The organism is Actinoplanes sp. NPDC051494 (genome assembly GCF_044454705.1).
In the GTDB taxonomy this organism is placed as follows: domain Bacteria; phylum Actinomycetota; class Actinomycetes; order Mycobacteriales; family Micromonosporaceae; genus Actinoplanes.
The window spans coordinates 221,589-336,931 of sequence record NZ_JBITDZ010000005.1 but is presented as its reverse complement, the minus strand read 5'-3'; the positions used below and the strand labels follow the sequence as shown (position 1 = coordinate 336,931).

98 protein-coding genes, 2 pseudogenes and 1 riboswitch (2 of these 101 cut by a window edge) are annotated in these 115,343 nt (G+C 72.3%); of the genes and pseudogenes, 54 read left to right on the top strand and 46 right to left on the bottom strand.

Translation table 11 applies throughout. The annotated features are described in order from the left end of the window. From ACIA6A_RS20685 to ACIA6A_RS20675, 3 genes are all read right to left on the bottom strand, one after another. Positions 1-860, bottom strand: the 5' portion of a protein-coding gene (locus ACIA6A_RS20685) for an ABC transporter ATP-binding protein (protein ID WP_396099342.1). It extends 862 nt beyond the left edge of the window; 860 of the gene's 1,722 nt are visible here — the first part of the coding sequence; its start codon is at positions 858-860; its stop codon lies off the left edge, out of view. Then, positions 857-2,437: an ABC transporter transmembrane domain-containing protein gene (locus tag ACIA6A_RS20680; RefSeq protein WP_396099552.1), complete on the bottom strand. Its 1,581-nt coding sequence runs from the start codon at positions 2,435-2,437 to the stop codon at positions 857-859. The genes ACIA6A_RS20685 and ACIA6A_RS20680 overlap by 4 nt, the downstream gene beginning before the upstream one ends. Before the next feature lie 169 nt (positions 2,438-2,606). Continuing rightward, complete coding sequence (locus tag ACIA6A_RS20675) at positions 2,607-4,436, bottom strand: glycoside hydrolase family 9 protein (RefSeq protein ID WP_396099341.1); 1,830 nt, start codon at positions 4,434-4,436, stop codon at positions 2,607-2,609. Between the two features lie 154 nt (positions 4,437-4,590). Here ACIA6A_RS20675 and ACIA6A_RS20670 point away from each other — a divergent pair, with 154 nt between their 5' ends. Next, positions 4,591-5,256 (top strand): response regulator, encoded by a 666-nt coding sequence (locus tag ACIA6A_RS20670; protein ID WP_396099340.1) that lies wholly within the window; start codon positions 4,591-4,593, stop codon positions 5,254-5,256. On the opposite strand, the gene ACIA6A_RS20665 is transcribed toward ACIA6A_RS20670, so the two are convergent. Together ACIA6A_RS20665 and ACIA6A_RS20660 are read right to left on the bottom strand one after the other, a co-directional pair. Further along, positions 5,238-7,607 (bottom strand): ATP-binding protein, encoded by a 2,370-nt coding sequence (locus ACIA6A_RS20665; protein ID WP_396099551.1) that lies wholly within the window; start codon positions 7,605-7,607, stop codon positions 5,238-5,240. The two genes, ACIA6A_RS20670 and ACIA6A_RS20665, sit on opposite strands and share 19 nt — an antisense overlap. After that, the gene (locus tag ACIA6A_RS20660; RefSeq protein ID WP_396099339.1) at positions 7,499-8,020 is read right to left on the bottom strand and encodes a hypothetical protein; all 522 of its coding nucleotides are present in this window, start codon (positions 8,018-8,020) and stop codon (positions 7,499-7,501) included. Before ACIA6A_RS20660 ends, ACIA6A_RS20665 begins: the two co-directional genes overlap by 109 nt. 37 nt (positions 8,021-8,057) lie before the next feature. On the opposite strand from ACIA6A_RS20660, the gene ACIA6A_RS20655 reads away from it, so the two are divergent. Continuing rightward, positions 8,058-8,420, top strand: coding sequence for a response regulator transcription factor (locus ACIA6A_RS20655; RefSeq protein WP_396099338.1), 363 nt, complete (start codon positions 8,058-8,060; stop codon positions 8,418-8,420). A gap of 30 nt (positions 8,421-8,450) precedes the next feature. Here ACIA6A_RS20655 and ACIA6A_RS20650 read toward each other — a convergent pair whose 3' ends face one another. From ACIA6A_RS20650 to ACIA6A_RS20640, 3 genes are all read right to left on the bottom strand, one after another. Continuing rightward, complete coding sequence (locus ACIA6A_RS20650; RefSeq protein ID WP_396099337.1) at positions 8,451-9,131, bottom strand: hypothetical protein; 681 nt, start codon at positions 9,129-9,131, stop codon at positions 8,451-8,453. Between the two features lie 87 nt (positions 9,132-9,218). Next, positions 9,219-9,758 carry a YbhB/YbcL family Raf kinase inhibitor-like protein gene (locus tag ACIA6A_RS20645; protein ID WP_396099336.1) on the bottom strand — a complete coding sequence of 180 codons (540 nt, stop codon included), beginning with the start codon at positions 9,756-9,758 and terminating at the stop codon, positions 9,219-9,221. A 51-nt stretch (positions 9,759-9,809) separates the two neighbouring features. Continuing rightward, entirely contained in the window at positions 9,810-10,055 is a 246-nt protein-coding gene (locus tag ACIA6A_RS20640; RefSeq protein ID WP_396099335.1) for a hypothetical protein, read from the bottom strand. 226 nt (positions 10,056-10,281) lie between these two features. On the opposite strand from ACIA6A_RS20640, the gene moaA reads away from it, so the two are divergent. From moaA to ACIA6A_RS20600, 8 genes are all read left to right on the top strand, one after another. Continuing rightward, the gene (gene moaA / locus ACIA6A_RS20635; RefSeq protein ID WP_396099334.1) at positions 10,282-11,301 is read left to right on the top strand and encodes a GTP 3',8-cyclase MoaA; all 1,020 of its coding nucleotides are present in this window, start codon (positions 10,282-10,284) and stop codon (positions 11,299-11,301) included. Positions 11,302-11,303: 2 nt separating this feature from the next. Next, the gene (locus tag ACIA6A_RS20630) at positions 11,304-11,984 is read left to right on the top strand and encodes a molybdenum cofactor biosynthesis protein MoaE (RefSeq protein WP_396099333.1); all 681 of its coding nucleotides are present in this window, start codon (positions 11,304-11,306) and stop codon (positions 11,982-11,984) included. A gap of 196 nt (positions 11,985-12,180) precedes the next feature. Beyond that, positions 12,181-13,977, top strand: a complete 1,797-nt coding sequence (locus tag ACIA6A_RS20625; protein WP_396099332.1) for an AGE family epimerase/isomerase — start codon at positions 12,181-12,183, stop codon at positions 13,975-13,977. 7 nt (positions 13,978-13,984) lie between these two features. Beyond that, complete coding sequence (locus ACIA6A_RS20620; RefSeq protein ID WP_396099331.1) at positions 13,985-14,347, top strand: STAS domain-containing protein; 363 nt, start codon at positions 13,985-13,987, stop codon at positions 14,345-14,347. Further along, positions 14,344-16,485 (top strand): glycogen debranching protein GlgX, encoded by a 2,142-nt coding sequence (gene glgX, locus ACIA6A_RS20615; protein WP_396099330.1) that lies wholly within the window; start codon positions 14,344-14,346, stop codon positions 16,483-16,485. Before ACIA6A_RS20620 ends, glgX begins: the two co-directional genes overlap by 4 nt. 49 nt (positions 16,486-16,534) lie before the next feature. Then, positions 16,535-16,855, top strand: a complete 321-nt coding sequence (locus ACIA6A_RS20610) for an STAS domain-containing protein (protein WP_396099329.1) — start codon at positions 16,535-16,537, stop codon at positions 16,853-16,855. A 2-nt stretch (positions 16,856-16,857) separates the two neighbouring features. Then, entirely contained in the window at positions 16,858-17,325 is a 468-nt protein-coding gene (locus tag ACIA6A_RS20605; RefSeq protein ID WP_396099328.1) for an ATP-binding protein, read from the top strand. Between the two features lie 3 nt (positions 17,326-17,328). Next, the gene (locus ACIA6A_RS20600) at positions 17,329-18,570 is read left to right on the top strand and encodes a PP2C family protein-serine/threonine phosphatase (protein ID WP_396099327.1); all 1,242 of its coding nucleotides are present in this window, start codon (positions 17,329-17,331) and stop codon (positions 18,568-18,570) included. Between the two features lie 93 nt (positions 18,571-18,663). On the opposite strand, the gene ACIA6A_RS20595 is transcribed toward ACIA6A_RS20600, so the two are convergent. Further along, positions 18,664-19,878 (bottom strand): IS701 family transposase, encoded by a 1,215-nt coding sequence (locus ACIA6A_RS20595; protein ID WP_396099326.1) that lies wholly within the window; start codon positions 19,876-19,878, stop codon positions 18,664-18,666. Positions 19,879-20,438: 560 nt separating this feature from the next. Here ACIA6A_RS20595 and ACIA6A_RS20590 point away from each other — a divergent pair. The 7 genes from ACIA6A_RS20590 to ACIA6A_RS20560 are packed head-to-tail and all read left to right on the top strand — an operon-like array spanning position 20,439 to position 26,366. Next, the gene (locus ACIA6A_RS20590) at positions 20,439-21,266 is read left to right on the top strand and encodes a type 1 glutamine amidotransferase domain-containing protein (protein ID WP_396099325.1); all 828 of its coding nucleotides are present in this window, start codon (positions 20,439-20,441) and stop codon (positions 21,264-21,266) included. 6 nt (positions 21,267-21,272) lie between these two features. Then, on the top strand, positions 21,273-22,919 hold the full coding sequence (locus tag ACIA6A_RS20585; protein WP_396099324.1) for a thiamine pyrophosphate-binding protein: 1,647 nt from the start codon (positions 21,273-21,275) through the stop codon (positions 22,917-22,919). A gap of 25 nt (positions 22,920-22,944) precedes the next feature. Continuing rightward, positions 22,945-23,376, top strand: a complete 432-nt coding sequence (locus ACIA6A_RS20580) for a hypothetical protein (protein ID WP_396099323.1) — start codon at positions 22,945-22,947, stop codon at positions 23,374-23,376. A 30-nt stretch (positions 23,377-23,406) separates the two neighbouring features. After that, positions 23,407-23,784: a nuclear transport factor 2 family protein gene (locus ACIA6A_RS20575; RefSeq protein ID WP_396099322.1), complete on the top strand. Its 378-nt coding sequence runs from the start codon at positions 23,407-23,409 to the stop codon at positions 23,782-23,784. 11 nt (positions 23,785-23,795) lie between these two features. Continuing rightward, positions 23,796-25,346: a GMC family oxidoreductase gene (locus tag ACIA6A_RS20570; protein WP_396099321.1), complete on the top strand. Its 1,551-nt coding sequence runs from the start codon at positions 23,796-23,798 to the stop codon at positions 25,344-25,346. Further along, complete coding sequence (locus ACIA6A_RS20565) at positions 25,339-25,947, top strand: DJ-1/PfpI family protein (protein WP_396099320.1); 609 nt, start codon at positions 25,339-25,341, stop codon at positions 25,945-25,947. Before ACIA6A_RS20570 ends, ACIA6A_RS20565 begins: the two co-directional genes overlap by 8 nt. After that, on the top strand, positions 25,944-26,366 hold the full coding sequence (locus ACIA6A_RS20560; protein ID WP_396099319.1) for a VOC family protein: 423 nt from the start codon (positions 25,944-25,946) through the stop codon (positions 26,364-26,366). Before ACIA6A_RS20565 ends, ACIA6A_RS20560 begins: the two co-directional genes overlap by 4 nt. Before the next feature lie 128 nt (positions 26,367-26,494). Here ACIA6A_RS20560 and ACIA6A_RS20555 read toward each other — a convergent pair whose 3' ends face one another. Beyond that, complete coding sequence (locus ACIA6A_RS20555) at positions 26,495-26,854, bottom strand: hypothetical protein (RefSeq protein ID WP_396099318.1); 360 nt, start codon at positions 26,852-26,854, stop codon at positions 26,495-26,497. A gap of 337 nt (positions 26,855-27,191) precedes the next feature. On the opposite strand from ACIA6A_RS20555, the gene ACIA6A_RS20550 reads away from it, so the two are divergent. Continuing rightward, complete coding sequence (locus ACIA6A_RS20550; RefSeq protein ID WP_396099317.1) at positions 27,192-27,929, top strand: type 1 glutamine amidotransferase domain-containing protein; 738 nt, start codon at positions 27,192-27,194, stop codon at positions 27,927-27,929. Between the two features lie 86 nt (positions 27,930-28,015). Further along, positions 28,016-28,321, top strand: a complete 306-nt coding sequence (locus ACIA6A_RS20545) for a putative quinol monooxygenase (RefSeq protein WP_396099316.1) — start codon at positions 28,016-28,018, stop codon at positions 28,319-28,321. 55 nt (positions 28,322-28,376) lie between these two features. Here ACIA6A_RS20545 and ACIA6A_RS20540 read toward each other — a convergent pair whose 3' ends face one another. The 9 genes from ACIA6A_RS20540 to malQ form a co-directional block, all read right to left on the bottom strand. Next, positions 28,377-29,039: a TMEM175 family protein gene (locus ACIA6A_RS20540; protein WP_396099315.1), complete on the bottom strand. Its 663-nt coding sequence runs from the start codon at positions 29,037-29,039 to the stop codon at positions 28,377-28,379. 28 nt (positions 29,040-29,067) lie between these two features. Further along, positions 29,068-31,368 carry a CDGSH iron-sulfur domain-containing protein gene (locus ACIA6A_RS20535; RefSeq protein ID WP_396099314.1) on the bottom strand — a complete coding sequence of 767 codons (2,301 nt, stop codon included), beginning with the start codon at positions 31,366-31,368 and terminating at the stop codon, positions 29,068-29,070. A 222-nt stretch (positions 31,369-31,590) separates the two neighbouring features. After that, positions 31,591-32,754, bottom strand: coding sequence for an XdhC family protein (locus ACIA6A_RS20530; RefSeq protein WP_396099313.1), 1,164 nt, complete (start codon positions 32,752-32,754; stop codon positions 31,591-31,593). Next, positions 32,747-33,571, bottom strand: coding sequence for an FAD binding domain-containing protein (locus ACIA6A_RS20525; RefSeq protein WP_396099311.1), 825 nt, complete (start codon positions 33,569-33,571; stop codon positions 32,747-32,749). Before ACIA6A_RS20525 ends, ACIA6A_RS20530 begins: the two co-directional genes overlap by 8 nt. After that, positions 33,568-35,964 carry a xanthine dehydrogenase family protein molybdopterin-binding subunit gene (locus tag ACIA6A_RS20520; RefSeq protein ID WP_396099310.1) on the bottom strand — a complete coding sequence of 799 codons (2,397 nt, stop codon included), beginning with the start codon at positions 35,962-35,964 and terminating at the stop codon, positions 33,568-33,570. Before ACIA6A_RS20520 ends, ACIA6A_RS20525 begins: the two co-directional genes overlap by 4 nt. Further along, positions 35,957-36,415, bottom strand: coding sequence for a (2Fe-2S)-binding protein (locus ACIA6A_RS20515; protein WP_396099309.1), 459 nt, complete (start codon positions 36,413-36,415; stop codon positions 35,957-35,959). The genes ACIA6A_RS20520 and ACIA6A_RS20515 overlap by 8 nt, the downstream gene beginning before the upstream one ends. Before the next feature lie 191 nt (positions 36,416-36,606). After that, complete coding sequence (locus ACIA6A_RS20510) at positions 36,607-37,272, bottom strand: NADPH-dependent F420 reductase (RefSeq protein WP_396099308.1); 666 nt, start codon at positions 37,270-37,272, stop codon at positions 36,607-36,609. A gap of 82 nt (positions 37,273-37,354) precedes the next feature. Next, positions 37,355-38,692: a cation:proton antiporter gene (locus ACIA6A_RS20505; RefSeq protein ID WP_396099307.1), complete on the bottom strand. Its 1,338-nt coding sequence runs from the start codon at positions 38,690-38,692 to the stop codon at positions 37,355-37,357. Beyond that, positions 38,689-40,629 (bottom strand): 4-alpha-glucanotransferase, encoded by a 1,941-nt coding sequence (malQ, locus tag ACIA6A_RS20500; RefSeq protein WP_396099305.1) that lies wholly within the window; start codon positions 40,627-40,629, stop codon positions 38,689-38,691. The genes ACIA6A_RS20505 and malQ overlap by 4 nt, the downstream gene beginning before the upstream one ends. Positions 40,630-41,370: 741 nt before the next feature. Between malQ and ACIA6A_RS20495 the strand changes: the two are divergent. Next, a pseudogene (locus tag ACIA6A_RS20495) lies at positions 41,371-41,838 on the top strand (hypothetical protein); the annotation flags it as partial. Positions 41,839-41,998: 160 nt separating this feature from the next. Beyond that, positions 41,999-42,550, top strand: a complete 552-nt coding sequence (locus ACIA6A_RS20490) for an EF-hand domain-containing protein (RefSeq protein WP_396099304.1) — start codon at positions 41,999-42,001, stop codon at positions 42,548-42,550. Positions 42,551-42,799: 249 nt separating this feature from the next. Here the strand turns inward: ACIA6A_RS20490 and ACIA6A_RS20485 are convergent, their stop codons facing one another. The 6 genes from ACIA6A_RS20485 to ACIA6A_RS20460 form a co-directional block, all read right to left on the bottom strand. Further along, the gene (locus ACIA6A_RS20485; protein WP_396099303.1) at positions 42,800-43,039 is read right to left on the bottom strand and encodes a hypothetical protein; all 240 of its coding nucleotides are present in this window, start codon (positions 43,037-43,039) and stop codon (positions 42,800-42,802) included. Further along, complete coding sequence (locus ACIA6A_RS20480) at positions 43,036-43,800, bottom strand: class I SAM-dependent methyltransferase (RefSeq protein WP_396099302.1); 765 nt, start codon at positions 43,798-43,800, stop codon at positions 43,036-43,038. The genes ACIA6A_RS20485 and ACIA6A_RS20480 overlap by 4 nt, the downstream gene beginning before the upstream one ends. Positions 43,801-43,834: 34 nt before the next feature. Next, positions 43,835-44,830 (bottom strand): histidine kinase dimerization/phospho-acceptor domain-containing protein, encoded by a 996-nt coding sequence (locus ACIA6A_RS20475; RefSeq protein ID WP_396099301.1) that lies wholly within the window; start codon positions 44,828-44,830, stop codon positions 43,835-43,837. Between the two features lie 65 nt (positions 44,831-44,895). Then, positions 44,896-45,477: a dihydrofolate reductase family protein gene (locus ACIA6A_RS20470; RefSeq protein ID WP_396099300.1), complete on the bottom strand. Its 582-nt coding sequence runs from the start codon at positions 45,475-45,477 to the stop codon at positions 44,896-44,898. Positions 45,478-45,542: 65 nt separating this feature from the next. Then, a complete protein-coding gene (locus tag ACIA6A_RS20465) occupies positions 45,543-46,373 on the bottom strand; it encodes a helix-turn-helix domain-containing protein (protein ID WP_396099299.1) in 831 nt (276 codons plus the stop codon). Between the two features lie 19 nt (positions 46,374-46,392). Beyond that, on the bottom strand, positions 46,393-47,985 hold the full coding sequence (locus tag ACIA6A_RS20460; protein WP_396099550.1) for a flavin monoamine oxidase family protein: 1,593 nt from the start codon (positions 47,983-47,985) through the stop codon (positions 46,393-46,395). A gap of 69 nt (positions 47,986-48,054) precedes the next feature. Here ACIA6A_RS20460 and ACIA6A_RS20455 point away from each other — a divergent pair, with 69 nt between their 5' ends. Continuing rightward, a complete protein-coding gene (locus tag ACIA6A_RS20455; RefSeq protein ID WP_396099298.1) occupies positions 48,055-50,592 on the top strand; it encodes a M14 family zinc carboxypeptidase in 2,538 nt (845 codons plus the stop codon). On the opposite strand, the gene ACIA6A_RS20450 is transcribed toward ACIA6A_RS20455, so the two are convergent. Continuing rightward, positions 50,574-50,744 carry a hypothetical protein gene (locus tag ACIA6A_RS20450; protein ID WP_396099297.1) on the bottom strand — a complete coding sequence of 57 codons (171 nt, stop codon included), beginning with the start codon at positions 50,742-50,744 and terminating at the stop codon, positions 50,574-50,576. The two genes, ACIA6A_RS20455 and ACIA6A_RS20450, sit on opposite strands and share 19 nt — an antisense overlap. A 17-nt stretch (positions 50,745-50,761) precedes the next feature. Continuing rightward, on the bottom strand, positions 50,762-51,967 hold the full coding sequence (locus tag ACIA6A_RS20445) for a hypothetical protein (RefSeq protein ID WP_396099296.1): 1,206 nt from the start codon (positions 51,965-51,967) through the stop codon (positions 50,762-50,764). A 158-nt stretch (positions 51,968-52,125) separates the two neighbouring features. On the opposite strand from ACIA6A_RS20445, the gene ACIA6A_RS20440 reads away from it, so the two are divergent. Next, complete coding sequence (locus tag ACIA6A_RS20440) at positions 52,126-52,563, top strand: CBS domain-containing protein (protein ID WP_396099295.1); 438 nt, start codon at positions 52,126-52,128, stop codon at positions 52,561-52,563. Between the two features lie 32 nt (positions 52,564-52,595). Beyond that, a pseudogene (locus ACIA6A_RS20435) lies at positions 52,596-53,452 on the top strand (IS5 family transposase). A gap of 249 nt (positions 53,453-53,701) precedes the next feature. Here the strand turns inward: ACIA6A_RS20435 and ACIA6A_RS20430 are convergent. After that, positions 53,702-54,616 (bottom strand): DMT family transporter, encoded by a 915-nt coding sequence (locus tag ACIA6A_RS20430; protein ID WP_396099294.1) that lies wholly within the window; start codon positions 54,614-54,616, stop codon positions 53,702-53,704. Positions 54,617-54,699: 83 nt separating this feature from the next. Between ACIA6A_RS20430 and ACIA6A_RS20425 the strand changes: the two genes are divergently transcribed. Continuing rightward, entirely contained in the window at positions 54,700-55,689 is a 990-nt protein-coding gene (locus ACIA6A_RS20425; RefSeq protein ID WP_396099293.1) for a LysR family transcriptional regulator, read from the top strand. Here the strand turns inward: ACIA6A_RS20425 and ACIA6A_RS20420 are convergent. After that, positions 55,605-56,441: a helix-turn-helix domain-containing protein gene (locus ACIA6A_RS20420; RefSeq protein ID WP_396099292.1), complete on the bottom strand. Its 837-nt coding sequence runs from the start codon at positions 56,439-56,441 to the stop codon at positions 55,605-55,607. The two genes, ACIA6A_RS20425 and ACIA6A_RS20420, sit on opposite strands and share 85 nt — an antisense overlap. Positions 56,442-56,551: 110 nt before the next feature. Between ACIA6A_RS20420 and ACIA6A_RS20415 the strand changes: the two genes are divergently transcribed. The 3 genes from ACIA6A_RS20415 (at position 56,552) to ACIA6A_RS20405 (ending at position 59,418) form a co-directional block, all read left to right on the top strand. Then, positions 56,552-57,604: an aldo/keto reductase gene (locus ACIA6A_RS20415; RefSeq protein WP_396099290.1), complete on the top strand. Its 1,053-nt coding sequence runs from the start codon at positions 56,552-56,554 to the stop codon at positions 57,602-57,604. Between the two features lie 185 nt (positions 57,605-57,789). Beyond that, on the top strand, positions 57,790-58,176 hold the full coding sequence (locus ACIA6A_RS20410; protein ID WP_396099289.1) for a response regulator transcription factor: 387 nt from the start codon (positions 57,790-57,792) through the stop codon (positions 58,174-58,176). Positions 58,177-58,281: 105 nt separating this feature from the next. Further along, on the top strand, positions 58,282-59,418 hold the full coding sequence (locus ACIA6A_RS20405) for an acyltransferase (protein ID WP_396099288.1): 1,137 nt from the start codon (positions 58,282-58,284) through the stop codon (positions 59,416-59,418). On the opposite strand, the gene ACIA6A_RS20400 is transcribed toward ACIA6A_RS20405, so the two are convergent. Next, the gene (locus tag ACIA6A_RS20400) at positions 59,393-59,617 is read right to left on the bottom strand and encodes a hypothetical protein (protein ID WP_396099287.1); all 225 of its coding nucleotides are present in this window, start codon (positions 59,615-59,617) and stop codon (positions 59,393-59,395) included. The genes ACIA6A_RS20405 and ACIA6A_RS20400 overlap by 26 nt on opposite strands. Positions 59,618-59,809: 192 nt before the next feature. On the opposite strand from ACIA6A_RS20400, the gene ACIA6A_RS20395 reads away from it, so the two are divergent. The 4 genes from ACIA6A_RS20395 (at position 59,810) to ACIA6A_RS20380 (ending at position 74,426) form a co-directional block, all read left to right on the top strand. Next, entirely contained in the window at positions 59,810-72,955 is a 13,146-nt protein-coding gene (locus ACIA6A_RS20395) for a fibronectin type III domain-containing protein (protein ID WP_396099286.1), read from the top strand. A gap of 65 nt (positions 72,956-73,020) precedes the next feature. Beyond that, on the top strand, positions 73,021-73,599 hold the full coding sequence (locus ACIA6A_RS20390; protein WP_396099285.1) for an HDIG domain-containing metalloprotein: 579 nt from the start codon (positions 73,021-73,023) through the stop codon (positions 73,597-73,599). 3 nt (positions 73,600-73,602) lie between these two features. Next, positions 73,603-73,992, top strand: coding sequence for a hypothetical protein (locus ACIA6A_RS20385; protein WP_396099284.1), 390 nt, complete (start codon positions 73,603-73,605; stop codon positions 73,990-73,992). Between the two features lie 101 nt (positions 73,993-74,093). Continuing rightward, on the top strand, positions 74,094-74,426 hold the full coding sequence (locus ACIA6A_RS20380) for an STAS domain-containing protein (RefSeq protein ID WP_396099283.1): 333 nt from the start codon (positions 74,094-74,096) through the stop codon (positions 74,424-74,426). Here the strand turns inward: ACIA6A_RS20380 and ACIA6A_RS20375 are convergent. Further along, entirely contained in the window at positions 74,416-75,282 is an 867-nt protein-coding gene (locus ACIA6A_RS20375; RefSeq protein WP_396099282.1) for an alpha/beta hydrolase, read from the bottom strand. The genes ACIA6A_RS20380 and ACIA6A_RS20375 overlap by 11 nt on opposite strands. A 126-nt stretch (positions 75,283-75,408) precedes the next feature. Between ACIA6A_RS20375 and ACIA6A_RS20370 the strand changes: the two genes are divergently transcribed. Together ACIA6A_RS20370 and ACIA6A_RS20365 are read left to right on the top strand one after the other, a co-directional pair. Further along, on the top strand, positions 75,409-75,810 hold the full coding sequence (locus ACIA6A_RS20370) for a Clp protease N-terminal domain-containing protein (protein WP_396099281.1): 402 nt from the start codon (positions 75,409-75,411) through the stop codon (positions 75,808-75,810). Positions 75,811-75,934: 124 nt separating this feature from the next. Next, positions 75,935-80,983 (top strand): fibronectin type III domain-containing protein, encoded by a 5,049-nt coding sequence (locus ACIA6A_RS20365; protein WP_396099548.1) that lies wholly within the window; start codon positions 75,935-75,937, stop codon positions 80,981-80,983. 30 nt (positions 80,984-81,013) lie between these two features. Here ACIA6A_RS20365 and ACIA6A_RS20360 read toward each other — a convergent pair whose 3' ends face one another. The 4 genes from ACIA6A_RS20360 to ACIA6A_RS20345 all read right to left on the bottom strand — a co-directional run bounded on the left by ACIA6A_RS20360 (position 81,014) and on the right by ACIA6A_RS20345 (position 82,970). Continuing rightward, positions 81,014-81,358 carry an STAS domain-containing protein gene (locus tag ACIA6A_RS20360; RefSeq protein WP_396099280.1) on the bottom strand — a complete coding sequence of 115 codons (345 nt, stop codon included), beginning with the start codon at positions 81,356-81,358 and terminating at the stop codon, positions 81,014-81,016. Positions 81,359-81,408: 50 nt separating this feature from the next. Continuing rightward, positions 81,409-82,257, bottom strand: coding sequence for a cyclase family protein (locus tag ACIA6A_RS20355; RefSeq protein ID WP_396099279.1), 849 nt, complete (start codon positions 82,255-82,257; stop codon positions 81,409-81,411). 58 nt (positions 82,258-82,315) lie between these two features. Then, entirely contained in the window at positions 82,316-82,549 is a 234-nt protein-coding gene (locus ACIA6A_RS20350; protein ID WP_396099278.1) for a PspC domain-containing protein, read from the bottom strand. A gap of 73 nt (positions 82,550-82,622) precedes the next feature. Further along, positions 82,623-82,970, bottom strand: coding sequence for a UBP-type zinc finger domain-containing protein (locus ACIA6A_RS20345; protein ID WP_396099277.1), 348 nt, complete (start codon positions 82,968-82,970; stop codon positions 82,623-82,625). 98 nt (positions 82,971-83,068) lie between these two features. Between ACIA6A_RS20345 and ACIA6A_RS20340 the strand changes: the two genes are divergently transcribed. Further along, entirely contained in the window at positions 83,069-84,481 is a 1,413-nt protein-coding gene (locus tag ACIA6A_RS20340) for a S8 family serine peptidase (protein WP_396099276.1), read from the top strand. Here the strand turns inward: ACIA6A_RS20340 and ACIA6A_RS20335 are convergent. The 3 genes from ACIA6A_RS20335 to ACIA6A_RS20325 all read right to left on the bottom strand — a co-directional run bounded on the left by ACIA6A_RS20335 (position 84,468) and on the right by ACIA6A_RS20325 (position 88,349). Continuing rightward, a complete protein-coding gene (locus tag ACIA6A_RS20335) occupies positions 84,468-85,676 on the bottom strand; it encodes an aminotransferase class V-fold PLP-dependent enzyme (protein WP_396099547.1) in 1,209 nt (402 codons plus the stop codon). The two genes, ACIA6A_RS20340 and ACIA6A_RS20335, sit on opposite strands and share 14 nt — an antisense overlap. A gap of 60 nt (positions 85,677-85,736) precedes the next feature. Continuing rightward, positions 85,737-85,852: riboswitch (SAM riboswitch) on the bottom strand. Between the two features lie 21 nt (positions 85,853-85,873). Next, the gene (locus ACIA6A_RS20330) at positions 85,874-87,166 is read right to left on the bottom strand and encodes a M20/M25/M40 family metallo-hydrolase (RefSeq protein WP_396099275.1); all 1,293 of its coding nucleotides are present in this window, start codon (positions 87,164-87,166) and stop codon (positions 85,874-85,876) included. A gap of 10 nt (positions 87,167-87,176) precedes the next feature. Beyond that, positions 87,177-88,349 (bottom strand): UDP-N-acetylglucosamine--N-acetylmuramyl-(pentapeptide) pyrophosphoryl-undecaprenol N-acetylglucosamine transferase, encoded by a 1,173-nt coding sequence (locus ACIA6A_RS20325; protein WP_396099274.1) that lies wholly within the window; start codon positions 88,347-88,349, stop codon positions 87,177-87,179. 223 nt (positions 88,350-88,572) lie between these two features. Between ACIA6A_RS20325 and ACIA6A_RS20320 the strand changes: the two genes are divergently transcribed. The 5 genes from ACIA6A_RS20320 to ACIA6A_RS20300 are packed head-to-tail and all read left to right on the top strand — an operon-like array spanning position 88,573 to position 92,991. Next, entirely contained in the window at positions 88,573-89,427 is an 855-nt protein-coding gene (locus ACIA6A_RS20320; protein ID WP_396099273.1) for an ABC transporter permease, read from the top strand. Positions 89,428-89,441: 14 nt separating this feature from the next. Beyond that, positions 89,442-90,473, top strand: coding sequence for an ABC transporter substrate-binding protein (locus ACIA6A_RS20315; protein WP_396099272.1), 1,032 nt, complete (start codon positions 89,442-89,444; stop codon positions 90,471-90,473). Then, positions 90,460-91,227, top strand: a complete 768-nt coding sequence (locus ACIA6A_RS20310) for an ABC transporter ATP-binding protein (protein WP_396099271.1) — start codon at positions 90,460-90,462, stop codon at positions 91,225-91,227. The genes ACIA6A_RS20315 and ACIA6A_RS20310 overlap by 14 nt, the downstream gene beginning before the upstream one ends. Continuing rightward, the gene (locus tag ACIA6A_RS20305; protein WP_396099270.1) at positions 91,224-92,087 is read left to right on the top strand and encodes a TauD/TfdA dioxygenase family protein; all 864 of its coding nucleotides are present in this window, start codon (positions 91,224-91,226) and stop codon (positions 92,085-92,087) included. The genes ACIA6A_RS20310 and ACIA6A_RS20305 overlap by 4 nt, the downstream gene beginning before the upstream one ends. Then, positions 92,080-92,991 (top strand): sulfite exporter TauE/SafE family protein, encoded by a 912-nt coding sequence (locus tag ACIA6A_RS20300; RefSeq protein WP_396099269.1) that lies wholly within the window; start codon positions 92,080-92,082, stop codon positions 92,989-92,991. The genes ACIA6A_RS20305 and ACIA6A_RS20300 overlap by 8 nt, the downstream gene beginning before the upstream one ends. Here the strand turns inward: ACIA6A_RS20300 and ACIA6A_RS20295 are convergent. Then, positions 92,984-93,928, bottom strand: a complete 945-nt coding sequence (locus ACIA6A_RS20295; protein WP_396099268.1) for a DUF6461 domain-containing protein — start codon at positions 93,926-93,928, stop codon at positions 92,984-92,986. The genes ACIA6A_RS20300 and ACIA6A_RS20295 overlap by 8 nt on opposite strands. Before the next feature lie 55 nt (positions 93,929-93,983). On the opposite strand from ACIA6A_RS20295, the gene ACIA6A_RS20290 reads away from it, so the two are divergent. The 4 genes from ACIA6A_RS20290 to ACIA6A_RS20275 all read left to right on the top strand — a co-directional run bounded on the left by ACIA6A_RS20290 (position 93,984) and on the right by ACIA6A_RS20275 (position 96,629). Further along, a complete protein-coding gene (locus ACIA6A_RS20290) occupies positions 93,984-94,448 on the top strand; it encodes a MarR family winged helix-turn-helix transcriptional regulator (protein ID WP_396099267.1) in 465 nt (154 codons plus the stop codon). Continuing rightward, a complete protein-coding gene (locus ACIA6A_RS20285) occupies positions 94,445-95,677 on the top strand; it encodes an MFS transporter (protein WP_396099266.1) in 1,233 nt (410 codons plus the stop codon). Before ACIA6A_RS20290 ends, ACIA6A_RS20285 begins: the two co-directional genes overlap by 4 nt. Before the next feature lie 143 nt (positions 95,678-95,820). Further along, entirely contained in the window at positions 95,821-96,297 is a 477-nt protein-coding gene (locus ACIA6A_RS20280; RefSeq protein ID WP_396099264.1) for a class I SAM-dependent methyltransferase, read from the top strand. After that, positions 96,291-96,629: a hypothetical protein gene (locus ACIA6A_RS20275; RefSeq protein WP_396099263.1), complete on the top strand. Its 339-nt coding sequence runs from the start codon at positions 96,291-96,293 to the stop codon at positions 96,627-96,629. Before ACIA6A_RS20280 ends, ACIA6A_RS20275 begins: the two co-directional genes overlap by 7 nt. 3 nt (positions 96,630-96,632) lie before the next feature. On the opposite strand, the gene ACIA6A_RS20270 is transcribed toward ACIA6A_RS20275, so the two are convergent. Both ACIA6A_RS20270 and ACIA6A_RS20265 read right to left on the bottom strand, forming a co-directional pair. Continuing rightward, complete coding sequence (locus tag ACIA6A_RS20270) at positions 96,633-97,481, bottom strand: patatin-like phospholipase family protein (RefSeq protein ID WP_396099262.1); 849 nt, start codon at positions 97,479-97,481, stop codon at positions 96,633-96,635. Beyond that, positions 97,478-98,077: a TetR/AcrR family transcriptional regulator gene (locus ACIA6A_RS20265; RefSeq protein WP_396099260.1), complete on the bottom strand. Its 600-nt coding sequence runs from the start codon at positions 98,075-98,077 to the stop codon at positions 97,478-97,480. Before ACIA6A_RS20265 ends, ACIA6A_RS20270 begins: the two co-directional genes overlap by 4 nt. A gap of 223 nt (positions 98,078-98,300) precedes the next feature. Between ACIA6A_RS20265 and ACIA6A_RS20260 the strand changes: the two genes are divergently transcribed. Further along, positions 98,301-98,972, top strand: a complete 672-nt coding sequence (locus tag ACIA6A_RS20260) for a hypothetical protein (RefSeq protein WP_396099259.1) — start codon at positions 98,301-98,303, stop codon at positions 98,970-98,972. 9 nt (positions 98,973-98,981) lie between these two features. Here ACIA6A_RS20260 and ACIA6A_RS20255 read toward each other — a convergent pair whose 3' ends face one another. Beyond that, a complete protein-coding gene (locus tag ACIA6A_RS20255) occupies positions 98,982-100,544 on the bottom strand; it encodes a serine/threonine-protein kinase (protein WP_396099258.1) in 1,563 nt (520 codons plus the stop codon). A gap of 495 nt (positions 100,545-101,039) precedes the next feature. Between ACIA6A_RS20255 and ACIA6A_RS20250 the strand changes: the two genes are divergently transcribed. Both ACIA6A_RS20250 and ACIA6A_RS20245 read left to right on the top strand, forming a co-directional pair. After that, positions 101,040-101,396 carry a hypothetical protein gene (locus ACIA6A_RS20250; RefSeq protein WP_396099257.1) on the top strand — a complete coding sequence of 119 codons (357 nt, stop codon included), beginning with the start codon at positions 101,040-101,042 and terminating at the stop codon, positions 101,394-101,396. Then, the gene (locus tag ACIA6A_RS20245) at positions 101,374-101,664 is read left to right on the top strand and encodes a hypothetical protein (protein ID WP_396099256.1); all 291 of its coding nucleotides are present in this window, start codon (positions 101,374-101,376) and stop codon (positions 101,662-101,664) included. Before ACIA6A_RS20250 ends, ACIA6A_RS20245 begins: the two co-directional genes overlap by 23 nt. Positions 101,665-101,691: 27 nt before the next feature. Here the strand turns inward: ACIA6A_RS20245 and ACIA6A_RS20240 are convergent, their stop codons facing one another. Then, positions 101,692-102,576: a LysR family transcriptional regulator gene (locus ACIA6A_RS20240; RefSeq protein WP_396099255.1), complete on the bottom strand. Its 885-nt coding sequence runs from the start codon at positions 102,574-102,576 to the stop codon at positions 101,692-101,694. 83 nt (positions 102,577-102,659) lie between these two features. Here ACIA6A_RS20240 and ACIA6A_RS20235 point away from each other — a divergent pair, with 83 nt between their 5' ends. Then, positions 102,660-103,886, top strand: coding sequence for an MFS transporter (locus ACIA6A_RS20235; RefSeq protein ID WP_396099546.1), 1,227 nt, complete (start codon positions 102,660-102,662; stop codon positions 103,884-103,886). A 15-nt stretch (positions 103,887-103,901) separates the two neighbouring features. Here ACIA6A_RS20235 and ACIA6A_RS20230 read toward each other — a convergent pair whose 3' ends face one another. After that, positions 103,902-104,951, bottom strand: coding sequence for a glutamate-cysteine ligase family protein (locus ACIA6A_RS20230; RefSeq protein WP_396099253.1), 1,050 nt, complete (start codon positions 104,949-104,951; stop codon positions 103,902-103,904). A gap of 136 nt (positions 104,952-105,087) precedes the next feature. On the opposite strand from ACIA6A_RS20230, the gene ACIA6A_RS20225 reads away from it, so the two are divergent. The 6 genes from ACIA6A_RS20225 to ACIA6A_RS20200 all read left to right on the top strand — a co-directional run bounded on the left by ACIA6A_RS20225 (position 105,088) and on the right by ACIA6A_RS20200 (position 114,008). After that, the gene (locus ACIA6A_RS20225) at positions 105,088-106,788 is read left to right on the top strand and encodes an ABC transporter substrate-binding protein (RefSeq protein ID WP_396099252.1); all 1,701 of its coding nucleotides are present in this window, start codon (positions 105,088-105,090) and stop codon (positions 106,786-106,788) included. Beyond that, the gene (locus tag ACIA6A_RS20220; RefSeq protein WP_396099251.1) at positions 106,785-107,675 is read left to right on the top strand and encodes an ABC transporter permease; all 891 of its coding nucleotides are present in this window, start codon (positions 106,785-106,787) and stop codon (positions 107,673-107,675) included. The genes ACIA6A_RS20225 and ACIA6A_RS20220 overlap by 4 nt, the downstream gene beginning before the upstream one ends. Beyond that, the gene (locus tag ACIA6A_RS20215) at positions 107,672-108,661 is read left to right on the top strand and encodes an ABC transporter permease (RefSeq protein WP_396099250.1); all 990 of its coding nucleotides are present in this window, start codon (positions 107,672-107,674) and stop codon (positions 108,659-108,661) included. The genes ACIA6A_RS20220 and ACIA6A_RS20215 overlap by 4 nt, the downstream gene beginning before the upstream one ends. Beyond that, the gene (locus tag ACIA6A_RS20210; RefSeq protein ID WP_396099248.1) at positions 108,658-110,271 is read left to right on the top strand and encodes a dipeptide ABC transporter ATP-binding protein; all 1,614 of its coding nucleotides are present in this window, start codon (positions 108,658-108,660) and stop codon (positions 110,269-110,271) included. The genes ACIA6A_RS20215 and ACIA6A_RS20210 overlap by 4 nt, the downstream gene beginning before the upstream one ends. A gap of 12 nt (positions 110,272-110,283) precedes the next feature. Next, complete coding sequence (locus ACIA6A_RS20205) at positions 110,284-110,787, top strand: hypothetical protein (RefSeq protein ID WP_396099247.1); 504 nt, start codon at positions 110,284-110,286, stop codon at positions 110,785-110,787. A 128-nt stretch (positions 110,788-110,915) separates the two neighbouring features. Next, positions 110,916-114,008, top strand: a complete 3,093-nt coding sequence (locus tag ACIA6A_RS20200; RefSeq protein WP_396099246.1) for a S8 family serine peptidase — start codon at positions 110,916-110,918, stop codon at positions 114,006-114,008. 93 nt (positions 114,009-114,101) lie between these two features. Here the strand turns inward: ACIA6A_RS20200 and ACIA6A_RS20195 are convergent, their stop codons facing one another. Then, entirely contained in the window at positions 114,102-114,425 is a 324-nt protein-coding gene (locus ACIA6A_RS20195) for a hypothetical protein (RefSeq protein ID WP_396099245.1), read from the bottom strand. Positions 114,426-114,519: 94 nt separating this feature from the next. Then, positions 114,520-115,343, bottom strand: partial view of a S28 family serine protease gene (locus tag ACIA6A_RS20190; RefSeq protein WP_396099244.1) — the 3' portion only. 547 nt of this gene lie beyond the right edge of the window; the window shows 824 of its 1,371 coding nt (coding positions 548-1,371); the start codon falls outside the window, past its right edge — the gene reads right to left on this strand; its stop codon occupies positions 114,520-114,522.

Below are 115,343 nucleotides of genomic sequence, written 5' to 3'. Positions count from 1 at the left end.
CCGAGCGTCACCGAACCCCGCAGGTACAGGAAACCGCCGAGCAGGAGCACCAGCACGACCGGGACGCTGTACGAAGTCTCGGTGATCGGGAAGAACACCGAGCGCAGCCGCAATGTGGCCAGCCGGGTGCGGCGGGTCTCCGCGATCGCCGCCCGGCCGGTGGCGAGCCGGCGTTCGCTCAGGTCGAACGCTTCGATCGTGCGGGCGCCGGTGGTGGTCGCGGACAGTTCGTCGGCCATGTGCGAGTTCGCGGCGCCCTCGACGAGGTACGCGTCGCGGGCCCGGCGCAGGTACCAACGGGTGATGAACCAGATGCCGGACAGGCCGAGCACCCCGACGCCACCGAGCAGCGGGTTCAGCAGGAGCACCGCCCCGGCGATGAACAGCATCTGCACGGCGGAGATGAACACCTGCGGGATCACGTCGCGCAGTGCCGTGGCGACGGCGTCCACATCGGCGGTGCCCCGGGTGGTCAGGTCACCGGCCGGGATCCGCTCGACCACCGCGGCGGGCAGGGCCAGGGAACGCCGCAGGAAGCTCTCCCGGATCCGGGCGGCGGTGCGTTCGCCGAACCGGTAACCGGCCGCGGTGGCCTGCCGGACCAGCAGGATCTGGGCCACCGCGCAGGCCAGCAGCGCGAGGGCCAGCCGGTCGACGGACCCGCCGCCGGCGCCCGTGGTGACCGCGTCGATGATCCGGCCGAGCAGCCACGGGCCGCCCAATGAGGCGATCGCGGCGAGGGAGTTCAGTGCCACCATCAGCACGACGGTGCGACGGTCCGCGCGCACCAGGCGCAGTGCCGCGCGGACCACGAGGCGGGTGCCGGCGACGGGGAGGGCAGGGTGACCGGGCAGGCTCATGCGTCCTCCCCGAACACGCGGGTCACCAGAGCACGGTAACCAGGGGTGGTGGCGAGCAGCGCACGATGGTCACCGGTCGCCGCCACCCGGCCGTCGACCAGGTAGTGCACGACGTCGGCGCGGTCGAGCAGCACCGGGGACGTGGTGGCGACGACGGTGCCGCGGCCGTCGCGGACCGCGCCGAGGCGTTCGGCGATCGCGGCCTCGGTGTGCGCGTCCACCGCGGAGGTGGGCTCGGCGGCGAGCAGCATCTCGGGGGCGGCGTGCAGGGCGCGGGCCAGCCGGACGCGTTGCCGCTGGCCGCCGGAGAGGTTGCGGCCGCCCCACTCGACCGGATGGTCCGGCGGGCCGACGTCGTGGGCCACCGCGGCGTCGATCGCCGCCCCGACCCGCTCGTCGTCCGGCTCGTCGCGGCCCGCGACGACCTCGCGCAGCGGACCGGCGAACAGGTCGGCCTCGTGCTGCGCGACGAGGATCCGGGAACGGACCTGCGGCTGGGCGATGCCGTCGAGACGGATGCCACCCCAGGTCGCGTCCGTGGGGCCGTAACGGCCGAGCCGTTCGAGCACCGCGGCGCTCTCCCCGGGACGGGCGCCGGCCAGGGCGGTCATCCGGCCCGGGTGCGCCGACACGCCGGACGCGGGGTCGTGCAGGACAGCCGGGCCCGGGGGACCCGCGACACCGAGGTGGTCGTCCGGTGGCAGGCGCAGGAAATCCACCACCCGCCGTGCGGCGACCAGGCCACGGGTGATGTCGAAACCGCAGAAGATGAACACGCGCACCGGGATGACCAGCATGGCCGTGTACCCGTACACCCCGATCAGTTCACCCACCGTGATCTCGCCCCGGGCCGCGAGCCGGGCGGCGAGCCAGACCACCACCGCCAGGAAGACACCGGGCAGCCCGTCGCCGAGCGCGTCGACCCAGCTCGACGACCGCCCCACCCGGTAGCCGGCGTCGCGCAGGGCCGCGGACTCCCGGGTGTACCGCGCGAGGTGGGCGTCCTTGCCGCCGAGGCCGTTGAGGATGCGCAGGCCGCCGATGACGTCGACGAGGCGCGCCGCGAGCCGGCCCTGACGGTCGCGGTATCCGGAGCCGGTGTGCTGCACCCGCCCCAGCAGCGGGCCGATCACCACCGACAGGATCGGCAGGCCGGCCAGCACCACGAACGCGAGCAGGGGAGACGTGCGGAACAACAGGACCGCGACCACCGCGTACGCGACGACGCTCGCCGCCCCGACACCGCCCACGTTCATGGCCCGTCCGATGGCCCACACGTCGGAGATCCCGATGGTGACCACCTCGCCGGCGGTGACCCGGCGCGGCAGTGCGGCGCCGAGCCGGGTCGCGTGCACCAGCACCGAGTCGGCGGTGATCAGCGACGCGGTCAGCCGCAGCTTGGTCATCGACCGGTGCCGCATGATGCCCAGGCCCGCGCCGGCCAGCCCGAGCAGCAGGACGGCACCCGCCCAGGCGATCAGCGCACCGGGCCGGCGGGGGACCAGACCCCGGTCGACGGCCTGCGACAACGTGTACGGCGTGAGGCTGAGAGTGACGTACCACAGCGACCCGAACATCGCGCCGAGTGCCACCCCACCCTTCACCTGTCGCGCCAGCCACCACAGATATCGTGCGGGTCCTCGGGTATCCACATCGGCCATACTGCCCGGAAGCGGTCATCCGGCGCCGCCCCATCGACGCTGCCCGGGCGGTCAGCGCTCCTGGGCCGTCAGCGCTCCTGGGCCGTCAGCGCTCCTGGGCCGTCAGGGCGAACGCCAGCAACGACGTCGCGGTGAAGTCGATCGCCGGCTCGCTGCTGGCCGAACTGCGCACGGCGTCGGTGTAGCGCACGTCGGGCCGGTCGTACTCCGCGAAGTCGGCGCACCGGTCCGGGTCGTCGGTGAACCGGGCGGCGGGCTGCGGGCCGTTGACCGCGGCGCCGGTCATCGGCACCTCGCCGTCGCCGGTCAGACTGGAGATCTGGTCGTGCGGGCAGCGCGGGTAGGTGGTGCCGGCGCCGACGATCAGCGACGTGCCCCAGCCGTTCGCGCCGAGCACGACCGAGCGCTGGGCGGTCGCGAACCGGGCGTACGTGTCGTCGCCGGTCATCCGCCGGTACAACAGGGCGGTGGCGGTGTAACCGAGCTGGCGCGACGTGTAGTCGGAGCCGCCCAGTCCCGCGGCGGCGCCCATCGGATCGCCCGCCGCGGCCTGGATCCCCGCGTCGAGGCGGGCCCGCAGGTCCGCGCTCGGCACCGTGCGGTCGGCGCCGGGGATCCGGCCCAGCTCGGCGTCCGCGATCACGCTGAGGTTGTACAGACTCAGCGCGGGTCTGCTGTCGCTGTCCGCGTTCGCCTCGGCCCAGCCGGCGGCCCGCTGTGCCCACTGCCCGGCGCGGTCGTCGCCGAGCTTCACCGCGGCGAGGGCGAGTTCGGCGGCACCGGTCGCCATGTCGTCGGTCCAGCTGTTCTCCGGGTAGAACCTGCGGGGCTCGGCGGTGACCAGCTCCCCGACGTCGTCGGTGGCGGCCAGCTCGAAGATCCGCGCCGCGCTGTCCAGGTGCGCCCGGGCCCGGGCGGGGTCGGTGTCCGCCTCGACCTGGGCGGCGAGGGCGAACGCGGCGCCGACCCGGCCCGCGAGGTTCGGGCTGAGCGGCTGCCCCGGGTCGTTCGCCCGGAACACCGGCCGGTACCGAAGGTAGTAGTGGTCGTCACCGGGCCCGACGTCGAGCGCGTCGTCGCTCTGGGGCAGCCGCCACTTGTCGTGGTCACCGGCGAAACCGGCGCCGCTGCCGACCCCGACCTGGGTGTACAGCACGCCGGCATCCTCGTCCCACATCTTGTCGAGCCAGTCGACACCGTGCCGGGTCTCGGCGGCCAGACCCTCCGTGGCGGGGCCGTCGCGCTGCACCATCTGCAGCAGGACCAGCGCGTACGCGGTGGTGTGGGTGAATTTGAGGTAGTCGCCGGCGTCGTACCAGCCGCCCTCGACGTCGACGGTGTCCCCGGTCGGCGTCATCGGGTCGGTCATCGTGCCGTCGTCGTCGTAGCCCGGGTTGTCGTGCACGGCGGCGGCGCGGTCGTCGAGGTGCGCGGGTTGCCGGTCCCACGGGCCGGCGACCTGGTCGGCGCCGTCCCGATGGGCCTGGAAGTAGCGGACCGCGTTCGCGGCGAGCGGGGCGAACAGCTCGCTGCCCGCGGCGATCCGGAACGGTGGCGACTCCGCGGTGACCGCGCCCCGGACCCGGATCCGGTAGGTCCCGGGCGTGTCCAGGCCGCTCAGGTCCACCGGGTGGATCATCGGGAAGGCCGCGTTCCAGGTGCCCCGGCTCGCGTCGATCCGGGCGGTGAACACGTCGTCGCCGTCCTCGTCGACCACGGTGGCCTCGGCGCTCCCGGCATCCCGGGGCGCCAGCAGCATCGCGATCTTGGACTCACCGGTCGCGTATCCGACCTGGTCGACGCGGACCCGGGCATCGATCTCGGGGGTTTCGGCCGTGCAGCCTGACAAAGCCGCGAGGGCGGACAGCGTCGCCAGCAGGAGCACCGTCATGGTCGGTCGGCCGGCTCGGATCATCCAGCAGACTATGGAGAGCGAACCCACCGATCGCAATCGGTGTCCCTCGTGCGGGGGAGGTGCCGCGTCAAGAGCGCGTTAAGAATCGGGGCGTGCGCGTAGGGCTGGTGTGAACGCTGCTGACAACGCCGCCCGCGCGCGGTGTGCTGGAGTCATGACCCGCATCCTCGTCGTCGACGACGAGCCGCAGATCGTCCGGGCGCTGCGCATCAACCTGCGCGCGCGCCGCTACGACGTCGACGTCGCGCCGGACGGTGTCTCCGCACTGCGTGCCGCCGCGCAGCACGTTCCCGACCTGGTCGTCCTCGACCTCGGACTGCCCGACATGGAGGGCGACGAGGTCATCCGGGGCCTGCGGGGCTGGACCACCGTCCCGATCATCGTGCTGTCCGGCCGGGCCGGCAGTCAGGACAAGGTCGGCGCCCTCGACGCGGGAGCCGACGACTACATCACCAAACCGTTCGGGATCGACGAGCTGCTGGCCCGGATCCGGGCGGTGACCCGCCGCACCCAGGCCCCCGGCGAGGCCGCCCCGGTCCACACCATCGGCGGGCACGTGATCGACCTCGGCAACCACTCGGTCAGCGACGCCCGGCTCACCCCGACCGAATGGCAACTCCTCGAGCACCTGCTGCGGCACCCGGGCAAACTGCTCGGCCAGCGCGCCCTGCTGCGCGACGTGTGGGGGCCGCAGTACGCGACGGAGACGAACTACCTTCGGCAGTACATGGCCCGGCTGCGCCGCAAACTCGAGACGGACCCGGCCCACCCGCGGCACCTGCTCACCGAGCCGGGCATGGGCTACCGCTTCCAGCCCTGATCCGGCTCCCCGGTGAGCAACTCGCCGGCGACGGTGGCCATGACCTCGCCGGCGGCGTTGGCGCGGCGGTGCAGGTCACGCAGCAGGCCGGTGCTCGGGGTGGCGGCGTGGTGCTCGAGGTCGGCGCAGGTCGCGGCCAGCGAGGCGGCGCCCAGTGTGGCCGAGGAACCCTTCAGACCGTGGGCGAGCCGGGCCAGGCTGCCGCTGTCCCCGGCGGCCGCGGCCTCGTCGATCTCGTGCAGCACCCGGGGCAGCCGCCCGGCGAACGCGTCGAGGATCCCGGCGACCTGCAACCGCTGCCCGGCCGAGTCCCCGGCCAGCAGCGCCGCCCGCTCCCGGATCCCGTCCGGCCCGGCGACGTCCGGCCCGGCGGGGTCTGGCCCGGCGACGTCCGGCCCAGCACCGTCCGGCCCAGCACCGTCCGGCCCAGCACCGTCCGGCCCAGCAACGTCCGGCCCGGCGGGGTCTGGCCTGGCATGGCCCGGCCCGGCGGGGTCGAGTGCGGCGGGGTCTGGCCCCGCGAGGTCTGGCCCCGCGAGGTCCGGACCGGGGCCGGCCGTGGCGATGGTGCCGGCCAGGACGGCGTCGAGCTGCGGTTCCTGCAGGGGTTTGACGAGGAAGCCGTCCATGCCGGAGCGGCGGCCGGCCGCGTGGTCGTCGGCCATGGCGTTCGCGGTCAGGGCGACGATCCGGGGTACGCCGTGCGGTGGCGGGTCGGCGTGGATCCGCCCGGTGGCCTGGATGCCGTCCATGATCGGCATCTGGACGTCCATCAGGACCAGGTCGTAGGCCCGGTCGCGGACGGCGTCGACGGCGGCAGCACCGTTGTCCACGATGTCGACCCGGTGACCGCGGCGGGTCAGCAACAGCTGCGCGGCCCGCTGGTTCACCGGGTTGTCCTCGGCGAGCAGGACCCGCAGCGCCCGGTGCGGTGCCGGGTCGTCGCCGAGTGCCTTGCGCAGGGCATGGTGCAGCATCCGCGGCCGCACCGGGCGGGTCAGCGTGAGCCGTAGCGGATCCCCCTCGGCCCCGGTGAGCGGGTCGGCCGGCGCTGGGGCCGGGTCGCCGTCGGCGAGGGTGATCATGGCGATGGTGGCCGTGGCGGGGGTGCGGCCCATGCGGTGACCGAGGTCGGCGGCGGTCATGTCGGGCAGGTCATGGTCGGCGACAACGAGGCGGACCGGGTGGGCGGGGTGGGCGAGGTGGCGGGGGTGGGCGGCCAGGAGGTCGAGGGCCTCCTCGCCCGAGCCGGCGGTCAGGAACGGGATGCGCCAGCCGTGCAGGCGGTCGGCGAGCTGGCCGTGGTCGGTGCTGACGATCAGGACGGTCGCCGTGGGTGCGGCCGCTTCCGGTGCGGCGGTGGCGTCCGAGCTGACCGTCAGCGTCACGGTGAACGTCGAGCCTGACCCCGGGGTGCTGGTCACGGTGATGTCGCCGTCCATCGCCTCGGCCAGGCGGCGGCTGATCACCAGGCCCAGGCCGGTGCCCTCGTACGTGCGGGTGCTGGACGCGTCGACCTGGCTGAACGGGCGGAAGAGGCGGCGCATGCGGTCCGGGGCGATGCCGATGCCCGTGTCGCGTACCGAGATCCGCAGTTGAACGGCCCCGGCCACCGGATCGGGCTGGACCGCGACGCCGGCGGTGACCGATCCGTGGTCGGTGAATTTGACCGCGTTGCCGAGCAGGTTGACCAGGATCTGCCGGATGCGGGTCTCGTCGCCGGTGACGATCTCCGGGCAGTCCGGTGCGAACTCGCTGCTCAGCGTGAGCCCCTTGGCGTCGGCGGTGAGCGCGACCAGGCTCATGGCGTGCCGGACGCAGTCCTGGGGGCGGAAGGCGCGGTGTTCCAGGGTGAGTTCGCCCGCCTCGATCCGGGAGAAGTCCAGGATGTCGTTGATGATCACGAGCAGGGACTCGCCGCCGGTCCGGACGGTCTCCACGAGGTCGCGCTGCTCCGCGTCGAGGTCGGTGTCCATCAGCAGGCCGGTCATGCCGATGACGGCGTTCATCGGGGTACGGATCTCGTGGCTCATCGTGGCCAGGAACGCCGACTTCGCGGCGGTGGCGGCCAGGGCCTCGTCGCGGGCGGTGGCCATCGCGGTCATCGAGGCGTTCACCGCGTGGGCCATCTGGGCGAGCTCGCGGGGGCCGGACACCTCGGCGCGCCGGCTCGGGTCGCCGGCGATGACCCGTTCGGCGGCGGCGGTCACCTGCCGGGCGGGCGTGGTGATCCGCCTGGTGATCACCCGGGCGGCGATCGCGACCAGGACGAACGTGCCGATCGAGACGCCGAGGATGAGCCGGCGGGTGTTCTCGGCGCTGCGGGTGCCGGCGGCCTCCCGCTGCTGCAGCAGTTCGAGCTCCTCGCGCACAGCTCGTTGGCGAGAGTCTGCATGGTGCTCAGCTGTCGCGGATCGGTCGCCTCGCCCGGCGGAACGGGGAACACCGTCACGGCCAGGGCGCGGAGCTCGGCCACGCGCGGCCCGCCGTCCTGTTCGGCGAGGCGGTGCAGGCTGCCGGCGACCTCGCGGCCCGCGTCGGTGTACGCGGGGGAGCCGGGCGGGGAGTGCTCCGCGGTGCCGAGCGCGTCCTTGACCTTGCCGGCTTCGCCGAGGGCCCGGTGGGCGTCGCCGATCGGGGCGCGGTCCTGCAGCAGGGTGCCGATCCGGACGTAGGCGCTGGTGCCGACCACCGCGAGGGCGGCGAGGGCCAGCAGGAATCCCGCCGCCAGCATCCGTCCTACGGTCCACCGGACAGTCGTCACAGGGCTACTCTATGTAGCGGGAAGCGGGTGAGCAGGGGTGACGTCCGTACTGGTGGTCGACGACGACCCGGTGATGCTGCACGTGGTCGAGACCGTGCTGCGCTCCGGCGGGATCGACGTGCGGACCGAGACGACCGGCCGGGACGCGCTGCGGCACGCCCACGACCGGCGACCGGACTGCGCGGTCGTGGACGTGACCATGCCGGACATGACCGGCCTGGACGTGTGCCGTGCCCTGCGCGACGACGTCCTGACCACGGACATGCCGATCATCCTGCTCACCGGGCGCGGCCAGTGGCTCGACGTGGCGTCGGGCTTCGACGCGGGCGCCGACGACTACCTGGTCAAACCGTTCAACCCGCAGGACCTGCTCAACCGCGTGTCGGCACTGACCGGCTGAGCCCCGCCCGAACGGGCCCCGGGATCCTGATCACGCCTGGTGCCGGCCGGTCCCCTCGGCCCACGGGTCGATCGCCGGGATGCTGGTGGTGTGCGGCGGCTGGGGCGGCTGCGCCGGCGCCTGGAACGGCGGGGGCGTGTGCGGGTGGTACTGCGGCGGATAGGTCATCCCGGTCTGCGTCATCAGCACCTGCGCGTACGCGGTCAGCTTGCGGTTCTGGAAGAAGCGGTTCGACGGGGGCAGGACGGTCAGCACGGTCGCCGCCAGGACCGCCAGGAAGATCAGCACATCGAGGACCCCGACCCCCGTCCCGTACGCGGCGGGCAGGATTTTTGTGAACGTGCTGTCACCGGCCGAGCCGGCCGGACGGTGGAACCGGCCCGCCAGGGAGCCGAAGCCGCCGCAGACGAGGAAGAGCCAGCCGAGCACCAGCGTCACGACGCGGGCGGGGTGGCGGCCGCGGCTGTTGAGGATGGCCAGGATGCACGCCCCCGCGGCGAAGAAGATGCCGAACGTAGCGCCGGCGAGGCTCGCGAAACCGGATCCGGTGCCGCCGGTGTAGGCGTCGCGGTACACACTGAGGTCCGTGTTGGTGAAGACCAGTTCGTAGGCGGCTTTCAGGATGGTCAGCCCGCCGGCCGTGAACAGCAGGGCGGACGAGAGCCGCATGGTGGGCGGCGGTGCCATCGGCATCGGTCCGGTTGGATGCATGGCAGGCGAGTCTAGACGCCCCGCGCCCGCCGCCGGGCCGGGGCCGGGCGCGGGGACGGGCGATGGCGCCCGGCCCCGGAGCGACCGTCAGCCCGGGGTCTCCGCGGTGGCGGTGAGCACGGCCCGGCCGAGGATGTGCCCGGCCATCGTGAAGCCGAGGTACGCGGGCGTGGCCTCGGCGGGGACGCCGATGTGCTCGACGGCGAGCGCGTGCACGACCACGACGTAGCGGTGCGGGCCGTGCCCGGCCGGCGGGGCGCCGCCGACGAAGCGGGCCGCGCGGGCGTCGTTGGGCAGCTGGAACGCGCCGGTGGGCAGGCCGGAGCCGGTGTCGTCGCCGGCACCCTCGGGCAGGTCGGTGACCGTGGCGGGGATGTCGGCCACGGCCCAGTGCCAGAAGCCGGACCCGGTCGGGGCGTCCGGGTCGTACACGGTGACGGCGTAGCTCTTGGTGCCCTCGGGGGCGCCGGTCCAGGACAGCTGGGGGGAGGCGTCCTTGCCGCCGGGGACGCCGAACATGCCGGACATCTGCTCGGCGGGCAGGACGCCGCCGTCGGTGAGGGAGGTGCTGGTGACGGTGAAGCTCGCGGCCTCCGGCAGGCGGGCGAACGGATCGTTGCTGGTCATGTGATCGACCATAGCATCAATAATCGATTATCAGCCACCTGGTCTCCGGCGTCAGACCGTCACGTCGAACGTCGAGCCGACCGACGCGGTCGCGGCCGAGCTGGTTACCTGGGGGGACTGCTGGGCCTGCTGGGTGGCCTGCAGCGCGGACTGCTGGGCCCGGGCGACGGCGTCCTTGTCGGCGGTGATGACCTTCTCGGCCGCCTTGGCGGCCAGGTCCGCGGCCAGTTTCTGCTGGTACTTGACGAGCTCGGTCTGCGCTTCGCTGGACGAGCTGACTGCGCTGATGGCGGCCATCGCTGATATCTCCCGGGTCTGAGCGTGATGCGGTCGCCCGCCCCTATCGGCCGGGGCGGCCCGGTCATGTGCCGTTCCTGGCTGTGGAATACCTGTGCGGTGGCACCGAACGGATCGCCGCCGGGGAGATCACGTAGTGCGGCCGGATCGCCGGGCGGCCACCGGTTGCCTGGTTACGCTGATCCGCGTCCGGCTGTATCGACATTTCGCCATGCGCGGGGGACCGATGCTCGACACTCTCGGCCGGCCGCTCGGCGCGCTGCGGATCTCGTTGACCGACCGCTGCAACCTGCGCTGCCGGTACTGCATGCCGGAGGCGGAGTACGCCTGGTTGCCGCGCCGCGACCTGCTGAGCTTCGACGAGATCGTCCGGATCACCGAGGCGTTCGTGGCGCTCGGGGTGGACCGGGTACGCCTGACCGGTGGCGAACCGTTGCTGCGTGCGGGGGCGGCCGGCCTGGTGCGCCGCCTTGCCGCACTGCCCGGCGTCGCCGACCTCGCGATGACCACCAACGGGGTACTGCTCGCGCGGCACGCCGCCGAACTGCGAGCGGCCGGCCTGCGGCGGTTCAGCGTCAGCCTGGACACGCTGCGCCCGGAGCGGTTCCAGGCGCTGTCGCAGCGCGCCACCCACCCGGACGTGCTGGCCGGGATCGCCGCCGCCGCGGCCACCGGGCTGCGCGGCATGAAGATCGACACGGTGGTCCTGCGCGGGTTCAACGACGACGAGATCGGTGACCTGCTCGAGTTCGGCCGCACGGTGCCCGCGGAGGTCCGCTTCATCGAGTACATGGACGTCGGCGGTGCCACCGGATGGACGCCGGCACTGGTGGTTCCCCGGGCGGAGATCCTCGCGACGCTGACCTCCCGGTACGGGCCGATCACCGCCCTGGACCGCACCGGCAGCGCTCCCGCCGAACGGTTCGCGCTGCCCGACGGCACCGTGTTCGGCATCGTCTCGAGCACGACGCAGCCGTTCTGCGCGTCGTGCGACCGCAGCCGGCTCACCGCGGACGGCATGTGGCTGCGGTGCCTGTACGCGATCACCGGCACCGACCTGCGTACCCCGCTGCGGGCCGGAGCCGGGCCGGACGCCCTGCGGGAGCTGATCGCGCAGACCTGGCGGCAGCGTGCCGACCGGGGTGCGGTCGACCGGCTGGGCGCGCGATCGCCCGGCACGGTGTTCGTGAGCGCGGCGAGTCTGCGCCGCGATCCCCATCTGGAGATGCACACCCGTGGAGGCTGAGAATGCAGATCCGAGTGCTCTACTTCGGGTTCGTCAGGGAACGGGTCGCGAACCGGCGCGACGAACTGATGTCGGTGCCCGAGGCGTCGACGGTCGAGGACGTCGTCGAGACGCTCAGCAGCACCTATCCCGGGTTCGGCCCGGCCCGGGGGATCTGCCGGCTGGCCGTGAACCAGGAGATGGCGTCCCCGCGGCATGCGCTGCGTGACGGCGACGTGCTCGCGGTCATCCCGCCGGTCGCCGGTGGGTCCGGCCCGTACGTGCGGGTCACCACCGGGCCGCCGGACCTGACGCAGGTGCTCGCGGCGGTGGTCGGCCCGGGCCGGGGCGGCGTCTGTTCGTTCATCGGGTACGTCCGCGACGAGACCGGCGGCAAACCGGTGAGCCACCTCGAGTACGAGGCCTACCAGCCGATGGCCGAGCGCGGCTTCGCGGACATCGTCGCGCGCTGCGAACGGATCGCCCCGGGGGTACGGGTCGCGGTCGCGCACCGCCTCGGCCTGCTGGAGGTCGGCGACATGGTGGTGGTCATCGCTGCCGCCGCACCGCACCGCGACGAGGCGTTCCGGGCCGCGCGGATGTGCGCCGAGCTGATGAAGGAAGAAGTGACGATCTTCAAGAAGGAGTACGGCCCGGACGGCGCGGAATGGGTCGGTGTGCCGCAGCAGTTGCAGCTGGGCTGATCGGCATCGGCGGGAACCGTTGTGCCGACTTGACGAAGAGAACGGCGCAAGTGTTTGGCCCATGGGTGTTCCGGCGGCGCGGCGTTGACCCGGTATCCACCCTCGGTAATGATTTCTCAGGTATTCGGCCCCTTGTTTCGCGCCGATTCCGCCGGCCACCAATCAAAGGTAGGACGCCGCCATGCACTTTCCATTCATGGATACCATCGCCGGTCACGTCACCACCTATGACGAGAGTCGTGGGGTGTTCGAGCTCAGGACAAGTGCGGGGGACACCTACGCGGTGCACCTGACCCCGGACTGCTCCGCCGAGATGCTGCGCAACCTCGACGAGCCGTACGTGGACGCCTGCACACACCTGCCGCAGCTGCTCACCGAGGGTCGCCACCTGTTCGTCTACGGAACCTTCTACCCGGAGGGCGACGGGTACACCTACGAGGCCAAGCGGATCGTGTTCAACGGCCGCGCGGTCGGCGAGTTCAGCTTCGAGAACCGCACCTGGTGGACCAACCAGCTCGACTCGCTGGCCGGCTTCTACCGCCGGGCACAATTCGGCGACGAGCCCGTCGACTACCGCGAGTACCGCACCAACATCCGGCTCGGTGGCGAGAAGAGTGACAGCCACGTGCAGGAGACCGACACGATCTCGCGCATGGTGTACGGGATGGCGTCGGCGTACATGCTGACCGGCCGCGACGAATATCTCGAGATCGCCGAGCGGGGCACCCAGTACCTGCGTGATCACATGCGATTCGTCGATTCGGACAATGACATCGTCTACTGGTACCACGGTGTCAAGATCGATGGCGACTACGAGAAGAAGCTGTTCACCTCGGAATTCGACGACGATTACGACGCGATTCCGATGTACGAGCAGATCTACGCGCTGGCCGGTCCGACCCAGACGTTCCGGATCACCGGCGACCGGCGCATCGCCTCGGACATCGACCACACGATGCGGTTGTTCGAGAACCACTTCCGTGACGTCGAGGGCGGCGGGTACTTCTCGCACATCGACCCGGTGCTGCTCAGCCCCGACCACGAGTCGCTGGGCGCGAACCGCTCGCGCAAGAACTGGAACTCGGTCGGCGACCACGCCCCGGCGTACCTGATCAACGCGTACCTCGCCACCGGCGAGGAGAAGTACCGCGAGATGCTCGAGCGCACGTTCGACACCATCGTGAAGTACTTCCCGGACGACGAGCACAGCCCGTTCGTCAACGAGCGGTTCTTCAAGGACTGGTCGCACGACCTGGAGCACTCGTGGCAGGGTGACCGGGCGGTGGTCGGGCACAACCTGAAGATCGCCTGGAACCTCATGCGGATGAACTCGGTCACGCCGAAGGACGAGTACCGCGAGCTCGCCGAGAAGATCGCGAAGGTCATGCCGGCGGTCGGCAGCGACCAGCAGCGCGGCGGCTGGTACGACGTGGTGGACCGTACCCTCAAGCCCGGCCAGGAATGGCACCGCTTCGCCTGGCACGACCGCAAGGCCTGGTGGCAGCAGGAGCAGGCGATCCTCGCCTACCTGATCCTGTCCGGCACGGTCGGCGGCGAGGACAACCTCGCCGAGGCGCGCCAGGCGGCGGCGTTCTACAACGCGTTCTTCCTGGACCACGACGAGGGTGGCGTCTACTTCAACGTGCTGGCCAGCGGCCTGCCGTACCTGCTCGGCACCGAGCGGCTCAAGGGCAGCCACTCGATGAGCATGTACCACTCCGCCGAGCTGTGCTACCTCGCCACCACGTACACGTCGCTGCTGATCAGCGGCCAGCCGCTGGACCTGTACTTCAAGCCCCGCCCGGACGCGCACCGCGTCCTGCGGGTGGCGCCGGACATGCTGCCGGCCGGCAGTTTCCGCCTCGAGAAGGTGGAGATCGACGGCAAGCCGTACGAGGTCTTCGACGCGCAGAACGCCACCGTCGAGCTGCCGGTGACCACGGAGTCGTTGTCGGTCAAGGTCACGCTCGTCCCGACCCGCAAGGAAGGCTGATCCCGCGATGGACATCCGTAAGCGACTAGCGGGGGAGACCCTGATCCTGAGTCTGTCGGGGGATCTCGACGGCCGGGTCACGCCCGAGGCGCAACGGGAGATCCTGCAGGCGCTCCCGTCCGGCCGGCGGGTCCTGCTGGACCTCGGCGAGCTGGGCCTGGTCACCAGCGCCGGCCTGCGCACCATGCTGCAGATCTACCGCCAGGCGCAGGCCCTGGACGCCACCGTGGCGCTCGTCGGCCTCTCCGAGCAGCTGCGCAACATCCTGACCGCCACCGGGTTCCTGTCGTTCTTCACCGTCGGGGACAGCGTCGAGCAGGGCCTCGCCCAGCTCGGCGAGCCGGTCGGGCCGCGGGGCGGTGCGCAGTGACCGCCGCGATCGAGTCACCGCTCGACCGCATCGACTCCTTCCCCACCCAGCAGGTCAACGGTTACGACGTACGCCCGGGACGCACCGAGCCGTTCGGCGCGACCGTGGTGCCCGGTGGCGGGGTCAACTTCTCGATCTACTCCAGCTCGGCCCGGGCGGTCACGCTCGTGCTGTTCGAGCAGGGCGCCCGCGAGGCCACCGTCGAGCTGCCGATCCCGTCCGAGTTCCGGATCGGGTCGGTGTGGTCGATCGTCGTGTTCGGCCTGGACTACGAGAACATCGAGTACGGCTACCGGGTCTACGGCCCCGAGCAGCAGGACTTCCGGGACCGGTTCGACCACAGCCAGGTGCTGGCCGACCCGTACGCCCGGGCGTTCTCCGGCCGGGACACGTGGGGCGAGGAACCCGACCGCAGCAACCCGTACCCGTACCGGTCGCGCCTGACGTTCGAGGACTTCGACTGGGACGGCGACCGGCCGCTGCGGCTCGCCTCCACCGACCTGGTGGTGTACGAGCTGCACGTGCGCGGCTTCACCCGGGACCCGTCGTCGGGCGTCACCCAGCCGGGCACGTACGCCGGGCTGGTGGAGAAGATCCCGTACCTGAAGGAGCTCGGCGTGAACTGCGTCGAGCTGATGCCGGTCTTCGAGTTCGACGAGTTCGAGAACAGTCACATCAACGAGGCGACCGGCGAGCGGCTCTACAACTTCTGGGGCTACTCCACCGTCGGGTTCTACGCCCCGAAGGCGGGTTACGCCGCGACCGGCGCGTTCGGCATGCAGCGTGACGAGTTCAAGAACATGGTCAAGGAGTTCCACCGGGCCGGCATCGAGGTGGTCCTCGACGTCGTCTTCAACCACACCGCCGAGGGCAACGAGTACGGCCCGACCATCCACTTCCGCGGGATGGACAACCGGACCTACTACATGCTCACGCCGGAGGGTTTCTACTACAACTTCAGCGGTACGGGCAACACGCTCAACTGCAACAGCCCGGTCGTCCGCGACTACGTGCTGTCCTGCCTGCGCTTCTGGGCCAGCGAGTACCACGTCGACGGGTTCCGCTTCGACCTCGCCGCGATCCTCGGGCGCGGCACCGACGGCGCCCCGCTGGAGAACCCGCCGCTGCTCGAGTCGATGGCGTTCGACCCGGTGCTCACCGACTGCCTGCTCATCGCGGAGGCGTGGGACGCCGGCGGCCTATACCAGGTCGGCAGCTTCCCGAACTACCGCCGCTGGTCGGAGTGGAACGGCAAGTTCCGCGACACCGTCCGCAACTTCCTCAAGGGCGACGGCGACGTCGGGGACCTGGCGACCCGGATGGTCGGCTCACCGGACCTGTACTGGGCCCGGGGTGCCTGCTCGTCGATCAACTTCATCACCTGCCACGACGGCTTCAGCCTGGCCGACATGGTCTCGTACAACGACAAGCACAACGAGGCCAACGGCGAGAACAACAACGACGGGTCCAACGACAACAGCAGCTGGAACTGCGGGGCCGAGGGACCGACCGACGACGCCGGCATCAACGCGCTGCGCCTGCGGCAGATGAAGAACGCCATGGTGCTGCTGCTCACCAGCCAGGGCGTACCGATGATCCTCTCCGGTGACGAGGTCGGGCGCAGCCAGCAGGGCAACAACAACGCCTACTGCCACGACAGCGAGCTGACGTGGATGGACTGGAAGCTGGTCGACGAGAACACCGAGCTGCTGACGTTCGTCCGCAACCTCATCGCGTTCCGCAAGAAGCACCCGTCGTTGCGCGACGCACACCACCCGCGGGGCGAGGACCCGGTGGGCTGCGGGTACCCGGACGTCAGCTGGCACGGCACCCAGGCCTGGCAGCCGGACTGGTCGGAGTCCAGCCGGCTGATCGCGGTGATGCGCAACGGGCACAACCTGGAGGGCGACGACAGCCACGTGTACATCGCGGCGAACTCGCACTGGGAGGCCCACGAGATGCACCTGCCGGACCTGCCCGAGGGGATGCGCTGGCACCGTTTCGTCGACACGTACGCACCGGCCCCGGCGGACACCGCGGTCCCCGGCCAGGAAGTCCTCCTGGACAACCAGCACAGCGTCACGCTCGGCCCCCGCTCGACCCTGGTCCTGCTGGGCAGCCGGCCGCTCGCCGCCTGAGCGAGGGGTCCCTCTCCCTCCTACCGCACACCGAACCGAGGAGCAGCTAGTGTCGTTCACCACCTCCCTGACCCGCAGCGGCAGCACCGTCATCATCAAGCTGGACGGCGAGCTGGACGCGTCGACCGCGGGTGACTTCCGCAAGCAGATCGACATCGCGGCCGAGACCGGCGTGGAGCGTCTCGTCCTGGACATGGCCAAACTGACCTACCTGTCGTCGGCGGGCCTGCGCGGCCTGGTCTTCGCCCGGCAGAAGATGGAGGACTCCGTCAGCATCGTGCTCGTGCAGGCGAGCGACGAGGTCGAGCGCACGATCCGGATGGTCGGCTTCCACCACAGCGTGGTGTTCGCCGACCAGGTTCCCGAGTAGGTGTGTTCCAGCTGACCCTCCCGGCGACCACCGGTTCCTTGGACAAGGTCATCACGTTCGTCGATGATCTTGCCCGGGCCGGTGGTCTGTCGGCCGTCCGGGCCGGAAGGTTGCGGCTGGCGGTGGAGGAGCTGGTGACCAACTCCATCATGCACGGATACGGGAACTCCCGCGGGCCCTGGCACGAGATCACGCTGGAGGCCTGCGTCGAACAATCCGAGGTCTGGTTGCGCGTCAGCGAGGACGCCCCACCCTTCGACCCGACCCGGAGTCATCTCCCGCAAGACCTCGACACACCGCTCGGCGAACGTACGCCCGGCGGGCTCGGACTCTTCCTGGCCCGCCAAGCGGTGGATCGAATGGCCTACGACTACCGGCACGGACGTAACCACGTCACCGTGTACGTACATCGCGGGCCACTGCCGGCTGCCGATCCTGACAGCGGTGTTGCACCTGGTGAGAGGCAGTAGTTGATGAATATGCAGTCGGCGTGGTTGATCAGCATCGGTTCGGCCAACGCGGATCGCCTCGGCGCCGTGCTGGCCACCGCCGGCACGGCCGTGCGTCACCTCCGACCGGAGGCGGTGCTCCGTCAGCAGCCGCAGAGGACCGAGGCACCGGACCTCCTGCTGATCAACGCGAACCTGGACGTCGACCTGGTGCGGCGACTGGTCACCTGGACGACCCGGCTGACCAACCGTAAACCCGCGGTGGTGGTGTTCGTCGACGAGGAGTTCGCGGATCTGGAACGGCACGTCCTGGCCGGCACCGACTACATCGTGCCCCCGTACGTGACGACCCAGGTCCGCGACCGGCTGGTCAGCTCCAGTCTGCGGCAGGCCGTGCGCACCGCGGTGCAGGACCGGTCCGCCGCCGATCTGTTGCGCTATGAGCGCGAACTGGCCATCGGGCGGGAGATCCAGCTGGGTTTCCTGCCCGATGGCCTGCCCGCGCCGGACGGCTGGGACCTCACCGCGTCCTACCGGCCGGCCCGGGAGGTCTCGGGGGACTTCTACGACGCCTTCGAGCTGCTCGGCGGCCGGCGCATAGCGCTGGTGGTGGCCGACGTCTGTGACAAGGGGGTCGGGGCCGCGCTGTTCATGGCGCTGATCCGGACCCTGTTGCGCTACACCGCCGTGTACCTCGACATGGGCGCCCGGCAGGGCACGAAGACGGTGTTCGGCGTCGCGGCGGCCCGGGAGGCCGAGCGGCGGCGCGACGAGGCGGTCCTGCTGCGCGCGGTGACCGCCACCAACGACTACCTGATGAAGAACCACATGCTGCAGGCGTACTTCGCCACGGTGTTCTTCGCGATCCTCGACCCGGCGTCCGGGTCGCTGGTGTACGTCAACTGCGGGCACAACGCGCCCCTGCTGCGGCGCGCCGACGGGGTGGTGGTGGAGCTGCACCCGACCGGTCCGGCCCTGGGCCTCGTGGCGGAGCCGGAGTTCGCGCCGGCCCGCGCGATCGTGCTGATGGGGGATCTGTTGTTCATCTACACCGACGGGGTGAGCGAGGCCCGGGACCCGTACGGGCGCTTCTTCGGTGAGCAGCGGGTGACCAGCATCGTGTGCGACGGGGCGGTCGACGTGTTCGACCTGGTCGACTGCGTCGAGCAGGCCCTCGCGCGGCACGCCGGGGCGGCCGACCAGAGCGACGACATCACGATGCTCGCGGTGCACCGGCGCCCCGCGATGGCCAGAACTGCCCGATGAGCAGAACCGCCCGATGACCTGAACCGCCCGACGACCGCAAGCGTCCGGGGACCAGGGGCCACGCGTCACGCGTGGCCCCTGGTCCCCGGACGCTCAGAGCAGGCCGGAGTGGCGCAGTGACTCGATCAGCGAGAAGACGTACGCGGCCGAGACCAGCGTGACGTGGTGGTGCCACCCGGAGAACGTCCGGCCCTCGTAGTCGCGCAACCCGAACCGGCTGGCCAGGCTCTCCAGCCGGGTGTGCACCCGCCCCGGCAACCGGGTCAGTTTGACCACGTCGGACAGCGGCTCGTCGCTGAGGTTGGTGATCCAGTACCCGCGCGGCTGCGACTTGTTGAACGGCCAGTCGACGATCAGCTGATGCTCGGCGCCGCCGGGCTCGTGCCGGTCGGTGGCCGGGTCGCCGGCGCCGGGCCGCATGATCGGGGCGGTGAGGAACTGGGAGCGGTGGGTACGGCCCTCGTGCTCCCAGCTGACCGTGGACCGCGGCTGGTCGTGCAGCCGGTGCACCAGGTCGCCGGCACTGCCGCGCCACGGCTGCGGCCGGACCCCCGGTTGCATCACCGGCCGGCCCCCGGCCAGCCGGGGGCGGTCGGGAGCGTAGCGGACCGGCACGTTCGGCCCGATCTGGACCATGTAGGGCAGGTTGCGCTCGCACAGCGCCACGAGCAGCGCCTCCACGGTGGTGAGCTGTACGGCGTCGACGACCACCGGCGCCGGGGCCATGCCCCAGTCCAGGATCATGTCGTCGATCGTCTCGACCTGGTACTGCCAGTACGGCCGGGGGAGCTCGTGCTCGGGCATCCGGGCCCGCGCGCGCCGTTCCTCGTCCGCGCGCCAGGGCTCGGGCAGCACCAGCCGCCAGTTGACCGGCACGCTGTGCTCGTCGGTGGCCATGACCGCCACGGTGGCCAGCTGGCAGTTGCTCACCCGTTGCTCGGCCCGGACGTACTGGCGGTGCACCGCGGCGGAGTACCGGCCGTGCTTGGGGAAGGCCACCTCGGTGATCACCCAGGCCTCCGGCTTGACCACGTCGATCAGACGCTCCAGCAGGCGCTCCCGGATCGGCTGGTGGTCCCACGGGCTCTGGTTGATGAACTGCTGCAGCGACTGCTCCGAGTGGTGGCTGGCCGACAGCGCGGCCATCCGCCGGATCGACTTGCGGCCGTCGCAATTGATGAGGCCATTCAGGTACGTTTGACCGGCGCGTCGCTGGTCAGCGCGGTGCAGGGTCTGAAATATGTCCCCGCAAAACTCCTGGAAAAGATCTTCGCTGCCCAGTTCGAGGCGTTCGTCATCCTGCGTCACACTGACCCCCCGCGTCGGGCGCTGCGACGAATTTAGGCTCGGCCGAACTGCGACCGGATGAGCGCCAACGACATTTCTAACCAAGCTTTCCGGTTATGACAAGGAGCGCTGGGGAGAAATTTAAGTGTCAAGTGAGCTGCGTATATCCACTAAAGGATCTTATTTTCTGTCCAGATAGGACGAACCGCCGCAGCGGGTGGGGCATTGTGCCAGGATTGTCCAATCCTGTGAAGCGTTTCCGTGTTGTTACAACCTCAAGGAGTTACGTCAAGCCAGACCCTCCGTGAAGAGACTTTCGGGCAACTTGACGTAATACGTGCTTGTTTAGATGGTCGTGCAACAGTGGGTGGCCGGCCGGGTCCGCGGTCCGTGGGAGCGTGTTCGCACCCGGCGGGGATATGCCGGGTCCGACTTGACGTATATCGCCGAGGGATTGCCGTGCGTCGTTCCGGCGGTTTTGGCGTCCATTGACTTGCCCGCCGCCGCGCACAAACATTTCGCCTATCACCGGTTCCGGCGCCCTAAAGCGCTTCGGAGCCCATTGTTGATGAGGGGTCCCCATGACTAGAAAGATCCTCACCGTGCTCTCCGAGTACGGATACTGGGGTGAAGAGCTCGTCGGGCCGTTGACGCGTTTCGACGAGCGCGGGTACGACATCACGTTCCTCACCCCGCGCGGTGGCCGGCCGCACGCCCTGCCGCCGAGCCTGGACGCCGGGATGGTCGACCCGCCGCTGGGCCGCAGCGTCGTGTCCGCGGAGGTCGCCAAGGTGGCCCGCGCGCTGGAGGAGTCGGACCGCCTCGACCACCCGGAGGACCTCTCCTCCTGGATCCCCGAGCGGCCCTACACCAGCGACGACGGTTACCTGCGCGCCCTCGAGGCGTACAACCGGGCGATCGGCGACCCGCTCGACGAGAAGATCGCCGACTACGACGCGTTGCTCATCGTCGGTGGCAGCGGCCCGATCGTCGACCTGGCCAACAACGGGCGGGTGCACGACCTGATCCTGTCGTTCCTGCGCTCCGGCAAGGTGATCGGCGCCGAGTGCTACGGCGTGGCCTGCCTGGCCTTCGCCCGCGACTGGGAGAGCCGGCAGAGCATCATCTGGAACAAGCACGTCACCGGGCACTGCAAGGAGTACGACTACAAGGACGGCACCGGCTTCCTGACCACGGACTTCAACATGGGGCCGCCGCCGTACCCGCTGGAGTACATCCTGCGCGACGCCACCGGGCCCGACGGGCGCTACCACGGGAACTTCGGCAAGGAGATCTCCGTGGTCGTCGACTACCCGTTCGTCACCGGCCGGTCCACCGCGGACTCCTTCACCACCGGCGAGAAGATGATTCAGGTCCTGGAGCACGATCTCCGTCGATACGGCTGGTAGGCCCTGATGCCCAGAACCGGCAAAGAGGCAATGATCGAGCAGTTCCTGGCCGACGGCATCACGCACATGTTCGGCAATCCGGGAACCGTGGAACAAGGATTTCTCGACACCCTCGAGTCCTTTCCGGATTTCCACTACATCCTCACCCTGCAGGAGACCGTGGCGGCGGGTGTCGCCGACGGCTTCGCCCGCGCGACCGGCGGCCCGGCGGTCCTGCAACTGCACAGCGGGGTCGGGCTGGGCAACGGCATCGGGATGATGTACCAGTCCAAGCGCGGGCACACACCGCTGGTCGTGGTCGCCGGCGAGTCCGGCATCGCGTACGACTCCATGGACGCGCAGATGGCCGCCGACCTGGTCTCCATGGCCCGGCCGGTGACCAAGTGGGCGACCCGGGTGGTCGACTCCCGCTCGCTGCTGCGGGTCCTGCGCCGGGCGATCAAGATCGCGATGACCCCGCCGCGCGGCCCGGTGTTCGTGGCGCTGCCGATGGACGTGCTGGACGAGCTGAACGACGAGCTGATCGTGCCGACGGTCCACCCGGTGACCCGGGTGCTGCCCACGCCCGACCTGGTCGCCGAGGCGGCCGCGCTGCTGGCCGGCGCGCAACGGCCGCTGCTCGTGGTCGGCGACGGCGTGACCACCTCGGGCGCGGAGGCCGAACTGGTCCGCGTCGCGGAGAAGCTGGGCGCGGACGTCTGGTACGCGGACTCCTCCGACGTCCCGATGCCCTCCACCCACCCGCTGTCGCGGGGCGCGCTGGGGCACATGTTCGGCCCGGTCAGCCGGGCCGCGGTGCGTGACGCCGACGCGGTGCTGATCGTCGGCACGTACGTGTTCCCCGAGGTCTTCCCGGACCTCGAGTCGCCGTTCGCCCCGGACGCCCGGATCGTGCACATCGACCTGGACGGCTACGAGATCGCCAAGAACCACCCGGTGACGCTCGGGCTCGTCGCGGACCCGAAGCCGTCGCTCGCCGCCCTCGGTGACGTGCTGGACCGGCTGCGGACCCCGGAGCAGGACACCGCGGCGGCCGGCCGGATCAGCGTGCGGGCGAGCGAGAAGGCGGCCGCCGACGAGGCGCCCGACGATACGCTGATCGGCGCGTTCCTCACCGAGCTGGCGCAGCGGGCCCCGCGGGACCTGATGGTGTTCGACGAGGCGCTGACCGCGTCGCCGTACGTCAGCCGGTACCTCAAGCCCGAACTGCCGGGCCACTACCTGGTCACCCGCGGCGGTTCGCTCGGCGTGGGCATCCCGGGCGCGGTCGGGATGAAGATCGCCCACCCGGACCGTACGGTCGTCGGCTTCACCGGCGACGGCGGCGCGATGTACACGTACCAGGCCGTGTGGACCGCGGTCCGGCACGACGTCCCGGCCGTCTTCGTGGTGTGCAACAACCACCGCTACCAGCTGCTCAACGCCAACATCGACGAGTACTGGAAAGAACAGGGCATCGACGGCCGGACCCACCCGCACTCCTTCGACCTGAGCCACCCGGCGATCGACTTCGTGGCGCTCGCCCAGTCGCTGGGTGCCGACGGCATCCGCCTGGACAAGCCGTCGCAGATCGCCGCCACGGTCGAGCGGATGCTCACCACCCGCCGCCCGCTGCTCATCGACCTGCAGACCGACGACACGCTGCGGGACTGATCCCCGCGGAAAGAAGTGGATCACCATGGCGATTACCGAAGAGGCCATCCGCACCATGGTCGTCGAGTGGTACCGGGCCCTGGACCGGCACGACGAGCTCGACGACGTGCTGCCGTACCTGATCGACGAGGGCCTGGAGATGCGGTTCCCCGAGGCCACCGCGCGGGGCTACAGCGGCTTCGGCGACTGGTACAAGGCGGTCACCAACCGGTTCTTCGACGAGGCGCACACCGTGAAGACCGTCGACATCACCCGGCTCGACGCCACCGGCGCCGACCTGAAGGTGGTCGTCAACTGGCAGTGCAAGATCTGGAACCCGCCGGCCGCGACCAGCGAGTTCCTGGGCTTCGACGCGTACCAGACGTGGGAGCTCGTGGTCACGCCCGAGGGGGAGACCCGGCTCAAGACCTACGTCGTCGACAGCATGGAGCCGATGCCCGGCTCCGGCTCGCTCTGAGGCACCCGCCACCCGCGAAGGAGAGCCCGCATGGACACCGCGACCATAGTGAACCGCTACTACGAACTGGCCAACGCCGGTAAATGGGACGCCTGGTGCGACCTGTTCGCCGCGGACCAGGTGATGGACGAACAACTCGCCGGGCACGTCGAGGGCCGGGAGACGCTGCGCGCCATGATGGCCGGCTTCCCCGCCATGTACGCCTCGTTCCGCAACAGCCCGCGCGAGATCATCGTCGACGGCGAGAAGGCCGGCGTCGTCTCGCACATCAGTGCCGTGGTGCCCGACGGCGGCGAGATCGAGGCCGCCGTCATGAACTACTTCCACGTCGTCGACGGCGAGATCATCTACATGGCCAACTTCCACGACACCCAGCCGTTCCGCGCCGTCCTGCCGGCCGGGTCGTAGGGCGGCCCGCGATGAGCGACGAGGAATTCGACTACGTGATCGTCGGCGGTGGCACCGCGGGATCGGTGCTCGCCCGCCGGCTGAGCGAGGACCCCGCGGTACGGGTCCTGGTGCTCGAGGCCGGGGGCGACTTCGTGCCCGCCGCCGTGGACCAGGCCCCGCTGTGGTTCACATTGCTCGGCAGCCAGGTCGACTGGGGCTACGAGACGGTGCCGCAGCCCGGGCTCAACGGCCGCAAGGTCTACGAGCCGCGGGGCAAGCTGCCCGGCGGCAGCAGCAACCTCTACATCATGATGCACATCCAGGGGCACCGGTCCGACTTCGACAACTGGGCCTACCAGGGTGCGGCGGGCTGGTCGTACGCCGACCTCGCGCCGTACTTCGCCAAGCTGGAGACGGCACAGACGGTCACCGACGCCGGCGAGCACGACCCCAACCCGCTGTCGCGGGTGTTCATCGAGGCCTGCGAGGAGCTCGGGCACGCCCGGGTGCCCGACTTCAACGGCCCGGAGATGATCGGTACGGGCTGGCACCACATCGACGTCGAGAACGGCAAGCGGCAGGGCGCCCTGCAGTCGTACCTGGAACCCGCCCTGTCCCGGCCCAACCTGACGCTGCGCACCGACGCCCGCGCGCTGAACCTGGTGTTCGAGGGTGACCGCTGCACCGGCGTGCGATACCTGCAGCAGGCCCCGGCGGAGATCCCGGGGCCCGGCCGGCGGCTGCCGGGCGTCTCGCGGGCCGAACCCGGCGTGCACACCGTGCGCGCGAGCGCGGAGACCGTCGTCTGCCTCGGTGCCATCGAGTCACCGAAGCTGCTGCTGCTCTCCGGGCTCGGGCACGGCGACGACCTGCGCCGCTTCCGGGTGCCGGTGGTGGCCGATCTGCCGGGCGTGGGGGAGAACTTCCACAACCACGTGCTCACCGGCCTCATCGCCGAGACCGCCGACCCGGTGGTGGCCGGCACCCAGAACCTGTCCGAGTCGGCGCTGTTCGCGCTGTCGCAGCCCGGCATGATCGCCCCGGACCTGCAGCTCGCGTTCGTGCACGTGCCGTTCGACATCATCGTCGGCCAGCAGCACCCCAACGCGGTCTCGATCCTGCCCGGCGTGGTCCGGCCGAACTCGCGCGGCACGATCAAGCTCGCGAGCACCGACCCGCTGACCGCACCGCTGATCGACCCGAACTACCTCGGGGACCGCTCCGACGTCGACCGGATGGTCGAGGGATTCAAGATGGCGCGCGACATCTTCGCGTCGTCGGCGTTCAAGGAACACCTGCGCGGCGAGCTCTCGCCGGGCAAGGACGTGCGCACGGACCGCGAGATCGAGGACTTCGTGCGCGCCAAGGCCGACTGCTACCACCACCAGGCGGGCTCCTGCCGGATGGGGATCGACGACCTCGCCGTGGTCGACCCCCAGCTGCGGGTCCGCGGCGTGCGCGGGGTCCGGGTGGTGGACGCGAGCGTCATGCCCGCGGTGCCCTCGGGCAACTGCCACACCGCCATCGTGGCGATCGCGGAGAAGGCGGCCGAGCTGATCACGGAGGCACGACATGGCTGACGTCACGCTGCGCGAGGGCCCGCTCTCCGGCACGAAGATCGCCGTCCTGGTGGAGAGCGACTTCTTCGAGCCCGAGATCCACTACTACCAGCGCCGGTTCGCCGAGGAGGGCGCGGAGGTCCACTTCCTCACCCGCCTCTGGGGGCAGAACGAGATCACGTTCCTCGGGCACGAGTGGCGGGCGCCGTTCGCCGCGCACGAGAGCCTGGAGAACGTCAGCGACGAACAGTTGCGTTCGTACGCCGCGGTGATCGTGCCCTCCGGCATGGTCTCCGACCGGTTGCGCTTCACCGAGGACGTCAACCAGCTCGCGCCGGCGGCCGACTTCATGCGCCGCGCGTTCGCCGAGCCCGGCATCCTCAAGGGCGTCATCTGCCACGGGTTCTGGCTGCTCGCCTCGATCCCGGAGACGATCCGCGGCCGCAAGGTGGTCTGCCACAACAACCTCGTCGGCGACGTGCGCAACATGGGCGCCGAGTACGTCGACGCCGACGTGGTCGTCGACGGCGCCGACCTGGTGACCGGGCGCACCGGCATGCACGCCCACCTGTTCGCCCGGCAGATCATCGACCTGCTGGCGGACCGCCGGGTGCCGGCGTGAGCGCCGGGATGCGCTGGTCGCACGTGGCGCTCAACTGCCGCGACGTGACCACGACGGAGAAGTTCTACCAGGAGTGGTTCGGCTTCCACCGGGCCCGCTCGGTGGCGCTGGGGGACGCCGAGATCGTGTTCCTGCGCCGCGGCGACGCCTACCTGGAGCTGTTCGGGGCCGGGGACGGGGCCGAGGCCACCGGCACCGCGGACGGCCCGAAAGAACCCGGCACCGTACGGCACCTGGCGTTCCAGACCGACGACCTGGACAGCTTCCTGGACCGGGCGGCGGCGTTGCCGGTGTCGCTGGGACCGCTGAGTTTCGACGACTTCCTGCCCGGCTGGCGCAGCGTCTGGTTCACCGATCCGGACGGCGTGGTCGTGGAGGTCAGCCAGGGGTTCCGCGACGACGAGTCGCTCCCGGTCTGACCGCGGCGGCCCGGCCCCTTCCCCCGGGGGCCGGGCCTTGCCGTGTGCCCGGGTCCGCAGACGCGAGAAGGGGCAGACGCGAGAAGGGGCGGTGCCGCCGTGGCGGCACCGCCCCTGTCAGGGCCGGGTCAGGACTCGTACGGCCGGTCGACGAACGCGGCGGTCTGGCGCTTGACCAGGCCGTCCTCGAAGTAGATCGTCCCCACGGCCCAGACCAGCTTGCCGCCCAGCCGCTCACTGGCCTGGTACATCAGCACGTCGTCGGTGATCTTCACCCCGGCGACGTCGCCGACCTCGGGGTTCTCCTTCAGGTACCCGTCGAACATCTCCTTGATCGCCTGCCGGCCGTACGCGACGAAGTCGAAACGCACGAAGACGGCGTCCTCCGCGTAGCGCAGCGACAGTGTCGCGGTGTCGCCGGCCTCGAGCAGCTGCACCTGGGTGCTGAGGAAGTCCGCCGCGATGGCGGTGCCGTTGTCAGTGGTCATTTCCGGGCTCCTGTTCCTGGGGTGAAAGAAATGCGCATGGAACCGCATCAGCCAATGTTTCAACGATAACGGCGCGATGCCGCCGGTTGACTGCTGCCGACCGCGATCGGACCGCATATCGTCAGGTACCGGCCCGGTCTGCCCGGAAAACCGCAGGTCATTTCGGTGATTCGATGCATGGTCAATTACCTGAACTATGCGCCGGTACTACGTGGGTTTGCGACTTGACGCAGGAGACGGTGACGGGAATATGCTTCTGGTAAGCCACTAGGCGACCGGCCGACGGGTCGGAAAGCTATTCTTCCTGGCCGCTGAATGCGGCGAAAGGACGTGCGAAATGGCAAGGATCCTCATCCTGCTGACAAAGTCGGCCAAACTCGGGCTGCTGGACGGGCAGGACCACCCGTCAGGCTTCTGGGCCGAGGAGTTCGTCGTTCCCTACGAGAAGTTCGTCGCGGCGGGGCACACCGTGGACCTCGCGACGATCGGTGGCACGGCGCCCACCCCCGACCAGGGCAGCCTGACCCCGAGGACGATCGGCTACACCCGGCCGGTCGGCTCACCCGACCACGACGAGGCGAACGCGGCGCACTACAAGGAAGTGATCGACACGCTCGAGCTGCTGCGCAAGCCGGCGAACCTCGACGAGCTGGAACGCGACGACATCGCCGGTTACGACGGCGTCTACATCAGCGGCGGCCACGGCGCGATGGACGACCTGCCCAACGACCCGCACGTCACCCGGGTGGTGAGCTGGGTCCTCGAGCTCGACAAGCCGCTCGCGGTGGTCTGTCACGGCCAGTCCGCACTGCTCGGGCTGCGCGACGGGCACAGCCGCTGGCCGCTCGAGGGATACCGGATGACCGCGTTCTCGCACGACGAGGAAATGGTCACCGACATGGCCGGGAAACTGCCTTTCGTGCTGCAGGTGGAGCTGGAGCGGCTGGGTTCGAAGTATGAGAAGTCACCCGACATCTGGGGCTCCTGCGTGGTCGAGGACCGTAAACTCATCACCGGACAGAATCCCTACTCGTCGACGGCGCTGGCGGAGAGGTTCCTCACCCGGCTCAGCTGATCCGCGAGGGTCCGGCGGGTAGCCAGAACATGGCTACCCGCTTCGTTGCGCCTCCAGCGCCGGCGATTACCGGATCGGAGTTTTCCATGATCGTCGAGTACATCCGTTACCGCACCTCCGGCACCGACGGCGACAACCTGATCGAGGCCTATGAAAAGGCCGCGGAACCGTTGCTGGCCTCGGGACACTGCCTGTCCTACGAGGTGAGCAGGTGCGTGGAGGAGCCGGCGGTGCTGGTCGTGCGGATCGAGTGGGACTCCGCCCAGGGGCACCTCGAGGGCTTCCGCAAGGGCCCGGAGTTCCCGGCGTTCTTCGCGCTGGTCCGCCCGTTCGTGCAGGCGATCGAGGAGATGCGCCACTACGAGGTGCAGACCGTCCGCGCGGCCTCCTGAGCAGACGGCGAAGCCCCCGGCCTCTCGCAGGCCGGGGGCTTCGTCACGCGTACGCTCAGACCGGGTCTGTTGCCTTCTCGCCGGTGGCCTGGGCGGGGATCTCGCCGCCGGCGGCCTTGGCGCCGCGCATCGACAGCTGGTCGAAGCAGTAGTAGAGCGCGATCACCAGGTGGGCCAGCAGCGTCGCCAGGCCGCTGACGAACGACAGGCCCACCGTGGCGAGATAGATGAGGATGCCGAGGCCGAACCGCCGCGACGTGCCGCGGGCGGCCTCGAGGTCGACGTGGTCGTGCAGCAGGTTGGGGCGGCTGATCACCCAGCGCCACAACGCGATGTAGCACAGCGACATCGCCACCATCAGCCCGCTGTACAGCGCCGCGGCGATGTGCGAGCTGTCCTCCTCGGTCAGGTGCTCGGCGAACAGCGCGGTCGGGAACGGGATCGCCGCCACGACGAGCATGAGCAGCAGGTTGAGGAACAGCACCCCGCGGTCGACCCGGGCGATGAGCGAGAACATCGCGTGGTGGTTGACCCACATGATGCCGATCGTCAGGAAACTGACCACGTAGGCCAGGTAGGACGGCCAGTGGTGCAGCAGGGCCTCGCCGAGCGGCTTGCCGGCCTCGCTCGCCGGCAGCTTGAGGTCCAGCGCCAGCAGGGTGATGGCGATCGCCAGGATCGCATCGGTGAACGCCTCCAGACGCCCTTTTTCGCTCACCGTGGTCTTCTCCTTGCAGATGTGGTGGTCACAGTGGTTTTCCCTCGTCGATCCAGCGGCTGAACACGGCCACCCGGGTGGCCGGCCAGGTGGAGTCGCACGGCATGGTGCCCTCGTTGACGCGATGCAGGATCGCCTCGGCGTGGGTGCTGACGTCCGCGTGCTGCCAGAGGTCGAACGCCCACTTCATCGAGTTGCGGTCCTGGGCGCGGAACAGCTGCTTGATGTGCCGGTCGAAGGAGAGCGGCTCGCCCGGCCCCGGCAGCACGACGGCGTCCTCCTCCTCGACGACCGGGGCCAGTGCCGAGATCCGGGCCGACGGGGTCGCGTCGCACACCCACCACCAGCGGGGCACCTTCATGCCCTCCGGCGGGCGGGCGTCGGCCTGGCTGTTCTCGACCGCGATGCGGGTGCCCCACTCGAGGTACGCGGTGAACGCCGCCCGGAACTCGGCGTCGTTGGGCAGCCCCGCGTCATCGGCGGCCTGCCCCATCAGCGCCGCCCACCGCCGGCGCTGCGGCTCGCTCAGCCGCTTGCCGATGTGCTCGGAGATCATGTGGGTGTAGCCGCCGTACCTCTCGGTGTAGTGCGACGGGCCGCCGAAGACCTCCGCCAGCCAGGTCGCCACCCGCTCCGGGTGGTCCGGCCGCATGTCGGCGAACAACCGGGTCAGCAACTCGTCCTGCGGGACGTACTTGCCGTAGAAGATCCGGGTCATCCGGCGCAGCGCGGGCAGGCCGCCGGCCCACTCGAACAGCGTCGGGTCCTCGTCCTTGGACAGCACCGGGTCGTGGAAGTCGGCGTACCAGTGCATGCCGCTGCAGAACGGCTTGTTCTGCGACTTACCGCACCGGCAGAGGCTGTAGTGCTCGAAGGACGCGCCCTCGTTGCGGGCGACCGGTGTGCCGTCGCGCTCGGTGAGCGGGATCGCGCCGGTCACCCGGTAGGGCCCGTCCTGGGAGACCTCGATGTTCGGCGGGCGCACCTGGTCGACGACGTCGCGGCTCTCCTCGTCGTTGTTCAGCGCCATGCTCAGCGCCCCGGACGGGCAGGCCCGGACCGCGTTGGTGATCTCGTCGAGGCGCCCGCCGCTGGGCAGCACGAACGGTTCCTCGCCGAGCCGGAAGACGCTGGACAGCCGGTCGGTGCAGAAGCCCGAGTGCGCGCAGGTGCCGCGGTTGTCGAGGATGGTGACCTGCAGCCCCGGGTACGACTCGCGGTGGTCCGGCACCCGGGACGGCTCCTTGCCGTCGGTGAAGCCGGTGCGCGCGTGCGCGCCGTCGCAGAACGGCTTCGACCCCGACGCGCCGCAGCGGCAGAGCGCGAGCTGCGGTGGCTCCGGCTCGTCCACGCCGAGCCAGTCGGTCAGCTCGTCCACGTTGGTGACCAGGTAGGGGCCGTTGGCGGAGGGTTCGATGGCGGTGGGCGCACCGGACTGCATCCGGCGCAGCTCGCGGATCCGGTCGGCGCGGGTGAGCGGGCCGTTCTCCGGCGCGAGCCGGCAGGCCAGCGCCTGCAGCCCGGCGATCACCTCGATCATCTCGGCCGGGCCGCCCGGCTCCGGCCGCATGCCGGTGGCGAGCACGGCCAGGTGCCACAGCGTCTCGTCGACGGGCGTCTCGGTGAGCGGGGCCTCGGCGCGCCGGTAGCGGTGGGTGCTGTTCCCGGTCGGCGGCTCCGGCAGCGCGAGCACCTCGCTGAGCGGGCGCAGCACGGAGTGGATCATGCGATCCGTCACGGCGGCGAGCTCGGCGGTGCCGTCCGCGGCCGGGTCGGCGTAGGCGAGCCGGCTCAGCAGCACCTGGGTGAGCTCCCAGGTGTCGGTGGCCAGGTGGCCCAGCGCGGTGTCCGGTCGCGCGGGTGGGCGGGGCGCCCGGGCCGGGTCGAAGGCGGTGCCGTCCGGGCTGGACAGGACGGCGTGGAACTCCCCGTCGACGATGGAGACCGGCGAGTCGGTGCTGTCCGGGCCGGCGAGGAGCCCGAATGCGCCGGAATCCTTTTCCCCCGCCTTTTCAAGATCGACTTCGGACTCGCCCGCGAGCAGGTTATCGAGTAATGCGACGGTGAACTCGTCGGCCGGCGGTTCCCAGAAAATTAACGCGTCCGACACAATGGTGCCGGTGGATGCCGAGAGCCGCCGGTAATAGTTCACCATGTGCTGCACCGCGGCGGCCCGCAGCTGGGCCTTCCACCCCCGCACCACGCTCAGCTGCCCGGTGGTGAGGCTGGTCCCGGCTGTGGTGCTGCGCAGCATGGCGGCAGCGGTCCAGCAGGTCAGCGACGCTTTGGCGACCTCGCTCAGATCCCGTTCCACGGTGTCCCCGGTCATTGTCATCCCCCGTAGGTGGAGATGGTCCCCGCGGGTTGCGGGGGCACGCAGCAAAAATGTCTTCTGTGGATCGAATAGCACCGCGACACTAGCAGATTGCCGGAGAATGGCGACGTCGTGCGAACGACGCCGCGAGGAAATGGCCGTGCTCTTTCCAGGTGTCGGGAACACGACAATCCCGGCCTCCGCCGGACGGTCCGGAGGCCAGTGGGATCGCGCTGTTCAGGATCGCCCGGAGATCACCCGTCCGATACCCGGCGTGGGCTGCGTCACGGTCCGCACCGGACCGTCCGGGACCGTCCGGTGGATCGCCCCGCGCACCGTGTGCAGCGGCTGGGCACTGCCACCCCGGACCGCCGCGATCAGCTCCGCCCCGATGCTCACCGCGGTCTCGGCCGAGTCCGTCGCGCCCAGGTCGAGCCCGATCGGGGCGGCCATCCGGTCCAGCACCGCCGGATCGGCGCCCTCGGCGAGCAGGTCGCGGCGCAGCTGCTCCTGCGACCGCCGCGAGCCCATCACCCCCAGGTAGGCCAGCGGCAGGTGCAGCGCGACGAGCAGGGCCGGCACCGCCGTACGCGCCTCGTGGGTGAGGACGCAGACCGCGTCGCGGGGCCCCAGCCGGCCGGCGTCCGCCTCGGCGCGCAGGTAGTCGTCGGGCCAGCCGACCACCACCTCGTGCGCGCCGGGGAAGCGTTTCGCGGTGGCGAACAACGGGCGCGGGTCGCAGACCGTCACGTGGCGGCCCATGAACCGGCCCAGCTCGGCCAGCGCCGCCGCGCCGTGCGCGCTGCCCAGGACCACGAGCCGCGGGCTCGGTGCCCACGACGCGATGAAGAAGTCCCGCCCGTCGACCGTCACCGTCGCGGAGGTCTCCGTGCGCAGCAGTTCACCCGCCCGCCGGGCCAGCGCGATCCGCAGCGCCCCGGGGATCCGCCCCCCGACGACGCCGTCCGCGGTGACCAGCAGGTGCCGGCCCAGCAGCTCGTCGGGCGCGCCGACACAGGTCACGACCGACACGGGTACCCGCTCCGCGACGGTGGCGGCCAGCAGCGGCAGCTCCGGGAAGGTCGTGCTGTTGACGCGTTCCACGAACACGTCGAGGCGCCCGCCGCAGGGACGCGACACCGCGAACACGTCGTCGGGGTTCGCGTCGAACGTGCCCGTCCGGGGCCGCCCGTCCGCGGCGGTCTCGCGGGCCAGGTCGTACACGGCCGACTCCACGCACCCGCCGGAGATGCCGCCGACCGCCGACGCGTCCGGGCCCACCGCCATCGCCGACCCGATCGGGCGCGGCGAGCCACCGCTGGTCCGGACCACCGTGGCCAGCGCGGCGGCACCGTCGCCGCCGCGCCACCAGCCGAGCAGGTCGTCGAGGACCTCACGCATCACGGGCCCCGGCACGCGCGAGCGCCCGGCCGGCCAGCACCCGGGTCAGATGCGCCCGGTACGCGGCCGAGGCCACGTCGTCGTCACGGAACCGCGCGTCCGGGCCGACGTCGTCGACCGTGCTGCCGGGGGCCGCCGGGGCGGTCTCGGCCTCGAGCAGGCGCCGGGGCCACGGGGTCGCCCCGGTCACCGCGACCCGGGCCCGGTCACCGGCCAGGGCCACCGCCACCCCGGCGACCGGGCTCAGCGTCGCGCGGTCGGTGGTGCGCTCGTACGCCGTGCGCAGTCCCGCCTCGGGCGCCGGCACCTCGACCGCCACGATGATCTCCGCCTCGGTGAGCAGCGGACCGTCCGGGGTGTAGAAGTCGGCCAGGCTCACCGTGCGCCGCCCGGTCCGGCCGGCCACCTGCAACCGGCCACCGAGCACCAGCAGCACGGCGGCGAGATCCGACGCCGAGTACCGGTCGGCCAGCGAGCCGCCCACCGTGGCCCGGTTGCGGATCTGGGTGTCCGCGATGGCGGTGGCCGCCGCGAACAGCGCCCGGTACGCCGGCGCCGGATCGGCCAGGAACAGGGCCAGCTCGGTCAGCGTCGCCGCGGCACCGATGCGCAGGCCGCCGTCGCCCACCGGGCGGATCCCGCCCAGCTCCGGGATGCGGCCCAGATCGACCAGCGCGGCCGGGGCGATGCGGCCGAGCTTCATCGCGGTGAGGACCCCCTGGCCACCGGCGAGGGCGCGGGCGCCGGCCGGGGCGAGCGCGGCCACGGCGTCCTCGACCGTGGCCGGGACCTGGTAGGCGAACTCGGTCAGGATCATCGCTGTGCCCCCTCGGTGGTGGCCGCCCCGGTCATCGCGCGCCACACCGTCTCCGGGGTCAGCGGCATGTCGAGGTGGGTGATGCCGAAACCGGCCAGCGCGTCGCAGACCGCGTTCGTGACGGCCGCCGCGACCGGGACGGTGGCGGCCTCGCCGGCGCCCTTCGCGCCGAGCGGGTTGTGCTGGGTGGGCGTCTCGGTGCGGTCCAGCTCGAAGAACGGGACGTCGTACGCCCGGGGGATCGCGTACTTGTGCAGGTTGTCGGTGAGCAGCGCACCCGTCTCGTCGTAGCGGGCGACCTCCATCAGCGCCTGGCCCACGCCGTGCACGATGCTGCCCTCGATCTGACCGTCCACCACGAGCGGGTTGCCGACGTTGCCGACGTCGTTCACCGCGATGTAGCGGACCAGGTCCACCGCCCCGGTGATCTCGTCCACCTCGACGATCGCGACGTGGGCGCCGTACGGATAGTTGAAGTCGTCCGGGTCGAACACCGACGTCTCGTCGATCGCGGGTTCCATGCCCTTGGGCAGGTCCCAGCCGTACCAGATGGCCATCGAGAGGTCGGCGAACGTCTTGGCGTTGGCCTCGTCGCCCGGCACGAACGCCTTGCCGCCCTCCCAGATCACGTCCTCGACCGGCACCTTCAGCAGGTGGGCGGTGACGGCGCGCATCTTGTCGGTGACCTTGCGGGCGGCGAGCCGGACCGCCGGGCCGCCGACGCTGAAACTGCGGCTGCCGTACGTGCCCTGCCCGTACGGCGCCCGGAACGTGTCCGAGTGCAGCACCTGCACGGTGCCCAGGTCGACGCCGAACTCGTCCGCGACGATCTGGCCGAACGTGGTCTCGTGACTCTGCCCGGTGGTGGTGACGCCGATGGTGAGGGTGGTCTCGCCGTCCGGGTGCACCCGCACGTTCGCGCTCTCCCACGAACCGCCGAGCATGCCCTCCTTGGCGATCCGGGGCGACGGGCCGACCCCGCAGATGGCGACGAAGGACGCGATGCCGTACCCGAGCAGTTTGCCGCGCTCGCGGGCCGCCGCCTTGACCGACTCGCGATCGGCGTAGCCGGCCTTGTCGAGGGCCATCTCGAGGACCTCGCGGTAGTCGCCGGAGTCGTAGAGCCAGCCCATCTTGTTGTCGAACGGCTGCTGCTCCGGCTTGATCATGTTGAGCCGCCGCACGTCGGCCGGGTCCATCCCGACGGTCGCGGCGAACCGGTCGACGAGCCGTTCGATGAGGAACGTGGCCTCGGCCCGGCCGGAACCGCGCTGGGCGCCGAGCGGCACCGTGTTGGTGAACGTCGCGTAGACCTCGCAGAACGCGTGCGCGATGTCGTAGGTGCCGGTGATGCTGCGGCCCATCAGGGCGGTGGCCACACCGGGACCGATCGTCGACGGGTACGCGCCCAGGTTCGCGTAGCTCGTGCAGCGCAGCGCCGTGATCTTCCCGTCCGGGGTGCCGGCGATGGTCGCGTACTGGCGGTGGTCGCGGCCCTGGACCGTCGAGCGCATCAGCCCGTAACGGTCGTCGGTCCACTTGACCGGCCGGCCGACCTCCTTGGCCAGGAAGAGCACCAGCGGCATGTCGGGGTACAGGTAACCCTTCGTGCCGAAGCTCCCGCCGATCTCCGGGGAGATGATCCGCAGTTTGGTGAACGGGATGCCGAGCACCAGGTTGGCGAGCAGGAAGCGGTGGTTGTGCGGGGACTGGCTGGTCGCCGTCAGCGTGTAGTCACCGGTCCTCGCGTCGTACTCGCCGAGCGCCCCGCGCGGCTCCAGCGGGCTGTTGATGGTCCGCCGGTTGTGCAGCTCCAGCTCGACCCGGACCGGGGCGTCGGCGATGGCCTTGTCGGTCCCGGTGGCGTCACCGCAGGTCCAGAGCGCGTTCAGGTTCCCGGGTACGGCGTCGTGCAGCTGGGGTGCCCCCTCGGCGAGCGCCGTCTCGGGGGTGACCACGGCGGTCAGGACCTCGTAGTCGACCCGGATCGCACGGGCCGCCTCGGCCGCCTGCGCCTTGGTCTCGGCGACGATCGCGGCGACCGGGTCCCCGACGAAACGCACCCGGTCGGTGGCCAGCGCGGTGCCGGCGCCGGGCAGGCCGTACGGGTGCGGGGGGAAGTGGCTCTCCACGCCGCCCGGCACCCAGATGCACGGCAGCGGCATCATGTGGCCCTCGAGGTCCGCACCGGTGATGATCTTCAGGACGCCGGGCATGGCCAGCGCGGCGGTGGTGTCGATGGCGTTGATCCGCGCGTGCCCGTGCTCGCTGCGCAACAGCTCCATGTGGACCATGCCGGGCCGGACCAGGTCCGCCGTGTAGTCGCGTTCGCCGCGCAGCAGCGCGGGATCCTCGCGGGGCTTCACCGAGGCCCCGAAGACGTGCTCACTCATGCGCCGGCGCCCCGTCCTGGCCCGCGACCGACAGGACGGCCCGGACCACGCTCTGGTATCCGGTGCAGCGGCAGAGGTTGCCGGCCAGACCGCACCGGACCTTCTCCTCGGTGAGCACCTTCTCGTCGTCGAGCAGCTGCTGCAGCGACAGCACCATGCCCGGGGTGCAGAAGCCGCACTGCACGCCGTGCTCGTCCCACATCGCCTGCTGCAGGTCGGTGAGCCCGGTCGCCGGGTTGGCACCCTCGATCGTGGTGACCTCGGCGCCGTCGGCCTGCACCGCCAGCAGCGCGCAGGACTTGATCGCCCGGCCGTTCATCAGGACGGTGCAACTGCCGCACTGGCCGGTGTCGCACCCGACCTTCGCCCCGGTCAGACCGAGGCCCTCGCGGAGATGGTCGACGAGCAGGGTCCGAGGTTCGACCTCGGACTCCACCACTCGTTCGTTCACGGACAAGGAGATGCGCATTCCCGGACCCCCACATCAGGCACATGCTCGGATGAAGACTGTGTGTAGCGACGCTAGGTGAGCGGTTGTCGACTCCGAGTCGTGCCGGCGTCCTTCGTGGAGGTCCGGGCAACTTTGCGATCCGTCTCCGTCAAGTCAGGTCGATCTCTCCCCGGCCCAGCGTTCCCCAGGGCTCAGCGCTTCGCCTGCGCCACCGCGGCCATCAGGGCGTCCACGCCGGCCGGGGTGCCGGGCTTGCCGTACACCCCGAACGGTGCCGCGTACGCGGGCTGGCCGGGCTCCACCCGCCAGCTCTGCGCCAGCGGCCCGACGTCCACCGCGTCGTAACCGATCGCGTCGAGGAAGGCCGTCACGGTCTGCTTGGCATCGGCGTCGTCACCGGCGATGGTCAGCGCGGTCCGGTCCGGGTCGCCGGCCGGGCGGTGCAGCTCGGCCAGGTGCATGAACGTGATGGTGTTGAACACCTTCACCACCGTCGAGCCGGGCAGCTGGCGCTGGGTGATCTCCGAGCTGGTGAGCACGTCCTCGTGCAGCTCGGCGACGTGCCCGTCGCGCTGCGGGTAGTAGTTGCTCGTGTCCAGCACGAGCTTGCCGGTGAGCTCTGCGGCCGACAGGTCCGCGTGCGCCTTGAACGGCACGCTGAGGACAACGAACTCGCCCGCCGCGGCGGCCTCCGCGGTGGTCGCGGCGCGCGCGCCCGGGCCCAGCTCGGCGACGAGCCCGGCCAGCGAGGCGGGGCCGCGGGAGTTGCTCAGCACCACGTCATAACCCGCCGCGACCGCCAGCCGGGCCACGGTCCCACCGATGTGTCCACTTCCGATGAATCCAACAGTTGTCATGCCTGGCCCCAACGACCGGAGCCCGGGAGCATTTCGCCCCGGGCTCCGATGTGGTCCCGGTCACAAATACTTCGTGCAGTCGCTACCCCGGCCGGGTGGCCGCCAGCTGTCTCCCGCGCTCGATCTCGGCGTCGGTGGCGTCGACCCGGGCCATCGCGTACCGCAGCACCGGCGGTCCCATCACCGACGTGACGACCGCGATCAGCACCACGACCGTGTACAGCGCCACCGACAGCACACCGAGCCGCAGCCCGGCGGTCGCGACCACGATCTCCACCACGCCCCGGGCGTTCATCCCGGCCCCGAGCGCGATCGCCTCCCAGTGCGACAACCGGCTGCCCCGCGCACCCAGGTAGGCGCCGGCGAACTTGCCGGCCACCGCCACGGCGAGCAGAGCGAGCGCGGTGACCAGCACCTCCGGATCCGCGAGCGCGGTCAGGTCCACCCGTAGGCCGGCGGTGGCCAGGAAGATCGGCGCGAGCACGGCCAGCACCACCGTCCGCAACGGGGCGAGATCCAGCCACAACGACCGGCCGGGCCGTGGATCCGGTGGCTCCCCGGAGCGGGCGTGCCCGATCAGCGTCCCGGCGACGAACGCGCCGAACAGGGCCTCCATGCCCATCGACTGGGTCGCCGCAGCGCCCAGCAGCACGATCAGCACGGCCGCCGCGACCCGTGGCGTGCCGTCGCCCGCCCGCCCGGCCAGCGCCAGGACCCGGCGCACCAGGGGGCGGCCGGCGACCAGCGCCACGGTCAGGAACAGCAGCAGGTACCCACCGGACCGCGCGACACCGGTCGCCCGTACCCCCGTGGTCGCCGCGGCCGAGACCACCGACAACAAGAACCAGCCGACGGCGTCGTCCACCGCCCCGGCGGCCAGGGTCAGCTGGCCGACGTCGCGGTGCAGCAGATTCATGTCGGCGAGGATCTTCGCGATCACCGGGATCGCGGTGACGCACATGGCCACGCCGACGAACAGCGCGAACGTCGCCCGGTCCGATCCCTCGGGCAGCAACCGGCCCGGCACCACGAACCCGGCCCCGACACCCAGCGCCAGTGGCAGCAGCAACCCGGCCAGGCTGACCCGGGCGCCGGCCGCCCCGCGCCGGCGCAGCATCGCGGTGTCGAGCTGCGCGCCGGTGACCCCGACCAGGAGCAGGACGCCGAGCTGCCCGACCGCGTCGATCAGGTGCAGCTGCCCGGCGTCGGGCGGCAGCACCCAGGCGACGACGCCCGGGGCCAGCGCGCCGAGCAGCGACGGCCCCAGCAGCAACCCGGTGAGCAGCTCACCGACCAGCGCGGGCAGCCCGAGCCGCCCGGCGAGCCGGCCCAGCACCAGCGCGACCAGCAGCAACAGGCTGACCTGGAGCAGGAAGACGAGCAGGACGTGCGGGGCCAGACCCGGCAGCGGGTCGCTCATGACATCCCGGGTGTCACGGCCAGCGCCGCCGCGATCCGCTTGAACCGGGGATCCTCGAGCAGCTGCTCCAGGCCCGCGGCCAGCGGCATTCGCCAGTTCGGGTACTGGTCGCTGGTGCCCGGCAGGTTCGGCTGCCGCAGCTCCCCGAGCACGTCGTACAGCGACGCGAGCACGAACCGGCACGGCGTACGGGCCAGGAACTCGTGCATCGCCACGATCACGTCCTCGGTCGTACTGTCCGGCGTGATCAGCCCCTCGGCGCTCAGCCGGGCGAGCAGCTGCGCCCGGTCCCTGTCGGCGGCCGCGACCTCGTCGTCCACGCTGTCGGCCAGCAGCCCGAGCTCGGCCCGGACCCGGACCTGCTCACCGGCCAGGAAGCCGGCCGCGGTCGGCAGGTCGTGCGTGGAGACGGTGGCCATCGCGTTGCGCGGGTACCCCTGCGGCGCCGCGTAACCCTGCTCCGGGTCCTCGTCGTCGCGGGTGAACCACAGCACCGCCGAACCGAGCATGTTCATCCGTTCCAGGCCCTCGGTCACCACCGGCAGCACGGTGCCCAGGTCCTCACCGACCACCGCGGCACCGGCCCGGCGCGCCTCCAGCGCCAGGATCCCGAGCATCGCCTCCGGGTCGTAGTGCACATAGGTGCCACCGTCGGCGCCCAGGCCCGGCGGCACCCACCACAGCCGCCACAACCCGGCCACGTGGTCCACCCGAAGCCCACCGGCCCGCCGGAAGATCCGCACCAGCATGTCCCGGTACGCCGCGTAACCCGTCTCGATCAGCCGGTCCGGCCGCCACGCGGCCAGCCCCCAGTCCTGCCCGAGCTGGTTGAACGCGTCCGGCGGCGCCCCCGCGTGCACCCCCTGGGCGAGCACGTCCTGCAACAGCCAGCCGTCCGCCCCGCCCGGGTCGATGCCCACCGCGAGGTCGTGCACCACACCGACCGGCATACCCAGCGCGCGCCCGGCCGCGTTGGCCGCCGCCAGCTGCTCCTCGAGCAGGCTCTGCAACCAGACATGAAAAGCCACCCGATCACTGCTGTACGCGCGTACGGCCGGCGCATCGGGCCGGCGCAGCTCCTCCGGCCACGTGCGCCAGTCGGCCCCGTGCTCCTCGGCCAGCGCGCAGAAGACCGCGAAATCGGTCAGCCCCGGATCCGCGTCCAGGTCGATCGCGCCGGCGAACGGCCACAGCAGCTCCAGCGCGGCCCGCTTGGCCTGCCACACCGCCCCGTAGTCGACCAGCCCGTCCGCGGCCGGCGCCGGCTTCAGCGCGTCCACCCGCGCCCGGACCGCCGGATCGGCCCGCCGGTAGGCGGCGGTGTCGGCCACCCGCAGGTACAACGGGTTCGCGAAACGCCGGCTGGAGGGGGAGTACGGCGACGACGGGATCGGCAGCGCCGGGGTGACCGCGTGCAACGGATTCAGCAGGATCAGGCCCGCCCCCTGGCTGTGCTCGACGAACGTACGCAGGTCACCGAGGTCGCCCATGCCCCACGACGCGGCCGAGTGCAGCGAGTACAACTGCAGCATCCAGCCCCAGATCTTCGGTGGCTCGGGCAACTCGGCCGGCACCACCACGAGCGTGACCTCCTGCCCGGCGCTGGCCAGCCGGTGCCAGCCCAGCGGCAGGTCGTCCGGCACCGCCGCGACCTCCAGCACCGAGCCGTCCTCCAGGGTGATGGTCCCCGGCGCGGCCAGCTCCCGCCCCCTGCCCTCCAGCACGACGACCGTCCCGGGCAGCCGCTGCCCGGCCCGGGCCTTCCGGACGGCGGCCAGCTCCCGCCCGACCGCGGCGGGCGAGGTAGCGTCCACCCCGAGCAGCCCGAGCACGCCGACCACGGACTCGGCGGACACGTCCTTGCGCGACTTGCGCCAGTCCTCGTACCAGGTGGCGACGCCGTGCGCCTCGGCCAGTTCCTCGAGCTCGGTGTCCATGACACTCCTCCGCAGCCGGATCGGTCCTGCGTCCCACGCTGGACCGTCCACGACCAGGCGGCAATCACGCGCCGCGCGGTGCCCCCGTCCTTGCGGGCCTACGGCGGCGTACTCCGGGCAATCACCGCCCGCACTTACCCACGGGCCCGGTGCCTCTCCCCGCGTGGTGCGGCTTCGAGCAGGCACGCGGTCCAGGCGTCCGGGCCGGCCCCGCCGGCCTCGGCCCAGACGCGGGCGTCGGCGGTGGCGAACGCGGTGATCGCGGCGGGATCCGCGGACTGCGTTCATGACCTGCGGCGATGAGCCAGATCACCCGGTAGCCGGCGTCCAGCCAGGCGGTTCTACAGGTGGCCCAGCCCCAGTCGACCAGGCATGCCCGGTCGCCGAGAAGGCGCGTCACCGGCGAACAGTGCCGCTTGTTCGAATCGGTCGACGTAGGCGGCCAGGCGTTACTCGGCGCGGCGTCCACCGCTGTGACGGCAATGATGGGGTCGATGACCCGCTCGATGCTTGACTGCACCACCACCGGCCGGGTGTTGAGCTCTCTCCTTCACCTTGGGGTGCCCGCAGGAGGTACTACCGTTGAAACGGTGTCCGGACCCACGGAGACAACCACCCGGGCACGTGCGGGTCGCTGTTCCCGGTCAGCGGTGCGGCAGCGTAGCCCTGACAAACGCACAGCGACCTGATGTTGAGGTAATCGGGGTGCGGCCGGGTGGAGTTACCCGGCAGCATGACGGGATGTCTGATCTGTTGTGGGACGAGGTCCGCGACTTCTTCGATCCTGCGCTGATGGGTGCCCTGCCTGATGTGTGCGTGCCGGGTACGTCGGTCGAGGACTGGCAGACCGTCTTCGACCTCGTCCGGTCGAGCGGATGGCGATGGGAGTACTCAGAAGGCCTTGCCATCAGGCCGCTGCCATCGGCGGCTGCGGCGTTGGTGCCTCGTCCTGCTGATGCCGAGACGGTGGATCTGCGGGTATGGCCCACACCCTCGGTACTGGTCATCTTCCGCCCGATGTCCGCCGACGAGATCGACTTCGACGTCGATCTTCGTGAGCTGCAGGGCCAGGAGGGTGTGGACGTGCTGTGCGGTTTCTTGGCCACGATCGGTCGCGCGCTCGGCAAGCCGGTGGTCATGAACACCGAGGGCGATTGGGGTCATCCCGTGCTCGGGTTCGAGCCCAGCCTCGACAGAGTGGTACGACTGGACCTGTGGCAGGACGGCACAGAACTCGCCACGAGTCCACAAGGCCACCGGCTCGTTCCATCGCGCCCCGGAACGGCTCCGTCGCACGAACAGCCTCCCGGCGGGGTCAACGCTTCTGGGGTAGGTTGCGGGGAACCGTGCAGTCAGGGGGCTGGGGCACATGACCGATGGCGCTGTTGATCCGATCGCCGTGAAGCTGGGGTATCTGTTCGAGGCGAGCGACACCGACCGGGACGGTTCGGTCGACTGGAGCGATTATGAGCGCCTGATCGGTCGCTACCTGGACGGGTACGGCATCGTGGCGGACGATCGCCGGGCGTATGCGTTGCGTGCCGCCTATCAGATGTACTGGTCGGAGCTGCTGCGGCACGTGAATGGCGTCGATCGGCTGTCGAAGGAGCAGTTCGTGCTCGCGAATCAGGCCGCGGGCGTCGACAGCAGCCGGTTCACCATGGTCGAGGCTGTGCCGCAGGCGATCTTCGACGTGATGGACACCGACGCTGACGACACCATCAGCAAGGTGGAGTACAAGGTGTTCCTGCAAGCCTGGGAAGTGTCGGACCTCGAGGCGCTGAACGTCTTCATGGAACTGGACACCGATGACGACGGGCGGATCAGCCGCGGCGAGTTCATCGGTGCCATCCGGGACTTCTTCACCTCACCCGAGCTCGACTCGCCCGGCAGCCTCTTCTTCGGCCACATCGAACAGTAGGCCGCCGGGATCTCATCGGTGGACGGGCAGCGATCACGCGCCGCGCGGTGACCCCGCTGACTTACCCGGCCGGCGTGTGGGCGGCGGTCGCCCACACGGTGAGGGTGGGGTCGGGCAGTGACGGCACCCCGACGAGGTACATGCCGGCGGCGCGGTCGGCAGGCTCCGTGGTGACGCGGCCACGGACGCGGACCTGGCGGGCGAGGGCCGGGCCAGTAGCAGGTCAGGGCCGCGCGGCCGGGTGCCGGATCAGGTCCTGGCCTTGGGGCTCGCCGCGTGCACCGCGAACAGGCCCGCGGGCTTGTCATCGGGAGGCCGCCGGCAGGTGGGTGGCTGCATCGACCCAGGCTGGTCCGGGTCGGTGATCGCCAGCGTGCTGAGCCGGTAGCGGGGCAACCGGTCACGGTCGCCGACGAGTTCCCGGCCGAACCACGACATCGGGGCACCGACCTGCTGCAATGTGCCGTGGGAGAACAGCTGGACGCTCACGGGCGGCCCACGATCAGGCGCAGCGAGCCGACGAAATCGGGCTGGGTGCGCAGGGCGCCGTACGTGTCGTCCCAGGCGCCGGAGGCCAGGTCGGCGCGCAGCTTTTCGATGCCGCTGGTGATCGCGGCCTCGTCGACGAAACCCCATGCCGACTGGGCCGCCCGGACCCGGGGGTCGAGGAACATCTCTGGGCGCGCGTAGTAGGCCTCGGTGAACCCGTCGGTGCAGTCGGCCGGGACCGGCACCGGCAGCACCTGTGTGTCGGGGCCGATCGCGGCGGCGATCATGTCGATCGCCGGGTAGCGACGGCGTTCCGCGGCCATCAGCTCGGGGACGTACTCGGCGAGCCAGAGCAGGTCGAGCGCGTCGCCGTCGAAGGTCAGCACGATCACCGGCCCGCGTGCCACCCGGCGCAGCTCGGCGAGGCCCTTCGCGGTGTCGGCCCACTGGTGCACGGTGACGGTCGCCAGCACCGCGTCGAACGCGTCGTCGTCGAACGGCAGGGCCTCCGCGGTCGCGTCGATCGCCGGCACCGCCCCGGCGGGGCGCTGGGCGCGCATGCTCGCGGACGGCTCGACGGCGGCGACATAGCGGTCACCGGGCTCGTAGGATCCGGCGCCCGCGCCGACGTTGAGGACGGTCCGGGCGGTGCCCAGAGCCGTGTGGATCATCGCGGCGATCCTCGGGTCCGGCCGGCGCCGGACCGCGTACCCGTCGCCGGTGCTCTCGTAGTCGACGTCCCCGCCCGCTGTCGTGATCATGCGAGGACCGTAAACCCGTACCCCGGGGTACAGGTCAAGTGCCGGGGCCGGCGGGAATCCGTACGGTCAGGGCGTTGTCGTCGATGCCCACCGTGCCGTCGTGGCGGCCGACGATCGCCCGGGCCAGGATCAGGGCGGTGGCGTTGCCGCGGTCGCCGGTGGTGGTGAAGAGCTGGTCCGCCGCGGTGTCCGGGGGCAGCGGCAGCCGGATCCGCCACTGGCCGTCCGTCTCGGCGGCGGACAGCTCCACCGGGGAGCAGCCCCCGCTGATCGCGTGGACGGCCGCGGTCAGCCGTTCCAGGGCCTCCGGGAGCCGGACCGGGTCGGCCAGGACAGTGCCCTCGCCGGCCGTCACCGTGACGGGGACCTCCGGCAGCGCCCGGGCGACCCCGTCCAGCAGGTCGCGCACCGGCACGGGCGTACGGGTGAGCTCGATCGTGCCGTTCTCGATGCCGCCGATCAGGGCGATCTGGTCGGTGACCGCGGTCAGCCGGTCGAGGTTACGGGCGACGGCCCGCAGCGCGTCGCCGACCATCGGATCATCGTCCCCACCGGTGTCCTCCGCCAGCAGCTGGGCCATCGACCCGGCCGCCGCCAGTGGGGTGCGCAGCTCGTGCAGCAGCGCGCTGACCAGCTCCGTCTTCGTCGCCACCAGCTCGGCCAGGGCCCGGTTGTGCTGACGCAGCCGGCGGCGGACCCGGGCGCCGGCGCTGAGGTCGGTCACGGTCATGACCCGCAGGTCGTGGACGTGGTGCCAGCGGCCCTCGACCAGGCGATCGTGGGGGAGCGGGCACCGGTGCGGCCGTTCGTCCGGCCATGCCGACCACAGCGGCTCGGCCCGGTGGAACGGATCGGTGGTGCCCAGTTCCGCGACGGGAAGCCCGGCCAGCTCGGTGCCGGCGGGCGCGCCGAACGCGGCGAGCAGCGCCGGGTTGGCCATGACGATCAGGCCGGCCGGGTCGGTGACCAGCATCCCGGTGGGCGTGACACCCAGGAGTTCCCCGGCGACCGCCGGCAGCGCAGCACCCACCCCCCGATGATCGCACCGCGTGCCCCCGGCGGTGGGGGGACCGCGAAACCGGGCGCCCCGGCCGGTCAGCGGCGCACCTGGTAGCGCAGGTGGAGCACCCCGTTGCCCTGGATCACCACGTCGGGGTCCGCCAGCGGGTGCTGCGCGCCGACCGACCCGAAATAGCGTTTGCCGGACCCGAACACGACGGGTACGACGTCCATCCGCACCTCGTCGACCAGGCCCGCGGCGAGCACCTGGCCACCGACGTCACCGGCGGCGACCTCGATCGTGCGGTCACCGGCGAGCTCCCGCGCCCGGGCCACGGCCGCCTCGACGCCGCCGACGAAGTGGAACGGTGCCGTGGGGTCCCAGCCCTCGGGTGCCGGCCGGTGGGTCACGACGACCACGTGGTCGATTCCGCTCGGCGGCTTTCCGTCCCAGCCGTCGGTCATGTCGAAGACGTGGCGCCCGGCGATCGTCACGCCGATCTCGTCCCAGTACGGCCGGACGTAGTCGTAGGACGTCTTCGACACGGTCAGCACGCCGCTGTCGTCCAGCGGGACGTCACCGCTGGTCAACCAGTCGAACAGCGGTCCCGGCCGGTCGCTGCCGTCCGCGACGAAGCCGTCCACCGACACCGACGCGTACATGACCACCTTGCCCACGGGCTCTCCTCTGTTCGGGGTTGCCCCCAAAGTAGCGTGCCGAGAGCTGCCGATCTTGTAAGAAATCAATCTGCCGGCAGCGGCCAGCCGTCCATCGCGTGGCCGGGATGGTCGCGCCGGAACTGCCGCCGGACGTCGAGGTACCGGGTCGGCGTGAGCCCGGTGAACGCCCGGAACTCGTGGCCGAAATGGGCCTGGTCGAAGTAGCCGGCGTCATGGGCGAGCTCGGCCCAGTCGACCGGCCCGTCGGGGTCGAGTGCGAACACCGTGGCGGTGAAGCGCTGGGTGCGGGCCAGCCGCTTCGGTGTGACGCCGACGAGTTCCCTGAACCGGCGGGTCAGATGGGTGCTGCTGACCCCGGCCGCCACGCTCAGGTCGCCGATCGCCACCGCCCCGCCGGTCGCCGAGATGACGCTGCTCGTGTGACGGACCAGGTCCAGGCCGGTGGTCCCGCTCAGCCGCCGCATCAGCTCCTGCTCGAACAGCGTCAGCATGTCGTGCGGTCCGTCCGCCGCGGCCAGCCTGTCGCGCAGCTCGGCGACGGCGGCCCGGCCCCAGACCTGCTCCACCGGCACCGGCCGGTCGCACAGCTCGGCCGCCGGCATCGGCAGGAACGGCGCCAGCCCCCACGGCTTGACGTGCGCGCCGACGGACCGGGTCCGGTGCGGGTAGCCGAACTCCCACGCGCGGGTGGCCATGGTGACCACGCAGCCGTCGGCGTACTCGGCCGTCCCGATCCCGGTGCCGGCGCGGATCCGGAACGGCGCTCCGAGGTTGACGACGAGCAACGCCGTCGGCGCGGGCGGCAGCGTCAGCCGGGCGTACGGCGGCGTGCCCTCCAGGTAGTAGAGGTCGTCGATCAGCCCGTTCAGCGGCGGTCGCGGCACTCTGGACACATACTCCACATCCAGGAATCTAGTGGGACATGACGCGGTGGTGCAGGGCGGTGACCGCGGCCCGCGCGGAGACGAACGCGCCGTGCTGCCAGGCGACCTCGTGGCTGAGCCAGTCGCCGGCGAAGTAGACGTGGCCGGCCGGCTGCAGGAGCAGGTGGTAGCCCGGGGTGCCGGTCGGTGGGCTGGTCCAGGCGCCTTCGAGGTGGCGGGTGCGGTGCCAGGCGATCGAGAACGAGGAGGCCAGCTCCGTACGGTAGACGTCGCCGTGGATCTTGCTGCCCTGAGCGATCGCGCGGGCCTCGCGTCCGGGTGGGGTGAGCGCGCCGTACGTGCGGGCGTTCGTGCCCGTGTTGTAGTAGCCGATGACCAGGCCGCGGTCGCTGTGGAAGCTGTGGGACGGGTACCAGATGTGCGACAGGTCCATGTCGGTCTCGGTGATGCCGCCGTAGATCCGCAGGTCCTGCTCCCACCAGCGGCGCCGGTACTCGAGGCCGATCTTGCCCGACGGGGTGACCGGGAACGTGCCCAGCGCGCTCTGCACGCCGGCGCCCAGGTTGTGCGGGACGCGGGCCATCAGGTGCGGGGGCAGCGCGGCGACGCAGAAGTCGGCGATGATCGTGCGGGTGCGGCCGTCGCGGGTGTAGACGACCTCGACGTCGCCGGCGCGGTCGGTCACCGAGGTCACCTGGGCGCCGAGGTGGACGCGCGACGCACCGATCGCCCGGGTCAGCGCGGCCGGGATCCGGTCCATGCCGCCGACCGGCTGGAACATGAGCATCGCCTGGTCGTAGCCGAACTCGAAGCTGAAGTACCGGCCCACGTTCGCCGCGAACACCTCCGACAGCTCCGGCGGGCCGGGCAACGGCGTGCCCGCGTCGGTGCCCGCGCCGGGATAGGCGGCGAAACCGCGGCGGCTGGTCCCGGCATAGTCCCAATCCGCGGTACGACCACCGATCGCGCCGAAACTCTGCAGAAACGTGAGCAGTCTTTCTTTGTCCTGGGCGGTGAGGGAACCGTCGAGTGCGCCCTGATCGGTGGCTTTGGCGAGCAGTTCCGACACGTATCCGTACACGTCGGCTTTCGCTGTGCGGTAGCGGATCGGCGCGCCGGCCGCCTCGGTGTGCACGAAGGCGTCGGCGTTCTGGTTCGTGAACACCTCGATGGGCACGCCGAGTTCGCGGCAGTAGTCGAGGGTCACCATCCACTGGGCGAGCCGGGCCGGTCCGGCGTTCATGTAGACGCCGGGGGAGAACCGGGCCCGCTGGGTGTGACCGTCGAGATCGGTCTCGGTGGTGCCGCCCCGCACGGTGAGATTGCGTCCTCCGGCGACGCCGCGCGCTTCCAGAACCGTACAGTCGTAGCCGGCTTTTCCCAGCTCGTAGGCGGCCGTCAGGCCGGCGATGCCGCCGCCGAGCACGACGACGCGGCGGGGCTTGCGGCCGGTGAGGTGGAAGTCCGACGGTCTCGGCGGGCTGAACGGCGGCGCGGGGGACGCGGCGGCCGGGGCGAGGCCGAGCGCGCCCATCGTGGCGAACAGGGCGCCGGCGCCACCGCTGACGCCGACCGACTGCAGGAACCTGCGGCGACTCACTGATCGATCACTCACGATCATCATCGTGGGCCGGAATTGTTTCGTATTGATGTCGACACATGTGAATGTCAGAACCGGTACCGTCACCCTGTGGATCTGTCTCGAAAGCTGACCGGAATACTGGCGGCAGGAATACTGGCCGCCGGATCTCTCACCGTTCCCGTTCCCGTATCGGCCGCCGGCCGGAGCGCGCCGTCCACGAGGGACTTCGCCAACGGCCCCGAGCGCAACGACATCGCCGCGCTGACCACCTCGCTGCCGCTCACCGCCGCGGCGCGGGCCGCGACGCCGGCCGCTGCGAAACACCGGGGCTACCCGCGGCGGACCGGTCTGCGCGTCTACCCCGAGAACCCGGCCGACAAGTCGATCAAGCTGGGGCTCGTGCCGTACCACGCGATCGCGCCGCACCTGAACGCGCTGCAGCGGGCCTCCGACCGGGTGTCCGCCGAGATCGCCGGGCATTCCGCGCTCGGCCGCGACCTGTACCTCGTCACCGTGACCGCGCCCGAGACCGCCGCCGAGGCCACCCGCCAGGACCGCTGGCGGGCGCTGATCGAGAACGACCCGGCCGCCGCCCGACGCGACCGGGCGCTGGCCCGCGACTACAAGACCCCGGTGTGGATCAACGCGAACATCCACGGCAACGAGTGGGAGGGCACCGACGGTGCGCTGCGCGTGATCGAGCGGCTCGCCACGGCCACCGACACCGCCACGGCGCGGCTGCTCTCCCGTACCCGGATCTATGTCACCGTGACCAACAACCCGGACGGGCGCATCGCCGGGACCCGGGCCAACGGCGCGGGTTTCGACATCAACCGCGACCATGCGACCAGCTCGCAGCCGGAGTCGCGGGCCGTGCGCGACGTGGTCATCGCGACCCAGCCGGTCGTCATGCTCGACGAGCACGGCTACACCGGCACCACGCTGATCGAGCCGGCCACGCCGCCGCACGGGCAGAACTACGAATACGATCTCTACATCAAGCACGCGCTGCCGAACGCGCTCGGCATGGAAGCGGCCATCCAGAAGCTGGGGTACGCCGAGACCGCCCGCGCCGACATCCCGTTCCGTGACTACGCCCCGGGCGACTGGGACGACTGGCCGCCGATCTTCACCCCCATGTACGCGATCTACCAGGGCGCGGTCGGTCACACCGTCGAGGTGCCGCTGCAGGTCAACGGCGGGCTCTACGACTCGCTGCCGGTCGCCGAGCTGCGCCGCCGGTCGGGCATCAACACCGCGGTCGCCGCGTCGACCATCGGGGCCGCCATCACGTACGCCGACACGCACCGCGCGCAGCTGCTCGCCGACCAGATCGAGCAGTTCCGCCGGGGCTGGGCCGGTGCGCCCTCGCCGGTGATCCCGGACGGCTACGTCGACGGTTTCGGCCCCGAGGACCACTACTCGACGACGTTCCCCCGCGCGTACGTCATCCCGGCCGGCACCGCCCAGCGTTCCCCGGCCGCCGCGGCCCGTCTCGTCGACCACCTCGTCGCCCACGACGTGCGGGTCACCCAGGCAAAGGTCCCGTTCGCGCTGAACGGCAAGAAATACCCGGCCGGCTCGTACGTGGTCGACATGCACCAGCCCAAGCGAGGCCTCGCCAACGTGCTGCTCGAAGCCGGTCGCGACATCTCCGACCTGGTCCCGCAGATGTACGACATCAGCGGCTGGTCGCACCGCCTGCTCTGGGGTGCCTCGGTCGACATCAGCCGGACCGCCGCGCCCCGCACGCGCACGAAGCCGGTCACGATCGCGTCGCCGACCGGCGCGGTGACCGCCACGCCGGGCCGGAATCTGTCCCTGACCCTGCGCGACGCCGCCGACGTCCGAGCGCTCAACAGCCTTCTGGATCAAGGAATCACGGTGCGGCGTACGGACGCGAGCACCGTCGTGGTCCCGGCCGCGGCGCGCCGCGCGGCCCAGGATGCCGCTTCGCGGTTCGGCGTACGGTTCACCGCGGCCGATCGCAAGGCGACCGGAACCGTGGTCACCAGGCCGGTCGTCGCCGCGGCCGCCGCCGCCGACGAACTGTTCGCCCTGCGCGAGATGGGCTTCGAGGTCCGCCCGGTCTCGACGGCACTGCTGAACGCGGGAACCGCCGACCTGACCGGCGTGGACACCCTCGTGGTGTCGTCCGGCCTGTCGTACTCCCAGCTCAACACCACCGCGAAGGCCACACTGGACGCGGTCCTCACCCACGCCGGCGTGGTCACCCGGGGTTCGACGGGCGCAGCGTTCAACACGGCGGCGAACCTGCTCCCGGCGACCGCGGTGGCCGGGCGCGGCGACGCGAACGGCGTGGTGAACGTGACCAACACCGGCCCGGTGGTCGGCGCGGGCTCGCTGCCGAACTCGTTCGTGTACTCCCCGCTCTGGTTCACCGGCACGGGCTTCACCGTCGAGCAGCGCTATGCGGCGACCAGGCCGCTGGTCGCCGGCCACTGGCTGCCCACCGGCCCGGGCGTCGGCGGCCAGGCCCAGGCCGCGGGCCAGGCGGCGGTCGTCTCCGGCACGACGGCCCGGGGCGGGCGGGCCGTGCTGTTCGGCACCGAACCGCTGTTCCGGACCCACCCCAAGGGCCTGTACGCCCAGTTCGCCCGCGCGCTCTACTGGTCCGCGGGCTGACCGGCCGGCTGGCCTGCGACACCCTCGATACCGACGGTGTGGTGGCCGATCACCGCCTGGGCGAGGGCGGTCCGCAGACGTGCGGCCGCCCGGTCCCGGTCCGCGGTGGGGATCCGCCGTTCCGGGGGCTGCGGCGACACCTCGGTGTTCATCGGCCCACTCCAGGACCTCAGCGCTGCCGCATCCTGGTCGGCAGCTCGTCGCCGTCGGCGGGCTGGGCCGGGACCGGGGCCGCCGACAGGTCGAACGTGCCGCGGGGCAGGCCCTGGCTGTCGAACAGCTCCACGTGGTGGATCTCGGCGATCTGGGACAACGGCTGCTCCTCGCGCGGGGGCGTGCCTACCGGAACGGGCCCGGGACCGCGTACCGTGACGATCTCCTCGCCGGCCGGCGGCGCGAGATGCAGGCCGCGTTCGCGCGGGGTGTCCCATTCCCGGCCGAGCGTGGTGAGCGCGGCCCGGAAGTCCTCCGGGGTGGACCGCAGGGCCGGGTCGAGCGGGCAGAGATACCCGGCCAGGACGGTCAGCAGCGCGGGGTCCAGGGCCGCGGCCGGGCCGGGCAGGGTCGCCACCCGGTACGTCGCCGGCTGGTCGGGGCCGTCGCTCGCGAGGATGAACACGAGGCGTTCCAGGAAGCCGGGCTTCGGTTCGCCGGTGATCGGCAGCGGTGAGCTGTCGAAGTGCCAACCGTGCCCGCGCAGCTCGTCGACGAGGCGTTCCCGCAGGTCGTCGTCGGCGGGGTCGGCCAGCAGGGCGGCGAGCGCGGCCCGGATCGCCCGGCGGGCGAGGATGTCGTCGAGGGCGGGCCGGGCATGATCGTCCAGGGCCACGAAACGATTGACGGGTACGCGGTGACGGACCCCCGCCGCGGCCGGCTCCAGTTTGCTCTCGACCGCGGCCAGCAGGTCCACCCGGCGGGCCTCCGCGTCGAGCGGGCCGGTCTCCCAGTCGTCGCCGAGGTCCAGGTCGGCGTGCCCGGGAGCGAACGGGTCGTCGGCCAGGATCACCGCCGGCTGCGACACGACCCGTCCGGCGGGGGTGTCGGCGACGGTGACCCGGATGTCGGCCAGCGGGCGGACCCGGGTCACCAGCAGCTGCTCGCGGATGCGGCGCAGCTGCTTGCCGGTCGCTGCGGTGAGCACGAACGGCCAGAGCAGGAAACTGACCGGTTCGCCGAGCACCAGGGGCTCCCAGCCCTCGGCGGTGTCCTTGAGCACGTCGGTGGCGTCCTCGGGGGAGATCTCCCCGGTGATCCAGAAGTCGTGGGTGCCCCCGGGGACGATGCTGCGGTGCACGAGGAGCCATCCGCCGGTGCTGCCGTGGGGCATCCAGGCATAGCGCGTCGTCACTGTCCTGGCCCCGTTGCCCGCGCTCATCCGGCCTCCTCGTGGAGTCTTTCGTCGAAGCCACTGTAGGCGGCGCAGAGTACTGCAGATCACGGCCCGCGCCATCGTTCTGTTCGTGATCCGACGCAACACGCTTGTTCGGACGGGTCCGTTCTACGGTGGAGGACAGCCTTCAAAGGGGAGGGTCCATGCGCATCAGTGACGTGCTTCGTGACAAGGGCGGCCGGGTGGTCACCGTCGCCCCGGACCTGCCGGTGCAGGATCTGCTCACCGAGCTGGCCGAGCAGCGGATCGGCGCGGCGGTGGTCTCCGGCGACGGGACCGCCGTGGACGGCATCGTCAGCGAGCGCGACATCGTGCGGGCACTCGCCGTGCGGGGCGCCGCGGTGCTGGCCGAGCCGGTGTCGGCGATCGCCACGACCCGGGTCTTCACGATCGGCGCCGACGCGGACATCGCCGAGGTGGAACGCCTGATGACCGAGCACCGCTTCCGGCACGTCCCGGTCGTGACGGACGGCCGGCTGACCGGGATCGTCAGCATCGGCGACGTGGTCAAGAAACGGATCACCGAGCTCGAGGTCGAGGCGAACGCGCTGACCGGTTACATCACCGGCGAGAGAGCCTAGGGCGTGTCCTCAAAGGATCATGACCGTGGATGATGTACCGCGTGATCCGCCGCTACGAGCTGACCGACGCCGAGTGGGAATCTCTGGCACCACACCTGCCATCAGTGATCACCGGCGGTCGTCCACGTGAGGACGACCGCCGGGTCCTCAACGGCATCGTCTGGAAGATCCGCTCGGGTGCCCCCTGGCGTGACGTGCCCGCCCGGTACGGCTCCTGGAAGTCGATCTACACCCGTTTCCGTAGGTGGGCATTGAACGCAACGTTCACCAAGATGCTCGCCGCCGCCCACGCACAAGCCGACGCGAACGCCGACATCGACTGGCTGGTCTCGGTCGACTCCACGATCGTGCGCGCCCACCAGCACGCCGCCGGCGCAAAAGGGGGCACCCGGAAACGGGCGAATCGGATCACACCATCGGACGATCCCGTGGCGGACTGACCACCAAGATTCACGCCGCGTGCGACGGCGCCGGCCGACTGCTGGCGTTCGTGCTGACCGGCGGCAACGTCAACGACTGCAGCCGCTTCACCCACGTCATGCACGCCATCAGCGTCAACCGGCCCGGCCCCGGACGGCCCCGCACCCGACCCGATCACCTCATCGCTGACAAGGGCTACAGCACCCGCGCGATCCGCCGCTACCTACGCCGCCGCGGCATCGCCCACACCATCCCAGAACGTTCAGACCAGCAGAAACACCGCCGCAACCGTGGTCCACGCGGCGGCCGGCCACCGACCTTCAACAAGCTGATCTACCGGCACCGAAACGTCGTGGAACGCTGCTTCAACCAGCTCAAGCAATGCCGCTCCGTAGCCACCCGCTACGACAAGACCAGCACCTCGTTCCAGGCCACCGTCACCATCGCCGCCCTTCTGCAATGGCTATGACCCTTTGACGACACTGCCTAGGGCACATCTGACGGGGTTGCGCGCCGAGGTCGGTCGGGGCCTTTGTGGTGGGCCGTGCGGCGAAAGTCTGCATCGGTGGCGCGGGTGCGCCGGGGTGGGCTGAGCGACGTGAACCCGACGTCACCGGGTGGCCCGCCGGGCTGCCGCGGGCGCCCCGGCGGACGTCCGCCCGGCATCGGCAGCCGGGTCCACCGGCGACGACCGGTTCCAGCAATGGCGGGCCGCTCGTCACTGCTGCTCACGCTCGGCGTTTTTCCGGGGCCAGGCCCGGGTCACCGCGACGCCGGCCAGGCACAGTGCGCCGCCGGCCAGGGCGAGGGCGGTCGGGACCTCGCCGAGGACGGCCCAGGACAGCAGGACGGCCAGTGCGGGGACCAGGTAGGACGATGAGCTGAGCTTGCCGGCGGTCATCCGGCGCAGGGCGTAGGCCCAGGTCGCGAACGCCACCGCGGTGGGGAACACGCCGAGGTACAGCAGGCCCAGGGTCGCGGACGCCGGGGCGGTGCCCACCTCGTGGATCAGGGTGCCGGCCCACGGCAGGCAGACCGCGGCCCCGGCGAGGCAGCCCAGCCAGGTCGCGGTGAACGGGTCGACGGTGTCCAGGGCCTGCTTCTGCAGCAGCACCCCGACGGCGTACAGGGCGGCGGCCCCGAGTGCGAGCAGCACCCCGGCGGTGTCGCGCTGCCCGGTCGAGGTGGCCACCGCGATGGTCGCCACCCCGCAGAACGCGATGGCCAGGCCGGCGACCAGGCCGCGCGGGAAGCCCTCCTTGAGGTAGATCCCGGCGAGGACGGCGATCAGGATCGGCCCCACGTTGACCACGAGCGCGGTGGTGCCGGCGTCGAGGTGGTGCTCGGCCGCGTTGATCAGCACCGCGTAGATGCCGAACCACAGGACGCCGTACGCGATGACCAGGGCGAGCGGCCGGCCGCGGGGGATGGTCCGGGGTCGCAGCAGCGCGACGGCGGTCAGGGCCACCGAGCCGGTGAGCAGCCGGCCGAGCGCGAGCGATCCCGGGCTGTAGTCGGCGCCGACCGAGCGGATCGCGATGAACGCGGACGCCCAGAGGATCATGGTGGTGCCGGCCGCGAGCAGCGGGAGCAGGGCGGTCGTCCGGGCCGGGACGGTGGTCGTCGTGGTCATGGCCATACCCTGCGATGCCGGGCCACTTCAGCACCAGCAAATCTTGCTACCGGATCGTTAAGCCGGACTGTACGGTGGGCCGCATGCTGGACGTTCATCGCCTGCGCGTGTTCCGTGCCGTGGTCGCCGGCGGCTCGGTCAACGCCGCCGCGCTCAACCTCGGATACACCCCCTCCGCGGTCAGCCAGCACGTCGCGGCGCTGCAACGCGAGACCGGCCTGGCCCTGCTCGCCCGCAGCGGCCGGGGCGTGCGCCCCACCGCGGTCGGCCTCGCGCTGGCCCGTCGCATCGACGGGGTGCTGGCCCAGCTCGGCGACGTCGAGGCCCTGGTCACGGACCTGCGCGAGGGCCGCACCGGGTCGCTCTCGATCGCCTATTTCGCGTCGGTGGGCTCCGCGTGGATGCCGACGGTCGCCCGGGAGCTGCTGCGCGGTTTCCCCGATCTGCGCCTCGCCCTCGAACTGCGCGACGACTCCAGCACCGGGCCGGGCCCGCGCCCGGACGTCCAGCTGATGGTGCAGCCCCGGGATTTCACCGGCACCCGGGAGGCCCGTGCCCATCACCTGCTCGACGATCCCTATCTGGCGGTCGTCCCGCGCGGGCACCCGCTCGCCGGCGCCGGTGGGCACCCGGTGGAGCTGGCCCGCCTCGCCGGCGAGACCTGGATCGACAACGACTTCGCCCGCGGCTGGTGCCGGCAGAACCTGCTCGACGCGTGCCAGTCCGCCGGCTTCAGCCCGTCCTTCCGGGTGGAGGCCCACGATTACCCGACCGCGATCGCGTTCGTCGACGCGGGCATCGGCATCACCGTCCTGCCGCGCATCGGTGCCGTCCGGCTGCCGGCCGGGGTCACCGCGGTGCCGCTGACCTCGCCGACCCCGGTGCGCTCGATCTTCGCCCTGGTCCAGACCTCGGCCGAGACGACCCCGGCCGTCCAGTTGCTGCTGCGCGTGCTGCACACGTTGCGCCACGACCCACCCGCCGCCGGTCAGGCCGCCGCGGCGGGCGCGACGTCCCAGCTCGCGACCAGCGGCAGCAGCCGCGCGGTGGCCGAATCCGGCTCGGCGGTGTAGATCACCAGCCGCTGGTCGGGATCCTGCGGTGTGCCGACGGTCTCGATGTCGAACCTCAGCTCACCCGCCGCCGGGTGCCGCACGCGTTTGACCACTGAGACGGTGTCCAGCACCTCGTGGTCGTCCCACCAGCGCGCCACGTCGGCGTCGGCCTCGCGCACCTCGCGGATCAACGCGGTCAGGGCTTTGTCGTAGGGCCGGCGGCCGGCCTCGCGTCGTAGCGTGGCCACGCTCGACCGGCCGAAATCCGCCCAGTTGACGATGCGCTCGCGGGCCGCCGGGTCGAGCAGCATCCAGCGGGCGAACACGCTGCCGGGCTCCATCGGCTCGCCGAGCACCGCCCGCAGCAGGGCGTTGCGAGCGAGCACGGTCGAGTTGACGCCGAGCAGCAGCACCGGCAGGTGGTCGAGCGCCGTCATGATCCGCAGCAGGCCCGGATCCGCCCGCTGGGGGAGCCCGGTCGCCGGCCTGCGAGGTGCGGCCAGGTCGTACAGGTGGGCGTGTTCCACCGGGTCGAGCCGCAGCGCCCGGGACAGCGCGTCGAGGACCTCGGGCGAGATGCTCGACTGCCGGCCCTGCTCGAGCCGGCTGTAGTAGTCGGGACTGAGCCCGGCCAGGGCGGCGAGCTCCTCGCGCCGCAGGCCCGGCACCCGGCGCGTCCCGGGGAACGGGATGATCCCCACCCGGGCGGGAGTGAGATGGTCCCGCCGTGAGCGCAGGAAAGCACCCAGCGCCGCTCGATCCCGTGTCATCCGGACCCTCCTCCTCTGGTGTCGTGCGTCAACTGTAGGAGGCGGTCCGGGCGCGAGCCTGGTCCTGCTGTGCCCAGGCTGTTGCGGCGGGGCGTACTAGGTTGGAGGACATGGAATATCGTCAACTCGGCCGGTCCGGCCTCAGAGTCTCCGTCCTCACCATGGGCACCATGACCTTCGGCGGCAAGGGCGACTTCGCCATGGTCGGGTCCACCGATGTCGCCGAGGCCCGGCGGCAGGTGGACCAGTGCCTCGACGCCGGGATCAACCTCGTCGACACCGCCGACGTGTATTCCGACGGCCTCTCCGAGGAGATCATCGGGGAGGTGCTGGAGGGCCGCCGCGACGACGTCCTGCTGGCCACCAAGGTACGCATGCCGATGGGCCCCGGCCCCAACGACGCCGGGCTCTCCCGGCACCACATCGTCGCCGGCTGCGAGGCCAGCCTGCGCCGGCTGCGCACCGACCACATCGACCTCTACCAGGTGCACGAGTGGGATGGGCAGACGCCGCTCGAGGAGACCCTCGAGGCCCTCGACCTGCTCGTGCAACAGGGCAAGGTCCGCTACGTGGGTGCCTCCAACTTCGCCGGCTGGCAGCTCATGAAGGCCCTCGGGACCGCCGACCGGACCGGCACGCCCCGCTTCGTCAGCGAGCAGATCTACTACTCGCTGCAGGCCCGCGACGCCGAGTACGAACTGATCCCGGCCGCCGTCGACCAGGGCCTCGGCGTGCTCGTGTGGAGCCCGCTGGCCGGGGGGCTGCTCTCCGGCAAGTACCGCCGGGGTCAGCAGCCGCCCGCCGGGTCACGCCAGCTCTCCGAGTGGAACGAGCCGCCGGTGTACGACCAGGAGCGCCTCTACGACACCGTCGAGGAACTGGTCGCCATCGGCGCGGCCCACGACGTGTCGGCCGCTCAGGTCGCGCTCGCCTACCTGCTGGACCGGCCCGCGGTCACGTCCCTGGTGATCGGTGCCCGCACCGCCGAGCAGCTCGCCGACAACCTCGCCGCGGCCGAGCTGAGGCTCAGCGCCGACGACCGTGCCCGGCTCGACAAGGTCAGCGCGCCGCCGCTGCTCTACCCGTACTGGCACCAGGCCCGGACCGCGAGCGACCGGCTCTCCCCGGCCGACCTCACCCTGCTGGCGCCGCACCTGGACTGAGCCCTGAGGCCTGTTGAGCCCCGCGCCTGGACTGAGCCCTGAGGCCTGTTGAGCCCCGCGCCTGGGGTGAGCGGGGGCGGCGACACGCTCCCGGGATGCAACGGGGGATCTGCTCGGATGGCGGCCCGGGACGTCGATGGGGCGGCCATTCGAGAGGAGCAGGGATGGCTTGGAATTCTGCTTGGGTGCCGCGGCCGGCGCCGCCGTCGATCGTGGTCGCGGACGATGACGAGGACATCCGGGACCTGGTCGCCCTGAAGTTGCGGGGGGCCGGGTACCGGGCCGTCACCGCGGCCGACGGGGTGCGGGCGCTGGATCTGGCCACGGCCGAGCGGCCCCGGTTGATGATCCTGGACGTGTCGATGCCGGGGATGGACGGGCTCACCGTCTGTCACACGATCCAGTCGGCGAAGGCCACCTCGGGGATCTCGGTGATGATGCTCAGCGCGCGCGCCCGGCCGTACGACATCGATCTGGGGTTCGCGATCGGCGCCGACGACTACCTGACCAAACCGTTCAGCCCGAGCGAGCTCCTGCGCCGGGTGTCGGCCCTGCTCACGGTCAGGAACTGACCGGCCGTACGGAGGCGGTCTTCGTCCGTTCGGCTCACCGGGGGATCGCCAAGATCGGCTACGTTCGGTGAGTTGACTACGGGCTGAATCTGGCGGGAGCCGCAGGTGGGAAGCGTTACCAACGCGAAGGCTCGGGACAGCTATTTCGATACGCTGCGTGCTGTTGCCATCGTTCGGGTGGTCGCGTACCACTCTTTCCACTATGCCGTTCTCGCGCTGGTGTTCCCCTCGATGGGCGTGATGTTCGCGCTGGGCGGTTCGCTCATGGCCGGGTCGCTGGACCGCTCGGACGGCGCCACGGTGATCCGGGGCCGGGTGCGCCGGCTGCTTCCCGCGCTGTGGGTCATGGGGATCGTGCTCGTGCCGCTGATGCTGCTCGCCGGCTGGCACCGGCCGTGGTGGCCGGGGATGCTGCTCTGGGTGGTGCCGCTGGCGACACCGCCGGCCAGCCACGGGCTCGGCGACGTGGGTGCCGAGGGTGCCGGCGTGCTGTGGTACCTGGCGACGTACCTGTGGCTGGTCCTGCTCTCGCCGTTGTTGTTGCGGCTCTATCGCCGGCAGCGCCTGCTGAGCATCGCCGTGCCGCTGGTCGCCCTGGCGCTGCTGCACACCATGCCGCTGGCCACCGGCAACAATGCCGTACGGACGGTCGGCGAGGTGCTGACGTACCTGCCGTGCTGGCTGCTGGGGTTCGCCCACCGCGACGGTGACCTGCGCAAACTGCGCCCGCTGTGGATCGGCGCGCTCGCCGCGGCGTGCGTGGCGGTCAGTCTCGGCTGGCTTCTCTCGCATCCGGGGCCGGGCGGGCTGGACCTGGTGCCGTTCCCGCTGGCGCACGCGCTGTACCAGGTCGGTTTCGTGCTGGTGCTGCTGCGGCTGAGCCCGCCGATGGGCTGGCTGGAGAAGGTCCCGCTGGCGAAGCGGGTGGTCGGGGCGCTGAACAACCGGGCCGTGACCATCTATCTGTGGCACAACGTGGTGATCACCGTGGCGATCCTGGTCGGGGACCGGCTCGAGCTGTGGGACCTGCACCAGGGCGCGCTGATCTATGTGACGTTCTCGGCCATCGCGTTGTCGCTGCTGGCCGCCGCGGTGCTGGCGCTGGGCTGGGTGGAGGACCTGGCCGCGAAGCGCCCGCCGCGGCTGCGCCCGTGGCCGGTGCCCCGGGCCCGGCACGCCGCCGACCCGGCGCGGGCCCCCGAGAGGGTGCTGACGGTCACCGGGGGCGGCGCAGGGCGGTGAGGCTGCGGCCCCGTACCAGCGCGTGCCGGTTGCCGATGGCGCGCCCGTCGGAGGTGGTCTCGACGCCGTCGACCTCGTACCAGTTGTCCTCGTCGTAGCGCACCGGCCGGTTCCAGTCGACGCGTTCGACCCGCATCCACAGCGGTCCGGCGCCGAAACGGTAGTCCGGTTCGGCGAAACAGGTCACCGGGCGGTCCATCCACACTCCTGCGGGTCGTCGTTGCTCCGGAACCAGGTTTCCCCGGGCGCCGCGTGCATGCAAGGGCTCATGCACGTGCATATGCACAACGGTGGGCAGAAACGAATGATCGGCCGGTTGTGGCCGCTGATCATCCTTTCCTGAAAGCGAGATTTGCTCCGCTTTGAGGGGGTGTCTGGTTACCCTCCGTAAGTGGAAGACCGGCGCCTGCGCAGGATCGTGGCGAAACCCCTTGTCGCTCTGCTGATCCTGCTCACGTGTGTCATGGGCCTGGCGACCGACGCGGTCGCCGCGGGCGGCTACCTGCTGTCGATCGCCGGCGGCACTGGCTCGGCCGGCAGCCCGGTGGCCGGCCCGGTGACCACCAGCCCGCTCGGGCAGCCCTCCGCGATGGCCACCGACGGCGCCGGCACCACCTGGATCTTCCTCGGCACGGGCTGCCGGGTCGTCAAGGTCACCTCCGGGACCCTGTCGGTCGTCGCCGGCACCGGGACCTGCGGGAGCTACGCCGCCGGCCCGGCGACCTCGTCACCGCTGTCGAGCAGCGTGAAGTCGCTCGCCGTGGACAGCGGCGGCAACCTGTACATCGGCGACAACGGCGCCGCGCGGGTCCTCAAGGTGACCCCGGGCGGCACGCTCTCGGTGTTCGCCGGCACCGGCGGCACGGGTGCGCCGGTCGCCGGGCCGGCCCTCTCGTCGCCGATCCAGGCCGACAGCATGGCCATCGACGGCACCGGCAACGTGTACGTCAGCTGGGTCGCCCGCGCCTACGTCCTGCGGATCACCGCCGGCGGCACCCTGGCGGTCTTCGCCGGCACCGGCACCGCCGGGGCCACGACCACCGGCCTGCTGACCGGGCTCACCGCGCTGAACCAGCCGGTCAGCGTCGCCGTCGACGCGAGCGGCAACGTGTACATCGGCGACGCCGGCAACCGGCGGATCTACCGGATCGCCGTGCTCGGCCTGACCATCGCGAGCTTCGCCGGGAACGGGACCAGCGGCACCCCGGTGCCGGGCAGCGCGACCTCACCGGTGCCCACCCCGAGCGCGATGGCGATCGACAGCGCCGGCACCGTGTTCGTGAGCGAGACCACCAGCCACCAGATCCTGTCGTTCACCACGGCAGGCGGGGCACCCACGCTGGTCGCCGGCACCGGGGGTACGGGCACCCCGGTCGCGGGCGCCGCCACGGCGTCGCCGCTGGGTGCGACGCTGGCACTGGCCGCCCCGGCCGCCGACAGCCTGCTCGTCGGTGACAGGACCGGCAACTACCTGCTGCGGATCGCCGCGCCCACCGTGCCGGACGCGCCCGCCGGGCTGTCCGCGACACCCGCGAACACGGCCGCGACGCTGACGTTCACGGCGCCCGCGGACGGCGGCAGTGCGATCACCGGGTACCAGGTCTCCACCGACGGGCTCACCTGGTCCACCCTGGCGACCACCGGCACGACCACGAGGACGGGTACGGTCTCCGGGCTGCTCAACGGCGTCGAGTACACCGTGCGGGTCCGGGCGGTGAACGCGGTCGGCACCAGCGCGGCGAGCACCGGCACCACGGTGACCCCGGCGACCGTGCCGGGAGCGCCGACGCTGGCCGTGGCCACGGGTGGGGACGCGTCGATCACCATGGCCTACGTCGCGCCGCTGAACAACGGCGGCAGCGCGGTCACCGCATACCAGACGTCGATCGACGCCGGCGCGACCTGGTCCACCCTGGCGGCGAACGGCACGATCACCGGGCTCACCAACGGGACCGCTTACACCGTACTGATCAGGGCGGTCAACGCGGTCGGCCCGGGACCCGCCGCGGCCGGGACCACCGCCACGCCCCGGGGTGCGCCGACCGCGCCGGCCGGGTTGTCCGCGGCCGCCGGCAACCGCCAGGCGACGCTGACGTTCACCACCCCGGACGACGGCGGCTACCCGATCCTGGGCTACCAGGTCTCCACCGACGACGGCACCACCTGGGCGGCGCTGACGACCACCACGTCGGGCACCACCAACACGGCGACGGTGACCGGGCTCGACAACGGCACCGCCTATCCCGTACGGGTGCGGGCGCTGAACCTCGGCGGCAACGGTGCCGCCAGCGCGGCGACCACCGTGACCCCACCGGTCGTGCCCGCGGACGCCCCGACCGGCCTGGTCGCGGTGGCCGGCAGCACGACCGTCGCGCTGAGCTTCGCGGACCCGGCGAACACCGGTGGCCCGGTCACCGGCTACGAGGTGTCCACCGACAACGGCTCGACGTGGTCCCCGCTGACCGTCACGAACAATCTGCTGGCCCGCGCGGCCACGGTCACCGGGCTGGTCAACGGCACCACCTACGCGATCAGGGTCCGGGTCCTCAACGCCGCCGGTCCCGGTGCCGCGGCGGCCGCCGTGTCCGCCACCCCGCGCGGGGTGCCGTACGCGCCGACCGGGTTGTCCGCCGTGCCCGGGGACCGGCAGGCGACGCTCACGTTCACGACGCCGAACGACGGTGGCAACGCGCTGCTGGGCTACCAGGTGTCGACCGACAACGGCGCGAGCTGGGCGCTGCTCGCGGTGACCACGTCCGGGACGACGAACACCGGCACGGTGACCGGGCTGGTCAACGGCACGACGTACGTGGTGCGGGTGCGTGCGGCGAACCTGGCCGGCACCGGCGCGGCCAGCACCCCGGCGTCGGTGGCACTGCCGGCGATGGTCCCGGACGCGCCGACCGGGCTGGTCGCGATCGCCGGGAGCACCACCGCCGCGCTGGGCTTCGCCGACCCGGCGAACACCGGTGGCCCGCCGATCCTCGGCTACCAGGTGTCCACGGACGACGGTGTCACGTGGGCCGGGCTCACCGTCGGCGGGAACCTGCTGGGCCGGACCGCGACGGTCACCGGGCTGACGAACGGCACCACGTACGCGATCCGGGTGCGCGCCCTCAACGCGGCCGGGCCGGGCGCGGCGTCCACCTCGGTCTCCGTGACCCCGCGGGGCGTGCCCTACGCGCCGACCGGGTTGTCGGCGGTGGCGGGGGACCGGCAGGCGACGCTCACGTTCACGACGCCGAACGACGGTGGTAACGCGCTGCTGGGCTACCAGGTGTCGACCGACAACGGGGCGACCTGGGCGCTGCTCGGGGTCATGACGTCCGGGACGACGAACACCGCGACGGTCACCGGACTGGTCAACGGCAACGCGTACACCGTACGGGTGCGGGCCGCCAACCTGGCGGGCACCGGCGCGGCCAGTCCGTCCGTCGTGGTGACGCTGCCGTCGCTGCCCCCGGACGCGCCGACCGGCCTGGTCGTGACCACCGGCGACGCCACCGCGACGGTCAACTTCGCCGACCCGCTCGCCACCGGCGGGTCGCCCATCACCGGCTACGAGGTGTCCACCGACGACGGTACGACCTGGTCGTCGATCGCCGTCACCGGCACGCTGGTGCGCAGCGGCACGGTCACCGGGCTGACGAACGGCTCCACGTACGCGGTCCGGGTCCGCGCGGTCAACGACGCCGGCAAGGGTGCGGCCACCGGCAGCGTCGCCGCGACCCCACGGGCGGCCCCGTACGCGCCGGCGAACCTGACCGCCACGGGCGGGGACCGGCAGGCGACCCTCACGTTCACCACACCCGGCGACGGCGGCTACCCGATCCTGGGCTACCAGGCGTCGATCGACAACGGCACCACGTGGACCGGGCTGAGCGTCACCACGTCGGGCACCACGAACACCGGCACGGTGACCGGGCTGGCCAACGCGACGGCGTACGTGGTGCGGGTCCGGGCGCTCAACCTCGCCGGAGCCGGCACGTCCAGCGCGTCCGCCACCGCGACGCTGCCGGCCCTGGCCCCGGGCGCGCCGACCGGGCTGATGGCGCTGGCCGGCGACACCACCGCCGCGCTGAGCTTCGCCGACCCGGCCAGCACCGGGGGTTCCCCGATCACGTCGTACGACGTGTCGCTCGACGACGGCTCCACATGGGCGCCGATCACCGTCGGTGGCAACGCGTTCGTGCGCACCGCCACGGTCACCGGGCTCACCAACGGCGTCACGTACCCGATCCGGGTCCGGGCGGTCACCGCCGTCGGGGCCGGTGCGGCGTCCGCCCCCGCGTCCGCGACACCGCGGGGTGCGCCCAACGCGCCGGCCGGGCTGACCGTGGTGCCGGGCAACGGGCAGGCGGTGCTGACGTTCACCACCCCGGGCGACGGCGGCTACCCGATCCTCGGCTACCAGGCCTCCACCGACAACGGCGCCACCTGGGCGGCGCTGACCGTCAGCACGACCGGGACGTCCAACAACGGCACGGTCACCGGGCTGACGAACGGGACCGCCTACGCCGTACGGGTCCGCGCGGTGAACGTCGCCGGGAACGGCGTCGCGACCGCGGCCGTCGCGGTGACCCCGGCGACCGTGCCGGGCGCGCCGACCGCGGTCTCGGCCACCGCCGGCAACACCCAGGCGACGGTCACGTTCACGCCGCCGGCGAGCACCGGCGGTTCCCCGGTCACCGGTTACCAGGTGTCCACCGACGACGGCGCCACCTGGGCCGCGCTGGCGGCGAACGGCATCGTGACCGGGCTGACCAACGGCACCACGTACACCGTGCGGGTCCGGGCCCTGAACGCGATCGGCGCCGGTGCGGCCGGCGCGTCCACCACGGTCACCCCGATCCCGGCGACACCCGACCCGCCGACGGACCTGAGCGCCGTGCGCGGCGACCGGTCGGCGACCCTGACGTTCACCCCGCCGGTCATGACCGGCACCAGCCCGATCAGCGGGTACGAGGTCTCCACCGACGACGGCCTGACCTGGCGGCCGCTCGCCGGGGACGGGGTGGTCACCGGACTCACGAACGGCACCACGTACGCCGTGCGGGTCCGGGCCGTGAACGCCTCCGGACCCGGCCCGGCGACCGCGTCCGTGCCGGTGACCCCGGCGACCGTGCCCGGGGTGCCCGGCCCGCTGAGCGTGGCGGCCGGGGACAGCCGGGCCGTCCTGACGTTCGCCGCTCCCGCGGGCACCGGCGGCGACCCGGTCACCGGCTACGAGGTCTCCACGGACGACGGCACCACGTGGACCGCGCTCGCCCCGGACCGGACGGTGACCGGGCTGACGAACGGGACGACGTACCGGTTCCGGGTCCGCGCGGTCAACGGGATCGGCACCGGGCCGGCGACCGCGGGCGTGGACGCGACCCCGGCGACCCTGCCCGGCGTCCCCACCGATGTGACGGCCACCCCCGGTGACGCCCGGGCCGTGGTGTCGTTCACCGCACCCGCCGACGGCGGCGCCCCGATCACCCGCTACGAGGTGTCCACCGACGACGGCACCACGTGGACCACGCTCGCCCCGGACCGGACGGTCACCGGGCTGACCAACGCGACCACGTACGCGGTACGGGTCCGTGCCGTCAACCGCACCGGGTCCGGCCCGGCGAGCGCGGCGGTGCCGGTGACCCCGGACGACGGCCTGCCCGGCGCCCCGACCGGCCTGTCCGCCACCCGCGCCGACCGCGGCACGCACCTGACGTTCACCGCACCGGCCAGGCCGGGCAGCAGCGCGATCACCGGGTACCAGGTGTCCACCGACGGCGGCGCGAGCTGGGCCCCGCTCGCCGGTGACCGGTCGGTGACCGGTCTGACCAACGGCACGACCTACGCGGTGCAGGTCCGGGCGGTCAACGGCACCGGGGCCGGCCCGGCGACCGCGTCCGTGGCGGTGACCCCGGCGACCGTGCCGGGCACCCCCACCGGTCTCGTGGTCACCCGCGGGGACGCGAGGGCGACCCTGACGTTCGTGGCGCCCGCCGACGACGGGGGAGACCCGGTCACCGGTTACGACGTGTCGGCCGACGACGGTGCCACCTGGGCCGTCCTGGCCGCGGACCGGACGGTGACCGGTCTGACCAACGGCACCACGTACCGGTTCCGGGTCCGCGCGGTCAACACCGTCGGCGCCGGTGCGCCCACCGCCCGGGTCGACGCGACCCCGGCCACCACGGCGGGTGCGCCCACCGGGCTCACCGCCGCGCGGGGCGACGCCAGTGCCACGCTCGCCTTCACCGCACCCGCGTCCGACGGCGGCGACCTGGTCACCGGCTACGACGTGTCCACCGACGACGGCCTGACCTGGGCCGCGCTGGCCGGGAACCGGGTCGTGACCGGGCTGGCCAACGGCGTCACCTACACCGTGCGGGTCCGCGCGGTGAACTCCGCCGGCCCCGGTGCGGCCAGCGCGAGCGCACTGGTCACCCCGGCGACCACCCCGGGTGCGCCCACCGCGCTGTCGGCGTCCGCCGGGGACGCGCAGGCGGTGCTGATGTTCACCGCACCCGGCGACGGCGGTGACGCGATCACGTCCTACCAGGTCTCCACCGACGACGGCGCGACCTGGTCGGCGCTGGCGGTCACCGGGTCCGGGACGGCACTGACCGGCACGGTGAGCGGGCTGGACGACGGGACCACGTACACCGTGCGGGTCCGGGCCCGCAACAGCGTCGGCCCCGGGCCCGCGAGCGCGTCGGTGCCGGTCACTCCGGTGTCCGGGCTGCCCGGCGCCCCGACCGGGCTGGCCGCGACCCGTGGCGACCGGTCGGTCACGCTGAGCTGGTCGCCGCCCGCCGACGAGGGCGGCAGCCCGGTCACCTCCTACGACGTGTCCGTCGACGGCGGCGCCACGTGGACCGCGCTCGGCCCCGACCGGGTCGTGGGCGGGCTGACGAACGGGACCGCGTACACCTTCTGGGTCCGGGCCCGCAACGACGCCGGTCCCGGCCCGGCCAGCGGCTCGGCGACCGCCACCCCGGCGACCGTGCCCGGCCCGGTCAGCGGGCTCGCGGCGCAGGCCGGCGACCGGTCGGCGACGGTGACGTTCAACCCGCCGGCCGACGAGGGCGGCGACCCGGTCACCGGGTTCGAGGTGTCCACCGACGACGGCGCCACCTGGGACACCCTGGCCGCGGACGGCCGGGTCACCGGTCTGGTGAACGGGACGACGTACCGGGTCCGGGTCCGCGCGGTGAACGGGGCCGGCCTCGGCGCGGCCGGTGCGGCGGTGCCGGTCACGCCGGTGTCCGGGCTGCCCGGGGCGCCGACCGGACTGGTCGCCGACCGGGCCGACCGCGGGGCCAGGTTGACGTTCACGGCGCCGGCCGACGCGGGCGCCGGCGCGATCAGCTCCTACGACGTGTCCACCGACGACGGGGCGACCTGGGCGCCGCTGGCCGCGGACCGGACGGTGACCGGGCTCAGCAACGGCACCGCGTACACGATCCGGGTGCGGGCGCGCAACAATGCCGGCCCCGGCCCGGCGAGCGCCGGCGCGACCGTGGTCCCGGCGGCGGCGCCCGGCGCACCCGGACCGGTCAGCGCGATGGCCGGGGACTCCTGCGCCACGCTCGCGTTCACCCCGCCGTCCGACAACGGCGGCAGCACCGTGACCGGCTACCAGGTCTCGACCGACGACGGTACGACCTGGGCGGCGCTCACCGTCTCCGGCACGAGCATCCTCAGCGGCATGGTGACCGGGCTCAGCAACGGCACCGCGTACGTGATCCGGGTCCGGGCGGTCAACGCGGCCGGGGGCGGCGCGGCGACCGGCGGCGTCACGGTGACCCCCGCGGGCGTACCCGGGGCACCGACCGCCCTCAACGCCTCCGCCGGTGACGGCGAGGCCGTGCTGGTGTTCACCGCACCCGCGTCCGACGGCGGCGACCCGATCACCGGGTACCAGGTCTCGACCGACGACGGGGCGACGTGGGCCACCCTGGCCGCCGACCGCACGGTGACCGGCCTGACGAACGGGACGACGTACCGGGTACGGGTCCGCGCGGTGAACGCCGCCGGCCCGGGCGCGGCCGGCGACAGCGCCACGGTCACCCCGACCGACGGCCTGCCCGGCGCCCCCACCGCGCTGAGCGCCGTCCGCGGTGACTCCTCCGCGACACTCACGTTCACCCCGCCTGCCGCCGGCCCGGTCACCGGGTACGAGTTCTCCGGCGACGACGGCTGGAACTGGGCACCGCTCGCCGCCGACCGGCGGATCGTGGCACTGACCAACGGCACCACGTACGTGGTGCGGGTCCGGGCCGTCAACAACCGCGGTTCCGGCCCGGCCGGCGCGAGCACCACGGTGACCCCGGCCGGCCTGCCGGGCAGCCCGCGGGGTCTTGCCGCGGCCGCCGGGGACACCACCGCGACCCTGTCGTTCACCGCACCGGCGGCCGACGGCGGCTCGCCGATCAGCTCCTACGACGTGTCCACCGACGACGGCGCCACCTGGGCCGCGCTGGCCGCGGACCGGGTGGTGACCGGGCTGACGAACGGCACGGCGTACCCGGTGCGGGTCCGCGCGGTCAACGACGTCGGGGCCGGCCCGGCGTCGGCCGCCGTGCCGGTCACCCCGGCGACGACCGCGGGTGCGCCCACGAACGTCGCCGTGGTGGCGGGCGACGCGTCGGTCACGGTCACGTACACCGCGCCGGGTGACGGCGGGGCGCCGATCAGGTCGTACGAGGTCTCCACCGACGACGGCGCGACCTGGGCCACGTTGCCCACGAACGGGGTGGTGACCGGGCTGACGAACGGCACGACGTACCGGGTCCGGGTCCGCGCGCTGAACGACGCCGGCCCGGGACCGGCCTCGGACGCCGTGCCGGTCACCCCGGCCCGGACCGCAGGTGCTCCCACGAACCTCACGGCCACGCCGGGCGACGCCTCGGCGGCGCTCACGTTCACCGCGCCGGGCAACGGCGGTGCGGCGATCACGTCGTACGAGGTGTCGGTGGACGACGGCACGACCTGGGCCACGCTGGCCGGGAACCGGATCGTGACCGGGCTGGCCAACGGCGACACCTACACCGTGCGGGTCCGGGCCCGCAATAGCGTCGGCGCCGGGCCGGCGAGCACGTCCGTGCCGGTCACGCCGCGGACCGTCCCGGGGGCACCGGCCGGTCTCACCGCGGCACCCGGCGACGCGTCGATCGTCGTGTCGTTCACCGCCCCGGGCGACGGCGGGTCGGCGATCACGTCCTACGAGGTGTCCACGGACGACGGCGCGACCTGGGCCACGCTGGCCGCGAACCGGACGGTCACCGGGTTGTCGAACGGCACGGCGTACGTCGTACGGGTCCGGGCCCGCAACGCCGCCGGCACCGGCCCGGCGAGCGCGAGTGCCACGGCGTCGCCGGTCAGCGGCCTGCCGGGCGCACCGTCCGGCCTGGTCGTGACCCGTGGCGACGCCTCCGCGGCGATCAGCTTCGACGCCGGCTCCGGCCCGGTCACCGGCTACCAGGTGTCCACCGACGACGGCGTGAACTACGCCGCGCTGCCCGCCGACCGGGTGGTCCGCGGGCTGACCAACGGCACCTCGTACGTGATCCGGGTCCGCGCCGTCAACAACGCGGGCGTCTCCCCGCCGACCGCCGGGGTCACGGTCACCCCGGCCACCACCGCCACGGCCCCGGCCGGGCTGAGCGCGACACCCGGGGACCGCCGCGTGACGGTGGCGTTCACCGCGCCGGCGAGCGACGGCGGCGCCCCGGTCACGTCCTACGACGTGTCCACCGACAACGGCACCACCTGGGCCGCCCTCGCGGCTGACCGTGTGGTGACCGGGTTGAGCAACGGGACCGCGTACCCGATCCGGGTTCGGGCCCGCAACGCCGTCGGCGCCGGCGCGGCCAGCGCCGCGGTGACGGCGACCCCGGCCGCGGTGCCGGGCGCGCCGACCGCGCTGAGCGCCGAGCGGGGGGACCGCTCCGCGACGCTGACGTTCACCGCCCCGGGCAGCGACGGCGGCACCGCGATCACCGGCTACGAGGTCTCCACCGACAACGGCACCACCTGGACGGCGCTGGCCGCCGACCGGATCGTGACCGGGCTGACCAACGGGACCCCGTACCCGATCCGGGTCCGGGCCCGTACCAGCGCCGGAACCGGACCGGCGAGCACCGCGGTGACGGTGACCCCGGCGACGCTGCCGGGTGCGCCGACCGCGCTGACCGCCGAGCGCGGCGACCGCTCCGCGACCCTGACGTTCACCGACCCGGCGGACAACGGCGGCGCCGCGATCACCCTCTTCGAAGCCTCCGTCAACGACGGCGCGACCTGGACCACGCTCGCCGCCGACCGGACGGTGACCGGGCTGAGCAACGGCACCACGTACACCGTGCGGGTCCGGGCCCGCAACGGTGTCGGCGCCGGTGCCGCGAGCGGATCCGTGCAGGTCACCCCGGCGGCGGTGCCCGGTGCGCCGACCGCCGTGACCGTCACGCGCGGCGACCGCTCGGCCACGGTGGCGTTCACCGCCCCGGCGGGCGACGGCGGCAGCCCGGTCCTGGGCTACGACGTCTCTCTCGACAACGGCGCGACCTGGGCCGAACTCGCCGCCAACCGCACCGTGGCGGGGCTCGCGAACGGCACCACGTACGCGGTCCGGGTCCGCGCCCGCAACGCCGTCGGCGCCGGTCCGGGCAGCCTACGGGCCGACGTCACGCCCGCGACCGTGCCCGCCGCGCCCGCCGACCTGAGCGCCACGCCCGGGGACGCGCTGGTCGCGGTCTCGTTCACCGCTCCGGACAGCGGGGGCGACCCGATCACCGGCTACCAGGTCAGCACCGACGACGGCGTGACCTGGGCGGCACTGCCCGGCGACCGGGTCGTGCGGGGGCTGAGCAACGGCACCGCGTACACCGTGCGGGTCCGCGCGCTCAACGGCGTCGGCACCGGCGCGACCAGCGCGAGCTCCACGGTGACCCCGGTCGACGGGCTGCCGCCGATCCCGGGCGACGTGTCGGTCACCCGCGGCGACTCCTCGGTCACGGTCCGGTTCACCCCGGTGAGCGGGCCGGTCACCGGCTACGAGGTGACCACCGACGGCGGCACGACCTGGGCGGCCCTGCCCGCGGACGGCACCGTCACCGGGCTGACCAACGGCGTCAGCTACGCCGTGCGGGTCCGGGCCGTCAACGCCACCGGCCCCGGCCCGGCGAGCGCCGCGGTCACCGTGACCCCGGCGACCACCCCGGCCCGGCCGGCGGCGCTCAGCGCGGTCCGCGGCGACCGCCGGGCCACGCTGACGCTCACTGCGGGTGACGACGGCGGGTCGGCGATCACGGGCTACGAGGTGTCGACCGACAACGGTGCGACGTGGCGGGAACTGCCGGCCGACCGGGTCGTCACGGGGCTGGACAACGGGACCACCTATACCGTTTCCGTGCGTGCGGTGAACGCGGTCGGTACGGGTCCGGCTCGGAGCACAACCGTGGTCCCGGCGACGGTGCCCGGTGCTCCCGCGCAGGTGACCGCCGTCCCCGGCAACGCCTCGGCGACGCTGACGGTGACCCCGGGTGACACCGGCGGCTCGCCGATCACGGGTTACGAGGTGTCGGCCGACGACGGCGTGACCTGGGCGGTGCTCGCCGCGGACCGGGTGGTCACCGGGCTCGTCAACGGGACGGTGTACCGGATCAGGGTCCGTGCCCTGAACGCCGTCGGCACCGGGGCGGCGAGCGCGGCCACCACGGTGACCCCGCGGACGACCCCGGGCGCCCCCGTGGTGAGCGCCGAGGCCGGCAACGCCTCGGCGACGCTGACCGTGACACCGGGGCCCGACGGCGGCGCGGCGATCACGTCCTACGAGGTGTCGGCCGACGACGGCGCGACCTGGACGGCGCTGGCCGCCGGCCGCGTCGTGACCGGCTTGGCGAACGGGACGGCGTACCGGATCAGGGTCCGGGCCCGCAACGCCGCCGGCGCCGGAGCGGCGAGCGCGGCCACCACGGTCACGCCCCGCGCCGGGCTGCCCGCCGCGCCGACCGGCCTCACCGTCGTGCGGGGCAACGGCTCGATCACCGCGACGTTCACGGCCGGCGCCGGGGACCCGAGCGGATACGAGATCACCCTCGACGGCGGCACCACCTGGAGCGTCCTGCCCGCCGGCGGCGTCGTCACCGGCCTGATCAACGGTACGGAGTACCGCGTCGCCGTCCGCGCGGTGAACACCGCGGGCTCCGGACCGGCCACCGGGGTGGTCACCGTGACCCCGGCGACCACCCCGCAGGCCCCGGTCGTGCAGAACGTGGTGTTCTCCGGCACCACCGCGACGGTGACGTTCACCGCCCCGGCGGCCGACGGCGGTGCCGCGATCACCGGCTACGACGCGTCGGTCGACGGCGGCGCCACCTGGACCGCGGTCACGATCACCGGTACCGGCCCGTTCACCGCCACGCTCACCGGGCTGACCGCCGGCACCACGTACGCCGTCCTGCTCCGCGCCCGTAACGCGGCGGGACCGGGCCCGGCCAGCGAGGAATACTCCATCGGTGTCCCGTCCGCCCCGACCGGCGTGGCCGTCTCGCGCACCGGCACCACCGCGACGGTGACGTTCACCCCGCCCGACGACGACACCGTCACCGGCTACGAAGTGTCGCTCGACGACGGCGTCACCTGGGCCACCCTGCCCACCGGTGGGGCACTCACCGGGCTGGACGCCACCCGCACGTACGTGGTCCGGGTCCGGGCCGTCAACGCCGCCGGTCCCGGCCGGTCCAGCGTGGCCGTCACCTCGAGCCCGCTCGACCCGGCCGCGCCCCGCTCCGTCACGGTGACCGCCGGCACCTCGTCGATCCTGGTCACCTGGGCCCCGCCCACCGGTTCCGCGGTGCCGGTCACCGGATACCGCGTCGTGGCCGACCCCGGCCCGGCCACCTGCACCGTCGGGCCGGCCGTGACCAGCTGCCGGCTCGGCGCGACCGCCGGGATCAGCTACACGGTACGGGTCGTCGCGCTCGCCGCCGGGGACCGCTCGGCCAGCTCCGCGGCGTCCTCACCGGTCACCCCGCTGGCCCCGGTGGTGCCCACGTCCCCGCCCGCGTCGGCGCCCAGCCTCACCACGAACCTCGGTGACATCACCACGGCGGAACCGGGCGAACGCTTCGAGCTGGTGGGCACCGGCTTCGCGCCGTACTCGACCGTCACGCTGGTCATCTACTCCACGCCGCGCCCGCTCGGCACCGTGATCGCCGGGGCGGACGGCACGTTCCGCAAGCTGGTCGAGGTCCCGGCGGACCTGCCGGCCGGCGAGCACACGTTCCTCGCCACCGGTGTCGACCCGGACGGCAACGTGCTGACCCGGACGCTGTCGGTGACGGTGGCCGCCGCCGTGTCGCCGTCGCCGTCCACCTCCCCGTCGCCGGTCACCTCGCCGACGACGGCGCCGACGGACGACGGCGATGACGACGGACCGCTCGGGATGCCCACGACCGGTGCGAACGTCGCCCTGGTCGCCGCGGCCGGATTGCTGCTGGTCGGGGTCGGTGCGGCGCTGCTGTTCGTGCGCCGCCGGCCCCGGCGCTGACGGGATTCAGGGCGATGCAAGATCGTGTTCAGCCGTTGTTCATCTGGGCGGATCACGATCCGGCAATGAGCGTGCAGACCCGGTCGTCCTTCGTCACCGCAGCCCGGGAGATCGCCCACGACCTGCTCGCCCCGCTGGGCGACCGGTGGCGGCACAGCGCCGGCGTCGCGGCCCGCGCCGGCGAGCTCGCCGACGCGCTCGAGCTCGACTACGACACCCTGGTCGCGACCGCCTGGCTGCACGACATCGGGTACGCGAAGCCGGTCCTCGTCTCCGGCTTCCACCCGCTCGACGGCGCCGACCACCTCGCCGGGCGGGGCTGGCCGCTCGCGGTCGCGGCCCGGGTCGCCCACCACTCCGGGGCCCGGTTCGTCGCGGTGGCCCGGGGCCTGGGGGAGCGGCTCGCGGCGTACCCGTACGAGGAGGGCCTGCTCTCCGACGCGCTGACCTACGCCGACCAGACCGTCGGCCCGACCGGCGACCGGGTGTCCCCGGCCGCGCGCCACGAGGAGATGCTGCGCCGGCACGGCCCCGGCTCCCTCAACGCCCGGGTCGACCACCTGCGCGGTCCGTACCTGCTCGAGGTCGCCGACCGGGTCGAGCGCTGCCTGGGGTTGAAACCCGCCCTGGGTGGACATTTCTGAGGCATGAATCTGCGAAACCTGGGCCAGGGTGCCCTCGGCCTGCTGCTGCTCACCGCCGGCACCGGCCACCTCACCAGCCAGCGCGAGGAATTCCAGGCGCAGGTGCCGTCCTGGATCCCGCTCGACCCGGACCTCGTGGTGGTCGCGTCCGGGCTCGTCGAGCTGGGCCTCGGTGCCGCCCTGCTCGCGACCTGGAAGCAGCCCGCCCGCCGGCTCGTCGGTGCGGCCGCGGCGGGCTTCTTCGTCGCGGTCTTCCCCGGCAACATCGCCCAGCTCGCCGAACACCGCGACGGCTTCGGCCTGGACACCGACCGCAAACGCGCGCTGCGCCTGCTCGGCCAGCCGGCCCTGGTCGCCTGGGCCCTCGCCGCGACCCGCTCAGGCCGGGCCTGACCGCTCAGGCCGGCCCGGCCACCGGCTTCTCCACCACGCCGAGGATGCCCGGGCACCCGTCCGGGAGGCCGGGGTTGGCGATCGGGGCTATCCTCGGGCAGATGTCCAGTAACACGTTGGTCGCGTACGAGCCCGTCACCACCGATGGGCTGTTGGTCGCGGCGCTCGACGGTGACCTTGACCTCGACAGTGCGGACGAGGTGCGTGACAGTCTCGCGTCCGCGGCCCAGGGGACCGGGTGCAGGTTCCTGCACGTCGATGTCGGCGGGCTGGGGTTCATCGACTCCTACGCGCTCGGTGCGCTGGTGAGCGCGCGCAACAGCGCCGCCGCGATCGGGGTGACCCTGACCCTGATCAACCCGTCCGGGCCGGTCCGCAAGGCCGTGCAGGTCACCGGCCTCGCGGACGTCTTCGGACTGCCGGTCAGCGACTAGCGTTGCGGGCGATGGCCCCGGTGATCCGGGGCCAGAGCTCGCGGGGCAGGTCGTGGCCCATGCCGGGGATGGTGAGCAGCTCGGCTCCCGGGATCGCCGCCGCGGTGGCCCGGCCGCCGCTCACGCCGATCAGGGCGTCGTCCTCGCCGTGGATCACGAGCGTGGGGGCCGTCACCCGCCGCAGGGCCTGGGTGCGGTCCGGCGACGCGAGGATCGCGGCGTACTGCCGATGCGTCCCCGCCGGGCGGTAGGCCCGGTCGTACTTGGCCCCCGCACGCTGCCGCAGCTCCTCCTCGGTGGCCGGGAACCCGGGTGAGCCGATGATCCGGGCCCTCGCGACGCTGCCCGCGATCACCTCCTCGCGGCCGGCCGCCGGGCGCCGGCCCATCTCCGCCGCGGCCTCGGGGGTCGCCCGGCCCACGGTGCGGTCGCCGGTGGTGGACATGATCGAGCAGAGGCTGGCGACCCGGTCCGGGTAGTCGACGGCGATCTGCTGGGCGATCATGCCGCCCAGCGACGCGCCGACGACGTGCGCCCGCTGGACGCCGAGCGTGTCGAGCAGACCGGCGGCGTCCGCGGCGAGATCGGCGATCAGGTACGGCGCCGACGAGCGGTCACCGGCCAGCAGGGCCGGGATGTCGGGTACGCGGTGGTCGTCGAGGGCGCTGGAGAGCCCCGCGTCACGGTTGTCGAAGCTGATCACGTGGAAGCCGTGGCCGGCCAGCAGCGTGGTGAACTCCTGCGGCCAGTCGGTCAGCTGCGCCCCCAGGCCCATGACCAGCAGCAACGCCGGCGCGTCCGGATCGCCCGCGGTCTCGTAGGCCAGCTCGACCCCGTTGGTTCTCGCGACGGGCACACCGTCTCCTCTGTCCGTGTCCACTGTGTCACCCGCAGCCTGCCAGATCGTGGCCGGGGCCTTCGACGCGGAGCGGGGCTTCCGGCCCCCGGCCGCGTTGGTTAGCGTGACGGTCGGAGGTTCGTCATGACCGTCCAGCCCTCGGCACCGTTCGCTTCGTTCGACATCGGTTCGCACCGGGTGCTCACGCTCGCCCGGACCGCGGCCGTGCGGCTGCGCAGCCCGGCCGTCGACCGCGACCATCTGATGATCGCCCTGCTGCGGGTGCGCCACGGCCTGGGCGGGCCGGTGGCGGTCGCGCTGGGGGCGAAGAGCCCATTTCCCGTACGCGGCAGAGCGCCGTCGCCGTCCCACCTGCCGTTCACCCCCGCCGCCGAGCGGGCCCTGTCCGGCGCGGCCCGGGAGGCGCAACGGCTGGGTGATCCCCTGGTCGGCACCGGGCACCTGCTGCTGGGCGTGCTGCAGGTCGGCGACCTGGCCGGCCTGACCCACGCGGCCGTCGACGCGGAACTCGCCCGCCGCCGCTGAGTCGGACCGTGACCACTGCCGGGCCGCGAATGTGCGGGGAATGTACGGCCCTGCTCTAGCGTGCGGTCCGAAGTGCCCGGTCCGGGGCCGGGCACGCCGCGAAGGAGCCGTGGACGTGACGTCGATGGACACAACAATGTTGAGCCGGCGCCGTTGGCTGGTCGTTCTCGCTTCGATCCTGCTTCTGGCCGGTCTGTTCGTGGCCGCGCGACCGGTTCCGGCGCTGGCCGCCGTCCAGCCCTCGGCCGGGCAGTACGTGCCGCTGACGCCGGCCCGGATCCTCACCTCGGAGCTGGTTCCGGCCGACGACTTCCTCTCGTTCAGCCCGCTCGGACGCGGTGGCGTGCCTGCCGCCGGGGTCTCCGCGGTGGCGCTGAACATCACGGTCACCAGCACCGCGGTCGGATTTCTCTCCGTCTACCCTGCCTCGGCCACCCGGCCCGGCTCGTCCACCCTCAACTACCGGGCCGGCCTCACCGTCGCCAACGCGGCGGTGGTGGCGCTCGGCACCGGTAACCAGGTGTCGATCTACAACAGCAATGTGGACGTCGCGGCCCGGACCCACGTCGACGTCACCGGGTACTTCCGTGCCGCCGGCTCCTCGGCGGCCGGGTCCGTGTACGTGCCGCTGACACCGGCCCGGATCGCCACGCAGACGATCAAGGCCGGGTCGAGTGCCGCGATCGCGCCGCTGGGTCAGGGCGGAGTCCCGTCGGCCAATGTCTCGGCCGTCCTGGCCCACGTCACCGCGAGTTCCGGGACACCCGGCTGGATGAGCGTCTATCCCGACGGGATCGACCCGCCCGGGACCTCCACCGTCAACTACCGGGACGATCCGGCGTACACCAACCAGGTGACGGCCACCCTGGGCAGCAACGGACAGTTCCGGGTCTACACCACCCAGGACATCACACTCGTGGTGGACGTCATCGGCTACTACCAGACCCCGGCGGGTACCGCGGCCGGCGGCTCGTTCGTCGGGCTGCCCCCGTCCCGGGTGCTCACCGTGACCGTCGATCCCGGCACGATCGCCACCGCCACGCTGGCCGGTCTGGGGGGAATTCCCGCCTCGGGGGTGTCGGCGGCGGCATTCAATCTCACGGCCAGCGGACCCACCGCGACCGGTGCGCTCACCGTCTGGGCCTCCGGTGTCACCCGGCCCGTCGCCCGGCAGTTGTCGTACCGCACCGGCGCCACCACGGCGACCTTCCAGGTGACCAAGCTCAGCCCGGACGGCAAGTTCCAGATCTACAACAGCGGCACCGCGGCCGTGAAGCTGTACGTCGACGTGTTCGGCTATTACCGCTCGGCGGAGACGCCGGGCACGCCGACGGGCGTGACCGCGGTGCCGGACAACGGCGGTGCGACCGTGTCGTGGACCGCCCCGTACGACGGCGGCGCCTCGGTCAGCAAGTACACCGTCACCGCGTCCCCGGGCGGGGCGACCACGGTCGTGACCGCCGGCACCGGTGTGCGCGTCGGCGGGTTGACCAACGGGACGGCGTACACGTTCTCGGTGACCGCTACCAACGCGGCCGGCACCTCAGTGTCCTCCGTAGCCTCACCCGCGGTGACCCCGGCGGTGCCCGGGCCGCCGGGCCGGCCGTTCATCACCGATGTCGTGGGCCGCCACGGCGCGGTCCTGGTGAGCTGGAGCCCACCCCCGGGCGGTGCCGACCCGGCCACCGGTTACCTGGTCAGGGCAACGCCCGGCACCGCCAGCCTGGCGGTCAGCGGCGGTGCCACGACGAGCGCGACACTGACCGGCCTGACCAACGGCACCACGTACCGGCTGACCGTGGCCGCGACCAACGCCAACGGCACCGGGGTGGCCTCCGCGCCGTCCCGGCCGGTGCTGCCCGCCTCGGCCCAGCTCCCCCTGCGGCCGGTCGTCACCGCGGTGATCGCCCTCGATCAGCGGGTCGACCTGCAATGGGTCGCGCCGCCGGACGGCGGGGCCGCCATCAGCGGCTACCGGGTCACCGTCAGCCCCGGCGAGCAGGTCCTGACCATCCCGGCCGGCACCACGGTCGCCTCCGTGACCGGCCTGACCAACGGCACCGCCCGGACGTTCAGGGTGGCCGCGGTCAACATTGCCGGTACCGGGCCGGCCACCACCGTGACCAGTACGCCGGTGGCCGCCCGGGTGCCGGCGGCACCGACCGACATCCAGGTCGCGGTCCCGGCCGGTGGGCAGCTCACCGCGTCCTGGCAGCCGCCCGCCGACACCGGCACCGCGGCGATCACCGGCTACACGGTGACCGCGGCACCGGGTGGGGCCACCGTGTCGGTCGGCGCGGGCGCCACCACAGCCACCCTGACCGGGTTGGGTACCACGACGGCGTACACCCTGACGGTGCGTGCCACCAGCACTGCCGGCAGCAGCGCGGCGAGCGCGACCACCGGGGCCCTGACCCCTGTTTTCACCGGCAAGCTCGCCCCGGTCGTGCTCTCGGCCGCGTCCCTGGCCACGCTGCGCGCCGTCCGGCAGAACGGCTCGCTGGAGTTCGTCTCGCCCCCGGCCCAGGTCACCGGGCTGACCGCCGGCGCACTGGTCGTGCTGACCCCTGGTCCGCTCGCCCCGCAGGGCTTCTACGGCAGGGTCACCAGCCTGGGCACCGGTGCCGGCACCCTGGTGGTGAACACCGTCCCGGCCGCGATCAACGAGGCGGTCACCGACGGCGGGATGACCCTGCAAGGCACGCTCACCACCGACGACGTCGCCTCGTTCACCCCGTCGATCCCGGGCGTACGCCTGGCCGAACCCACCATTGCCGGGAAGACCGCGCGCACCGGGGCCGCGAGTGCGGCCGCCGATGTGCCCTCGGTCGGTCTGCGCGACGGCTCGCTGGTGGTGGAATGGGAGGTCACGCCGTTCGCCGACGACACCCACCAGCCGAGTGCGATCGAGCTCCAGATGCAGCTCACCCCCGGCTACAAGCACACTCAGACGGTGACGGCGGGCAAGGTCAGCAGCACCCTCACCCTCACGACCGACATCGAACTCCAGGCGCTGGGCAAGATCGGCTACGTCCGCAAATGGGAGTCGAAGCAGAAGGAACTGGGCCGGGTCAACGGCAGATGCGTCGTCAAGACCGTCGGCTATCTGCCCGTGGTGGTCTGCCCCCGCTACATCGTGTATGGCCAGCTCTCCGCCGACGCCGGCGGCGGTCTCTTCGTCTCGGTCGAGTACGCCCGGTCGGTCACCGCCGGCGTCACTGTCACCAACGGGTCCGTGACCTCGACCGCGGCCAGCTCCCGGAAGGCCTCACCGATCACCCCGACGGCGTCGGTGTTCGGCCAGTCGACCTTCGAGGCCGGCGTCGTCAACACGATCGGCTTCTTCTTCTACGGCGCGGCCGGCCCGACGGTGAACGTGCGGCTGTATCTCCAGTTCTTCGCCGACACCACGCAGGACCCGTGGTGGGAACTCCGTGGCGGTATCACCGTCACCACCGCGTTGAAGTCGGACGCCTATCTCGGGGAGGCGTTCACCTTCGAGAGCGGCAAACTCGTCGACGTCTTCGACTCGTTGGCCCAGGCCCCAGGGCCGTTCACCGGCCTGCAGATCACACCGGACGATCCTCGGACACCACTCACCTCACTGCTGCGCCTCGGCGTGAAGATCGTCGGATACCCGGCCGGCATCCCGATCGTATGGAGCGTGGTGACCGGGCCCGGCACCATCGACCAGACCGGTACCTACGCGCCGGCCGCGGTCGGCACGGCGGTGATCAAGGCGGAGAGCCCGGCGGTGGTCGACGGCCACCCCTTGCTCACCACGACCACCACCGTCCTGGTGGGGCCCGGCCGGCCGGGAATCCCGATGCAGGTGACCGCGACACCGGACGACAACGCGGCCGAGGTCACCTGGCAACCACCGAACACCGACAACGGCTCGCCGGTCACCAGCTACGTCCTCACCACGTCGCCGCCGACGACGACCGTCTACACAGACGCCGCCGCCCGCAAGGCCACCATCACCGGGTTGAAGGTCGGCGTGGAGTACCGGATCGAGGTGCACGCCGTCAACACGGTCGGCACCAGCCCGCCCGGGGTGGCCGTCGGGTTCCTCCAGCCGCTGGACGGGAGTTTCCTTCCGCTCGGCGCCCCGGCCGGGAACATCTTCGCCGGCGACCCGACGGCCGGCGGAGTGGTTCGCCTGTCCCGCAACGGCCGCTGGATCGTCTACGAGATCACCAATTACAGTCCGTTCGCGCCGCCCGAACTGGCCGCCGCGCCTTACGGCCTCTACCTGATCCGCCGGGACCTGCTCACCGGCCGGATCGTGCTGGCCGGCAAGGCGACCGACGGGACACCGATCCGCGTCGGGTCCAGTTACGACATCGACGGATCGGGCACCGTCGTCGCCTACACCACCAGTGGTTCGCCGGCCCGGGTCCTCGTCGCCGACCTGGCCGCCGGCACCGTACGGGACGTCACCACCGGCAAGATCCCCGGCCGGAGCTTCACCGCCCGGCTCAGCGCCGACGGCAGCACCCTGGCGGTGGCGGCGGTGCCCGAGACCGGGAGTCTGAACACCGCCTACCGGGTCGTCATTGCCGGTGGCACGGTCACCAAGGTCGGCAAATGCACCGCTGAGTACACCTGCAGCGGAGGTGCCGGCACCAGCAATCCACCCACCGCCTCCACGGACGGCCGGTACATCTTCCTCGAGGAGGAGGTGCCCCGTGCCTCCGGCGGGTACATCGGCGGCATGCTGTACGACTCGGCCACCGGCACGACCACCGAACTGCATCCTCAGCCGCCGCCGTTCAGTTTCACCCTGCCGAGTGAACTCGTGTCGGCCGTTTCGGGCGACGTCTCGACCATCGGCGGTACCAACCGCCTCGGCAACGGCGTCACCGGCGCGTTCGTCAAGCGCGGACTCACCGCAACGGTGTCCGCGTCCGACATGATCTTCACCAACGTCTCCGGGTCGGGGGTGGGCGCCGACGCGATCGAGTTCAGCGACGACGGCCGGGTCGCCGTCGTGAGAGTATTCGACGTCTCCACGACGCCGACCAGGACCCACACCGAGGTCTGGTTCAACGGCGCCCTGGTCGACCTGGCCGGCAGCTCCGACGCCGGGTACGCCGCGATCAGCGGTAACGGCCGGGTGGTGTCCTATTCCAGCAGCGCGGGCGGATTCTGGCTCCGGCGTCTGAGCTGAACCCACTGAGGCACATCCGCCGGATGTGCCTCAGTGGGCGTCGGCGGCGTGTTCGTCCGGGCGGAAGACCTCGGACAGGCCGGTGACGTCGAGGATGTGGGTGACCATGCCGCGGGTGTTGACGACCGAGAAGCGGCGGCCGGCGGCGTGGGCGGCCTCGTAGCCGGCCACCAGCCCGGCGACGCCGTGCGAGTCGAAGAACTCCACCCCGTCCATGTCCACGACCAGGTGGGTGACGCCGGGCCCGCTCGCCGCCGTCGTGAGGGTGTCGACGATCCCGGTGCCGACGCTCATGTCGAACTGGCCGGCCAGGAACACCCGCAGGACGCCGTCCTGCGCCGGCTCGGCGGCGATGCGATAGGGGTGGATGCTCACAATCGGTAGTTCTAACACGTGGGTGCGACAGTCTGATAACGGTGCCGCCGTCACCAGGTCGCGAAGATGCGGGCCTGACCGCCGGAGCCCCCCTCGAACGGGAGCAGCCCGACCACGATCGTCGCCCCGTGCGCGGGGATCCGGTGCAGGTTCGCGAGGTTCTCCAGGCCGTACCGGTCGGCGCCGAGCAGCGTCAGGTGGACCGGGAAGTCCTCGGACTCGCCGGGGTCGATGCTCAGCGTGTCCACGCCGAGGCTGCGGACCGCCCGTTTCTCCAGCAGCCACTCGCAGGCGTCCGCGCTGAATCCGGGGAAGTGCAGCGTGCCTTGTGCGTCGGTACCGCGGTACGCGTCCGGCGAGCCCACTTTCGCACTCCAGCCGGAGTGCATGAGGACGGCGGCGTCGCGCGGGATCCTTGCGTACCGTCGCTCGAAAGCCCTGAGGTCGCCGACCGTGACCTGGGCGTCGGGGTGATGGGCGGCCCGGGCGGCGATGTCGACGACCACGGCGGGGCGGATCAGCTCGTCGAGGGTGAGGTCGGTGGACAGGCGCCCGCCGGGGATGAAGTGCCCCGGCGCGTCCACGTGGGTGCCGGTGTGTTCGACGAGGGTCCACTGCTGCATGTAGTAACCGTCGTCCTCGATCGTCACATACGTGCTGCGCCGGGCCTGTTCACCGTCGGCGTAGGCCGGGAACGCGGTGGTGACCGGGTAGGTGAGGTCGCGCAGCCCGCGCCGGGAGCCGCTCAGCGACGGCGAGGGGGCGGCGGGCGCGAGGGGGGCGGCGGACGCGAGGGGGGCGGCGGGCGCGGGCCGGGTCAGCGCGAGGCTGCCGGCGGCCGCCGCGACCCCGGCGAGCGCGGCCCGGCGGGAGATCCTGGAGCAATTCTCTGTGCACATGCTGTCAGAGAGAACACACTCAGGGTGATCAAGGCAAGCGGCCGCTCCGGCGGGCGGGTCAGGACGCGGACGGCATCAGGATCCAGAGCAGCGGGTAGACCAGGAACTGGCTGCCCGGGATCAGGAACAGGATCAGCACGAACAGCGTCCGGGCGAGCCAGGGGTCGAGGCCGAAACGGCGGGCGAGCCCCGCGCACACGCCGCCGAGCAGGCGTCCCTCGCGGGGACGGACCAGGCCCTGGCGGGTCATCGAGTCGGAGAACGAGGTCGCGGTCGAGGTCGTCGAAGTCATGCTCCAAGGATCGGCCCGGCCGGGCCCCAGAAACATCGGGACCCGACCCTGACCCACCCCTGAGAAGCGACCCTCAGGTGTGCAGGTGCTGACGCCAGTCGGCCGGCACCGCGCCCTCGGGACCGGGAACGGGCTGCTCGCCGGGCCGGTGCTGGGGCGGTGCGAGGTGCACGCCGGGCACCCCGTCCTCGGTCTCGAAGTTGTAGAACCAGCTCTCACCCGGCTCGAACGAGCGGATGACCGGGTGCCCGGTCTGCTTCCAGTGGGCGGTCGCGTGCTGCGACGGCGACGTGTCGCAGCAGCCGATGTGCCCGCACGCGGCGCAGCGCCGCAGGTGGAACCACCAGCCGCCGGCGGCCAGGCATTCTTCGCAGCCGGTCCCCGAGGGCGGCACGTCGGGACGGATCGCGGTGTCACTCATGGCGACCAGTGTGGCAGGTGATCCACCCGGGGCGCGTACGGCGAACGACTGCTCCGCGACTTCTTGACCGCACCCGCGCCGCGGCCGATAGGGCAGCCGTGAGAATCCGTACCCCCTCGTGGTTGTTCGTGCCGCTGCTGGCCGCGACCGGCCTCGCCGCCGGGACCCCCGCGCTGGCCGCGCCCGGTGACGGCGGCTCGGTCACCACGCTGGCGCACCTGGTGGACGCGTCCGGGCGCCCGGCGTTCGTCGAGGTCGAGGCGCGCACGGTGGCCGAGGAGCAGCGCCGCGCCGACGCGTTGCCCGGCAGCGTCGGGCACGTCACCGAACAGCCGGTACGCATCGCCGCGACCCCGGACGACCCGGGCCGCCCGCTGCAGTGGGCCCTGGACCGGCTGCGCGCCGACGACCTGCCCGGCCTCGACGTGTCGAAGCAGCTCATCGCCGTGATCGACACCGGTGTCGACGCCGCCCACGAGGACTTCGCCGCCGGTCAGGTGCGCTGCGACCTGGGCACCGACCTGGTCGGCGACCGGCTCGACCCGGCCCGCGACGGGTGTCTCGACCCGCAGGGGCACGGCACGCACGTCGCCGGGATCGCGGCCGCGGTCAGCAACAACGGCAAGGGCGTCGCGAGCATCGCCTCCGGCACGCCGATCCTGCCGATCCGGGCCATGGACGCGCAGGGCGCCGGCACCTCCACCGCGGTCTCCGACGGGATCGTGTACGCGGTCGACCACGGTGCCACGGTGATCAACGTCTCGGTGTCGGGGGAGTACTCGGGCGCGTACGACTCCGCCGTGGCCTACGCGAGCGCGCACGACGTGCCGGTGGTCGTGGCCGCCGGCAACAACGGCGCGACCGGCAACCAGGCGCTGTGGCCGGCCTCGTCGCCGGGCGCGATCGCGGTGGCCGCCCTGGACCGGGACGGCACCGTCGCCTCCTACTCCAACACCAGCGGGGTCGCGGACATCGCCGCGCCCGGCACCGACATCTACGGCCTGGACGCGAAGACCGGCCGCTACGTCGCCAAGTCCGGCACCTCCATGGCCGCCCCGGCGGTCGCCGCGTCGGTCGCGCTGTACCGCGCCACCCACCCGGACAGCACCGTCGTCCAGGTCCGGCAGGCGCTCGCCGCCACCGCCGACGCGGCCGGTGACGCGGCCGCGTACGGCGCGGGCGTGGTCGACCCGTACGCGCTGGTGTCGAACGAGGTCCCGACCGTGACGGTGTCCAGCCTCACGGTCACCAGGCGCCAGCGGATCACCGTGCGGGTGGTGGCGTTCGAGCCGGGCAGCCGGGTCACCGTCACCGAGACGTACCGCTACCCGCGCAAGAACGTGTTCATCAGCAAGACCGTGGCGCTGGGCACCGCCCGGGTGAGCAAGGCCGGCGTCGCCAGCCGGATGGTCACCCCGGTGCAGTCGGCGAGGGCCGGCACGCTGACCGTCCGCGGCACCGGCGCGAACGGTCAGCCGATCCGGATCACCAACGCGATCAGGGTCGGGTGAGCCCGGCCAGCGCGAGCACGAGGCGGTCGATGTCACCGTCGGTGGTGCCCAGGCCGAAGCTGATCCGCAGCAGGCTCGCGGCGGTGCCGCAGTCCGCGACGTCGGCGGACCCGATCAGGCCGCGGGTCAGCGGGTGGGCGCAGAACTGGCCCGCGCGCACCCCGATGCCGTGGCGGTCGGCCAGCTCGGCGGCCACCACGGCCGCGTCACGACCCGGCAGGGCCAGCGAGACGATGCCCACCCGGGGGTGCCCGGGCCCGAAGACGCTGACCTCGGTCACGCCCGGACACGACGCCAGGCCGTCCCTGAGGCGGGCCAGGAGTTCCTGCTCACGCTCGTGCAGCGCGTCCCGGTCGGCGCGCAGCAGCACCGAGCAGACCGCGGCCAGCGTGACCGCGCCGAGCAGGTTCGGGGTGCCGGCCTCGTGCCGGGCCGGACCGGTCGCCCACGTCACGTCGCCGGGCTCGGCGCCCACCGCGGCGCTGGCGCCACCACCGGCGAGATACGGCTCGGCGGCGTCCAGCCAGTCGGCGCGCCCGGCGAGGACCCCGGCGCCGAACGGCGCGTACAGCTTGTGCCCGGAGAAGGCCAGGTAGTCGGCGCCGAGCTCGTCCAGGTCGATCGGGGAGTGCGGCGCGAGCTGGGCGGCGTCCACCAGCACCCGGGCCCCGTGCGCGTGCGCCACGTCGGCGATGCGGCGCACCGGCCACACCTCGCCGGTCACGTTGCTCGCGCCGGTCACCGCGACCAGGACCGGACCCCGGAGGGTACGCACGGCAGCGGCGACCGCGGCCACGGCGGCGTCCGGGCTGCTGGGGACCGGCAGGCGCACCTGCCCCGGCCAGGGCAGCAGGTTCGCGTGGTGCTCGCTCTCGAACACCACCGTCGTCGTGCCGGCCGGCAGCGCGCGGGCCAGCAGGTTCAGCGCGTCGGTGGTGTTGCGGGTGAACACGACCTCGTCGCCCGCTCGGCAGCCGACGAACTCGGCGACCAGGTCACGGGCGCGTTCGTACTCCAGCGTCGAGGTCTGCGCCCGCAGGCCGGTGCCCCGGTGCACGCTGCCCGCGTACGGCAGCAGGGCCGTCACCGCGTCGGCGGCCGCGCGCACCGCCGGGGCCGAGGCGGCGTAGTCGAGATGCGCGAAGCGGACCGTCGAGCCGTCCGGCAGGTCCGCGGTGAGGTCGCCGCCGACGATGTCGAGGTCGCGCTGCAGGGACAGAGTCACAGAATCCTCCGCGAGGTCGGGACCCCACGGGGTCCGCTCTTGCCCGTGCCGTGGCGGCACAGGCCTGGTCCTCACCCGGGGCACCCCATCGCGGACGGAAGGGTTGCCGGCCAGCGAGCCGGGGCTTGTCGCTGGCACTCATGACCGCTTTCGAAGTTAGCAGATGATCAGCAGGACCGCAGTAACCGGTCCAGCACGCGGACACCGAAGCGCAGCGCGTCGACCGGCACCCGCTCGTCGACCCCGTGGAACAGGGCGGTGAAATCGAGCTCGGGCGGCAGCCGCAACGGGGCGAACCCGAAATGGCGGATCCCGAGGCGGGCGAAGGACTTGGCGTCCGTACCCGCCGGGAGCATGTAGGGCAGCAGCCGGGACCCGGGGTCCTCGGCCGCGGTCGCGGCAGCCATGGCCGCGACCAGGTCACCGTCGAACGTCGTGCGCACCGCCGGCAGGCTCGACCACTCGACCTCGATGTCCGGGCCCAGCACCGCGCCCAGCTCGGCCCGGAACGCCTCGTCGCGGCCCGGCAGCGTCCGCCCGTCGACCTCGGCCCGGGCGATCGACGGCACCACGTTGGACTTGTAGCCGGCATCGACGATGGTGACCGTCGCGGTGTCGCGCAGCGTCGCCTCGATCAGCCGGGACAGGTGACCCAGCTTCGCCACCGTCGCCTCCGGGTCGGCCGGGTCGAACGGCAGCCCGGAGCCCTCGAGCAGCTCCCGGACCGGGTCGGTGAGGATCATCGGGAAACGGTGCCGGTCGAGGCGGTCCAGGGCCGCGGCGAGCTTCGCGATCGGGTTGTCGGTGTGCAGCAGCGACCCGTGCCCGGCGGTGCCCCGGGCGGCCAGCCGCAGCCACATCGAGCCCTTCTCGGCGGTCTCCACCAGGTAGGCCCGGGGGCCGTCACCGAGCTGCACCGAGAAGCCGCCGACCTCGCTGATCGCCTCGGTGGCCCCGGCGAACAGGTCCGGGCGGTGCTCGACGAGCCACTGCGCGCCGACCACGCCGCCGGCCTCCTCGTCGGCCAGGTAGGCGAAGATCAGATCCCGCGGCGGGACCACACCGGTGCGTTTGAAGTGCCGGGCGACGGCCAGCGTCATGGCCAGCATGCCCTTCATGTCGACCGCGCCGCGCCCCCACACGTAGCCGTCGCGCACCTCGCCGGAGAACGGGTGCACCGACCAGTCCGCCGGATCCGCCGCGACGACGTCCAGGTGGCCGTGCACGAGCAGCGCCCCGCGTCCCGGATCGGCCCCGGGCAGCCGGACGACGACATTGCCCCGCCCGGGCGCGCCGGACTCGACGTACTCCGGGTCGAACCCGGCCTCGGCGAGCTTCGCGGCGACGTATTCGGCCCCGGCCCGTTCGGGGCCGGGGCCGCCGTACGTCCCGGGGTTGGTGGTGTCGATGGCGATGAGCTCGCTCGCCAGCGTGACGACCTCGTCCTCGGGAAGAGTCATGCCGCGATTCTTACGCGGCGCGCGACACCACGGCCAGGATCTCGTCGACGACCCGGTCCGCGGCATCGGGGTGACCCTGGGCCGCCGCGTTGCCGGCCATCGCCGCGCGCCGGGCCGGGTCGCTCACCAGCGACATCAGCTCGGACCGCAGGTGCTCGGGCGTGGCGGTGGGGCCGTCGAGCATGATCGCCGCGCCCTTGCCCGCCAGGTGCTGTGCGGTGCTGCGCTGCTCCCCGCCGGCCGACGCGCCGTACGGGATCAGGATCGACGGCTTGCCCAGCGCGGTGAGCTCGGCGACGGTCCCGGCCCCGCTGCGCGCGAGCACGATGTCGGCCGCGGCGAGCACGTCGGGCATCTGCTCGTGGATGAAGTCCAGCACCCGGTAGCGGGCCGCGAGGTGCGGCGGGAGCCCGGCGGCGACCTCCTGCATCTCGGCGTAGCTGAGGCTGCCGCACTGGTGGATGACCTGGCAGTGCGGCAGCACATCCGGCAGCACCGCGGCGACGAGCCGGTTGATCTGCTGCGCCCCGGCCGCGCCGCCGGTCACCACCAGGATCGGCTCACGCGGGTCGAGCCCGAACGCGGCGGCACCCTTGCCCCGGTCGCCGGCCAGCAGCTCCGGCCGGATCGGGTTGCCGGTCACCGCGGCGCGCTCCCGGGCGCTCGGCGTGAGGTGCCGCAGCGACGGCTCCTGGCTGAGCAGGACCCGGGTGGCGAACCGGGCCAGGATCCGGTTGGCCAGCCCGAGGGCCAGGGTCTGCTCGTGCATCAGGTACGGCACCCGGAAGATCCACGCGGCCAGCCCGATCGGCACCGAGACGTAGCCTCCGGTGGACAGCACGACCGAGGGCCGCTTGAGCGCCACGGTCAGCACCGCCTGACCGATCCCGATCGGGATCCGGAACGCGTCGACGACGTTGCGCAGCAGTTCCCTGGGCGTCGGGGTGCGGCGCAGCTTGCCGGTGGTGATCGCCTTGAACGGCACCCCGGCCCGCTCGGCGATGGTCTCCTCCAGGCCGCCGTGCACACCGACCCACAGCAGCTCGGGAGCGACCCCGGCCTTGGACAGCCGGTCCCGCAGCGCGTTGATCGTGGTCAGCGCCGGATAGGTGTGCCCGCCGGTGCCGCCACCGGTCACGATCATGCGAAGGTGCTGCAGATGCTGGGCGCCGTAGACAGACATTGCACTCCGGGGATCACGATCGCGGGGAACCGAACAGAGCGGGCAGTCTAACCATCCAAGGTTTTCAGCGTGCATCCCCGAGCGCCAGGTGTGGCCGGTGCGACGTCCGGCGGCACCGCCGCGGGGACCACCTGGCGGGACGACCGGGATCGGGCATTGCCTAAATATATATAGGCGGGGTAGGAATTTAGGACGGCATCCCCGAGCGTCCCTGGAGTGACCTGTGAGTATTTCCGCGCCCGTGCGTCCCGCGGCGCAGCCCGTCGCCGGTGGGGTGACCGCGCGCCGCGCCGGCGGTTCCCGGCGCCGGCGGGCCGTGCTGCGGATCGTCTCGCTGGTGGTGCTGTACGCGCTGTGGGAGATCACCGCCCGGGTCACCCGCAACCCGGCGTTCATCCCGTCCCCCGGCGCGGTGTGGCACCAGCTGGTCGTCACGTCCTCCACCCACGACGGTGTCCGCGGCTACAGCGGCCACCTGCTGATCGAGCACCTCGGGGTGAGCCTGCGCCGGATCCTCATCGGCTCCGCGATCGGCGTCGGCGCCGGACTCGTGATCGGCGTGGTCATGGGCACGGTGACCTGGGTCCGGGTGGTCGCCGAGCCGGTGGTCACGTTCGTGCGGGCGCTGCCCCCGCTCGCGTACTTCAGCCTGTTCATCATCTGGTTCGGCATCGACGAGACCCCCAAGCTGTGGCTGCTGTCCATCGCCGCGCTGCCCCCGGTCGCCGTCGCCACCGCCGCGGCCGTCTATTCCGCACCGACCGGGCTGGTCGAGGCCGCCAAGGCGCTCGGCGCCGGGCGCTGGGAGACCGTCCGTGACGTGGTGCTGCCCAGCGCGCTGCCGGAGATCTTCACCGGGATCCGGCTCGCGGTCGGCGTCGCCTACTCGTCGGTGGTCGCCGCCGAGACCATCAACGGCGTGCCGGGCATCGGCGGCATGATCCGCGACGCCCAGCGCTACTCGCAGACCGATGTGGTGGTGCTCGGCCTGTTCGCCATCGGGCTCTCCGGCCTGCTGATCGACGCCCTGCTGCGGACGGCCGAGACACGGCTGATCCCGTGGCGGGGCCGAAGCTAAGGATAAGAATCCCCATGAGAAGACTTCTGCCCGTCCTTACCGCCGCACTTCTGGTGGCTGTCACGGCGGCCTGCGGCAACGGGGCCGCCAGCGGTGGCGGCGGCTCGGACAAGAAGACGATCCGGCTCGCCTACCAGGCGTTCCCCAGCGGCGACCTGATCGTCAAGAACCAGGGGCTGCTGGAGAAGGCCCTGCCGGACTACGAGATCACCTGGACGAAGTTCGACTCCGGCGCGAGCATCAACACCGCGTACGTGGCCAAGAGCATCGACTTCGCGGCCATCGGATCCAGCCCGGTCGCCCGCGGGTTGTCGGCGCCGCTGAACATCCCCTACCAGGTCGCGTTCGTGCTCGACGTGGCCGGCGACAACGAGGCGCTGGTCGCCCGGAACGGCTCCGGGGTCACCGACGTGGCCGGGCTGCGCGGCAAGAAGGTCGCCACCCCGTTCGCGTCGACGTCGCACTACAGCCTGCTCGCCGCGCTCGACCAGGCCGGGGTCAAGGAGTCCGAGCTGACCATCGTGGACCTCGAGCCGCAGGACATCCTGGCGGCGTGGACGCGTGGGGACATCGATGCCGCGTACTCGTGGCTGCCGTCTCTCGACGAGTTGAAGAAGACCGGCAAGGTCCTGATCAGCAGCAAGCAACTGGCCACCGCGGGCAAGCCCACGCTCGACCTGGGCGTGGTCTCCACCGCGTTCGCCGGGGCGCACCCGGACGCCGTCGACGCCTGGCGCAAGGCGCAGGCGCAGGCCCTGGACCTGATCGCCAGTGACCCGGCGGCGGCCGCGACATCGGTGGCCCAGGAGCTCAACCTGACTCCCGAGGACGCCCAGCACCAGCTCAGCCAGGGCGTGTTCCTCACGCCGGCGGACATCGCGAGCGACGAGTGGCTGGGCACCGAGGCCAAGGTGGGCGGTCTCGCCGACAACCTGCTCAGCGCCGCGCAGTTCCTCAAGGACCAGCAGAAGATCGACGCCGTCCCGGATCTCGCGACCGTGCAGAAGGCCATCTACGTCAAGGGGCTGCCCGATGTCCTCGGCTGACATCGTTCTGGACGGCGTCGAGCACTCCTACGGCGACGTCACCGCCGTGGGGCCGGTGAGCCTGCACGTGCCGGCGGGGGAGTTCCTCGTCCTCGTCGGCGCGTCCGGCTGCGGCAAGAGCACCCTGCTGCGGCTCATCGCCGGCTTCGAGGAACCCACCCGGGGTACGGTGCTGACCGGCGGCCGGGCACCGCGCCCCGGCCGTGGCGCCGGCCTGGTGTTCCAGCAGCCGCGGCTGTTCCCGTGGAAGACCGTCGGGGGCAACGTCGCGCTCGCCCTCAAGTACGCCGGCCTGCCCACCGACCGGGTCGACGAACTGCTCGCCGGCGTCGGCCTGCACGACGTCGCGCACCGGCGCACCTGGCAGATCTCCGGCGGCCAGCAGCAACGGGTCGCCATCGCCCGGGCGCTCGCCGTGGAGAACCCCTTGCTGCTGCTCGACGAGCCGTTCGCCGCCCTGGACGCGCTCACCCGGGAGAGACTGCAGGAGGACCTGCGCCGGGTCAGCGCGAGCACCGGGCGTACCTGTGTCTTCGTCACCCACAGTGTCGACGAGGCGGTGTTCCTCGGCAGCCGGGTGGTGGTGCTCACCGCCCGGCCCGGCCGGGTCGCGCTGGATCTCCCCGTCGGCCTGCCGCGGACCGGACTCGCCCCGGACGAACTGCGCGGCCTGCCCGAGTACGCCGCGCTGCGGTCCCAGATCGGCCACGCCGTCCGCTCGGCGGCGACGACATCGGAAGGAATCCCCGCATGAGTACTGTTGCCACCGACCTGCGGCTCGAGGCGCTCGGCCCGCACTTCGGCGCCGTGGTGCACGGCGTCGACCTGGCCACCGCGAGCGACGAGGAGATCGTCGCCGTGCGGGCCGCCCTGGTCGAGAAGAAGGTCCTGTTCTTCCACGACCAGCCGCTTGACGACGACGGCCAGGTCGGCCTCGGCCGCCGGATCGGCGAGCTCACCGCGTCGCACCCGGTGGTCGGCGGCGTCGACGCGGCCCACCCCGAGGTGTACGCGCTGGACAGCACCGACAACGGCTTCGCCGACGTGTGGCACACCGACGTGACGTTCATGCGGCGTCCCCCGCTCGGCTCGATCCTGCGCCCGGTGATCCTGCCGCCCACCGGGGGCGACACGAACTGGGCGGACTCCCAGCTCGCGTACGAGTCGCTGCACCCGCGCGTGCGGCAGCTCGTCGACGGGCTGACCGCCGTGCACGACGGCACCCGCGAGTTCGGCTACTACCTGGCCCAGCGCCGCGGCGGCCAGGGCAACGAGTGGGACGGTGAGATCGTCACCCGCCTCGACCCGGTCGAGCACCCGGTGATCCGCGTGCACCCGGAGACCGGCCGCAAGGGCATCTTCGTCAACCCGGGCTTCACCTCGCACATCGTCGGCGTCTCCGAGTTCGAGAGCCGCTCGATCCTGGACCTGCTCTACGCCCACCTCACCAAGCCCGAGCACATCGTGCGGCACCGCTGGCGCCTCGGCGACGTGGTCATGTGGGACAACCGCAGCACCTCGCACTACGCCAACCGCGACTACGGTACGGAGCGTCGCGTCATGCACCGGATCACCCTGCGCGGTGACGTCCCGGCCGGCCCGGCCGATGCGTAGGCTCCTGCTGCTCGCCCTCGTCGGGCTCGGTGCGCAACTGGTCGACGGCAGCCTCGGCATGGCGTACGGCGTCACCTCCACCACCCTGCTGCTCGCCATCGGCACCAACCCGGCCGCGGCGTCGGCGACCGTGCACCTCGCCGAGATCGGCACCACGCTGGTCTCCGGCGTCTCGCACTGGCGCTTCGGCAACGTCGACTGGCGCGTCGTGGTCAAGATCGGCGTCCCGGGCGCGGTGGGCGCGTTCGCCGGCGCCACGTTCCTGTCCGGGCTCGACACGGCGACCGCGGCCCCGCTGATGTCGATCATCCTGCTGGTGCTGGGCCTGTACGTCTTCATCCGGTTCACCACGCTCGGCCTGCCCAGGGGCAACCTCGGCAAGCCGCTGCGCAAACGGTTCCTGGCCCCGCTCGGCGTGGTCGCCGGTTTCGTCGACGCGACCGGCGGCGGCGGATGGGGCCCGGTCGGCACCCCGGCGATCCTGGCCAGCGGCCGCCTCGAACCCCGCAAGACGATCGGCTCGATCGACACCAGCGAGTTCCTGGTCGCGATCGCGGCGAGCATCGGCTTCTTCGTCGGCATCGGCTCGGAGCAGATCAACGTCACGTGGGTGCTGGCGCTGCTGCTCGGCGGCGTGATCGCGGCCCCGATCGCGGCGTGGCTGGTGCGCCACATCCCGCCGCGGGTGCTGGGCTCGGCGGTCGGCGGGGTCATCATCCTGACCAACGTCCGTACCCTGCTGCGCAGCGACTGGATCGACGCCCCGGACGCGGTGCGCTACGGCGTCTACGCGGTGATCTACGTGATCTGGGCGGCGGCGCTGGCCTACTCGATCGCGCAGTACCGAGGCCACCGCGACGAGGACCGCGAGATCATCGCCGAGTCGGCCGGGAAGATCAGCTGAGCCCGGCCACCACCGCGGCGACCTCGGCCCCGGACAGCGGACGCAGGGCGGCCCGCACCGCCACGTCCGGGTCCGGGTCGAGGACGCCGCGCAACGCGCTGGTGAACGCACCGTAGGTCGCGCGGTCCGCGAGCCATCCGCGGACCGCGCGGCCGAGCTCGGAGTCCACCGCCACCGCCCCCGGTCCACCGCTGTCCCCGGCCCGTTCCAGTGCGGCGCCCAGGCCGGGGGTGCCGGCGATGCCGAGCCGGGCGGCCAGGGCGCGCACCTGGGCGACCGCGATCGCGCGCTTGCGCTCGGCCGGGACCGAGGCGAGGACCGCCCGAACCGTGCGGTCGGGGCGCAGCAGGTCACCGGGCCGGACGCCGCCGATGAACCAGGGTTCCAGGTGGGCCGAGAGCCGGGGGACGCCCAGCGGGTCCGCCGGGACCGGGGCGTTGGTCAGCCGCTGGGCCAGGACCAGCGCCTTGGCCTCGGCGTCGCGCCAGGTCTCGTCGTGCTCGCCGTCCGGCTCGCGCAGCCCGATCGCGCGCATCACGTGCGACAGCAGGTCGGGCTGGGTGCCCCAGGTGAGCTCCGCCGACGGGTACGCGGGGTCGAACGCCACCGCCGTCGCGCCGTCCAGCGCGTACGTGAACCGGGGTGTCGCCTGGTCGTCACGCAGCACCGACATGGCCTCGGTCCCGCGCGAAGCCGCCTCCAGCAGCACATGGTCGCCGCCGGAATCGCCACCCGGCTCGATCACCAGCGCCCATTTTCCCAGCGTGAGCACGGCCGCGTGCCCGTCCAGAGCGCCGGGCCCGCGCACCGCGACGGTGTCGGGACACGCCCCGAGCCGCAGCAGGGCCTCCCGCTCGCCGACGGCTTTGACGAACGTGAGGCTGAACGTTGCGCCGAGGTCGGCGACCCGGTCCCGGGCGTAGGCGAGGTCATCCACGCCGCGAAGGATAACCGGTCGGACAATTTGTATAAGCGCTGTTACTTTATCGGGCATGGACCTGATCGACAGCAACTACTGGTCGTCCGTACATCAACTCCTGGGCGAGCTCGACCGCGACATCGCCGCGCTGTATACCGAGCGGGGCATCGACGGCGTCCGGACCCGCTTCGTCGGCCCGCTCATCGCGCTCGGCCGCTTCGGCCCGCACACCGTCCAGGAACTCGCCGACCGGCGCCAGGTCACCCACTCGGCGATGAGCCAGACGGTGGCCGCGATGCGCAAGGAGGGCCTCGTCGAGAGCACCCCCGGCCCCGACGGCCGGACCCGCAGCGTGCGCCTGACCGCCCGCGCCGAGCACCTCGTCCCGTTCATGATGGCGGAATGGCGCGCCACCGAGGCGACCACCCGCGCACTGGACGCCGAACTCCCGTACCCACTGGTCAAGGTCGTCGAAGACATCCGGGCCGCACTGGCCCGCCGATCCTTCCCGGACCGGCTCAAGGACAACCTGCCGTGAAATCCCTGGTCGATGTGCGCCCGCTGCGCGAGAACGCGGCGTTCCGGCGGCTGTGGCTGGGCGACACCGCCAGCGGTCTCGGCAGCCAGATGGGCACCTTCGCGGTCGTCTACTACGTCTGGGACCGGACCCACAACGCCGCCGTGGTCGGCCTGGTCGGCCTCGCCGCCGCCCTGCCGCAGATCATTCTCGGTCTGGCCGGCAGCGCGTTCCTCGATCACGTCGACCGGCGCCTGCTCGCGATGCGCTGCAACCTGGTCCGCGTCCTCGTCGGCGTCCTGATGACGCTGGTCGTGTTCACCGACCTCGGTGGCGTGCCCGCCATGCTGGTGCTCGTCGCGCTGGGCTCGTGCTGCGGCGCCCTCGGCTCACCCGCCAAGCGCACGTTCGTCCCGCGCCTGCTCACCGGCGACCGGCTCGCCGCCGGCCTGGCGCTCAACCACCTGTCGTTCCAGCTGGCCATGCTGCTCGGCCCGGCCGTGGCCGGCCTGCTCACCGCGGCCGTCGGCATCGGCTGGTGCCTGGTGATCGACACGGCCACGTTCCTCGCCGCCCTCGCCGGGATCGCCGGCCTCCCGCGCGGGGTCACCCCGGCGGACGGCCGTCCCGGTCTCGGGGCGGTCCAGGCCGGTCTCCGGTACGCGGTGAGCACCCCCGCCGTCCGCGGAGCCCTGCTGGCCGACCTCGCCGCCACGCTGCTGTCCATGCCGGTAGCGTTGTTCCCGGTGCTGAACGCGGAGAAGTTCGGCGACCGCCCGGAGATCCTGGGGCTGTTCACCACCGCGCTGGCCGTCGGCGGCGTCGCCGCGTCCGTGCTATCCGGCACGGTCACCCGCCGCCCCCACGCGGGCCTGGTGATGCTGGTCTGCGGCGCGGTCTGGGCGGCCGCACTGGGCCTGACGGGCCTGGCGACGGCGCTGCCGGTGATCCTCGGCCTCATCGCGCTCGCCGGCGCGGCCGACACCTGGGCCGTGGTGTCGCGCGGCACCGTGGTGCAGACCACGACCCCGCAGCCCTACCAGGGCAGGCTGGCGGTCCTGGAGAACATCGCCGGGGTGGCCGGCCCCGAGCTCGGCAACCTGCGCGCCGGCCTGGTCGCCGCGGCCACCTCCGGCGCGGCGTCGCTGGTCCTCGGTGGAGCGGCGGCCCTGGTCGCGACCGGGGTGATCGCCGCGACCACCCCGGCCCTGCGCACCTTCCGCACCCCGTCCGGGGGCGGTGGTCAGTAGGTGTCGATGTTCCCGTGCGCCACCGCGACGATCCCGTCCTCCGCGGCGGCCAGGTGCCAGAAGCTCCCGTGCGCCACGACGGTGATCTCGTCCCCCGGTCATGACATGCGATGGGGCCGAAACTAACAGGACGGAGCGGTTTCGTGGGGGCGGCTCTCGTGGCGGACCTGATCCTGCCGCCGATCCGGCCGTTGCTGAGCCGCTGCCCGGGCCTGACCGTCCATCCTGATCCCTACCACGGGCCGTTCGAGGCGTACCACTTCCTGGCCACCGGGGCGCAGACGTGGGACGTCGACGCGACCCTGGCGGTGGCCGCCGGGCGGCCCGGGCCGGTGCTCGACCTGGGCTGCGGGCGCGGGCGGCTGGCCACCGCACTGGTCGCGGCCGGGCACGAGGTGACCGCCGTGGACACCGCCGCGGCCTCGCTGCGGCATCTGCGGCCGGCCCCGGGGCTCACCGTCGTCGAGGGGGACGCGCTGCGACCGGGGACGCTGCCCGATCACGCGTACGCGACCGTGGTGGTGGGTGATCTGAGCGTCAACATGTTCGCCGGGCGGGAGGAACTGGGGGTTCTGTTCGGCGCGGTGGACCGGCTGCTGGCGCCGGGCGCGGGGTGCTGAGCCTGCCGGTCCTCGCCGCGGGCAGCCCGGCCGGCTACGCGGCGATGCGCGGCATGACCGCGGTGCCCTACTCGGGCGACGACGGTGTGCAGCGGCTGATGTGGCTGGTCATGCGCTACGACCCGGACGGGCCGTACTTCCTGCGGACGCTGTTCACCCAGGACACCCCGGCCACCGACGGCAGCCTGCGCGGCCACGTGACCGCGGTCCGCGAACGCCTGTGGACGGCCGCCACGCTCGAACCCGCCCTGACCGCCCACGGACTGACCGTCATCGGCCGGGCACCGGTCCAGCAGGGCGCCGCCGAGGTCCTCACCATCGCCCGCGCCTGACCGCTAGATCCAGAAGGCGGCCACCTCCGCGGCCTGCGCGCGGCCGATCGCGAAACCGGCCCGGGCCGACGCGGCGCGGGTGGCGGGGGAGAGCGGGTTCGGCCCGAACGCGTCGATCGACGCCTGGTCGGCGTTGATCGCGTGGACCTCGGCCGGCTTCAGGGCGTCGATCTCCTCGGCCAGGGTGGGCCCCCACAACGCCGGTGCGTCCGCCAGGGCCGGCTGGATCACCAGGATCCGCGCGGCGCCCGCGGCCAGGTCACCGTTCGTACCGGAGCGCAGGCCGCCGTCCATGTAGCGCCGCCCGTCGATCTCCACCGGCGGCCAGACGCCGGGGACCGCGCAGCTGGCCGCGACCGCGTCGGCCAGCGACACCCCGGACTCCCGGTCGAACACCACGCTCCGCCCGGTCCCCACGTCCACCGCCGGCAGCTGGATCCGCTGCTCCGGCCACGTGTCGCGGGGCAGCCGGGCGGCGATCGCGGCCCGCCGGAGCCCCGGCGCGACCGTGCTCGCCGCGAGCGCCAGCGCACCGACCCGGCGGCGCAGCTCGTCCTGGTCGCCGCCGCCGGTCAGTGCGGCGCCGAGCTGCTGGATCAGGGCCGGGAAGTCGACGTCGGGCTCGAGCTCGCCGGTCTCCTCGGCCAGCTGGGCCTGGTACAGCACGTCGAGCGGGGTGCCGCTGGTGATCTGGGCCGCCACCGCCGAGCCGGCGGAGGTGCCGACGACGAGATCGGCCGCGACGATCCGGTCCGCCAGGCCGGGATCCGCGTCGGCGATGCCGCGCAGCACCCCCAGCTCCCAGGCGAGGCCGGCCACGCCGCCACCGGCGAGTACGAGTGCGTTCGTCATCGTGATACCTGGTTCCGCATCTGGTCGATGCCGCTGTCGAGGGCGGCCTCGAGGTAGGTGGAGGTGCCGGTGGAGAGCATCAGCGTCGCGCCGCCCTGGATCCCCGCGACCAGGGCCGCCGACGCCCGTTGCGCGTCGAGCCCGGGTGCGGCTGCCCGCATGGCCCCGGCGATGGCCGAACGCCAGCGGTCGAACAACGACGCGACGACGGTGTGTGCGGCGGGATCGGTACGCCCCACGTGCTGGGCGAGGGTCTGCAGCGCGCAGCCCGTACCGTTGACGTGGAAGTAGCCGACCACCGCGTCGCGCCAGGCCTGCCACGCCGCCTCGGTCCGCAGCGCGGCGAGGTCGGTGAGCAGCGCGTGCTGCTCGGTCAGCAGGACCTCGGCGTGCTGGTGCAGGACCGCGAGCAGCAGCTCGTCCTTGCCGCCGGGAAAATAGTGGAAGAGCTGGCTCTTGCTGGTGCCCGTGCGCGCCATGACATCGTCGAGGATGACCCCCGCGACGCCACGTTCCCGCAGCACCTCCGCGGCGCCGGTGAGGATCCGGGCCCGGGTCCGGCGACCCCGGTCGGTGCTGGCAACGTTGGCGGGCATGCGAGAAACGGTAGTCAGCCCGAACTGGACCCGCGAGTCCAGTGACCGGGCCGCGCCCCCCGGCCGTGCTGAAAGTGGCGACACCGCGGCGTGCCGGGGCGGCAGCGCACATGGCGGCGAGTGCGGATCCCGGGCACTTCAACTACTGGCGGCGGGAGCCCTGCGCGTACGAGGAAGGGTTCCCGGGGTCGGTGTTCGCCGAGGGTGGCCTGTCCGCCCCGGAGTGCCTGTCCGTGCGGGAACGCGCGGACGGCTCGGTGTCGCGCAGGCCGGGTGGATCGGCCGGGAACCGTCCCGGGCGGCCTGGCTGCCCCGCGACTTCCTGGCCGACGCCACCCTGGCGCAGCCGGTGCCGGACGAGGTGGACTGGGATCATCCGGTCGTCGCGGCGGCCTGGTCCCCTCGGCTACGGGCGGGGTTGCGGCGTACGTGGCAGCGGCGTTTCGAGGTGCTGGACGCGGCCCGGGCACTGCCGCGAACCATGTGCCATCACGACCTGTGGGCGATGAACCTGATCGGTGCGCAGCGGGGGCCGGTGCTGCTGGACTGGACGTTCGCCGGGCCCGGGGCGATCGGCGGGGACGCGGCGAACATGGCGCTGGACTCGTTCTTCGACGGCCTGATCGACGTGTCCCGGCTGGACGAGGTCCTGGAGACGGTCACCGACTCCTACGTGCGGGGCATGCGCGGGGTCGTGGACGCCGACGTGGTGCGCCGGGCGATCCGGGTCACGGGGGCGGCGCGGTTCTACTGGCTCGCGCCCCGGATGGTCGCCGCCGTGGAGCAGGCGGTCAGCACCAACGGCTACAGCTACGACAACCGGGACAGGGCGCAGCAGTTCGCCGACCGGGCGCCGATCTTCCAGGTGGTCGCCGACTGGGCCGACCACGCCTGAACCCGCCGGTCAGCCCTTCGTGGGCCGGAAACTCGCGTAGAACAGCCGGAGGTCGGCCCGCGCGGCGTCCCAGTCACCGGCGCGGGTGGACCAGTACAGGCCGTACGCCTTGTTCTCGGAGGCCACGACACCCCGGTTGACGACGTGCCGGCGGCTGCCGTTCTCGGTGAACGTGTATTCCCAGTCGGCGGCCTTGCGAAGGTACTCGACCTCCTTGATGCTGATCTCGTCGTAGCCGGGGAAGTCGCCCCGGCCCGAACGGTAGGCGGCCTTGCCCTCCCAGTCGCCGACCGGGTCCCACTGCGGCGAGTCGGTCTGGTCGATGCCCATGACCCGGCCACCCTCGGGGTCACGGAAGTAGACCATCGAGTACTCGTCGGACGTCTTCTTCCTCGACTTGGCCCACCCGTCGGGCACGTAGACGGAGAAGCCGGTGGCGTCGCGGTAGTCGTGCCACCCGGCGGGGATCGGCGGCAGGCCGTTGGCCGGGGCGCTGCTGACCGGAGCCGACGACGGGGTCTGTGACGGAGTTTTCGACGGGGTCGTCGACGGGGCCGACGACGGGACCGGGGATGTCGTGGTGGCCGCGACGGACGGCGCGGACCCGGCCTGGCCGCGCACCGGCTCGCGGTCGTCCGGGCGGGTCGTGACCCACGCGAACGTCCCGCCGGCGAGCAGCACCACCGCGGTCACCCCGGCCGTCACCAGCAGCGGGCGCCGGGAGCGGGCCGGCGCCGCCACGCCGGGCTCGGTGACCTCGGCGGCGGCACGCAGCAGGCGCCGGGTCTCGACGGTGTCGATCCGCTCGTCGGGATCCTTGCGCAGCAACCCCTCGAACGCCGTCGCCATCGCCCCGGCACGCCGGGGCGGGTCCGGCTCGTCGGCGGCGACGGCGGTCAGGGTGCCCATCGCGGAGTCCCGCTGGAACGGTGACCGGCCCTCGACCGCGTAATAGAGCGTGGCCCCCAGCGACCACAGGTCCGACGCGGGCTCGGCGGTGCCGTCCCGGGCCCGCTCGGGAGACATGTACTGCGGGGACCCCAGCACGACCTCGGAGCTGGTGGTGATCACGCTGTCGCCCTCGATCGAGGCGATACCGAAGTCGGTGAGCACGATCCGCCCGTCGTCGCCGAGCAGCACGTTCGCCGGCTTCACGTCCCGGTGGCGCACCCCGGCCTGATGGGCGGCGTCCAGCGCGTCGAGCAGGTCCAGCCCGAGCACCGCCGCCCACCGTGGCTCCAGTGGCCCGTCCTCCCGGATGACCTCCTGCAACGACCGCGACGGCACGTACTCCATGACGATCCAGGCCCGTCCGTCATCCTCGACGACGTCGTACACCTGCGCCACATTGGGGTGACTGAGCCGGGCGGCGGCCCGTGCCTCCTGCACCATCCGCCGGTGCACGGTGTCCCGCTCCCCGGCGACGAGGTCGGGAGGCAGCAGGATCTCCTTCACGGCGACATCACGGTCGAGCACCTGGTCACGCGCCAGCCACACCTGACCCATCCCACCGGACCCGAGCGACTCGCCCAGCCGGTACCGTCCCGCCACCTCGACCGGCCCTGCACTCATGCCGGCCGATATACCCCGACAGCCGGAAAACCAGACATCGGGCTCGATGATCATGATTGCCGTGACCGTCCGGGTCGTGTTCGGAGGCCGGAGGGCACCCCGGCCGGTGCGCACGGCTCCGATCGTGGCGACGGCGGTGGCTCTGACCTGGGTTGCGGGGCACCGCATCGGTGAGCGGAAGCCGGCGGGCGGCCCGGTGCCCCGGACGACCGCGTGGATCCTGTTCTCCATGCTGTCCGCCATGGAGGCGTTGCAGGGCGCCCACTGGTCAGCCACCCCGCCCGCCCCGGCGGCGATGACCGCCGGTCTGGTGTCCACCGGCCCGTCGGCGCGTACCCGGTCTCGATCCTGCTCTGGATCAGACCTCAATTTGTTTCCATGGCGAGATGAGTTCGTACTTGCTCAATGCCTAGATGTCGATAGTCTAGTTCTATTCGGTTGATGCGTCACTCCGGCCTGCCCCGGCTGCCGTCAGTTGCCTGGGGTGTGATGCCTGTGAAGCGGTTCAAGATGTCTGGTCGACGCCGCGTAACGCTGGTGTCCACGCGAAACAGCTCAAGCGGTTCATTGCGCGTCATCTCCACGACTGAGCCTTGTGGCGGGATCGAATACGTTGATCAGGTGGAGGGAGGGGGACCGATGCGGTCGTATGCCTTCATCGTGGTGCTGAGCCGCCGGCCGACCGACGAGGATCTGGGCAGGTTGCTCGCCGCTGGTCCGGACGACGCGACGTTCGGGGCCGAACGAGGTGTTCCCGTCGTGGAATTCGACCGCGAGGCGGCCAATCTGGCGGAGGCGATCGCTTCCGCGCGTCCTCGACGAGGATCTGTTGACGCTGGCGGACGTCGCTGACCGGCTGGGGCAGAGCCGGGAGTCGGTGCGCCGGTACGCCACCGGTGATCGGGGCCCGGGAGGATTCCCTCCGCCGGTGAACCCCGCCCGCGACGGCACGCTGTTCTATCGGTGGAGCGAGGTCGCACCCTGGGTTCGTGACCGGCTCGACCTCGATGTCCCGGATGCGAACCCGACCCTGGTGATGGCAAATCTTGTGTTGCAGGCCCGTGGTGTCGTGGGGCGGGTCGAAGGTGCCCCGGCGCTCACCGGGCTGCTGGCTTCCTAGCGATTCGCCTCGACGGTCCTGCTGAGGTCAGGCGGCCTCGCTGCGGGCGAGGGCGGCCAGGCGGGCGGCGGCTGCGCTGAGGGTGTGGGCGGGGGACGTGCCGATGCTGACCGGCATGCGCAGGTCGGCGTCCTGGACCGGGATCCAGTGCAGGCGGGGGTCCGGGCCGGCCAGGTATTCGGGCAGGAAGCCCACGCCCAGACCGCTGGCCACCAGGGCGGCGAAGTCGTTGGTGTCGGAGGTCTCGAAGCGGACGTCGCGGTGCAGGCCGTGGCGGCGGAACTCGGCGTCGAAGAGGGTGCGGGTGGCGAAGCCCTCGCGGTAGCAGACGAACCGTAGCGCTGCCGTCTCGGCGAGCCGGATGTGGTCGCGGCCGGCGAGGGGGTGGCCGGCCGGCACGGTGAGGCCGAGCGGTGAGCTGGCGAGGACGTCGATGCGCAGGGCGGGGTAGTCGGCCGGGGTCGCCGACAGGAACGCGAGGTCGAGGTCGCCGCGGCGCAGGCCCTCGGCGAGGCCCGCCGTGCCGGTGGCGGCAGGGGTGAGGTGCATGGTGACGTCGGGGTGCTCGCGGCTGAACCGGCCGAGCAGGTCGGGGATGTCGAAGAGCGTGACGTTGGTCATGTAGCCGATGCGGATGGAGCCGGAGAGGCCGCCGCTGACCGCTTCGACGGCGTCGCGGGCGGCCTGGAAGGCGTCGCGGATCCGGTCGGCGTGTGGGAGCAGGGCGTGGCCCGCGGCGGTGGGGCGGACATGGCGGGTGGTCCGGTCGAACAGGCGCTCACCCAGGTCGGACTCGAGGGCGGCGATGGTCGCCGAGACCGCGGACTGGACCAGGTGCAGGCGCTCGGCGGCGCGGGTGAAGCTGCCCTCGCGGGCCACGGCGGCGAACACCTCGAGCTGGCGGCTGTCCACGACTTATCTCCTTCGGCGATGAATCACATCATATTTCAGCGTTGGACCCGATGGATCATGCGGGGCAGGCTGAGGCCGTGACAATGACGCTCGAACGTGACACCACCACCACCTCTGCCAGAGGTGTCAGCCACGGCACCGGATTCTGGATCGCCGGGGCCGCTTTCCTGATCGTGATGGCCTACAGCACCGTGCCGACCCCGCTCTGGTCGCTCTATCAGCAGCGCGACGGGTTCTCGACGTTCGCCGTCACGGTCGCCTTCGCCGCGTACGCGGTCGGTGTGGTGATCAGCCTGTTCCTGGCCGGGCACCTCGGCGACTCGCTCGGGCGGCGCCGGATCCTGCTGCCGGCCATCGGCCTCGAGATCGTCTCGGCCGTGCTGTTCATCGTCTGGCCCGCGCTGCCCGGCCTGATCGTGGCGCGGGTGATCTCCGGGCTCGGCATCGGCATGCTGACCGCCACGGTCACCGCGCACATCCTCGACCTGCACCTGAAGGCGCGACCCGGGTCCGGCCCGGCGCGCGGGCAGATCGTGTCCGGGGCGGCCAACCTCGGCGGCTTCGGGGCCGGCGCGCTGCTGTCGGGGATGCTCGCGCGGTTCGTGGACGGGCCGCTCGTCACCCCGTACGCGGTCTTCCTGGTGCTGTTGGTCCTTGCTTTCGCCGGTATCGCGCTGGTGCCGGAGACCGCGGCCGTCCCGGCGGTCCGCCCGGCCTACCGGCCGCAGCGGGTGCGGGTGCCCGCGGCCGCGCGGGGCCGGTTCTTCCTGGCCGGCGGCATCGCGTTCGCCGCGTTCGCGGTGCTCGGGCTGTTCACCTCGCTCGCGCCGGTCTTCGTCGCCGGCCAGCTGCACATCACCTCGCGGGCCACGGCCGGCCTGGTGGTCTTCGTGACGTTCGCCGCGGCGGCCGGGTCGCAGATCGCGGTGCGGTCGCTGGGCCTGCGGATTCAGGTGCTGCTCGGCGCGGTCCTGCTGGTCGCCGGTATCGCCACGCTCGCCACCGTCGTGGTGACCGTCGGGAGCATCGGGTTCTTCGTCCTGGGCGGGGTGGTCAGCGGCGCCGGTGCGGGCACGCTGTTAAAGGCCGCGCTCGCGGTCGGCGCGTCGCTGGCCCCGCCGCAGAACCGCGGCGAGGTGCTCGCCGGGATCTTCCTGATCGGTTACGTCGGGCTGACCGTGCCGGTGGTCGGCATCGGCGTGGCGACGCTCTCGGTCAGCCTCGCCACCGCCCTGGTCGGCTTCGCGGTGGTCATCATCGCGATCGCCCTGAGCGCGGCCCTTCCCCTGCTCAAGGCGCTGAGGAACTAGGGCGCATCTGGCGCCCTAGGAGACGCCCGCGCGGTCGAGGACGTCGTCGGCGGGGCAGCGGCCGCGCAGGACGTAGCGTTCGGTGAACGCCGCGACCGCGTCGCGCAGGTCCCGGCTGACGCCCTGGCGGGTCAGGGCCTCGTACGCCGAGACGAAACAGGCCTTCGCGGCCGCCGCCAGGGCCGGGTCGCCGAGGCTGTCGTGGGCCGCGCGCTGCCACAGGTGGGGCTGTCCGCGCAGGGCCTCGGTCGCGCCGAGCGCCTGGACCGCCGCGCGGGGGTCGTCGAGCAGGGCCGAGATCACCGCGACCGGGACCCGCCAGCCCGCGCCGGGCTGGCGGTCGGCCACGTCGATCTCGAGGTGGCGGCGGGCGGCGACCGGTGACCGCACGCCCGCGACGTGCGGGCCCAGGTCGGTGATCGCGGGCCGGTCGCCGGCCTCGGACCGGGTCCATTCCCGCAGCGTACGGGTCCCGCCCGCCACCGGCGCGTCGAGCACCTGGGCGGCCCAGTCGGCCCTCGGGTCAGCCGACGGCACCGGCAGCCGGCGCTGGGCCTGCCGGGCGGAGCGCCACCCGGTCGGGCGGCCGTGGCGCAGCGGCGAGTTGGCGAACGCCGCCGCGAGCACCGGCGCGAGGGCGTGCGCGAGCATCCAGCGCCGCCGCAGGCCGGTCAGCCCGTCCTCCTCGACGCCGGCCTCGAGGCTGACCCGTACCCCCGCGGTGGCCGCGGAGGCCCCGGCGGCCCCGGCGGCGGGGGCGGCAGGGTCGACGTCGTCGGACGCCTCGGACAGCACCGCGATGCCGTCGAAGCCGACCAGTCGCAGGTCCTCGGTCATCCGCTCGACCGCCGCGTCGACGCCGGGGGACGGCGGGCCGCTGATCTCGACGACCCGGCGGGAGTGGGCGAGCAGGTATCCGTGCCGCAGCGGGACGCGCCCGGCCGGGACCGCCGCGGGTTCGGCGAGGAGCAGGTCGACGGCGGCACCGACGAAGCCGGGCCGCGACGGCGTGCACGCGGCGTCGGCGATGAGCAGGTGGGCGGCCCGTTCGGTCAGCGAGATCATGCCGCGCTCCTCTGCGTGGGTGGTGCGGATGGCACAGCCTACCGGACCTATAGGGATTGTGGGGGTGGGTGAAGCGATCTATCTTGCCTATGGATAAGGTATGCATTCGTCACCACCGATCTACCCGAGGACGGCCATGCGCAGAACCCTGCCCATCACCCTTGCCGCGACGCTGCTCACCGGCGCGCTCGCGGCCTGCCAGGGCGGCGGCGGTGACACCGGGTCGTCGTCCGCGGCCTTCGACCCGGCGACCTGCCAGGGCGGCACGCTCTCGGTGCTCAACCAGGGCGGTATCAACCACCTCGACCCGGCCCGGCTCTACACCTCCGGCGGCGGCAACATCCCGTCGCTGCTGTTCCGCACGCTGACCACCCGCAACCGCCTCGAGGGCGAGGCCGGCACCAAGCCCGCCCCCGACCTGGCCACCGACCTGGGCACACCGTCCGACGGCGCCAAGACGTGGACGTACACGCTGCGCGACGACATCTTCTTCGAGGACGGCACGCCGATCACGGCCGCCGACGTGAAGTACGGCATCGAGCGCTCGTTCGCCCCCGAGCTGCCCGGCGGCGCGCCCTACCTGCGCGACTGGCTCGTCGGGGCGGCCGGCTACCAGGGGCCGTACAAGCAGCCCGAGGGCATCACGGCGATCGAGACGCCGGACGCGAAGACGATCATCTTCAAGCTGAGCAAGCCCGAGGGCGACTTCCCGTTCCTGGCCACCGCCACCCAGTTCGCGCCCGTGCCCAAGGCCAGGGACACCGGCGTCGACTACGAGAAGCACCCGATCTCCTCCGGTCCGTACAAGGTGGAGAGCTACGACCCGAAGAAGACCCTCAACCTGGTCCGCAACGAGAACTGGAAAAAGGGGTCCGACGCGCTGCGCTACGCGTGCCCGGACCGGATCGAGGTCACCTCCGGGCTCGACGCGGCCGTCATCAACCAGCGCCTCACCACCGGTGCCGGCCAGGACGCGAACGCGGTCACCACCGACGCGGTCGTCGGCCCCGAGCAGCTCGCCCAGCTCGGCACCGGCTCCGAGCTGGACAAGCGGGTGGCGCGCGGGGAGTTCCCGTCGACCACGTACCTCGCGTTCAACACCACGAAGGCCCCGTTCGACAACCCCAAGGTGCGCGAGGCCCTCTCGTACGCGATCAACCGCACCTCGGTCGTCAACGCGCTCGGTGGCAGCGCGGTGGCCGGCCCGTCGACCACGTTCCTCCCGCCGCAGAAGGCACTGGGATACAAGCCCTACGACTTCTTCCCGGCCGGGGAGAGCGGTGACGCCGCCAAGGCCAAGGAGGTGCTCGCCGCGGCCGGGCTGAGCAACCTGACGATCGAGCTGTCGCACCAGAACGACGACTCCGAGGGCCAGGGCCCGAAGGTCGCCGCCGCGATCCAGGACGCGTTCAAGCAGGCCGGGGTCACCGTCACGCTCAACGCGATCGACAGCGCCACCTACCGCGACGTCACCGGCAAGCCGGCCACCCAGCCCGGCCTGGCACTGGCCAGCTGGGGTGCCGACTGGCCGTCCGGCGGCCCGTTCCTGATCCCGATCTTCGACGGCCGGCAGATCATCACCGCGGGTGGCAGCTTCAACCTCGCGCAGTACAACGACCCCGAGGTCAACGCCGAGATCGACGCGATCAACGCGCTCACCGACCCGGCCGCCGCGGCCGCGCGCTGGGGCGCGCTCGACGAGAAGATCGGCAAGCTCGCGCTGGTCATCCCGCTCACCCACGAGAAGGACGTCTACCTGTACGGCAAGAACGTCAAGAACGCCGTCCCGGACGGCTGGCGGGGCACCTACGACCTGGCCCGGGTCTCCGTCAAGTGACGGTGTTCCGCCGGCTCCTCGATGACCGCGCCTTCCTCGTGGGCGCGGTCATCGCGGCGGTCATGGTGCTCGTCGCGCTGTTCGCCCCGCTGCTCACCGCGCTCGCGGGGCAGGACCCGACGACGTTCCACAACGAGCTGCTGGACTCCGCCCGCGGCGGGGTGCCGACCGGCCGGTTCGGCGGGATCAGCGCCGAGCACTGGCTCGGCGTCGAGCCCGGCACCGGCCGGGACCTGTTCGCCCGGGTCGTGTACGGCGCCCGGGTCTCGCTCGGCGTCGCCGTCTTCGCGCTGGTCCTGCAGCTGCTGATCGGCGTCGGGATCGGGCTCGCCGCCGGGCTCGGCGGCCGGTACGCCGACGCCGTGCTGAGCCGCCTCGCCGACCTCGCCCTCGCGTTCCCGCTGCTGGTGCTCACCATCGCGCTGCTGGCGATCGTGCCGCAGAGCTGGTCGCGGCAGCTGCTGCTGGCCGGCGTCATCGCGGTGCTCGGCTGGGGCGGCATCGCCCGGATCACCCGCGGCGAGACGCTGTCGCTCAAGACCCGCGACTACGTGGCCGCCGCCCGGGTCTCCGGTGCCGGCCCGCTGCGGGTCGCCCGCCGCGAGATCCTGCCGGGCCTGGCCGGGCCGGTGCTCACGTACGCGGCGCTGGTGCTGCCGGCCAACATGATCACCGAGGCCGGGCTGTCGTTCCTCGGCGTCGGCGTGCGGCCGCCGACCGCGTCCTGGGGGCAGATGCTCTCCAGCGCCACGACGTGGTTCCGCGCCGATCCCACGTACGTGGTCATCCCCGGCGTCCTGCTGTTCCTGACCCTGCTCTCCTTCGCGCTCGTCGCCGACGGCGTGCGCCGGGTCGTCGACCCCCACCGCAGCGAGGTCCCGCGATGATCGGATACCTGACCCGCCGGATCGCCGGCGCGGTGCTGGTCCTGCTCGGCCTGTCGGTCGTGGTGTTCGCCCTGTTCTTCGTCGCCCCCAACGACCCGGCGTCGCTGACCTGCGGCAAGGGCTGCACCCCGGAACGCGTCGCCGACGTGCGCGCCGCGATGGGCCTCGACGAGCCGGCCCCGGTCCAGTACGCCCACTTCCTGCGGGGCCTGGTCGCCGGCCGCGACTACCCGGCCGGACCCGAGGTGAAGCACTGCCCGGCGCCGTGTCTCGGCTACTCGTTCGAGACCGGCCAGCCGGTGACCGCCCTGCTCGCCGACCGCCTGCCGGTCTCGGCGTCACTCGCGATCGGCGCCGAGATCCTGTCGCTGGCCGTCGGCATCGGCGCCGGGCTGCTGTCCGGCCTGCGCCGCCTGCGGGGCCTCGACCGGATCGTCAACGGCCTGATCCTCGCCGGGTACGCGGTGCCGGTCTTCCTCGTCGGCCTGTTCCTGCTGCTGCTGTTCTGCGTACACCTGCAATGGCTGCCGTTCCCGCAGTACGTCGGGTTCACCACCGACCCGCTCGCCTGGGCCCGGAACCTGCTGCTGCCCTGGATCGCGCTCGCCGTCATCCAGTCCGCGGCCTACGCCCGGCTCACCCGCTCCGGCGTGCGCCAGACGCTCGGCGAGGACCACGTCCGGACCGCCCGCGCGTACGGCCTCCCGGAGCGGCGCATCGTGTGGAGCCGGGCGCTGCGCGGGGCCCTCGTCCCGCTGGTCACGCTCGCCGCGATCGACCTGGCCGCGATCATGGCCAGCGCGGTGCTCACCGAGACGATGTTCGGCCTGCCCGGCGTCGGTCAGCTGCTCGTCGGCGCGGTCAACCAGATCGACCTCCCGGTCGTCGTCGGCGTCACCCTGCTCACCGGTTTCCTGGTGATCGTCGCCAACGCGGTCGCCGACCTCCTGTACGCCGCCGTCGACCCGAGGGTGCAATTGCGATGAGCCTCCTGTCGGTCCGTGACCTGCGGATCAGTTTCGGCACCACGCGCGCGGTCGACGGCCTGTCGTTCGACCTCGCGCCGGGCGGGGCGCTCGGCATCGTCGGGGAGTCCGGCTCGGGCAAGAGCGCCACCGCGCTCGCCCTGCTCGGCCTGCATCCCGGGGCGAGCGTCACCGGCGAGATCGACTTCGACGGTACGGACCTGGTGGCCGCGTCCGAGGACCGGCTCCGGGCGGTCCGCGGGGCCGGGATCGCCATGGTGTTCCAGGAACCGCTGACCGCGCTCAGCCCGTACCACCGGGTCGGTGACCAGATCGCCGAGGTCTACCGGCTGCACACCGGCGCCACCCGCCGGGCCGCCCGGGCCCGGGCCGTCGAGGTGCTCGCTCAGGTGCACATCGCCGACCCGCAACGGCGCGCGGACGCGTACCCGCACCAGTTCTCCGGCGGGATGCGCCAGCGGGCCCTGATCGCGATGGCGCTCGCGTGCCGCCCCCGGCTCATCGTCGCCGACGAGCCGACCACCGCGCTCGACGTCACCGTCCAGGCCCAGATCCTCGACCTGCTCGACGAGGTCCGCACCACCACCGGCACCGCGCTGCTGCTCATCAGCCACGACCTCGGGGTGGTGGCCGGCTCCACCGACGACGTCGTGGTCATGCGCCACGGGCTCGCCGTCGAGGCGGGACCCACCGGGGAGGTTCTGGTCACGCCCCGGGCCGCGTACACGAAGGACCTGCTGGCGGCCGTCCCGCGCCCGGCGCCACCGCGGGTCGTCGACGGTGCACCGCTGCTGCGGGTCACCGGGGTGAGCAAGCACTTCCCGTCCTCGCGGCGCCGGGGCCTGCGCCGCTCCCCGCCGGTGCACGCGGTCGACGGCATCACCCTCGACGTCCGCGAGGGTGAGACGCTCGGCATCGTCGGCGAGAGCGGCACCGGCAAGACCACCCTCGCCCGGATGATGGTCGGCCTGATCGCGCCCAGCTCCGGCCGCATCACGTTCGACGGCACGGACATCGCCCGGCGGCGCGGCCGTTCGGTGCAGATGGTGTTCCAGGACCCGATGTCGTCGCTCAACCCGCGCCGCACGATCGGGGAGAGCATCGCGGACCCGCTCCGCCTGCACGGCGCCCCGGCACCCCGGGCCACCGTCGAGGACCTGCTGGTCCGGGTCGGACTGGCCCGCACGCTGTACGACCGCTACCCCCACGAGCTGTCCGGCGGCATGCGGCAGCGGGTCGGCATCGCCCGGGCCCTGGCCCCGGCCCCCCGCCTGATCGTCTGCGACGAACCGGTGTCGTCACTGGACGTGACCACCCAGGCCCAGGTGCTCGCCCTGCTCGAGGACATCCGGCGCGAGCGCGGCCTCACCATGGTGTTCGTGACCCACGACCTGGCGGTCCTGCGGCAGATCGCCGACCGGGTCGCGGTGCTGCACGCCGGCGCGGTGGTCGAGCTCGGTGACGTGTCCTCGGTGTACGAGCGGCCGCGGCACGCGTACACGAGACAGCTGCTGGCGGCGATCCCGGTGGCCGATCCGATGGAGGCCCGTCGCAAGCGCGCGGAGCGTCGCGAGCTGGCCGAAGGGGCAGCGGTGCCGGTGGTGGGCTGAGATGATCTCCGGATGCTCAGGTCAGGCCGGACGGCCCTCCTCCTCTGTGCCCTGCTCACGGCTGGTTGCACCAGCGAATCCACCCCGGCGCCGGCGCCCAGCGTGGACGCGGTGACCACGCCGCCCGCCGCGCCCAGCGTCTCCGCCACCCCGGTGGTCCAGGTGAGCCCGCCGGCCACGGTGGAGGGCGAACTGGTGCGCGAGGTCTACGCGGCCGGGAAGAGCGGGACGAGCTTCGAGGGCCAGGCCCGCGAGGGCGTGCTGTACCGGCTCGAGGTCGCCTGCGCCGCGACGAACCCGGACGTCGTCCTGGAGTACGCGGTACGCAGCGCGCGGACCGGCGCGTCCGGCGACGCTCTGCTCAGCGGGAACTTCTCGTGTGACGGGGGACGTGACGGGGTGGACGGTCTGACCATGCTGCCCGCCGGTCAGATCGACATCGACATCACCGGCGACCGTTCCGAGGTCACCTCCCTCTATGCCGTGATCATTCCGGACACGGGCGGGGGGAACTGAAGGCTAATGCGTCATTGCGCATGTTTTCAGTGGTCAAACATGGTGTCCTCAAGGGATAGCGCCGGTAACAGAATCAGGTGCAGACTCCTTTTGCAGATCGACAGGTGACATCGAGGAGGCCTTGCCCCGTGGGTGCAGCACAGTCCTACCGGATAGCCGGTGTCGGCATTCTTCTGACCGCGATGGGTCTGGTGAGCACCTCCTCGGGTGCCGCCGCCGCGCCCGGCACGCGGGCGGGCTTCGAGCCGGTCCCGGCCGGGTCGAAGATCCGCAACCTGCCGGCCGGGATGAGGAACGAGCCGGTCACCGTGATGGTCGAGCTCGGTGGCGACCCGGTGGCGGTGACCGACGCCGCCGCCGCGCAGCCGCTGTCCACCACGCAGAAGCGCCAGCGCCGCGACCAGCTCGGCAGACAACAGGCGCCGGTCGTCACGAAGGCGAAGCAGCTCGGCGGCACCGTGCTCGGGACGTACCAGCACGCGTACAACGGCGTGAAGGTGCGGATCAACGCGCGCCAGCTCGGCACGCTCGCGGCCGCGCCCGACGTCGTCGCCGTGCACACCGTGCAGACGGTCCGGCCGGACAACACCAACGGCGTGCCGATGATCGGGGCGCCGGCGGTCTGGAACGCGCCGGACAAGGTGCGCGGCGAGGGCATCAAGGTCGCCGTCATCGACACCGGCATCGACTACACGCACGCCGACTTCGGCGGGCCGGGCACCACCGCGGCCTACGCCAAGGCCCATGCCACCGAGACCGAGCCGGCCGACCCGGCCCTGTTCGGGGCCCGTGCACCGAAGGTCAAGGGCGGCATCGACCTGGTCGGCGACAGCTACAACGCCGACCCGGCCAGCGCCGACTACCAGCCGGTGCCGCACCCGGACAGCAACCCGCTCGACTGCGGGGGCCACGGTTCGCACGTCGCCGGCACCACCGCCGGTTTCGGCGTACTGGCCAACGGTAAGACCTACACCGGCGCGTACGACAACAAGACCGTCGCCGCCAACTCCTGGCTGGTCGGTCCCGGCGCCGCCCCCAGGGCCGACCTGTACGCCGTACGCGTCTTCGGCTGTGAGGGCTCGACGGACATGACCGTCGACGCGATCGACTGGGCCGTCGCGAACGACATGGACGTCATCAACATGTCGCTCGGTTCGCCGTTCGGCACCAAGGACGCGCCCGAGTCGGTGGCCTCGGACAACGCGGCCAGGGCCGGCGTGATCGTGGTCGCCTCGGCCGGCAACTCCGGTGCCGCGCCGTACATCGTGGGCAGCCCGTCGACCGGCAACGGGGTCATCAGCGTCGCCGCCAACGACCCCACCCCGTCGTTCCCGGGCGCGAGCCTGGCGTTCGGCACCGGCACCACGCTGGACGCCATCAACGCCAACGGCGCGACGTTCGCCGACGGCACCACGCTGCCGGTCAAGGTGCTGTCCAACGGCGCCGGCGGGGTCGCGCTGGGCTGCAGCACCGCGGAGTTCGCCCAGCCCGGGGTGACCGGCGCCCTCGTGGTCGTCGCCCGGGGCACCTGCGGCCGGGTCGCGAAGGCGGTCTACGGCCAGGAGGCCGGCGCCGCCGCGGTACTGATGATCAACAACGCGCCGTCGTTCCCGCCGTACGAGGGACCGATCACCAGCAACCCGGACACCGGCGAGCCGGCGAACGTCACCATCCCGTTCCTCGGGGTGAAGTCCACCGACGCCGCCGCGGTGGTCGCGGCCGACGGTTCCACCACGACGCTGACCAACAAGTCCCTGGTGAACCCGGTGTACACCGGCACCGCGAGCTTCTCCTCCGGTGGCCCGCGCACCGGCGACAGCTGGCTCAAGCCGGACGTCACCGCGCCCGGTGTCAGCATCTTCTCGGCCGGTTCCGGCTCCGGCAACGGTGCGGTCGCCATGTCCGGCACCTCGATGGCCGCCCCGCACACCGCCGGTCAGGCCGCACTCGTCAAGCAGGCGCACCCGGACTGGCGCAAGACCGCCTACTGGAAGGCGGCCATCGTCAACACCGCCGATCCGGGCAAGATCGCCGGGTACAGCACGCGGCTCGACGGCGCCGGCCTGATCCAGGCCCCGGGCGCGGTGGACACCCAGGTCATCGCGCTGGGCGACGCGAACACGGCAACGCTGAACTACGGCTTCACCGAGCTGGAGCGCGACTTCACGAAGCGTAAGGTCATCAAGGTCAAGAACCTGGGCCGCAGCGCCGCCACGTTCACCGTCGCGGTCGCGAACACGGCCGGCAGCCCGCACCGGGCGAAGCTGCAGAAGAACCGGGTGACCGTCCCGGGCCGTGGCGAGACCGAGGTCGCCGTGACGCTGAGCGTCCCGGCACGGACCGCCGGCGACTCCAGCGCGTTCCAGGACGTCTCCGGCCTGGTCACGTTCACCCCGGTGGCGAAGTCCAACGCGGGCGTGGCCCTGCGAGTGCCGTACTACCTCGTCCCGCAGTCGGTGTCGAAGATCAGCACCAGGATCGACACGGCCGCCCTGAAGCGCAAGGGCACCGCCACCGCGGTCACCACCAACCGCGGCGGCGTCGTCACCGGCGGGGCGGACTTCTACGCCTGGGGCCTCAGCGACCCGCGCGACGCCGACAAGGACGCGGCCGACCTGCGCGCCGTCGGGGTGCAGAGCCTGCCCGCCGGCAACGCCGTCGCGTTCGCCGTCGGCACCCACAACCGGCTGTCCAACCCGGCCCGCAACGAGTTCGACATCTACGTCGACGTCAACGGCGACGGGACCGACGACTACGACGTCGTGGGCATCGACTACGGCCTGCTCACCACCGGCGACATGACCGGTGAACTGGTCACGGCCGTCTTCGACCTGCGCACCGGCGAGGGCACCCTCGAGTTCTTCGCCGACGCGCCGTTCGACAGCAGCACGCTGGTGCTGCCGGTGCTGATCTCGCAGCTGTGCCAGCCCGGCTCGCCCTGCCTGTCGGCGGACAACCCGCGGTTCACCTACCACGCGGCCAGCTTCGGCGTCGTGGACCTGAAGAACGACACGATCGCGGGTACGGCCTCGTTCAACGCCTTCACCCCGGCCCTGAGCACCGGCCTGTTCACCGAGGTGGCCCCGGGCCGCACGGTGAGCCAGAAGGTGACCGTGGACAAGGCCGAGTTCGCCCGGACGCCGGCCAAGGGCTTCCTGGTCGTCAGCCCGGACAACCGCAGCAGGGACGAGGCGCAGCTCGTACCCGTAGCGGTGAAGTAGACCGTCAGCGCACCAAGAGCCCCTCACCGCCGGTGGGGGGCTCTTCGCGTTGCGAGGGGCCGATATCCTCGGCGGCACCATGACGTACAGCGATCAGGGTTTCTGGTGCACGGTGATCGTGCTGGCGGCCACCCTGGTCCACCTCGCGCTCCACCTGCCGGGGTGGTGGCGCGGGCCGTGGCGGGCCAGCCGGGTCCGCTGGCGGGACCGGGCCTGGCTGGTGACCGTCCTGGCGGTGATCGTGGGGTGCGTGGCGTCGCTGCTGCTGGCGGTGCTGCGGATCGAGGACAGCGACGCGATGTGGCTGTGGTGGACCGGCATGTCGCTGGTCCTGCTCAGCGTCCTGCTGGTGCTGCTCATCCCGCTGGTGGGCTGCTGGCACCGCTTCGACGTCGCGGTCCCGCCCCGGCTGCGCACCCGGGACACCGACCCGCAGCGGGTGGGCCGAGCCCCGGACGCTGCTGCCCGGCAACCGGCGCGAACGCCGCCTGAAGGCCCGGGGCCGGCGGCGTTAGCGGCGACGGTCGGGGAGCATGTCGTCGAGGGGCAGGGTGGTGGCGGTCCGTGCCGTGGTGGTGGCGGCGGGGACGCCGGCCCAGCGGCGCAGGGTGGCGGTCGCGGCGGCGGCGTCGGGTGGGGTGAGGCGGGCGATGTTCGCGCCGTGGTTGGCCCCCGGGGCGACGAACACGTGCGAGTCCAGTGTGCTCGGGGTGAACTTCTCGGCGCTCCACGGGTCGTTCTCGCCGTAGACGAACATCATCGTGGGGGCCAGGGTCCGCACCCACAGGTCGACGTCGAGCATCGGCACCGGGTTGTGGGGCCTGCGCAGCTCGGCCGGCAGCGTGTTGCGCGGGTGGTACAGGCCCGGGTAGGCGCGCAGGCCGCGCAGGTGGGCGAAGCGCAGGTCGGGCCAGCCGAGCTGGGTCTGCGCGGCGTAGTAGTACGGCCAGTAGTACTCGAGGCCCTGGTCGGAGTAGAACGACCAGCCCACCACGGCGTCGATCCAGTCGTAGAGCTCGGTGTCGGTGGCCGTGGTCGCCGGCACGGTGGCGCAGTCGGCGACCGAGGAGTACTGCCAGAACGTCCATGCGGTGTCCAGGACGGTCATCTCGAACGAGCGGTCCGCGCTGCCCAGCGTCCGGGTGAACGTGCGGCCGGCGGCGGTCGCGGCGGCCTCGAGCCGGGGCACGAGCCGGTCGCGCCGGCGCAGCGCCTCGGCCTGGACGTTCTCGAGCGCCGTACGGCAGGACGCGTCGGCCACGGTGGCGAAGAACCGGTCGTAGCCGCTGTCCTCGGCGTTGAGCGGGTCGTTCGGGGCCACGTAGGCGATGACAC

Bases quoted from the DNA above. Each gene is read 5' to 3' on its own strand.
- ACIA6A_RS20380 (WP_396099283.1), top strand. From the start codon at position 74,094: ATGTCCAGTAACACGTTGGTCGCGTACGAGCCCGTCACCACCGATGGG.
- ACIA6A_RS20570 (WP_396099321.1), top strand. From the start codon at position 23,796: ATGAGCGACGAGGAATTCGACTACGTGATCGTCGGCGGTGGCACCGCG.
- ACIA6A_RS20310 (WP_396099271.1), top strand. From the start codon at position 90,460: ATGTCCTCGGCTGACATCGTTCTGGACGGCGTCGAGCACTCCTACGGC.
- ACIA6A_RS20315 (WP_396099272.1), top strand. From the start codon at position 89,442: ATGAGAAGACTTCTGCCCGTCCTTACCGCCGCACTTCTGGTGGCTGTC.
- ACIA6A_RS20625 (WP_396099332.1), top strand. From the start codon at position 12,181: ATGGATACCATCGCCGGTCACGTCACCACCTATGACGAGAGTCGTGGG.
- ACIA6A_RS20480 (WP_396099302.1), bottom strand. From the start codon at position 43,800: ATGATCACGACAGCGGGCGGGGACGTCGACTACGAGAGCACCGGCGAC.
- ACIA6A_RS20290 (WP_396099267.1), top strand. From the start codon at position 93,984: ATGGACCTGATCGACAGCAACTACTGGTCGTCCGTACATCAACTCCTG.
- ACIA6A_RS20305 (WP_396099270.1), top strand. From the start codon at position 91,224: ATGAGTACTGTTGCCACCGACCTGCGGCTCGAGGCGCTCGGCCCGCAC.
- ACIA6A_RS20325 (WP_396099274.1), bottom strand. From the start codon at position 88,349: ATGTCTGTCTACGGCGCCCAGCATCTGCAGCACCTTCGCATGATCGTG.
- ACIA6A_RS20525 (WP_396099311.1), bottom strand. From the start codon at position 33,571: ATGATCCTGACCGAGTTCGCCTACCAGGTCCCGGCCACGGTCGAGGAC.
- ACIA6A_RS20430 (WP_396099294.1), bottom strand. From the start codon at position 54,616: ATGACCACGACGACCACCGTCCCGGCCCGGACGACCGCCCTGCTCCCG.
- ACIA6A_RS20590 (WP_396099325.1), top strand. From the start codon at position 20,439: ATGACTAGAAAGATCCTCACCGTGCTCTCCGAGTACGGATACTGGGGT.
- ACIA6A_RS20510 (WP_396099308.1), bottom strand. From the start codon at position 37,272: ATGACAACTGTTGGATTCATCGGAAGTGGACACATCGGTGGGACCGTG.
- ACIA6A_RS20545 (WP_396099316.1), top strand. From the start codon at position 28,016: ATGATCGTCGAGTACATCCGTTACCGCACCTCCGGCACCGACGGCGAC.
- ACIA6A_RS20205 (WP_396099247.1), top strand. From the start codon at position 110,284: ATGCTCAGGTCAGGCCGGACGGCCCTCCTCCTCTGTGCCCTGCTCACG.
- ACIA6A_RS20370 (WP_396099281.1), top strand. From the start codon at position 75,409: ATGACCGTCCAGCCCTCGGCACCGTTCGCTTCGTTCGACATCGGTTCG.
- ACIA6A_RS20680 (WP_396099552.1), bottom strand. From the start codon at position 2,437: ATGTTCGGGTCGCTGTGGTACGTCACTCTCAGCCTCACGCCGTACACG.
- ACIA6A_RS20365 (WP_396099548.1), top strand. From the start codon at position 75,935: ATGGACACAACAATGTTGAGCCGGCGCCGTTGGCTGGTCGTTCTCGCT.
- ACIA6A_RS20575 (WP_396099322.1), top strand. From the start codon at position 23,407: ATGGACACCGCGACCATAGTGAACCGCTACTACGAACTGGCCAACGCC.
- ACIA6A_RS20330 (WP_396099275.1), bottom strand. From the start codon at position 87,166: ATGACTCTTCCCGAGGACGAGGTCGTCACGCTGGCGAGCGAGCTCATC.
- ACIA6A_RS20675 (WP_396099341.1), bottom strand. From the start codon at position 4,436: ATGATCCGAGCCGGCCGACCGACCATGACGGTGCTCCTGCTGGCGACG.
- ACIA6A_RS20520 (WP_396099310.1), bottom strand. From the start codon at position 35,964: ATGAGTGAGCACGTCTTCGGGGCCTCGGTGAAGCCCCGCGAGGATCCC.
- ACIA6A_RS20585 (WP_396099324.1), top strand. From the start codon at position 21,273: ATGCCCAGAACCGGCAAAGAGGCAATGATCGAGCAGTTCCTGGCCGAC.
- ACIA6A_RS20385 (WP_396099284.1), top strand. From the start codon at position 73,603: ATGAATCTGCGAAACCTGGGCCAGGGTGCCCTCGGCCTGCTGCTGCTC.
- ACIA6A_RS20225 (WP_396099252.1), top strand. From the start codon at position 105,088: ATGCGCAGAACCCTGCCCATCACCCTTGCCGCGACGCTGCTCACCGGC.
- ACIA6A_RS20640 (WP_396099335.1), bottom strand. From the start codon at position 10,055: ATGGCCGCCATCAGCGCAGTCAGCTCGTCCAGCGAAGCGCAGACCGAG.
- ACIA6A_RS20460 (WP_396099550.1), bottom strand. From the start codon at position 47,985: ATGATCGTGAGTGATCGATCAGTGAGTCGCCGCAGGTTCCTGCAGTCG.
- ACIA6A_RS20530 (WP_396099313.1), bottom strand. From the start codon at position 32,754: ATGCGTGAGGTCCTCGACGACCTGCTCGGCTGGTGGCGCGGCGGCGAC.
- ACIA6A_RS20415 (WP_396099290.1), top strand. From the start codon at position 56,552: ATGGAATATCGTCAACTCGGCCGGTCCGGCCTCAGAGTCTCCGTCCTC.
- ACIA6A_RS20670 (WP_396099340.1), top strand. From the start codon at position 4,591: ATGACCCGCATCCTCGTCGTCGACGACGAGCCGCAGATCGTCCGGGCG.
- ACIA6A_RS20440 (WP_396099295.1), top strand. From the start codon at position 52,126: ATGCGCATCAGTGACGTGCTTCGTGACAAGGGCGGCCGGGTGGTCACC.
- ACIA6A_RS20645 (WP_396099336.1), bottom strand. From the start codon at position 9,758: ATGACCAGCAACGATCCGTTCGCCCGCCTGCCGGAGGCCGCGAGCTTC.
- ACIA6A_RS20630 (WP_396099333.1), top strand. From the start codon at position 11,304: ATGCAGATCCGAGTGCTCTACTTCGGGTTCGTCAGGGAACGGGTCGCG.
- ACIA6A_RS20215 (WP_396099250.1), top strand. From the start codon at position 107,672: ATGATCGGATACCTGACCCGCCGGATCGCCGGCGCGGTGCTGGTCCTG.
- ACIA6A_RS20390 (WP_396099285.1), top strand. From the start codon at position 73,021: ATGAGCGTGCAGACCCGGTCGTCCTTCGTCACCGCAGCCCGGGAGATC.
- ACIA6A_RS20535 (WP_396099314.1), bottom strand. From the start codon at position 31,368: ATGACCGGGGACACCGTGGAACGGGATCTGAGCGAGGTCGCCAAAGCG.
- ACIA6A_RS20620 (WP_396099331.1), top strand. From the start codon at position 13,985: ATGGACATCCGTAAGCGACTAGCGGGGGAGACCCTGATCCTGAGTCTG.
- ACIA6A_RS20345 (WP_396099277.1), bottom strand. From the start codon at position 82,970: ATGAGTGACACCGCGATCCGTCCCGACGTGCCGCCCTCGGGGACCGGC.
- moaA (WP_396099334.1), top strand. From the start codon at position 10,282: ATGCTCGACACTCTCGGCCGGCCGCTCGGCGCGCTGCGGATCTCGTTG.
- ACIA6A_RS20235 (WP_396099546.1), top strand. From the start codon at position 102,660: ATGACGCTCGAACGTGACACCACCACCACCTCTGCCAGAGGTGTCAGC.
- ACIA6A_RS20265 (WP_396099260.1), bottom strand. From the start codon at position 98,077: ATGCCCGCCAACGTTGCCAGCACCGACCGGGGTCGCCGGACCCGGGCC.
- ACIA6A_RS20350 (WP_396099278.1), bottom strand. From the start codon at position 82,549: ATGACTTCGACGACCTCGACCGCGACCTCGTTCTCCGACTCGATGACC.
- ACIA6A_RS20550 (WP_396099317.1), top strand. From the start codon at position 27,192: ATGGCAAGGATCCTCATCCTGCTGACAAAGTCGGCCAAACTCGGGCTG.
- malQ (WP_396099305.1), bottom strand. From the start codon at position 40,629: ATGGACACCGAGCTCGAGGAACTGGCCGAGGCGCACGGCGTCGCCACC.
- ACIA6A_RS20355 (WP_396099279.1), bottom strand. From the start codon at position 82,257: ATGTGCACAGAGAATTGCTCCAGGATCTCCCGCCGGGCCGCGCTCGCC.
- ACIA6A_RS20650 (WP_396099337.1), bottom strand. From the start codon at position 9,131: ATGCATCCAACCGGACCGATGCCGATGGCACCGCCGCCCACCATGCGG.
- ACIA6A_RS20270 (WP_396099262.1), bottom strand. From the start codon at position 97,481: ATGACGAACGCACTCGTACTCGCCGGTGGCGGCGTGGCCGGCCTCGCC.
- ACIA6A_RS20210 (WP_396099248.1), top strand. From the start codon at position 108,658: ATGAGCCTCCTGTCGGTCCGTGACCTGCGGATCAGTTTCGGCACCACG.
- ACIA6A_RS20450 (WP_396099297.1), bottom strand. From the start codon at position 50,744: ATGAACACCGAGGTGTCGCCGCAGCCCCCGGAACGGCGGATCCCCACC.
- ACIA6A_RS20400 (WP_396099287.1), bottom strand. From the start codon at position 59,617: ATGGACCGCCCGGTGACCTGTTTCGCCGAACCGGACTACCGTTTCGGC.
- ACIA6A_RS20565 (WP_396099320.1), top strand. From the start codon at position 25,339: ATGGCTGACGTCACGCTGCGCGAGGGCCCGCTCTCCGGCACGAAGATC.
- ACIA6A_RS20555 (WP_396099318.1), bottom strand. From the start codon at position 26,854: ATGACCACTGACAACGGCACCGCCATCGCGGCGGACTTCCTCAGCACC.
- ACIA6A_RS20505 (WP_396099307.1), bottom strand. From the start codon at position 38,692: ATGAGCGACCCGCTGCCGGGTCTGGCCCCGCACGTCCTGCTCGTCTTC.
- ACIA6A_RS20580 (WP_396099323.1), top strand. From the start codon at position 22,945: ATGGCGATTACCGAAGAGGCCATCCGCACCATGGTCGTCGAGTGGTAC.
- ACIA6A_RS20420 (WP_396099292.1), bottom strand. From the start codon at position 56,441: ATGACACGGGATCGAGCGGCGCTGGGTGCTTTCCTGCGCTCACGGCGG.
- ACIA6A_RS20425 (WP_396099293.1), top strand. From the start codon at position 54,700: ATGCTGGACGTTCATCGCCTGCGCGTGTTCCGTGCCGTGGTCGCCGGC.
- ACIA6A_RS20445 (WP_396099296.1), bottom strand. From the start codon at position 51,967: ATGAGCGCGGGCAACGGGGCCAGGACAGTGACGACGCGCTATGCCTGG.
- ACIA6A_RS20300 (WP_396099269.1), top strand. From the start codon at position 92,080: ATGCGTAGGCTCCTGCTGCTCGCCCTCGTCGGGCTCGGTGCGCAACTG.
- ACIA6A_RS20490 (WP_396099304.1), top strand. From the start codon at position 41,999: ATGACCGATGGCGCTGTTGATCCGATCGCCGTGAAGCTGGGGTATCTG.
- ACIA6A_RS20230 (WP_396099253.1), bottom strand. From the start codon at position 104,951: ATGATCTCGCTGACCGAACGGGCCGCCCACCTGCTCATCGCCGACGCC.
- ACIA6A_RS20255 (WP_396099258.1), bottom strand. From the start codon at position 100,544: ATGAGTGCAGGGCCGGTCGAGGTGGCGGGACGGTACCGGCTGGGCGAG.
- ACIA6A_RS20600 (WP_396099327.1), top strand. From the start codon at position 17,329: ATGAATATGCAGTCGGCGTGGTTGATCAGCATCGGTTCGGCCAACGCG.